The organism is Kitasatospora sp. NBC_00458 (genome assembly GCF_036013975.1).
Taxonomy (GTDB): Bacteria; Actinomycetota; Actinomycetes; order Streptomycetales; family Streptomycetaceae; genus Kitasatospora.
On record NZ_CP107904.1, the window covers coordinates 2,067,799 to 2,180,045 of the forward strand.

Annotated in this window: 101 protein-coding genes, 1 tRNA gene and 1 pseudogene (1 of these 103 running past the window's edge); 30 read left to right on the forward strand and 73 right to left on the reverse strand. The window is 74.2% G+C overall.

Features of this window, described 5'->3' with window-relative positions; translation table 11 throughout:
- Positions 1 to 525, forward strand: the 3' portion of a protein-coding gene (locus OG550_RS07755) for a TetR/AcrR family transcriptional regulator (RefSeq protein ID WP_327675927.1). It extends 54 nt beyond the left edge of the window; the window shows 525 of its 579 coding nt (coding positions 55–579); its start codon lies off the left edge, out of view; the stop codon is at positions 523 to 525.
- Positions 526 to 912: 387 nt separating this feature from the next.
- Here the strand turns inward: OG550_RS07755 and OG550_RS07760 are convergent, their stop codons facing one another.
- The 23 genes from OG550_RS07760 to arc all read right to left on the reverse strand — a co-directional run bounded on the left by OG550_RS07760 (position 913) and on the right by arc (position 24,607).
- Positions 913 to 1,917 carry an ornithine cyclodeaminase family protein gene (locus tag OG550_RS07760; protein ID WP_327675928.1) on the reverse strand — a complete coding sequence of 335 codons (1,005 nt, stop codon included), beginning with the start codon at positions 1,915 to 1,917 and terminating at the stop codon, positions 913 to 915.
- A complete protein-coding gene (locus tag OG550_RS07765; RefSeq protein WP_327675929.1) occupies positions 1,914 to 2,951 on the reverse strand; it encodes a proline racemase family protein in 1,038 nt (345 codons plus the stop codon). The genes OG550_RS07760 and OG550_RS07765 overlap by 4 nt, the downstream gene beginning before the upstream one ends.
- A complete protein-coding gene (locus tag OG550_RS07770; protein ID WP_327683730.1) occupies positions 2,951 to 4,324 on the reverse strand; it encodes an aldehyde dehydrogenase family protein in 1,374 nt (457 codons plus the stop codon). The genes OG550_RS07765 and OG550_RS07770 overlap by 1 nt, the downstream gene beginning before the upstream one ends.
- Positions 4,325 to 4,358: 34 nt before the next feature.
- On the reverse strand, positions 4,359 to 5,363 hold the full coding sequence (locus tag OG550_RS07775) for a proline racemase family protein (protein WP_327675930.1): 1,005 nt from the start codon (positions 5,361 to 5,363) through the stop codon (positions 4,359 to 4,361).
- A gap of 93 nt (positions 5,364 to 5,456) precedes the next feature.
- The gene (locus tag OG550_RS07780) at positions 5,457 to 6,320 is read right to left on the reverse strand and encodes a dihydrodipicolinate synthase family protein (protein WP_442906136.1); all 864 of its coding nucleotides are present in this window, start codon (positions 6,318 to 6,320) and stop codon (positions 5,457 to 5,459) included.
- 237 nt (positions 6,321 to 6,557) lie between these two features.
- Positions 6,558 to 8,078, reverse strand: coding sequence for an FAD/NAD(P)-dependent oxidoreductase (locus tag OG550_RS07785; RefSeq protein WP_442905954.1), 1,521 nt, complete (start codon positions 8,076 to 8,078; stop codon positions 6,558 to 6,560).
- A complete protein-coding gene (locus tag OG550_RS07790; RefSeq protein ID WP_327675933.1) occupies positions 8,059 to 8,373 on the reverse strand; it encodes a (2Fe-2S)-binding protein in 315 nt (104 codons plus the stop codon). Before OG550_RS07790 ends, OG550_RS07785 begins: the two co-directional genes overlap by 20 nt.
- 142 nt (positions 8,374 to 8,515) lie before the next feature.
- Entirely contained in the window at positions 8,516 to 9,688 is a 1,173-nt protein-coding gene (locus tag OG550_RS07795; protein ID WP_327675934.1) for an NAD(P)/FAD-dependent oxidoreductase, read from the reverse strand.
- Between the two features lie 140 nt (positions 9,689 to 9,828).
- The gene (tatC, locus tag OG550_RS07800) at positions 9,829 to 10,719 is read right to left on the reverse strand and encodes a twin-arginine translocase subunit TatC (protein WP_442906137.1); all 891 of its coding nucleotides are present in this window, start codon (positions 10,717 to 10,719) and stop codon (positions 9,829 to 9,831) included.
- Positions 10,720 to 10,898: 179 nt separating this feature from the next.
- Positions 10,899 to 11,225 carry a Sec-independent protein translocase subunit TatA gene (gene tatA, locus OG550_RS07805; RefSeq protein WP_327675936.1) on the reverse strand — a complete coding sequence of 109 codons (327 nt, stop codon included), beginning with the start codon at positions 11,223 to 11,225 and terminating at the stop codon, positions 10,899 to 10,901.
- A 340-nt stretch (positions 11,226 to 11,565) separates the two neighbouring features.
- Positions 11,566 to 11,745 carry a hypothetical protein gene (locus OG550_RS07810; RefSeq protein ID WP_327675937.1) on the reverse strand — a complete coding sequence of 60 codons (180 nt, stop codon included), beginning with the start codon at positions 11,743 to 11,745 and terminating at the stop codon, positions 11,566 to 11,568.
- 126 nt (positions 11,746 to 11,871) lie between these two features.
- Positions 11,872 to 12,102, reverse strand: a complete 231-nt coding sequence (locus OG550_RS07815; RefSeq protein WP_327675938.1) for a hypothetical protein — start codon at positions 12,100 to 12,102, stop codon at positions 11,872 to 11,874.
- A 3-nt stretch (positions 12,103 to 12,105) separates the two neighbouring features.
- Positions 12,106 to 13,062 carry a helix-turn-helix transcriptional regulator gene (locus tag OG550_RS07820; protein WP_327675939.1) on the reverse strand — a complete coding sequence of 319 codons (957 nt, stop codon included), beginning with the start codon at positions 13,060 to 13,062 and terminating at the stop codon, positions 12,106 to 12,108.
- Positions 13,059 to 14,039, reverse strand: coding sequence for a helix-turn-helix transcriptional regulator (locus OG550_RS07825; RefSeq protein ID WP_327675940.1), 981 nt, complete (start codon positions 14,037 to 14,039; stop codon positions 13,059 to 13,061). The genes OG550_RS07820 and OG550_RS07825 overlap by 4 nt, the downstream gene beginning before the upstream one ends.
- 170 nt (positions 14,040 to 14,209) lie before the next feature.
- Complete coding sequence (locus OG550_RS07830; protein ID WP_327675941.1) at positions 14,210 to 14,590, reverse strand: FKBP-type peptidyl-prolyl cis-trans isomerase; 381 nt, start codon at positions 14,588 to 14,590, stop codon at positions 14,210 to 14,212.
- Positions 14,591 to 14,737: 147 nt separating this feature from the next.
- Positions 14,738 to 16,048, reverse strand: a complete 1,311-nt coding sequence (locus OG550_RS07835) for an FKBP-type peptidyl-prolyl cis-trans isomerase (RefSeq protein ID WP_327675942.1) — start codon at positions 16,046 to 16,048, stop codon at positions 14,738 to 14,740.
- Positions 16,049 to 16,280: 232 nt separating this feature from the next.
- The gene (locus tag OG550_RS07840; protein ID WP_327675943.1) at positions 16,281 to 17,270 is read right to left on the reverse strand and encodes an FKBP-type peptidyl-prolyl cis-trans isomerase; all 990 of its coding nucleotides are present in this window, start codon (positions 17,268 to 17,270) and stop codon (positions 16,281 to 16,283) included.
- Positions 17,271 to 17,406: 136 nt separating this feature from the next.
- Positions 17,407 to 18,768: a Pup--protein ligase gene (gene pafA / locus OG550_RS07845; protein WP_327675944.1), complete on the reverse strand. Its 1,362-nt coding sequence runs from the start codon at positions 18,766 to 18,768 to the stop codon at positions 17,407 to 17,409.
- Positions 18,769 to 18,890: 122 nt separating this feature from the next.
- Entirely contained in the window at positions 18,891 to 19,658 is a 768-nt protein-coding gene (gene prcA / locus OG550_RS07850; protein ID WP_327675945.1) for a proteasome subunit alpha, read from the reverse strand.
- Positions 19,659 to 19,695: 37 nt separating this feature from the next.
- A complete protein-coding gene (prcB, locus tag OG550_RS07855) occupies positions 19,696 to 20,535 on the reverse strand; it encodes a proteasome subunit beta (protein ID WP_327675946.1) in 840 nt (279 codons plus the stop codon).
- Positions 20,536 to 20,707: 172 nt separating this feature from the next.
- The gene (locus OG550_RS07860; protein ID WP_148647695.1) at positions 20,708 to 20,926 is read right to left on the reverse strand and encodes a ubiquitin-like protein Pup; all 219 of its coding nucleotides are present in this window, start codon (positions 20,924 to 20,926) and stop codon (positions 20,708 to 20,710) included.
- 174 nt (positions 20,927 to 21,100) lie between these two features.
- Positions 21,101 to 22,612: a depupylase/deamidase Dop gene (gene dop, locus OG550_RS07865; protein ID WP_327675947.1), complete on the reverse strand. Its 1,512-nt coding sequence runs from the start codon at positions 22,610 to 22,612 to the stop codon at positions 21,101 to 21,103.
- A gap of 228 nt (positions 22,613 to 22,840) precedes the next feature.
- The gene (arc, locus tag OG550_RS07870; RefSeq protein WP_327675948.1) at positions 22,841 to 24,607 is read right to left on the reverse strand and encodes a proteasome ATPase; all 1,767 of its coding nucleotides are present in this window, start codon (positions 24,605 to 24,607) and stop codon (positions 22,841 to 22,843) included.
- 283 nt (positions 24,608 to 24,890) lie between these two features.
- On the opposite strand from arc, the gene OG550_RS07875 reads away from it, so the two are divergent.
- Complete coding sequence (locus tag OG550_RS07875; RefSeq protein WP_327675949.1) at positions 24,891 to 25,193, forward strand: ferredoxin; 303 nt, start codon at positions 24,891 to 24,893, stop codon at positions 25,191 to 25,193.
- 39 nt (positions 25,194 to 25,232) lie between these two features.
- Here OG550_RS07875 and OG550_RS07880 read toward each other — a convergent pair whose 3' ends face one another.
- The 3 genes from OG550_RS07880 to OG550_RS07890 all read right to left on the reverse strand — a co-directional run bounded on the left by OG550_RS07880 (position 25,233) and on the right by OG550_RS07890 (position 28,258).
- Positions 25,233 to 25,907, reverse strand: coding sequence for a hypothetical protein (locus OG550_RS07880; RefSeq protein ID WP_327675950.1), 675 nt, complete (start codon positions 25,905 to 25,907; stop codon positions 25,233 to 25,235).
- A 100-nt stretch (positions 25,908 to 26,007) separates the two neighbouring features.
- On the reverse strand, positions 26,008 to 26,967 hold the full coding sequence (locus OG550_RS07885; RefSeq protein WP_327675951.1) for a tRNA (adenine-N1)-methyltransferase: 960 nt from the start codon (positions 26,965 to 26,967) through the stop codon (positions 26,008 to 26,010).
- Between the two features lie 67 nt (positions 26,968 to 27,034).
- A complete protein-coding gene (locus tag OG550_RS07890; RefSeq protein ID WP_327675952.1) occupies positions 27,035 to 28,258 on the reverse strand; it encodes a site-2 protease family protein in 1,224 nt (407 codons plus the stop codon).
- Positions 28,259 to 28,434: 176 nt separating this feature from the next.
- Here OG550_RS07890 and OG550_RS07895 point away from each other — a divergent pair, with 176 nt between their 5' ends.
- Together OG550_RS07895 and OG550_RS07900 are read left to right on the forward strand one after the other, a co-directional pair.
- A complete protein-coding gene (locus OG550_RS07895) occupies positions 28,435 to 29,343 on the forward strand; it encodes a RecB family exonuclease (RefSeq protein WP_327675953.1) in 909 nt (302 codons plus the stop codon).
- Positions 29,344 to 30,015 carry a response regulator gene (locus OG550_RS07900; RefSeq protein ID WP_030242805.1) on the forward strand — a complete coding sequence of 224 codons (672 nt, stop codon included), beginning with the start codon at positions 29,344 to 29,346 and terminating at the stop codon, positions 30,013 to 30,015.
- Positions 30,016 to 30,099: 84 nt separating this feature from the next.
- On the opposite strand, the gene OG550_RS07905 is transcribed toward OG550_RS07900, so the two are convergent.
- The 3 genes from OG550_RS07905 to metH all read right to left on the reverse strand — a co-directional run bounded on the left by OG550_RS07905 (position 30,100) and on the right by metH (position 36,417).
- A complete protein-coding gene (locus OG550_RS07905) occupies positions 30,100 to 31,704 on the reverse strand; it encodes an ABC transporter substrate-binding protein (protein WP_327675954.1) in 1,605 nt (534 codons plus the stop codon).
- Between the two features lie 356 nt (positions 31,705 to 32,060).
- A complete protein-coding gene (locus tag OG550_RS07910; RefSeq protein WP_327675955.1) occupies positions 32,061 to 32,765 on the reverse strand; it encodes an HAD family hydrolase in 705 nt (234 codons plus the stop codon).
- A gap of 142 nt (positions 32,766 to 32,907) precedes the next feature.
- Positions 32,908 to 36,417, reverse strand: a complete 3,510-nt coding sequence (gene metH / locus OG550_RS07915) for a methionine synthase (RefSeq protein WP_327675956.1) — start codon at positions 36,415 to 36,417, stop codon at positions 32,908 to 32,910.
- Between the two features lie 144 nt (positions 36,418 to 36,561).
- Between metH and OG550_RS07920 the strand changes: the two genes are divergently transcribed.
- Positions 36,562 to 37,650 (forward strand): glycosyl hydrolase family 18 protein, encoded by a 1,089-nt coding sequence (locus OG550_RS07920; protein WP_327675957.1) that lies wholly within the window; start codon positions 36,562 to 36,564, stop codon positions 37,648 to 37,650.
- Between the two features lie 36 nt (positions 37,651 to 37,686).
- Here the strand turns inward: OG550_RS07920 and OG550_RS07925 are convergent, their stop codons facing one another.
- The gene (locus OG550_RS07925; RefSeq protein WP_327675958.1) at positions 37,687 to 38,226 is read right to left on the reverse strand and encodes an SRPBCC family protein; all 540 of its coding nucleotides are present in this window, start codon (positions 38,224 to 38,226) and stop codon (positions 37,687 to 37,689) included.
- A gap of 350 nt (positions 38,227 to 38,576) precedes the next feature.
- On the opposite strand from OG550_RS07925, the gene OG550_RS07930 reads away from it, so the two are divergent.
- Positions 38,577 to 39,527 (forward strand): PAC2 family protein, encoded by a 951-nt coding sequence (locus tag OG550_RS07930; RefSeq protein ID WP_327675959.1) that lies wholly within the window; start codon positions 38,577 to 38,579, stop codon positions 39,525 to 39,527.
- Positions 39,528 to 39,658: 131 nt separating this feature from the next.
- On the opposite strand, the gene mshC is transcribed toward OG550_RS07930, so the two are convergent.
- The 6 genes from mshC to OG550_RS07960 form a co-directional block, all read right to left on the reverse strand.
- Positions 39,659 to 40,888, reverse strand: coding sequence for a cysteine--1-D-myo-inosityl 2-amino-2-deoxy-alpha-D-glucopyranoside ligase (gene mshC, locus OG550_RS07935; RefSeq protein ID WP_327675960.1), 1,230 nt, complete (start codon positions 40,886 to 40,888; stop codon positions 39,659 to 39,661).
- Between the two features lie 268 nt (positions 40,889 to 41,156).
- A complete protein-coding gene (locus OG550_RS07940) occupies positions 41,157 to 42,035 on the reverse strand; it encodes a dioxygenase family protein (protein ID WP_327675961.1) in 879 nt (292 codons plus the stop codon).
- A 239-nt stretch (positions 42,036 to 42,274) separates the two neighbouring features.
- Positions 42,275 to 43,192 carry a helix-turn-helix domain-containing protein gene (locus OG550_RS07945; protein WP_327675962.1) on the reverse strand — a complete coding sequence of 306 codons (918 nt, stop codon included), beginning with the start codon at positions 43,190 to 43,192 and terminating at the stop codon, positions 42,275 to 42,277.
- Between the two features lie 267 nt (positions 43,193 to 43,459).
- Positions 43,460 to 44,257, reverse strand: coding sequence for an SCO1664 family protein (locus tag OG550_RS07950; RefSeq protein ID WP_327683732.1), 798 nt, complete (start codon positions 44,255 to 44,257; stop codon positions 43,460 to 43,462).
- Between the two features lie 191 nt (positions 44,258 to 44,448).
- The gene (locus OG550_RS07955; protein ID WP_327675963.1) at positions 44,449 to 45,012 is read right to left on the reverse strand and encodes a DUF3090 domain-containing protein; all 564 of its coding nucleotides are present in this window, start codon (positions 45,010 to 45,012) and stop codon (positions 44,449 to 44,451) included.
- A 224-nt stretch (positions 45,013 to 45,236) separates the two neighbouring features.
- On the reverse strand, positions 45,237 to 46,010 hold the full coding sequence (locus OG550_RS07960; protein ID WP_327675964.1) for an MSMEG_4193 family putative phosphomutase: 774 nt from the start codon (positions 46,008 to 46,010) through the stop codon (positions 45,237 to 45,239).
- Positions 46,011 to 46,159: 149 nt separating this feature from the next.
- On the opposite strand from OG550_RS07960, the gene OG550_RS07965 reads away from it, so the two are divergent.
- On the forward strand, positions 46,160 to 47,152 hold the full coding sequence (locus OG550_RS07965; RefSeq protein ID WP_327675965.1) for a magnesium and cobalt transport protein CorA: 993 nt from the start codon (positions 46,160 to 46,162) through the stop codon (positions 47,150 to 47,152).
- An 84-nt stretch (positions 47,153 to 47,236) separates the two neighbouring features.
- Here the strand turns inward: OG550_RS07965 and OG550_RS07970 are convergent, their stop codons facing one another.
- Positions 47,237 to 48,283: an LLM class F420-dependent oxidoreductase gene (locus tag OG550_RS07970; RefSeq protein WP_327675966.1), complete on the reverse strand. Its 1,047-nt coding sequence runs from the start codon at positions 48,281 to 48,283 to the stop codon at positions 47,237 to 47,239.
- A gap of 255 nt (positions 48,284 to 48,538) precedes the next feature.
- Between OG550_RS07970 and OG550_RS07975 the strand changes: the two genes are divergently transcribed.
- From OG550_RS07975 to OG550_RS07990, 4 genes are all read left to right on the forward strand, one after another.
- The gene (locus tag OG550_RS07975; protein WP_327675967.1) at positions 48,539 to 49,519 is read left to right on the forward strand and encodes an aldo/keto reductase; all 981 of its coding nucleotides are present in this window, start codon (positions 48,539 to 48,541) and stop codon (positions 49,517 to 49,519) included.
- Between the two features lie 267 nt (positions 49,520 to 49,786).
- The gene (locus OG550_RS07980; RefSeq protein WP_327675968.1) at positions 49,787 to 52,249 is read left to right on the forward strand and encodes an ATP-binding domain-containing protein; all 2,463 of its coding nucleotides are present in this window, start codon (positions 49,787 to 49,789) and stop codon (positions 52,247 to 52,249) included.
- A gap of 334 nt (positions 52,250 to 52,583) precedes the next feature.
- Positions 52,584 to 53,366 (forward strand): SDR family NAD(P)-dependent oxidoreductase, encoded by a 783-nt coding sequence (locus tag OG550_RS07985; protein WP_327675969.1) that lies wholly within the window; start codon positions 52,584 to 52,586, stop codon positions 53,364 to 53,366.
- Between the two features lie 83 nt (positions 53,367 to 53,449).
- Positions 53,450 to 54,100, forward strand: coding sequence for an ester cyclase (locus tag OG550_RS07990; RefSeq protein WP_327675970.1), 651 nt, complete (start codon positions 53,450 to 53,452; stop codon positions 54,098 to 54,100).
- Between the two features lie 174 nt (positions 54,101 to 54,274).
- Here OG550_RS07990 and OG550_RS07995 read toward each other — a convergent pair whose 3' ends face one another.
- Positions 54,275 to 54,883, reverse strand: a complete 609-nt coding sequence (locus OG550_RS07995; protein WP_327675971.1) for a hypothetical protein — start codon at positions 54,881 to 54,883, stop codon at positions 54,275 to 54,277.
- A gap of 353 nt (positions 54,884 to 55,236) precedes the next feature.
- Between OG550_RS07995 and OG550_RS08000 the strand changes: the two genes are divergently transcribed.
- Positions 55,237 to 55,446, forward strand: coding sequence for a DUF5703 family protein (locus OG550_RS08000; protein WP_327675972.1), 210 nt, complete (start codon positions 55,237 to 55,239; stop codon positions 55,444 to 55,446).
- Positions 55,447 to 55,885: 439 nt separating this feature from the next.
- Here OG550_RS08000 and OG550_RS08005 read toward each other — a convergent pair whose 3' ends face one another.
- From OG550_RS08005 to OG550_RS08015, 3 genes are all read right to left on the reverse strand, one after another.
- Positions 55,886 to 56,746, reverse strand: coding sequence for a chaplin (locus tag OG550_RS08005; RefSeq protein ID WP_327675973.1), 861 nt, complete (start codon positions 56,744 to 56,746; stop codon positions 55,886 to 55,888).
- A 243-nt stretch (positions 56,747 to 56,989) separates the two neighbouring features.
- A complete protein-coding gene (locus tag OG550_RS08010; protein ID WP_442905955.1) occupies positions 56,990 to 57,232 on the reverse strand; it encodes a chaplin in 243 nt (80 codons plus the stop codon).
- Between the two features lie 256 nt (positions 57,233 to 57,488).
- Positions 57,489 to 58,874, reverse strand: coding sequence for a M20/M25/M40 family metallo-hydrolase (locus OG550_RS08015; RefSeq protein ID WP_442905956.1), 1,386 nt, complete (start codon positions 58,872 to 58,874; stop codon positions 57,489 to 57,491).
- A 210-nt stretch (positions 58,875 to 59,084) separates the two neighbouring features.
- Between OG550_RS08015 and OG550_RS08020 the strand changes: the two genes are divergently transcribed.
- From OG550_RS08020 to OG550_RS08030, 3 genes are all read left to right on the forward strand, one after another.
- Positions 59,085 to 59,169: transfer RNA gene (locus tag OG550_RS08020), tRNA-Leu, on the forward strand.
- A gap of 121 nt (positions 59,170 to 59,290) precedes the next feature.
- Complete coding sequence (locus tag OG550_RS08025) at positions 59,291 to 59,650, forward strand: zinc ribbon domain-containing protein YjdM (RefSeq protein ID WP_327675976.1); 360 nt, start codon at positions 59,291 to 59,293, stop codon at positions 59,648 to 59,650.
- Between the two features lie 649 nt (positions 59,651 to 60,299).
- Entirely contained in the window at positions 60,300 to 60,812 is a 513-nt protein-coding gene (locus tag OG550_RS08030; protein WP_327675977.1) for a MarR family winged helix-turn-helix transcriptional regulator, read from the forward strand.
- 39 nt (positions 60,813 to 60,851) lie between these two features.
- Here OG550_RS08030 and OG550_RS08035 read toward each other — a convergent pair whose 3' ends face one another.
- The 3 genes from OG550_RS08035 to OG550_RS08045 form a co-directional block, all read right to left on the reverse strand.
- Positions 60,852 to 62,213: a chloride channel protein gene (locus OG550_RS08035; protein ID WP_327675978.1), complete on the reverse strand. Its 1,362-nt coding sequence runs from the start codon at positions 62,211 to 62,213 to the stop codon at positions 60,852 to 60,854.
- A 267-nt stretch (positions 62,214 to 62,480) separates the two neighbouring features.
- Positions 62,481 to 63,248 carry a TetR family transcriptional regulator gene (locus OG550_RS08040; RefSeq protein ID WP_327683733.1) on the reverse strand — a complete coding sequence of 256 codons (768 nt, stop codon included), beginning with the start codon at positions 63,246 to 63,248 and terminating at the stop codon, positions 62,481 to 62,483.
- Between the two features lie 148 nt (positions 63,249 to 63,396).
- Positions 63,397 to 64,548, reverse strand: coding sequence for an acyl-CoA dehydrogenase family protein (locus tag OG550_RS08045; RefSeq protein ID WP_327675979.1), 1,152 nt, complete (start codon positions 64,546 to 64,548; stop codon positions 63,397 to 63,399).
- A gap of 174 nt (positions 64,549 to 64,722) precedes the next feature.
- Here OG550_RS08045 and OG550_RS08050 point away from each other — a divergent pair, with 174 nt between their 5' ends.
- Positions 64,723 to 65,157, forward strand: coding sequence for a hypothetical protein (locus OG550_RS08050; RefSeq protein WP_327675980.1), 435 nt, complete (start codon positions 64,723 to 64,725; stop codon positions 65,155 to 65,157).
- A gap of 175 nt (positions 65,158 to 65,332) precedes the next feature.
- Here the strand turns inward: OG550_RS08050 and OG550_RS08055 are convergent, their stop codons facing one another.
- The 5 genes from OG550_RS08055 to OG550_RS08075 form a co-directional block, all read right to left on the reverse strand.
- Positions 65,333 to 66,295 (reverse strand): electron transfer flavoprotein subunit alpha/FixB family protein, encoded by a 963-nt coding sequence (locus OG550_RS08055; protein ID WP_327675981.1) that lies wholly within the window; start codon positions 66,293 to 66,295, stop codon positions 65,333 to 65,335.
- A gap of 68 nt (positions 66,296 to 66,363) precedes the next feature.
- Positions 66,364 to 67,149 (reverse strand): electron transfer flavoprotein subunit beta/FixA family protein, encoded by a 786-nt coding sequence (locus OG550_RS08060; RefSeq protein WP_327675982.1) that lies wholly within the window; start codon positions 67,147 to 67,149, stop codon positions 66,364 to 66,366.
- A 285-nt stretch (positions 67,150 to 67,434) separates the two neighbouring features.
- Positions 67,435 to 68,232 carry a family 1 encapsulin nanocompartment shell protein gene (locus OG550_RS08065; RefSeq protein ID WP_327675983.1) on the reverse strand — a complete coding sequence of 266 codons (798 nt, stop codon included), beginning with the start codon at positions 68,230 to 68,232 and terminating at the stop codon, positions 67,435 to 67,437.
- The gene (locus OG550_RS08070) at positions 68,229 to 69,413 is read right to left on the reverse strand and encodes a Dyp-type peroxidase (protein WP_327675984.1); all 1,185 of its coding nucleotides are present in this window, start codon (positions 69,411 to 69,413) and stop codon (positions 68,229 to 68,231) included. Before OG550_RS08070 ends, OG550_RS08065 begins: the two co-directional genes overlap by 4 nt.
- Before the next feature lie 214 nt (positions 69,414 to 69,627).
- Complete coding sequence (locus OG550_RS08075) at positions 69,628 to 70,986, reverse strand: MFS transporter (protein ID WP_327683735.1); 1,359 nt, start codon at positions 70,984 to 70,986, stop codon at positions 69,628 to 69,630.
- Between the two features lie 237 nt (positions 70,987 to 71,223).
- On the opposite strand from OG550_RS08075, the gene OG550_RS08080 reads away from it, so the two are divergent.
- Complete coding sequence (locus OG550_RS08080; protein ID WP_327675985.1) at positions 71,224 to 71,628, forward strand: winged helix-turn-helix transcriptional regulator; 405 nt, start codon at positions 71,224 to 71,226, stop codon at positions 71,626 to 71,628.
- A gap of 158 nt (positions 71,629 to 71,786) precedes the next feature.
- Here OG550_RS08080 and OG550_RS08085 read toward each other — a convergent pair whose 3' ends face one another.
- From OG550_RS08085 to OG550_RS08100, 4 genes are all read right to left on the reverse strand, one after another.
- Positions 71,787 to 72,437 carry an FMN reductase gene (locus OG550_RS08085; protein WP_327675986.1) on the reverse strand — a complete coding sequence of 217 codons (651 nt, stop codon included), beginning with the start codon at positions 72,435 to 72,437 and terminating at the stop codon, positions 71,787 to 71,789.
- Positions 72,434 to 73,576, reverse strand: coding sequence for an LLM class flavin-dependent oxidoreductase (locus tag OG550_RS08090; protein WP_327675987.1), 1,143 nt, complete (start codon positions 73,574 to 73,576; stop codon positions 72,434 to 72,436). Before OG550_RS08090 ends, OG550_RS08085 begins: the two co-directional genes overlap by 4 nt.
- A 32-nt stretch (positions 73,577 to 73,608) precedes the next feature.
- Positions 73,609 to 74,904: an MFS transporter gene (locus OG550_RS08095; RefSeq protein ID WP_327675988.1), complete on the reverse strand. Its 1,296-nt coding sequence runs from the start codon at positions 74,902 to 74,904 to the stop codon at positions 73,609 to 73,611.
- 192 nt (positions 74,905 to 75,096) lie between these two features.
- Positions 75,097 to 75,693 (reverse strand): TetR/AcrR family transcriptional regulator, encoded by a 597-nt coding sequence (locus OG550_RS08100; RefSeq protein WP_327675989.1) that lies wholly within the window; start codon positions 75,691 to 75,693, stop codon positions 75,097 to 75,099.
- 133 nt (positions 75,694 to 75,826) lie between these two features.
- Here OG550_RS08100 and OG550_RS08105 point away from each other — a divergent pair, with 133 nt between their 5' ends.
- The gene (locus OG550_RS08105; RefSeq protein WP_327675990.1) at positions 75,827 to 76,588 is read left to right on the forward strand and encodes a PP2C family protein-serine/threonine phosphatase; all 762 of its coding nucleotides are present in this window, start codon (positions 75,827 to 75,829) and stop codon (positions 76,586 to 76,588) included.
- A gap of 171 nt (positions 76,589 to 76,759) precedes the next feature.
- Here OG550_RS08105 and OG550_RS08110 read toward each other — a convergent pair whose 3' ends face one another.
- Together OG550_RS08110 and OG550_RS08115 are read right to left on the reverse strand one after the other, a co-directional pair.
- Positions 76,760 to 79,342 carry a collagenase gene (locus OG550_RS08110; protein WP_327675991.1) on the reverse strand — a complete coding sequence of 861 codons (2,583 nt, stop codon included), beginning with the start codon at positions 79,340 to 79,342 and terminating at the stop codon, positions 76,760 to 76,762.
- Between the two features lie 691 nt (positions 79,343 to 80,033).
- Complete coding sequence (locus OG550_RS08115; protein WP_327675992.1) at positions 80,034 to 80,606, reverse strand: DoxX family protein; 573 nt, start codon at positions 80,604 to 80,606, stop codon at positions 80,034 to 80,036.
- Between the two features lie 263 nt (positions 80,607 to 80,869).
- On the opposite strand from OG550_RS08115, the gene OG550_RS08120 reads away from it, so the two are divergent.
- A complete protein-coding gene (locus tag OG550_RS08120) occupies positions 80,870 to 82,057 on the forward strand; it encodes a helix-turn-helix transcriptional regulator (RefSeq protein WP_327675993.1) in 1,188 nt (395 codons plus the stop codon).
- Here the strand turns inward: OG550_RS08120 and OG550_RS08125 are convergent.
- Complete coding sequence (locus OG550_RS08125) at positions 82,048 to 83,007, reverse strand: SDR family oxidoreductase (protein WP_327675994.1); 960 nt, start codon at positions 83,005 to 83,007, stop codon at positions 82,048 to 82,050. The genes OG550_RS08120 and OG550_RS08125 overlap by 10 nt on opposite strands.
- 127 nt (positions 83,008 to 83,134) lie before the next feature.
- Here OG550_RS08125 and OG550_RS08130 point away from each other — a divergent pair, with 127 nt between their 5' ends.
- Both OG550_RS08130 and OG550_RS08135 read left to right on the forward strand, forming a co-directional pair.
- Positions 83,135 to 83,731, forward strand: a complete 597-nt coding sequence (locus OG550_RS08130) for a TIGR03086 family metal-binding protein (protein WP_327675995.1) — start codon at positions 83,135 to 83,137, stop codon at positions 83,729 to 83,731.
- Positions 83,732 to 83,852: 121 nt separating this feature from the next.
- The gene (locus OG550_RS08135; RefSeq protein WP_327675996.1) at positions 83,853 to 84,425 is read left to right on the forward strand and encodes a hemerythrin domain-containing protein; all 573 of its coding nucleotides are present in this window, start codon (positions 83,853 to 83,855) and stop codon (positions 84,423 to 84,425) included.
- A gap of 91 nt (positions 84,426 to 84,516) precedes the next feature.
- Here OG550_RS08135 and OG550_RS08140 read toward each other — a convergent pair whose 3' ends face one another.
- From OG550_RS08140 to OG550_RS08195, 12 genes and pseudogenes are all read right to left on the reverse strand, one after another.
- A complete protein-coding gene (locus OG550_RS08140) occupies positions 84,517 to 85,308 on the reverse strand; it encodes a VOC family protein (RefSeq protein ID WP_327675997.1) in 792 nt (263 codons plus the stop codon).
- Between the two features lie 270 nt (positions 85,309 to 85,578).
- Positions 85,579 to 86,346 (reverse strand): hypothetical protein, encoded by a 768-nt coding sequence (locus tag OG550_RS08145; protein ID WP_327675998.1) that lies wholly within the window; start codon positions 86,344 to 86,346, stop codon positions 85,579 to 85,581.
- Positions 86,343 to 87,929 carry an ABC transporter ATP-binding protein gene (locus tag OG550_RS08150; RefSeq protein ID WP_327675999.1) on the reverse strand — a complete coding sequence of 529 codons (1,587 nt, stop codon included), beginning with the start codon at positions 87,927 to 87,929 and terminating at the stop codon, positions 86,343 to 86,345. The genes OG550_RS08145 and OG550_RS08150 overlap by 4 nt, the downstream gene beginning before the upstream one ends.
- Positions 87,926 to 88,720, reverse strand: coding sequence for an ABC transporter permease subunit (locus OG550_RS08155; protein ID WP_327676000.1), 795 nt, complete (start codon positions 88,718 to 88,720; stop codon positions 87,926 to 87,928). Before OG550_RS08155 ends, OG550_RS08150 begins: the two co-directional genes overlap by 4 nt.
- Before the next feature lie 109 nt (positions 88,721 to 88,829).
- Complete coding sequence (locus tag OG550_RS08160) at positions 88,830 to 89,777, reverse strand: ABC transporter permease (RefSeq protein WP_327676001.1); 948 nt, start codon at positions 89,775 to 89,777, stop codon at positions 88,830 to 88,832.
- On the reverse strand, positions 89,774 to 91,393 hold the full coding sequence (locus OG550_RS08165) for an ABC transporter substrate-binding protein (protein ID WP_327676002.1): 1,620 nt from the start codon (positions 91,391 to 91,393) through the stop codon (positions 89,774 to 89,776). Before OG550_RS08165 ends, OG550_RS08160 begins: the two co-directional genes overlap by 4 nt.
- 3 nt (positions 91,394 to 91,396) lie before the next feature.
- Positions 91,397 to 92,344, reverse strand: a complete 948-nt coding sequence (locus OG550_RS08170; RefSeq protein ID WP_327676003.1) for a class I SAM-dependent DNA methyltransferase — start codon at positions 92,342 to 92,344, stop codon at positions 91,397 to 91,399.
- Positions 92,341 to 93,546: an MFS transporter gene (locus tag OG550_RS08175; protein WP_327676004.1), complete on the reverse strand. Its 1,206-nt coding sequence runs from the start codon at positions 93,544 to 93,546 to the stop codon at positions 92,341 to 92,343. Before OG550_RS08175 ends, OG550_RS08170 begins: the two co-directional genes overlap by 4 nt.
- Before the next feature lie 194 nt (positions 93,547 to 93,740).
- Positions 93,741 to 94,787 (reverse strand): annotated as a pseudogene (locus OG550_RS08180) (dipeptide epimerase); the annotation flags it as partial.
- Entirely contained in the window at positions 94,784 to 95,989 is a 1,206-nt protein-coding gene (locus OG550_RS08185; RefSeq protein ID WP_442906138.1) for a PLP-dependent cysteine synthase family protein, read from the reverse strand. The gene OG550_RS08185 and the pseudogene OG550_RS08180, both read right to left, overlap by 4 nt.
- 5 nt (positions 95,990 to 95,994) lie before the next feature.
- Positions 95,995 to 96,915, reverse strand: a complete 921-nt coding sequence (locus OG550_RS08190; protein WP_327676007.1) for a Rossmann-like domain-containing protein — start codon at positions 96,913 to 96,915, stop codon at positions 95,995 to 95,997.
- A complete protein-coding gene (locus tag OG550_RS08195; RefSeq protein ID WP_327676008.1) occupies positions 96,912 to 98,228 on the reverse strand; it encodes an ATP-grasp domain-containing protein in 1,317 nt (438 codons plus the stop codon). Before OG550_RS08195 ends, OG550_RS08190 begins: the two co-directional genes overlap by 4 nt.
- A 190-nt stretch (positions 98,229 to 98,418) precedes the next feature.
- Between OG550_RS08195 and OG550_RS08200 the strand changes: the two genes are divergently transcribed.
- From OG550_RS08200 to OG550_RS08220, 5 genes are all read left to right on the forward strand, one after another.
- Complete coding sequence (locus OG550_RS08200; protein ID WP_327676009.1) at positions 98,419 to 99,006, forward strand: GNAT family N-acetyltransferase; 588 nt, start codon at positions 98,419 to 98,421, stop codon at positions 99,004 to 99,006.
- A 310-nt stretch (positions 99,007 to 99,316) separates the two neighbouring features.
- On the forward strand, positions 99,317 to 99,985 hold the full coding sequence (locus OG550_RS08205; RefSeq protein WP_327676010.1) for a TetR/AcrR family transcriptional regulator: 669 nt from the start codon (positions 99,317 to 99,319) through the stop codon (positions 99,983 to 99,985).
- A gap of 104 nt (positions 99,986 to 100,089) precedes the next feature.
- Positions 100,090 to 101,616: an MFS transporter gene (locus tag OG550_RS08210; RefSeq protein WP_327676011.1), complete on the forward strand. Its 1,527-nt coding sequence runs from the start codon at positions 100,090 to 100,092 to the stop codon at positions 101,614 to 101,616.
- Positions 101,617 to 101,836: 220 nt separating this feature from the next.
- Positions 101,837 to 103,456 carry a cytochrome bc1 complex cytochrome b subunit gene (gene qcrB / locus OG550_RS08215; RefSeq protein WP_327676012.1) on the forward strand — a complete coding sequence of 540 codons (1,620 nt, stop codon included), beginning with the start codon at positions 101,837 to 101,839 and terminating at the stop codon, positions 103,454 to 103,456.
- 72 nt (positions 103,457 to 103,528) lie between these two features.
- Positions 103,529 to 103,969, forward strand: a complete 441-nt coding sequence (locus OG550_RS08220; RefSeq protein WP_327676013.1) for a PPOX class F420-dependent oxidoreductase — start codon at positions 103,529 to 103,531, stop codon at positions 103,967 to 103,969.
- Positions 103,970 to 104,388: 419 nt separating this feature from the next.
- Here OG550_RS08220 and OG550_RS08225 read toward each other — a convergent pair whose 3' ends face one another.
- Positions 104,389 to 104,658 (reverse strand): DUF1876 domain-containing protein, encoded by a 270-nt coding sequence (locus tag OG550_RS08225; RefSeq protein WP_327676014.1) that lies wholly within the window; start codon positions 104,656 to 104,658, stop codon positions 104,389 to 104,391.
- Positions 104,659 to 104,873: 215 nt separating this feature from the next.
- Between OG550_RS08225 and OG550_RS08230 the strand changes: the two genes are divergently transcribed.
- Positions 104,874 to 105,848 (forward strand): YndJ family protein, encoded by a 975-nt coding sequence (locus OG550_RS08230; RefSeq protein WP_327676015.1) that lies wholly within the window; start codon positions 104,874 to 104,876, stop codon positions 105,846 to 105,848.
- Entirely contained in the window at positions 105,845 to 106,459 is a 615-nt protein-coding gene (locus OG550_RS08235; protein WP_327676016.1) for a DUF1990 family protein, read from the forward strand. Before OG550_RS08230 ends, OG550_RS08235 begins: the two co-directional genes overlap by 4 nt.
- A gap of 774 nt (positions 106,460 to 107,233) precedes the next feature.
- Here OG550_RS08235 and OG550_RS08240 read toward each other — a convergent pair.
- Genes OG550_RS08240 through OG550_RS08250 form a run of 3 tightly spaced genes read right to left on the reverse strand, consistent with a single transcriptional unit; the run spans position 107,234 to position 109,120 of the window.
- Entirely contained in the window at positions 107,234 to 107,944 is a 711-nt protein-coding gene (locus OG550_RS08240) for an anti-sigma factor family protein (RefSeq protein WP_327676017.1), read from the reverse strand.
- A complete protein-coding gene (locus OG550_RS08245; protein ID WP_442905957.1) occupies positions 107,941 to 108,558 on the reverse strand; it encodes a sigma-70 family RNA polymerase sigma factor in 618 nt (205 codons plus the stop codon). Before OG550_RS08245 ends, OG550_RS08240 begins: the two co-directional genes overlap by 4 nt.
- Positions 108,559 to 108,598: 40 nt before the next feature.
- The gene (locus OG550_RS08250; protein WP_327676018.1) at positions 108,599 to 109,120 is read right to left on the reverse strand and encodes a COG4315 family predicted lipoprotein; all 522 of its coding nucleotides are present in this window, start codon (positions 109,118 to 109,120) and stop codon (positions 108,599 to 108,601) included.
- 384 nt (positions 109,121 to 109,504) lie between these two features.
- On the opposite strand from OG550_RS08250, the gene trxA reads away from it, so the two are divergent.
- Positions 109,505 to 109,894: a thioredoxin gene (gene trxA, locus OG550_RS08255; RefSeq protein ID WP_327676019.1), complete on the forward strand. Its 390-nt coding sequence runs from the start codon at positions 109,505 to 109,507 to the stop codon at positions 109,892 to 109,894.
- A 177-nt stretch (positions 109,895 to 110,071) separates the two neighbouring features.
- Here the strand turns inward: trxA and OG550_RS08260 are convergent, their stop codons facing one another.
- Entirely contained in the window at positions 110,072 to 111,040 is a 969-nt protein-coding gene (locus OG550_RS08260; RefSeq protein WP_327676020.1) for a helix-turn-helix transcriptional regulator, read from the reverse strand.
- Positions 111,041 to 111,401: 361 nt separating this feature from the next.
- Between OG550_RS08260 and OG550_RS08265 the strand changes: the two genes are divergently transcribed.
- On the forward strand, positions 111,402 to 112,145 hold the full coding sequence (locus OG550_RS08265) for an alpha/beta fold hydrolase (RefSeq protein ID WP_327676021.1): 744 nt from the start codon (positions 111,402 to 111,404) through the stop codon (positions 112,143 to 112,145).
- Positions 112,146 to 112,247: the final 102 nt, after the last annotated feature.

Below are 112,247 nucleotides of genomic sequence, written 5' to 3' on the forward strand. Positions count from 1 at the left end.
CTGCTCCAGCGCCAGGGTTACGAGGGCACCGGCATCAAGCAGATCTCCCGCGAGGCGGAGGCCACCCTCGGCTCCGTCTACCACTTCTTCCCGGGCGGCAAGCAGGAGCTGGCCGCCGAGGCGATCCGCCACGGCGACCAGGAGTTCGCCGACCTGCTCCGCGCCGGGCTGGACAGCACGGCCGACCCGGCCGAGGCGGTCGTCGCCTGCACCCGGCTGCTCGCCGACGCGCTGCGCGAGTCCGAGTGGCAGGACGGCTGCCCGATCACCACCACCGCGCTGGAGACGGTCGGCCGGGTACCGGTCATCGAGGAGGCCGTCGCCGAGGCGTTCGCCCACTGGCGCGCCGTCGTCGAGGAGAAGCTGCACGGCTCCGGGATCGGCCTCACCGACGCCCGCGAACTCGCCGCCACCGTCATCAACACCCTGGAGGGCGCGGAGCTGGCCGCCCAGGTGGCCCGCAGCGAGGAGCCGCTCCACCTCACCGGCCGCCACCTGGCCCGGCTGATCGCCACCTACCGGTAGCCGGGGGGCGGCGGCGACCGCCCGAACCGGACCCCGCCCCCGACCGGCCCCTCCCCCGCTCCGCCGACCGACCCCGCCCGACCGCGGGCCCCACTCCGCCGACCGGCCCCGGACACGCGAAAGCGGCCGACGTCGCCGGGGATCCCTCCCAGCTCGTCGGCCGCAGCCCCGGCCCCACCGCAGAGCGGTCGACCGGGTTCCCGCATGAACGGGCCCGGGTGCCGCCACCACCGGACCGGCGGCGGCACCCGGGCCCCTTCACCAGGACCCTCCGGGGGCGGGTCGCCCCGCCCCCGGTGCACCGGGCGCGCCGGCCGCACCGGACACGCCCGGTCCACCGGGTCCGGGCCCCGGGGAGCGCCAGACCCCCGGGACCCCGTTCGGGGATCAGCGCGAACCGCGCCGATGCACCTCCGCCGCCACCGCGAGGTCCTGCCAGGCCATCCCCACGCTCTTGAAGAACCGGGGACGGTCCGTCGGCACCGGCGCCTCGCCGCGCACCAGCTCGGCCAGGTTGGCCGGCCGGTCGGCCGCCGTGACGCCCGCCATCAGCAGGTCGCCGGCCTCCCGCAGGGCGGCGGACCGCGCCTCCACGTACAGGGCGGACCGGCCGACCAGCACCTCGTCCACCTCGCGGGCGTCCACCTCGTGCGAGCCGACCGCCGCGACCGCCGCCCGGTCCGGCACCAGCGCGCCGTCGAACAGCGGGGTGCGCGCCGTGGTGCAGCAGACCACCACGTCCGCGTCGGCCACGTCGGCCGGCGTGCCGAGGGCCGCGGCGAGGCCGAGCGCCCGGGCGTACTGGGCGAGCGCCTCGGCCGGGCCCTCGCTGCGGGCGACCACCGTGACCCGGGTCAGCGGCAGGACGTCGACCAGCGCGTCCAGGTGCCCGTACGCCTGCGGACCGGCCCCGAACAGGACGAGGTGCGCGGCGTCCGGCGCGGCCAGCCGGCGCAGCGCGGCCGCGGTGACGGCGGGCGTGCGCAGCGCGGTGAGCGCGGCACCGTCGAGCAGGGCGACGGGCTGCAGGGTGGGACCGTCGAGCAGCAGGTAGCTGCCGGTGATCCGGGGCAGTCCGGCGGCCGGGTTGGCGGGTGCGACTCCGGCGATCTTGACGCCGGTGTACGCGGCGGAGGCGGCCGGCATCAGCAGCAGTTCGCCGGCCGGGACGGGCATCGCCGAGCGGGCGGGCCCGGCCTCCGGGTCCAGGCCGTCGAGCAGCACCCGTTCGATCGCGGCGACGGCCTGGGCGGGCGTCAGTTCGACGACGCCCTGGCCGACCGGCTCGACCGGACCGGCCTGCGCCGCCCGGCCGTCGCCCGGCGCGGCGGACCGGAGCGGCTCGGCCTCCGCGCCGGGCGGCACGGGGGTCCCTCCGAGGTCGTCCGTCACAGCAGGAACCCCGTTCCGAGCCCGTCCTGCGGGTCGAGCAGGAAGCGGTGCTCGCCCGTGCGGTGGGCGGTGCCGGTCACCTCGGTGACCACGCCGTCGCCCCACGGGTCGCCGCCGGCCAGGACCCGCCCGTCGAACACCGTCCCGACGATCGACTCGTGCCGCAGCTGCTGCCCGGGCGCGAGCCGGCCCTCGGCGGCGAGCACGGCCAGCCGGGCCGAGGTGCCGGAGCCGCACGGCGAGCGGTCGATCTGCCCGTCCGCGAAGACGGTGACGTTCCGCTGGTTCAACCCGCCGTCCTCGCTGGGGAGTTCGTCGTACAGGATGACGCCGTAGACGCCCGAGAGCCGCTGGTCGACGGGGTTGCGGACGGCGGGCGAGTCGGCCAGCGCGGCCTGGATCTCCCGCCCGGCCGCGGTGATCTCGGGCAGCTGCTCCAGGGTGACCGAGAGCCCCAGCGCGGCAGCCGGGAGCGAGGCGTAGCAGGCCCCGGCGTGCGCGACGGCCACCTCGACGGTGCCGCGCGAGGTCTCGACCGGGAGCTTGAGCTCGCCCACCCAGGCGGGCACGTTGCGGAAGGTCACCCCGGTGGTCCGCCCGCCGCTGCGGTGCACCAGTGCGGTGACCCGGCCGGACGGGACGTCGATCCGCACCCGGGCGACGCCGTACTCCGGCGCCGCGACGAGCCCGGAGTCCACCGCCCAGGCGCCGAGCGCGATGGTGCCGTGGCCGCAGGCCGTCGAGTAGCCGTCCTTGTGCCAGAAGAGCACGCCGAGGTCGGCCTCGTCGTCGTCCGGCGGCACCAGGAACCCGCCGTACATCCCGGCGTGCCCGCGCGGTTCACGGGTGAGCAGGCGGCGCACCTCGTCCAGCGTGCTGGGCCGGGGCGAGGTGGCGGTGCCGCCCGCGCCGATCGCGATCGCCCGGCGCTCGGCGACGGTGTCGCCCGGGATCACCGGGGCTCCGCCGACCACGATCCGGAACGGCTCGCCGGCCGTGTGGTAGTCGACCGTGTCGACGTGGTCGACCGGCATCAGGCACCGCCGGCCGGCAGCAGGGTGACCGTGCGGCCCTGGGTGTAGAAGTCGAGCGCCGCCTGGCCCTGCTCCCGCGCGCCGTGGCTGGCGCCCTTGGCGCCGCCGAACGGCAGGTGGAAGTCGACGCCGCTGGACGGCGCGTTGACCCGGATCATGCCCGCGTCGAGCCGGTCGGCGACGGCGAGCGCGACGTCCAGGCTGCGGGTGTGCACCGAGGCGGCCAGCGTGTACGGGGTGTCGTTGGCGAGCGCGATCGCCTCGTCCAGGTCGGCCGCGGCGTGCAGGACGGCGATCGGGCCGAAGAACTCCTCGCGCCGCAGCGGGTGCCCGTCCGGCACGTCGGCGACCAGCGTCGGGTCGAGGTACCAGCCGGCCCGGTCCGGCACGCCGCCGCCGGTCAGCACCTCGGCGCCGGCCTCCCGGGCGGAGGCGAGGGCCTCGGTGATCTGGTCCCGCGAGGCGGCGTTGATGACCGGCCCGCAGGCCGCGTCGTCCACCTGCGCGAGGGCCTTGACCAGCGCGGCGCGCAGCGGCTCGTAGGCCTCGCCGACGGCGATCACCCGGCTGGTGGCGGTGCACTTCTGGCCGGCGTACCCGGCGATCGCCGCGGCCAGGTGGGCGGCGGCCTGGTCGAAGTCGGCGTCCGGCAGGACGAGCGCCGCGTTCAGCCCGCCGAGTTCGGCCTGGACCGGGATGCCGCGCTCGGTGGCGGTCCGGACGACCTGGCGGCCGACGCCGGTGGAGCCGGTGAAGGAGACCACGTCGGCCGCGCCGACCAGGGTCCCGCCCTCGGCGCCGCCGCCCGGCAGCACGGTGAAGACGTCCTCGGGGAGTCCGGCCTCGGCGACCAGCTCGGCGAGCCGGCGGGCGCAGCCGATCGCCTCCGAGGACGGCTTGAGCACCACGGTGTTGCCGACGGCCAGCGCCGGGGCGGCCTTCCAGGTGGGGATCGCCAGCGGGAAGTTCCACGGGGTGATCAGTCCGGCCACCCCGTACGGGCGGCGGCGGGTGAGCAGCAGCCCGGGGCCGCCGGCGGTCTCGTGCACGGCGCCGGAGGCCGCGTACGGCGCCTGCGCGTAGTACCGCCAGATCGCGGCGGTGCGGGCCACCTCGCCGCGCGCCTCGGCGAGGGGCTTGCCGACCTCGCGCACGACCAGCGCGGCCAGCTCCTCGGCGTGCGCCTCGACCGCGTCCGCGATCCGGGTGAGCGCGGCCGAGCGGCCGCCGGCTCCGGCCGCGAGCCACCCGGGCTGCGCGGCGCGGGCGCGGGCGACGGTGGCCTCGACGGCCTCGGCGCCGGGGGCGGGCGCCTCGGCGACGAGGTCCGCGGGGTCGGCGGGGTTGTACGAACGGATCGTCACAGCAGGCAGCCCTTCGGGTGGTTCAGCGGGTGGTGCGGCGGCTTCAGAGCAGGAAGCCGGCCGGGAACGGGTCGCTCGGGTCGAGGAAGTACTGGGCGGTGCCGGTGATCCAGGCCCGCCCGGTGACGGTGGGGACGACCGCCGGCCGGCCGGCCACCTCGGTCTCCTCGACCAGGCGGCCGGTGAAGGTCGTCCCGATGAAGGAGTCGTTGCGGAAGTCCCGGCCGAGCGGCAGCTCGCCGCGCGCGTGCAGCTGCGCCATCCGCGCCGAGGTGCCGGTGCCGCAGGGTGAGCGGTCGAACCAGCCGGGGTGGATGGCCATGGCGTGCCGGGAGTGTTCGGCGGTGGAGCCGGGGGCGAGCAGCTGGACGTGGTGGCAGCTGTGGATGGACGGGTCCTCCGGGTGCACCGGCCGGTCCGGGCTCCCGTTGATCGCGTCCATCAGGGCCAGTCCGGCGTCCAGGATGTCCTGCTTGCGCTCGCGCTCGAACGGGATCCCGAACTCGGCGAGCGGCAGGATGGCGTAGAAGTTCCCGCCGTACGCCAGGTCGTAGCCGACGGTGCCGTAGCCGGGGACCTCGATCTTGCGGTCCAGCGCCTCCGAGTAGGACGGCACGTTGCGGATGGTGACCGCGGTGGCCGCGCCGTTCTCGACCGCCACGTCGGCGACGACCAGGCCGGCCGGGGTGTCCAGCCGGACGGTGGTGACCGGCTCGACCACGGGCACCATGCCGGTCTCGACCAGCACGGTGGCGACGCCGATGGTGCCGTGCCCGCACATCGGCAGCAGACCGGAGACCTCGATGTAGAGCACCCCGAAGTCGGCGTCGGGCCGGGTGGGCGGCTGCAGGACGGCGCCGCTCATCGCGGCGTGGCCGCGGGGCTCGTACATCAGCAGGGTGCGGAAGTGGTCGAGGTGCTGCTGGAAGTGGACCCGGCGCTCGGCCATGGTGGCGCCGGGGATGACGCCGAAGCCGCCGGTGACGACCCGGGTGGGCATGCCTTCGGTGTGCGAGTCGACGGCGTGGAAGACGTGGCGGCTGCGCATCTGGTGACGCTCCGTGGGGTGGGGGTGGGTGGTGGGGCCGGAGGCCGGCTGCCGCCGCAGCCGGCCGTCCCGGACACCGGAACTGCGGAGTGGCTACTTGTGGCCGTCGGCCAGCGCCTTCTCGGTGGCCGCGCGGACGGCAGCCTCGATCTCCGGGGTCAGCGGCTGGCGCGGGGCGCGCACCGGGCCGCCGGGGCGGCCGGCGATGTCCATGGAGAGCTTGATGGCCTGCACGAACTCGGTCTTGGAGTCCCAGCGCAGCAGCGAGTGGAGCGACTTGTAGAGCGGCAGGGCCGTCTCCAGGTCCTGCGCGACGGCGGCCCGGTAGAGCTCGGCGCTCGCCGCGGGCAGCGCGTTCGGGTAGCCGGCGATCCAGCCGACCGCGCCGGCCAGGGCCAGCTCCAGCAGCACGTCGTCGGCGCCGATCAGCAGGTCGAGGCCCGGGGCCAGCTCGGCGATCTCGTAGGCCCGGCGGACGTCGCCGCTGAACTCCTTGACCGCGACGATCGAGCCCTCGCCGTGCAGCTGCGCGAGCAGCGCGGGGACGAGGTCGACCTTGGTGTCGATCGGGTTGTTGTAGGCCACGATCGGCACGCCGGCCTTGGCGACCTCGGCGTAGTGCGCCCGGACGGCCTCGTGGTCGGCCCGGTACGCGTTGGGCGGCAGCAGCAGGACGGAGCCGGCGCCGGCCTCGGCGGCCTGCTCGGCCCAGCGGCGGGACTCGGCGCTGCCGTAGGCGGCCACGCCGGGCATGACGCGGGAGCCGTCACCGGCGGCCTCGACGGCGACCTCGACGACCTTGGCGCGCTCCTCGGCGGTCAGGGTCTGGTACTCGCCGAGCGAGCCGTTGGGGACGACGCCGTCGCAGCCCGACTCGATCAGCCAGCGGACGTGGTCGGCGTACGCGTCGTAGTCGACGGAGAGGTCCTCGCGCAGCGGGATCGTGGTGGCGACCATGATGCCGCGCCAGGGCCGGGTGGTGTCGTGCGGGGTGTGGGACACAGCTTCTCCTTGGTGAGGTGTGACATTTTATTAGAGTTCGCGCGACGGAGACAAGAGTCCCCGCCGTGCGAGTTGGAACCCGGGCGGATCCGGACCCGCGCGGGGCGGACCCAGGGGTTCGGATCCAGGGGTTCGGATCCAGGGTTCGGACCCGCGGGGTTCGGACCCGGGCGGGTCGAGCCCCGGGCGGATTCAGGAGGCGGGACCCCCCGGCCCGTCCGGGTGCCGCTCGGCCGCGAGTTGCCCGAGCGGTACCGGGCAGGCGAACGGGCGGCTGTCGGGCCGCACCTCCTCCGGACCGGCCCCGGAACCGGAACCGTCACCGGTGCCCGCCCCGGCCCCGGCCAGACAGGCCACCGCCGGACCGCACATCCGGCCCTGGCACCAGCCCATCCCTGCCCTGGTCAGCAGCTTCACGGTGCGCGCGTCGCCCGCACCCAGCTCCTCCACCGCCTCCCGGATCCGGTCGACCGGAACCTCCTCGCAGCGGCAGACGTCGGTGTCCGGCCGCAGCCACCCGGTCCAGCCCGGACCGGGCCGGTGGGAGGCGGCCATCAGCTCGGCGAAGGCCCGCAGCCGGGACCGCCGCCGCAGCAGCGCGCTGCGCACCGGCCGGTCCGCCACCGCGTGCGCGGCCAGCTCGCCCTCGGTGATCGCGAGGTCCGCACCGCCGACGCCGCAGGTCTCGCCGGCCGCCCAGAGCCCGGGCACGGTGGTCCGCAGCCGGGCGTCGACGCTGAGCGCGGCCGTGCCGTCGGGGGTGGTCCGGGTGGCCGCGCCCAGCTCGGTGGCCAGCTCGATCTGCGGCAGCAGGCCGTGCCCGACGGCGAGCGCGTCGCACGCGATCCGCCGCTCGGTGCCGGGCACGGGCCGCCACTCGGCGTCCAGCCGGGCCACCGTGACGGCGGTGACCCGGTCGGTGCCGTGCGCCTCGACCACCGCACTGCTGCGGCGCAGCCGCACGCCGTGCCGGAGCAGCGCACTGCCGTGCCCGGCGCCCTCGACCAGCTTGGCCGGGACGGCGGCCAGCACACCGGGGCGCCGGGCGTAGCCGAGGTAGTTCGTGGCCTCGACCACCGCGGGCACCTCGGCCCCCGCGGTGACCAGCGAGGACGCCGCCGCCAGCAGCAGCGGGCCGCTGCCGGCCACCACGATCCTGCGGCCGGGCAGCACCAGGCCGGACTTGAGCATGGCCTGCGCACCGCCGGCGGTGACCACGCCGGGCAGCGTCCAGCCGGGGAACGGCAGCTGCCGCTCGTAGGCGCCGGTGGCGAGCAGCACGGCCGCGGCGCGGACGGTGGCCCGGTCGTCGGCGGCGGGGCCGGTGGTGGCGTGCAGGCGCCAGTCCCGCTCCCCCGCGCGCTCCAGCGCCCAGACCTGGTGGCCGGAGAGCAGGTCGACCCGCCCGGACTCCCGGTGGGCGTCGAGCCGCCCGGCGAGGCCGGTGTAGACGGACCAGCCGTGGTGCAGCCGGTCCGGGCGGGTGGCACCGAGGCCGGGCGCGGGGTGGCGGTAGTACTGGCCCCCGGTGCGCTGTCCCGCGTCGAGCAGGGCGCAGCGCAGCCCGAGGTCGGCGGCGGTCACGGCGGCGGCCAGGCCGGCCGGGCCGGCGCCGATCACCGCGAGGTCGTACGGCGCCCCCGCGGTCGCGGGGGATCCCTGGACCCCGGGGGATCCCGCGGCTCCGGGCGATTCAGACGGCGAGGTCGGCACGGCCGTGGCCCTCCTGGGTGGTGACGGTGGTACCGGGCTCGGCCGGCAGCAGACAGGTGCGCTGGTTGGGCTGCCCGTCGACGGTGGCCAGGCAGTCGTAGCAGGCGCCGATCCCGCAGAACGCGCCGCGCGGCTTCCCGCCGACCCGGGTGGTGCGCCAGGCGAGGACGCCGTCGGCCCAGAGCGCGGCGGCGATCGTCTGCCCGGGCAGCGCGGGCACGGGCCGCCCGTCGAACTCGATGGTGTGCGCGGGCCCGGGTTCGGCCCGGACCAGGTCGGCGGGGGTACGGCGCATGGGTGGGTTCTCCGTTCAGCTCATCCTGGGGCGCGCGGGCGCCGTCGTACCGGTGCGGGTGGGCGGCGTGCGGGGGCACGCGGACACCACGGCCCCGGCGCGCGCGGGCGCCGTGCGGGGCGCGGACCGCGCTCCGCCCGGGTCACGAGGGGCCATCGGCCACCGGGAACCGGTCGGCGCGGAACGGCGCGAGGTCCAGCTCGGGCTCCTTGCCGGTGAGCTGCCCGGCGATCAGCAGCCCGGTGGCCGGGGCCAGCCCGATTCCGGCGCCCTCGTGGCCGCAGGCGTGGTAGAGCCCCGGCACCCGCGGGTCGGCTCCGATCGCCGGCAGGTGGTCGGGCAGGTACGGCCGGAACCCCCGGTAGGCGCGCATCACGTTCACCCCGGCCAGGACCGGGAACAGCGCGGCCGCCTGCGCGGCCAGCCGGTGCACGACCTCCACCGAGAGGGTCCGGTCGAAGCCGACCCGCTCGCGGCTGGCACCGATCAGCACCGGTCCGCCCGGGGTCCCCTCGACCACCGCCGAGGTCTGCAGCGCGGCCGATCCGCTGGCCACGTCGGCGACGTAGTCGGCGGCGTAGACCTTCCGCCGGACGATCCGCGGCAGCGGCTCGGTCACCAGGACGAAGCCGCGCCGCGGCAGCACCGGCAGGTGGACGCCGGCCAGCGTGGCGAGCTCGCCGCCCCAGGTGCCGGCGGCGTTGATCACCGCGGGCGCGTCCAGCCGCCTGCGGTCGGTCTCGACGCCGAGCACCTCGCCGCCGGTCCCCAGCCGGACCGCCCGGACGGTCTCGCCGGTGTACAGCCGGGCGCCGGCCGCGCGGGCGGCCCGCAGCAGGTGGGCGGCGGCCAGCGCGGGCTGGACCTGGGCGTCCTGCGGGTAGAGGAACCCGCCGGCCAGCCCGGGGGCGAGGTGCGGCTCCAGCTCGCGCAGCCGCTCGCCGGGGATCTCCTCGGAGGCGACGCCCACCGCGGTCTGGGCGGCGGCGAAGGCGCGCAGGGCGTCCTGCCGGGCCGGCGTGGCGGCGACCACGAGGCCGCCCTTGGGCTCGTACTCGACGGCGGTGCCGAGCTCGTCGGCGATCTCGCGCCAGAGCCGGGTGGAGTACAGCGCGAGGTCGAGCTCGGGGCCGGGCTCCTTGTCGGAGACCAGCAGGTTGCCCTCGCCGGCGCCGGTGGTTCCGCCCGCGACCGGGCCGCGGTCGACGACGGTGACGGCGAGGCCGGCCCGCGCGGCGTAGTACGCGCAGGCGGCGCCGACGACACCGGCGCCGACCACCACGACGTCGGGGAGGAGTCTCTGGGAGTGGGACACGGCAGTAATATGTCACATTCCATCCATGGTGCCAAGACCGCCCCGCCCGTCGCGCCGGGGAAACCGGCCCGGCCGCGAAAAAGCCCCGGCCCGCCGTGAAACGGCAGGTCGGGGCTTTCCGGGGTGATCCGTGCGACCGGTCAGGTGATGTCGTCCATCTGCTCGTGCCGGGCGGCCGGCACGGCCGCGGAGGCACTCGGCGTGCCGGAGGCCTCGATCGCCTCGGCCCCGGCCACCGGCGCCACCGACAGGTCGAGGTTCGACGCCTCCTCGTCGTCCAGGGCGAGGTCCGGGTTGCGGCGGGCCTTGCGCCGGTCGTTCAGCATCGCGATGCCCACCGCGATGAAGTACAGGCCCCAGATCGGCGCGGCCAGCGCCAGCATGCTCAGCGGGTCGGCGCTGGGGGTGGCGAAGGCGGCGAAGACGGTGATGCCCATCACCATGCCGCGCCACCAGCCGAGCAGCCGCTTGCCGGTGACGACGCCCACCATGTTGAGCATCACCAGCAGCAGCGGGAACTCGAAGGCCAGGCCGAAGACCAGCACCAGCCGGGTGGCGATGTCGAAGTAGTCACCGGGCGGGAGGATCGGCGTGGTGTCGTCCGGGGTGAACGAGATCAGCACCTCGATGGTCATCGGCAGCAGCAGCACCGCCAGGCCGACACCCGCCAGGAACAGCGGCGCGCCGCACGTCATGAAGATGACCGTGTACTTGCGCTCGTGCTTGTGCAGACCGGGCGCCACGAAGGCCCAGAGCTGGTACAGCCAGACCGGCACGGTGGCGACCACACCCGCCGTCAGGGCGACCTTCAGCATCCAGTTGAAGCCCGCGGTCAGACCGATGGTCGAGACCTGGGCGCACCGGCCCTTGGTCTCCTTGATGACGTCGGGGGTGCACTGGGGCAGCGGCTTGAGCAGGAACGACTCGATCTGCTTGTGGAAGATCAGCGCGACGATCGTGAACACCACGATCGCCAGGACCGACTTGACCACGCGGTTCCGCAGTTCCCGCAGATGGTCGGCGAGGGCCATCCGCCCCTCGGGATCCTTGGGCGCCTTCTGCGCCTTGGTGAGCTTGCTCAACCCCGGTCCTCAACTCGTGCGTCGAGGCCCGCCGGTCGGCGGGCCTCCAGTGGTCGCGTGCTCCGCGTGCGCCGCGTGCGCCGCGGGCCTCGCGCGTACCGCGTGCGTGACGTCACAGCCGGACGCGTTCAGTGCGCCCGGCCGCCGTCGGCCGCGGACGCGCCCGCGGACTGTCCCGAGGGCTGCTCGGCGACCGGCCGGGCGGTCGCGGACGCCCCCGGCGCGGCCTGGATGGTCCTGGCCGCACCGCCGTCGGCCACCGCCGGCGCGGGCTGCGCCTGGGCGGGCTGCCCCGGGGCGTCGGCCGTGCCGTCCGAGCGCATCGCCTTGGTCTCGCTCTTCAGGATCCGCATCGACTGGCCGAGCGAACGCGCCAGATCGGGCAGCCGCTTGGCGCCGAAGAGCAGAATGGCAATGACCACGACCACCAGAATCGCGATCGGCGAGATCCGCATGCTCGACCACCTTCAGTCATGGCGGCACCGGCGGGCCGCCCGCTGCGGGGATGGTAACCGCTGCGGATGACACCGTGACGACGGCCGCCCGAACAGGACAGCGACCCCCGTCGCACTCAGGGGTCATCTGAGAGCGTAACGCGCCCCTACCCCCGTGCAGCAGCCCCCCGGCACCGCTGTCCGACGATCCGGGCAGGTCGGCCCCGGCGGAACGGGTGCGGACGGCCACCGGACGGCGACCGGGCGGTCACCGAACGGAGCGGGGACGGTCACCGGAGGGAGCGCGGAGGGAACGCGGACGGAGCGCGGACCGGACGGGAGCGCCCGGCGGACGCGGCGGTCAGGAACGTCCGGGCGCCGCGGCCGCGAGTTCCCCGGCCGCCTCGGCCAGGGCCCGGGAGGCGGTGTCCACTCCCTTGGCCAGCGCCCGCACGTCCAGCCAGAGCCGGACCGCGAGGACGCCGAGCACCAGCAGGCCGGCGGTGGCGGCGAGGACGGCGGCGACGAGCATCCAGGACATGGCCCCCACCCTATCGGCCGCCGTCACCGCCCGGTCCCCGGCCGGGGCTCCCCCGCCGCGCCGCCGGGCACCCCGACCGCACGGCCCCCGCCCCCGGCCGCGTGACGGCCCGGCGGCCGGCGGTCCTCAGCTCTCGGCCGGCACCAGCCGCATGGTGCGCACCCCGGCCCCGGTCAGCGCCGTGACGATCTTCTCCCCGGCGGGCTTGCGCACGGCCGCCCCGCACAGCGGGCAGCCGAAGCTGTAGTGCGTCTGGGCCGGAGTCCGGCCGAAGGTCAGGCGGAACGCCTCGACCGGCAGCTCCACCTTCTCCCGGCACTCCGAGCAGTAGACCTTGAATCTGGTCCCGGGCTCCACGGCTCAGACCAGCCCCTCCCCGTAGTGGGCCAGCGCCTCCTGCGCCGCCGCGCGCGCCTGCCCGGCGAGCTCCGGCGGGGAGACGATCCGCCCGTCCCGGCCCAGCCGGAGTGCGAGCGGGCGCAGCTGCGAGGGGTCGGCGCTGCGCAGGGTGATCCGCAGCCCGCCGTCGGGCAGTTCCTCGGCCCGGTCGTGGGTGTAGTACTCGGCGACCCAGCGGCCGCCGGAGGAGACCTCGACCACCACCTCGGGGTCGTCGGCCGAGGGGTTGACCAGGCCGCCCGAGAGGTCGCGCGGCTCGCGCTTGGGCGGGTCGGCGGGGACGTCCAGCACCCGGATCTCGGCGACCCGGTCGAGCCGGAACATCCGGTGGTCCTCGGAGGTCCGGCACCAGGCCTCCAGGTAGGTGTGGCCCTCGGTGAGCAGCCGGATCGGGTCGACCTCGCGCTCGGTCATGCCGCCGCGCCCGTGCGAGTAGTAGCGCAGCCAGAGCCGCCGGCCCTCGCTGAGCGCGCGGTCGATGTCGGCGAAGACGTGGCTCTCGGCCTCGAAGGTGACGCCGACCCGGGCGCTGCCCTCGGCGCTCTCCCCGGCCGCGTTCTCGATCTTGGCGACGGCCCGGGTGAGCGCCTCCCGGTCGCCGGCCCGCAGACCGGGCAGCCCGGCCACCGCGCGGGCGGCCACCAGCAGCGCGGTCGCCTCGTCGGCGGCCAGCCGCAGCGGCTGGGCGACGTCGTCGACGTTGTGCCACCAGATCCGCTCGCCGTCGGTGTCGATGTCGAGCAGGTCGCCGCCGCGGAAGCTGGTCCCGCACATCGGCAGCACGTTGAGGTCGCCGATCAGCTCGCGCTCGGTGATGCCGAACGCGCGGGCGACCTCGGCCACCTCGGCGCCGGGGCGCTCGCGCAGGTAGGTGACCAGCGAGAGCATCCGCCGGGTCTGGTCGATCGCGTTGCTCATGCCCGCACACCCTCCACCACAGTGCCGGCCACCGCGCGCAGCCGGTCGATCACGTCGGCCCGCAGCTCCTCCGGCCCGACCACCAGCACGTCCGGCCCGAACTCCGCCAGGTCGGCGCCGAGCCCGTTGCCGTACGGGATCTCCAGTTCGTCCCAGCCCCCGTCGGAGCCCCGGGTGGAGAGCGCCTTGGTGCGCAGCGGGAACCCGGCGCCGCGGCGGACCCGCACCACGGCCGTGGCGGTGGCCCCCTCGCCGGCGAACTTGGCGACGGTGGCCCGGACGTCCACGTGCTCGGGCACGGTGCCCAGGAAGGCGCCCGAGCGGGCGCGCACCTTGCCGGTGATCCGGCTGAGCCGGAAGACCCGGGCGTCCTCCCGGTCGCGGTCCCAGCCGGCCAGGTACCAGTGGCCGCGCCAGCACTCCAGCGCCCACGGCTCGACGCTGCGCTGCTCGGCGGCGGCGGCGCCGGCCTTGCGGTACTCGAAGGTGACCGGGCGGCGGTCCCGGGCGGCGGTGAGCAGCGGCTCGAACGCGGCCTCCCGGGCCGGGATCCGCGGCTCCAGGGCGGGCCGGCCCTCGGTCTCGGTGAACGGGACGCCGGCCGCGCGGAGCTTCTGCAGCGCACCGCTGGCGGCGCCGGACATCTTGGCCTGCTGCCAGACCCTGGCGGCGAGGGTGAGCGCGGCGGCCTCCTCGGCGTCGAGGGCGATCTCCGGCAGCCGGTTCCGGTCGGCGCGGGCGAGGTAGCCCAGTTCGCCGTCGAGGGCGTTCTCGTCGACGTCGATGACCAGTCCGAGTTCGCGCAGGTCGTCCTTGTCCCGCTCGAACATCCGGTTGAAGGCTTCCTCGCTGCTGTTCTGCCAGGCCTCGCGATACGCCTCGATGGATTCCCGCAGCTCCTTCTTGGAGAGCGGACGTCTGGTGTTCATCAGGCACAGGGCGAGATTCATCAGCCGCTCTGCCTTGGCGATCGCCATCGCTGACCCTTCCGGTGTGCCGCGCCGCGCGCGCGGGGTGCGCCCGCCGGGCCGTCGTGGGACCCGGCGGGACCGACCGTACCGGTAGCGGTACGCAGTGCAAAAGCCGAGTCCGCAAACGCGTGGGGCCGCACCCCGTTCCCGGGGTGCGGCCCTGCGTCACGCCCTGCTCAGACGGACAGCAGGTCGACCACGAAGATCAGGGTCGAGCCCGCCGGGATGAGCGGCGACGGCGACTGGTTGCCGTAGGCCAGGTGCGGCGGGATGACCAGCTCGCGGCGGCCGCCGACCTTCATGCCGGCGACGCCCTGGTCCCAGCCCTTGATGACGCGGCCGCCACCGAGCGGGAACTTGAAGGACGAGCCGCGGTTCCAGCTGGCGTCGAACTCCTCGCCGGTCGCGAAGGTCACGCCGACGTAGTGCACCTCGACGACCTGGCCGGGCTTGGCCTCCTCACCGGTGCCGACGGTGATGTCGCGGATCTGGAGGTCGGCCGGCGGGTCGCCGACCGGGAAGTCGATCTCAGGCTTGCTCACTGTGCCTCTTCTCACGGTTGGTTCGGTCCATGACCAAGCGGCGGGCGCCCGCACCCCCGGTCCGTTACCGGACCACGGTACGGGCGCCCGCCGCCCGTCCGGGCACGGGCCACGCGGCCCGGCCCGAAGGTCACACGCACACCATTGTCACCCGAAAGTGGATCAGCCCTGACCGGCGTCGAGGATGTCGACCACGAAGACCAGCGTGGAGTTGGCCGGGATGTCGCCCTGGGCCTGGTCCTTGTAGCCCAGCGAGGCCGGGATGACCAGCTCGACGCGGCTGCCGATGGTCTGGCCCTCCAGGCCCTGGTCCCAGCCGGCGATGACCTGTCCGCCGCCGAGCGGGAACGAGAACGCCTGGCCCTTGCTCAGCGAGGAGTCGAAGACCTTGCCGTCCTTGAACAGCGCGCCGGTGTACTGGACGAGGATCTTCTCGCCCTTCTCGACCTTGCGGCCCTCGCCCTTGATCAGGACGTGGGACTTCAGCTCGGTCGGGTCGGCCGCGCCGGCCACCGGGGTGATGTCGGCCGGCTTCTTGCCGTTGTCCTTGACCTGCGGGAAGTCCGCGGGCGGCGGGGTCACGGTACCGCTGACCACGGAGTCCGGGGCGTTGCTGTTGCGGATGTCGATGACGAAGACCAGGTTGTCCTTCGCGCCGATCGACATGCTCGGGTTGCCCTGGGCGCCGAAGGCGGCGGCCGGCGGGGCCACCACCAGGAGCCGGCTGCCGGCCTTCTTGCCGACCACGGCCTGGTCGAGCGCCGGGATCAGCGCGTCGGTGCCGGCCTGGAAGATCTGCGGCTTGCCCTTCTCGTCGTACGAGGAGGGGATGTCCTTGCCGGTGTTCCAGTCCTTGCCGGTGTAGTCGACCGAGGTCCAGGAGTTCTTCTCGACCTTGGGGCCGGTGCCCTCGGAGAGGACCTTCACCACGAAGTTGCCGTCCGCCTGCTCGGCGGGGACCTCGATGGTGGCCTTCTTGCCGAACTCGCCGGTGACGGTCGGCAGCACCTTGGCGCTGTCCTTGATCGGCGGGACCGGCTCGGCGGTCGGCGTGGCCGGCGCGCTCTTGGCCGCGTCCGGCTTGGCGGCGGCGGAGTCCGACGAGTCGTCCTTGTTCACCAGGTACAGCGTGACGGCGCTGCCGATCAGCAGCACGGACAGCACCGTGCCGAGGATCACACCCAGCTTCCCGACGTTCCCCGGGTTCTCGTCGTACCCGGCCTCGGAGGTGTCCTGGCGGCGCACGGTCGACGCGAAGATCTGCGGGGTGTCGTCGGTCTTCGTCCCGCCCGCCGGCCGCGGGGCCTCGCCGGGCTGGGCCCAGCCGGCCTGCTGCTTCAGGATCGACGGCGGTACGACGATCGACTCGCCGTCACCCGGAAGCGGGCCACCGGGCCGCGAGTCTGCCGGGTCACCGGCGGAGTTTCCGTTCGCGGTGCCGGCTCCGCCCGGGCTCGACGCTTTCTCAGACATGACTCCCCATCCATCTCGCCACGAGGTCTTCGAGGTCTACGGTGCCGGCGTGGTGGGCGCCGGGTGCTGCCGCACTGCACGCCCGGACCCCGGACGCCGGCGGCGCCTACCACAGTGCGAGGGCAGTATGACAGGTCAGGATGAGGGCGGGCGCTTCCCTGTGCGAGCGCCCGCCCAAGCGTACGGAATCCCTCCGGCCTTTCCCAGGCCGCGGAGGACTCCAGGACGCGTCCTACACGGCCTCCAGGATGTCGATCACGAAGACCAGCGTCGAGTTCGGCGGCACCGCGCCCTGCGCCTGGTCCTTGTAACCGAGCGCCGGCGGCACCACGAGCTCGACCCGGCTGCCGACGTTCTGGCCCACCAGGCCCTTGTCCCAGCCCTCGATCACACTGCCGGTGCCGATCTGCAGCGCCTGCGCACCGCCGTGGCTCCAGGAGGAGTCGAACTGCTGGCCGTTGCTCCACAGCACCCCGGTGTACTGCACCACCAGGGTCTGCCCCTCCTTGACCTGCTTGCCCTCGCCCTTGATCAGCACCGCCTGCTGGAGCTCGGTCGGCGGCGCCTGCCCGGGCGGCACGGTGATCGTCACCGCGGCCTTGCCGTTGTCCTTGACCTGCGGCATCGTCGCCGGCGGCTGCGTCATGGTGCCGGAGAGCGTGGAGTCCGGCGGCAGGCTCTCCATGATGTCCAGCACGAACACCACCGTGTCGCCCGGACCCACCCCGAGCTGGGTGCTGCCCTGGGTGCCGAACGCGGCGGCCGGCGGGGCCACCACCAGCAGCCGGCTGCCGACCTTCTTGCCGATCACGCTCTGGTCGAAGGCCGGCACCAGCTGCCCGCTGCCGGCCTGGTAGAGCTGCGGCTTGCCGCCCGCGTCGTACGAGCTGGGCAGGTCCTTGCCGGTGGTCCAGTCCTTCGCGGTGTAGTTGACCGTGACCCAGTCGCCCTTGTTGACGGTCGACCGGTCCCCCTCGCTGACGGTGTTCACCACGAACTGGCCGCTGGGCTGGCCCTCGGGGAGGGTGATGGTGGCCTTGCTCCCGAAGCCGCCGCCGGACAGCGTCGGCATCGGCGGGGCCTCGTTCACCGGGGTCGGCACGGTGGGCGCGGCGGTGGGCGACGCCGACGGCGTGGCCGGGCTCGCGGGTTCGGTGGAGCTGCTGCAGGCCACCGCCAGCAGCAGGGGCAGGGTGAGAAGCAACCCGGCGGTGCGGCGCACGGTGTTCCTAACTGTCGGTCAAAGTCGGCTCTCCGGACTCGACGGACAGCGTATTCCCCGACGGTGCCCGGCTCCGGTAGACACCGCCGGGTCCGGGCACCGCAAAGATCACACCGGCAGGGGACGCCGGCACCGCTCACATCCCCGCGATGAGCTTCTCCACCCTCTCGTCGACCGACCGGAACGGGTCCTTGCACAGCACCGTCCGCTGCGCCTGGTCGTTCAGCTTGAGGTGCACCCAGTCGACGGTGAAGTCGCGGCGCTGCTCCTGCGCCCGGCGGATGAAGTCCCCGCGCAGCCGGGCCCGGGTGGTCTGCGGCGGGATCGACTTGGCCTCGAAGGTCTTGAGGTCGGTGGTCACCCGCTGCGCCTGGTTCTTCGCCTGGAGCAGGTAGAACAGCCCGCGCCGGCGGTGGATGTCGTGGTAGGCGAGGTCGATCTGGGCGACCCGCGGGTTGCTCATGCTCATCTGGTGCTTCTCGCGGTAGCGCTCGATGAGCTTGTACTTCATGATCCAGTCGATCTCGGTGGCCACGTCGTCGAGCCGCTCGGTCTTCACCGCCTCCAGGGTGCGGCCCCACAGGTCGAGGACGCGGGCGATGGTGCCGGTGTTGATGCCCTTGCGGTCGGCGAACTCCAGCGCCTTGGTGTAGTACTCCTCCTGGATGTCCAGCGCGCTGGCCTCCCGGCCGTTGGCCAGCCGGACCTGGTGGGTCCCGGTGAGGTCGTGGCTGACCTCGCGGATCGCCCGGATCGGGTTCTCCAGGGTGAGGTCGCGCATCACCACGCCGGCCTCGATCAGCCGGAGCACCAGGTCGGTGGAGCCGACCTTGAGCAGGGTGGTGGTCTCGGACATGTTGGAGTCGCCGACGATCACGTGCAGCCGCCGGTACCGCTCGGCGTCGGCGTGCGGCTCGTCCCGGGTGTTGATGATCGGACGGGAGCGGGTGGTCGCCGAGCTGACGCCCTCCCAGATGTGCTCGGCCCGCTGGCTGACGCAGTAGACCGCGCCGCGCGGGGTCTGCAGCACCTTGCCGGCGCCGCAGATCAGCTGGCGGGTCACCAGGAACGGGATGAGCACGTCGGCCAGCCGGGAGAACTCGCCGTGCCGGGCCACCAGGTAGTTCTCGTGGCAGCCGTAGGAGTTGCCGGCCGAGTCGGTGTTGTTCTTGAAGAGGTAGACGTCCCCGGCGATGCCCTCCTCGTGCAGCCGCCGCTCGGCGTCCACCAGGAGGCCCTCAAGGATGCGCTCGCCCGCCTTGTCGTGCGTCACCAGCTCGGTGACGTCGTCGCACTCGGGGGTGGCGTACTCGGGGTGGGAGCCCACGTCGAGGTACAGGCGGGCACCGTTGCGCAGGAACACGTTGCTGCTGCGGCCCCAGGAGACTACGCGGCGGAAGAGGTACCGGGCCACCTCGTCCGGGGACAGCCTGCGCTGCCCGCGGAACGTACAGGTGACGCCGTACTCGTTCTCCAGCCCGAAAATTCGGCGGTCCATGGGCCATCCATTCTCTGATGGGAGCTGTCCGAAACCGCCTCCGCGGCGCCGTCCCGGCCGCCGCAGGGGCACCGGGGTCCCCGCGGCGGACGTCGCCGGCCGCCGCGGGGACCCCGCAGGCACTACTGGTCGGAGTCGCCCGGCGGGGTGGCCGCCGGCTTCTCCTCGTCGTCGGTCTCGGCGGACTCGTCGCCGTCGAGCAGCCGGGCGAGCTGGCCGCCCAGGATCCGCTTGAACTTGCGCTGCTGGAAGCGCTGGCGGTCCAGCACCGCCACCTCCAGCTGCTCGGGGGTGAGGGTGCGCGGGCTGCCGCCGTTGGGGTCCCGGGCGAGCGAGTCCACGGCCACCTTCACCGCGTCGGTCAGCGAGAGCCCGCCGCGGTGGCGCTGGCCGAGGTAGTTGCCGATGGAGTCGGCGTTGCCGCCGACCACCACGTAGTTCTTCTCGTCGACGACCGAGCCGTCCGGGGTGAGCCGGTAGATCTGGTCCTCTTCGGTGGTGCGGCCGACCTCGGCCACGATGAGCTCCACCTCGTACGGCTTCTCGCCGACGGAGGAGAAGATGGTGCCGAGCGTCTGGGCGTAGACGTTGGCCAGGCCCCGGGCGGTGACGTCCGCACGGTCGTAGGAGTAGCCGCGCAGGTCGGCGTAGCGGACGCCGCCGATGCGCAGGTTCTCGAACTCGTTGTAGCGGCCGACCGCCGCGAAGGCGATCTTGTCGTAGATCTCGGAGACCTTGTGGAGCGCCCGGGAGGTGTTCTCCGCGACGAAGACGATGCCGTCGGCGTAGGTGAGCACGACCACGCTGCGACCGCGTGCGATGCCCTTGCGGGCGTACTCGGCGCGGTCCGCCATGGCCTGCTGGGGCGAGACGTAGAACGGTGTCGACACCGGCGGTCGTCCCTTCCTTGGTAGGTGTGGCTGACGGCTAGAGCAGCGGGGCCTGCGGACCGTTGGGGTGGTTCAGGCGGTGCTCGGTGATGGAGACGACGATCTCGGTGACCTCTTCGTCGGTGAGCCGGCGGAAGCCGTCCTCGGTGATCAGCGACACGATCGGGAAGATCCTGCGGGCGAGGTCCGGGCCGCCGGTGGCGGAGTCGTCGTCGGCCGCGTCGTACAGGGCCTGGACGACCGCGGTGGAGGCCTGCTCGGCCGTCAGGTCGTCGCGGTAGAGCTTCTTCAGCGAACCGCGGGCGAAGACCGAGCCGGAACCGGTGGCGGCGAAGCCGCGCTCCTCGGAGCGGCCGCCGGTGACGTCGTAGGTGAAGATCCGGCCGCGGCCGAGGTCGAGGTCGTAGCCGGCGAAGACCGGGACGACGGCCAGGCCCTGCATCGCCATGCCCAGGTTGCCCCGGATCATGGTGGTGAGCCGGTTGGCCTTGCCCTCCAGGGAGAGCACCGTGCCCTCGATCTTCTCGTAGTGCTCCAGCTCCAACTGGAACAGCCGGACCATCTCGATCGCGAGGCCGGCGGTGCCGGCGACGCCGACCGCGCTGTACTCGTCGGCCGGGAAGACCTTCTGCATGTCCCGCTGGGCGATCACGTTGCCCATCGTGGCGCGGCGGTCACCCGCGAGGACGACACCGCCGTCGAAGACCACCGAGACGATGGTCGTGCCGTGCGGGGCCTGGACGATGCCCTCGGGCAGGCTGCGCCGGCCCGGGATCAGCTCCGGCTGGTGGTCGGCCAGGAAGTCGAGGAACGACGAGGACCCCGGGGTCAGGAAGGCAGCCGGTAGACGCCCGGTGCCACGGATGTTGGCTTCCACACGATTCCTTCCAGGTAGCTTGAAGCGCGCACTGCCCGCACCCTACCCGCCGGACGATCACTGTCCAGAGGGGCGGAGGGGCGGACCGGGGCGGACGGCCGGCTCCCGCCGCCCGCCCGCACTCCCGGTCGCAACCGTGAATTCCCGGATTGCCCGGAAGGGGTCGCCGGGGTTACTGCCCGCCCTTTTGCACGAACTGCCGCACGAAATCCTCGGCGTTCGACTCCAGGACCTCGTCGATTTCGTCCAGAACCGCGTCGACGTCGTCGCTCAGCTTTTCCTGGCGTTCCTTGAGCTCCTCGGAATTCTGCGCTTCCGCGGCCTGCTCCTCGACCTCCTCGGAGGAGCGGTTCGCCCGCTGCTGGCCGCCGCCGGTGTCCTTGCTCGCCATTTCCCTCACCCCGCTCGATCGTGTGGCACGGTTTGGTCGCTGCTTGCTGCACCGACCCTATACACAAGGTGCGACTACCCGCTTCCGGTTTGCCGGTGGCGCTTCCTGTCCAACACCCGCTGCCACCCCGGATGATTCCCATTCGCCGGGCGTTCACCCGTGGTGATCGGAAAACTACCCGCCGGAGAGCACCCGGAGCAGGTCCTCGGCGGTGCGGCAGCGGTCCAGCAGTTCCTTGACGTGGTTCCGGGTGCCGCGGAGCGGCTCCAGGGTGGGGACCCGCTGGAGCGAGTCCCGCCCCGGCAGGTCGAAGATCACCGAGTCCCAGGAGGCGGCCGCGACGTGCTCCGCGTACTGGTCGAGGCAGCGCCCGCGGAAGTACGCCCGGGTGTCCTCCGGGGGCTTGGTGACGGCCCGCTCGACCTCTTCCTCGGTGACCAGCCGGTCGAACCGCCCACGGGCCACCAGGCGGTTGTAAAGGCCCTTCTCCGGGCGCACGTCGCTGTACTGCAGGTCGACCAGCTGGAGCCGCGGGCTGTCCCACTCCAGGGCGTCCCGGGTGCGGTAGCCCTCCAGGATCTCCCGCTTGGCGACCCAGTCGAGCTGCCGGGAGAGCGACATCGGGTCGCGCTCCAGCCGGCCCAGCACGTCCTCCCAGCGCGCCAGCACGTCCACGGTCTGCTCGTCGGCGTCGGTGCCGAAACGGTCCTCGACGTACTTGCGGGCCAGCTCGAAGTACTCCAGCTGGAGCTGGACGGCGGTGAGCCGGCGGCCGCTGCGGAGCGTGATCAGGTGTTTGAGCGTCGGGTCGTGGGAGACCCGGTGCAGGGTGCGGACCGGCTGGTCGACGGCGAGGTCGGACGCGATGAAGGCGTCCTCGATCATCGCCAGGACCAGGGAGGTGGTGCCGAGCTTGAGGTAGGTGGAGATCTCGGAGAGGTTGGCGTCCCCGATGATCACGTGCAGCCGGCGGTACTTCTCGGCATCGGCGTGCGGTTCGTCCCGGGTGTTGATGATCGGGCGCTTGAGGGTGGTCTCCAGGCCGACCTCGACCTCGAAGTAGTCGGCGCGCTGGCTGATCTGGAAGCCGTTGGCCGAGCCGTCCTGCCCGATCCCGACCCGGCCCGCGCCGGTGACCACCTGGCGGGAGACGAAGAACGGGGTGAGGTGGCGGACGATGTCCGCGAACGGCGTCGCCCGCTTCATCAGGTAGTTCTCGTGGGTGCCGTAGGAGGCGCCCTTGTTGTCGGTGTTGTTCTTGTAGAGGTGGATGGTCTGCCCGTTGGGCAGCTCCAGCGCGCGCTGTGCGGCGGCCGCCATGATCCGTTCGCCGGCCTTGTCCCAGAGCACGGCGTCGCGCGGGTTGGTCACCTCGGGCGAGCTGTACTCGGGGTGGGCGTGGTCGACGTAGAACCGCGCGCCGTTGGTGAGGATGACGTTGGCGAGGCCGATGTCCTCGTCGGTCAGCTGGCTGGCGTCCGCGACGTCCCGTGCGAGGTCGAAGCCCCGGGCGTCGCGCAGCGGATTCTCCTCCTCGAAGTCCCAGCGGGCCCGCCGTGCCCGGTGCATCGCCGCCGCGTACGCGTTGACGATCTGGGACGAGGTGAGCATGGCGTTGGCGTTGGGGTGCCCCGGCACGGAGATCCCGTACTCGGTCTCGATGCCCATCACGCGCCGTACGGTCATGCGGCCCTCCTTGCCCGGTGTGCCGCCCCCGACGGGCGGGACACGCTGACGTACCGCTGAACAACACCGATGCCGGCCGTCTGCCCGCGAACGGTGGGTCGAGCCTAGAACGCGGCACCGACCGGCGGGTCCCGAGACGCGCCGTCCGGCTGCGGGGCCGCGAGGCACCACAGCCGGACGGGGCGTGGGTTCCGGGGACCGCGGGCGGCCCGGACCGGATCGGATCGGTTACAGGTACTGCCCGGTGTTGGCGACAGTGTCGATGGAGCGGCCGGACTCGGCGCCCTGCTTCCCGGTGACCAGGGTGCGGATGAAGACGATCCGCTCGCCCTTCTTCCCGGAGATCCGGGCCCAGTCGTCCGGGTTGGTGGTGTTCGGCAGGTCCTCGTTCTCCTTGAACTCGTCCACGCAGGCGTTGAGCAGGTGGGCGACGCGCAGACCCCGCTGACCGTGGTCGAGGAAGTCCTTGATGGCCATCTTCTTCGCCCGGTCGACGATGTTCTGGATCATCGCGCCGGAGTTGAAGTCCTTGAAGTACAGGACCTCCTTGTCACCGTTGGCGTAGGTGACCTCCAGGAAGCGGTTCTCCTCCGTCTCGGAGTACATCCGCTCCACCACCGACTGGATCATCGCCGCCACCGTGGCGTCCACGGAGCCGTCGTGCTCCTTGAGGTCGTCCGGGTGGAACGGCAGCGAGTCCTTGAGGTACTTGGAGAAGATGTCCTTCGCGGCCTCGGCGTCCGGGCGCTCGATCTTGATCTTGACGTCCAGGCGGCCGGGCCGCAGGATCGCCGGGTCGATCATGTCCTCGCGGTTCGAGGCGCCGATGACGATGACGTTCTCCAGGCCCTCCACGCCGTCGATCTCGGCGAGCAGCTGCGGGACGATGGTGTTCTCCACGTCCGAGCTGACACCGGAGCCGCGGGTGCGGAACAGCGACTCCATCTCGTCGAAGAAGACGATGACCGGCGTGCCCTCGCTGGCCTTCTCCCGGGCCCGCTGGAAGACCAGGCGGATCTGCCGCTCGGTCTCGCCGACGTACTTGTTGAGCAGCTCGGGGCCCTTGATGTTGAGGAAGTAGCTCTTCCCCTGGGGCCGGCCGGTGACCTCGGCGACCTTCTTGGCCAGCGAGTTCGCCACGGCCTTGGCGATCAGCGTCTTGCCGCAGCCGGGCGGGCCGTAGAGCAGCACGCCCTTGGGCGGGCGGAGCTCGTACTCCTTGAAGAGGTCCGCGTGCAGGTACGGCAGTTCGACGGCGTCCCGGATCAGTTCGATCTGGTTGGCCAGGCCGCCGATCTGGCGGTAGTCGATGTCCGGGACCTCTTCGAGGACCAGCTCCTCGACCTCGGACTTCGGCACGACCTCGTACACGTAGCCGGAGCGGGGCTCCAGCAGGAGGGCGTCCCCCGCCCGGAGGGTGATCTCGCGCAGCGGTTCGGCGAGGCGCACCACCCGCTCCTCGTCGGTGTGGCCGACGACCAGGGCCCGCTCGCCGTCCTCCAGGACCTCCTTGAGGGTGACGAGGTCGCCGATGCTCTCGAAGGCCATCGCGTCCACGATGTTGAGGGCCTCGTTGAGCATCACCTCCTGGCCACGCCGCAGCTCGTCCGGGTCGACGTTGGGGCTGACGTTCACGCGGAGCTTGCGCCCGCCGGTGAAGATGTCGGCGGTGCCGTCCTCGTTGGCGCTGAGGAAGACGCCGAATCCGGCCGGGGGCTGTGCCAGCCGGTCCACTTCCTCCTTGAGGGCCACGATCTGGTCGCGGGCCTCTCGCAGGGTGGAGGCGAGCCGTTCGTTCTGGGCGGTCACGCCGGCCAGGTTGGTCTGGAGCTCGACGATCCGCTCTTCGAGGATCCTCGAATTGCGCGGCGAGTCGGCGAGCTTGCGGCGCAGGACGGCGATTTCCTGCTCAAGGTACGAGACCTGAGCGGTCTCGTCGGAACCACGAGCGGGCCTGCCGGTGCTGCGGTTGTAGTCGTCATCGTGGGCTGCCACGGTCCTCACCTCCTCCGGGGAGCTGGACGCTTCCAGACCCTACCTGGGACCAGGGGTCCGTAAACCCCTAGATCAAGAAAGATGGAACGGGCGTGTCCGATCTTCGCCCTCGCGTGCTTCCCCTCTGCTAGGGGGATACCCACCGCGCACCGGCCAAAGCGGACCAGATGTATCGTCGATCGAGTCGATATCCGATCGCGACCGCTGCCTGAGGTCCGATCGTTGTACGAATGGCGGGAATGCCCCGAGAAGGGGCGTCCCGGGACAGAAACGGCGGAAAAGCATGTCGGTGAGCGAGTCGAAGGCGGCGTCCGAGCCGCTGGAGGTCTGGATCGACCAGGATCTGTGCACCGGCGACGGCATCTGCGCGCAGTACGCACCGGAGGTCTTCGAACTGGACATCGACGGCCTCGCCTACGTCAAGGGGGCCGACGACGAACTCCGGCAGCAGCCCGGCGAGACGGTGCCGGTGCCGCTGACGCTGCTTCAGGACGTGGTGGACTCGGTGAAGGACTGCCCGGGCGACTGCATCCACGTCCGCCGGGCCGCCGACCGGGTCGAGGTGTTCGGCCCGGACGCGGAGTAGGCACGGGCGCCCGGAGGCGGGTGGGCGGGTCCCTCCCCCTCAGGTCCGGCTGAGCGGAGCGGCGGTCTGGGTACGGTCCCAGCCGCCGCTCCTGCGCGTCCAGGTGAGGTCGAGTGAGATGTCCGGCTCGAAGCGCGGCACGTCGTCGCCGGAGTACCCCTGGGCGTGCCCGGTGACGGTGCCGTCGGAGCGCAGGGCCAGCCGGCTGACGGTGAGGTTCTCGCGCTCGGAGAGCAGGGTGGCCAGCACCACCGGCCGGCCGCCGGCCGGGCCCGGTCCGAGCAGGTAGACGGCGTCCGGCGGGGTGCCGTTCTCGGCCGCGCAGTGGGCGGCGACGACGGTGCCGGGCTTGCCGTCGCCCAGGTCGGCGGCGAAGCTGACGGCCGTTCTGACCGGGAACGGACCGCAGTCCAGCGGGAGTTCGGCCGCGGCCGGGTCCGGCGCCGCGGCGGCCGGCAGGGCCTTGGGAGCGGAGCGCGTCGGGTGCGGGGCGCCGGTCGCGGGACCGGCGGCGAGTGCGGCCGCCACCACGGCGGCGCAGCCGGCGACGGTGAGGACCCAGTGCCAGGGGGTGGTCCGGGCCCGGGCGGGCCCGGTGCGGCCCCCGGGGCCCCGCTGTCCGGTGCCCTGCTGTCCGGGGGTGTGCTGTCCAGCCGTCGTCCCGACCGCGGTCTCCACCAGGCGTCCCCTCCAGTGGTCTGTGTGAGCGAGCATCGTCGCACACCCGGGCGGCCGTCCGGTGGCCCGGGTCGCCCCGGCCCGGACAGCGCGGAGGGGCGGTACGACGACGCGTACCGCCCCTCCGACGGGGTGCTCAGCCGAGGTCGGTCTGACCGGCGTTCTCGGCGCGGGCGGCGGCCCGGGCGGCCGCGCGCTCCTGCAGGGACTGCTCGGGGGTCCCGTTGTCGTAGTCCTCGCCGTAGGCGCCCTTGGCGGGGCGGCGGCGGCGCAGCGGCGGCTCGACGCCGTCGGCCAGCCGGCGGGCGGTGAGCAGGAAGCCGGTGTGGCCGATCATCCGGTGGTCCGGGCGGACGGCCAGGCCCTCCAGGTGCCAGGTGCGGACCATGGTCTCCCAGGCCTGCGGCTCGGTGAAGGTGCCGTGCTCGCGCAGCGCCTCGACGGTCTTGGACATCTGCGTGGTGGTGGCCACGTAGCAGCAGATGAGGCCGCCGGGGACGAGCGCCTTGGAGGCGACGTCCAGGCACTCCCAGGGGGCCAGCATGTCCAGGATGACGCGGTCGACGTCGGCCTCGACCAGGTTGTCCTGGAGGTCGCCGACGGTGAGCTTCCACGCCGGGTGCGGCCCGCCGAAGTAGCGCTCGACGTTGCTCTTGGCGATGTCGGCGAAGTCCTGCCGGCGCTCGTAGGAGGCGAGCATGCCGGTGTCGCCGACGGCGCGCAGCAGGTAGGTGGAGAGCGCGCCGGATCCGACGCCGGCCTCCACCACGCGGGCGCCCGCGAAGATGTCGGCCATCGCCAGGATCTGCCCCGCGTCCTTGGGGTAGATCACGGCGGCGCCGCGCGGCATGGACAGGACGTAGTCGGGGAGCAGGGGGCGCAGCGCGAGGTACGGGACGTTGCCCGTGGTGCGCACGACCGTGCCCTCGGGGGCGCCGATCAGCTCGTCGTGGGGGAACGCACCCTTGTGGGTGTGGAACTGGTTCCCGGCCTGGAGCGTGAACGTGTAGTGGCGGCCCTTCGGGTCGGTCAGCTGGACCTGGTCCCCGACCTGGAAGGGCCCGCGTCGGCGGGTGGCACCGGTCGGTTCGGACATGCGGACAATCCTAAGGGAAGCGGACGGTCCCGCCCGACCAGGGTGATCTTCGGCCCCGGCGGCGCGGTCAGGCCCGGCCGGTGACGGCGGCGGTCAGCCGCTGTTCGATGTCGGTGAGCGCGGCCACCCCGTACACCTGCCCGTCCTCCTCGACGACCAGGTACTCGCCGGCCGGGGTGGCCCGGACGGCGCGCAGCAGGTCCTCGCCGGAGAGGTCGGCGGGGAGCCGGAGGCCGGGTTCGAGGTCGCGGGCGAGCGGGCCGACGGCGACCCAGGGGCGCCGGTGCTCGGGGATGCCGCGGACGGCGGACTCCCGGACGATGGCGACCGGGTCGCCGCGTCCGTCGACGACGACGACGGCGCCGGCCTCGGCCTCGCGGGCGCGGCGCATGGCCTCGCCGAGCGGGGTGTCGGCGGTGACCTCGACGGCCCGGCGGGCGAGGTCGCGCAGCCGCAGGCCGGGCAGCGCCTCCTTGAGCCGGGCGTTGCGCAGCGAGCCGGTGGCGCCGTTCCAGATGACGGCGGCGAGGACGGCGGCGAGGACGGCGTCGATCAGGGTGTCGGTGCGGCTGCGTTCGAGGTCGCGGGAGGCGCTGACCAGCGGGAGGCCGATGAGCACGACGACGGCCAGCGCGCGGCCGGCCCAGGCGGCGGCGACGGTGCCGGCCATCGGCCTGCCGGTGATCGCCCAGACCACGGCGCGCAGCATCCGGCCGCCGTCGAGCGGCAGGCCGGGCAGCAGGTTGAAGGCGGCGACGACGAGGTTGGAGACCATCAGGCCGGTGAGCAGCACCCCGGGCACGCTGGCCATCTCGACGGCCTGCAGGGCGAGGAGGAAGAGGCCGCCGAGGACCAGGGAGAGCAGCGGCCCGACGAAGGCGAGCCAGAACTCGCGCCAGGGGCGCTCGGCCTCCTTCTCGATCTCGGAGACGCCGCCGAAGAACTGGAGCTGGATGCGGCGCACGCCGAGCCGGTAGCGGAGCGCGACCACGGTGTGGGCGAGTTCGTGGACCAGCACGGAGCCGTAGAAGGCGACCGCGAAGGAGAACGCGACCAGGTAGCGGGCGCCGCCGAGTTCGGGCAGGACGCGGTCGAGCTGGCCGCCGAACACCCAGGTGATCAGCGCGGCGATGACGAACCAGGACGGGGTGACGTACACGGGCACCCCGAAGGGGCGGCCCACCAGCATGCCGCCGCGCGGCTGCGGGTCCTCGGACGGCGGGGTCCCCGGCCGGGGGCCGCCGCCGTGCGGTGGCTGGTCGGACGTCTGCCGCCCCCTGCTGTCGCTCACCGGGTTCCCTTCGTCCGTCTCCCCGCGCCGCGCCGCGCGCCGGTGCGCCCACGCTACGTGATCGGGGCCGCCGGGCGCCGCGCGCCCCTCGCTTCTCCCTGCCTCATACCCCGTGGGGGCGGGTTCTGGCAGCACCGTGGCAGCGGGATGACAGTGCAGGGCAATAGGGTCGGGGTATGCAGCAGACCGACACCAGCGGTGCCGGGGTGGTCACGCCCCGCCCGGCGGCACCCCCGACCGGCCTGTCCCCGTCGCGCGCGGGGGACTTCCTGACCTGCCCGCTGCTGTACCGGCTGCGGGTGATCGACCGGCTGCCGGAACCGCCGAGCGCGGCGGCGACCCGGGGCACCCTGGTGCACGCGGTGCTGGAGCGGCTGTTCGACAGCCCGGCGGCGGAGCGGACGCCGGAGCGGGCGCTGGGCCTGCTGCGCCCGCAGTGGGAGCGGCTGCTGGGCGAGCGCCCGGAGCTGTCCGGCCTCTTCCCCGAGGACCCGGACGGTGCGGCGCTGACCCGCTGGCTGGCCGACGCCGAGAAGCTGCTCACCCAGTGGTTCCGGCTGGAGGACCCGACCCGGCTGCACCCGGTCGAGCGCGAGCTGTACGTGGAGACGGCGCTGGACTCCGGGCTGCTGCTGCGGGGGTACATCGACCGGGTGGACGTCGCGCCCACCGGCGAGGTGCGGCTGGTGGACTACAAGACCGGCCGGGCGCCCTCGCGGGACTTCGAGGCCAAGGCGATGTTCCAGATGAAGTTCTACGCGCTGGTGGTCTGGCGGTGGAAGGGCGTCATCCCGCGGCGGCTGCAGCTGGTCTACCTGGGCGGCGGCGGGGACGTGGTCAGTTACGACCCGGACGAGGCCGACCTGCTCGCGGTGGAGCGCAAGCTGCTGGCACTGTGGGAGCGGATCGGGCACGCGGTGGCGACCGGGGACTTCCCGGCGACCCGCAACCGGCTCTGCGGCTGGTGCGACCACCAGGCCAGCTGCCCGGAGTTCGGCGGCACTCCCCCGCCGTACCCGCTGCCGCTGGCGCGTACGTCCGACGAGGGCGATCCCACGGGGGATCCGATGAGCAAGGAGTCCTAGGTGACGATCCGAGTGCTGCTGGTCGACGACCAGCCGCTGCTCCGCACCGGTTTCCGGATGATCCTGGAGGCCGAGTCCGACCTGGTGGTGGTCGGCGAGGCCGGCGACGGCCAGCAGGCCCTGGACCAGGTCCGGGCGCTGCAGCCCGACGTGGTGCTGATGGACATCCGGATGCCGCGGATGGACGGTGTGGAGGCGACCCGCCGGATCGCCGGTCCGGGGCGGGACGGTCCGGCCAAGGTGCTGGTGCTGACCACCTTCGACCTGGACGAGTACGTGGTGGAGGCGCTCCGCGCGGGGGCCAGCGGCTTCCTGCTGAAGGACGTGCCGGCCGAGGAGCTGGTGCAGGCGATCCGGGTGGTGGCGGACGGTGCGGCGATGCTGGCGCCGTCGATCACCCGGCGGCTGCTGGACATGTACGCCACCAAGCTGCCGTCCGGTGACGAGGCTCCGCCGCAGGCGCTGAACGCGCTGACCGAGCGGGAGCTGGAGGTGCTGAAGCTGGTGGCGCGCGGGCTGTCGAACGCGGAGATCGCGGCGGAGCTGTTCGTCAGCGAGACGACGGTGAAGACGCACGTGGGCCACGTGCTGACCAAGCTGCAGCTGCGCGACCGGGTGCAGGCGGCGGTGTACGCGTACGAGAGCGGGCTGGTCCGCCCCGGCGCGCTGTAGCCCCGGCCGGAGCACGACGGCGGCCCGTCCGCTCCCCTCGGAGGGGGAGCGGACGGGCCGTCCGCCGTTCGGTGCGTCCGCCGGCTACTTGCCGACGCGGCCGATCTCCCAGAACCGGAAGAAGCCGGTGGTGTCGACGGTCGACTCGACGCCGGTGATGTTGGAGCGGGAGGCGAAGAACGCCTTGTTCTGGAACAGCGGGATCAGCGGGGCGTTGGCGGCGACGATGTTCTGGATCTGGCCGTAGGCCGTCGTCGCGGCAGCGCGGTCGGCCTGCTTGAGGGTGTCCGGGACCAGCTTCTGGCTGATCTGCGGGTCGTCCCAGCCGTGGTGGTAGGAGCCGCCCTCGACGATCAGCGGGGCGACGTAGTTGTCCGGGTCCGGGTAGTCGGCGAACCAGCCGATCGTGTACAGCTGGTACTTGCCCTCGGCCCAGCCCTTCTTGAAGGCGTCCCAGTCGGGCTCGTGCTGCACGGTGATCTGGAACAGGCCGCCGGCCTCCAGCTGCTTCTTCAGCGTCTCGGACTCGGCGCCCTCGGCGCGGGAGCGCGACCAGGTGAGGGTGAGCTTGACCGGGGTCTGGACCTTGGCGGCGGCGAGGATCGCCTTGGCCTTGTTGACGTCCTGGTCCCCGTAGCGGTCGAAGAAGGCCGTGTTGTGGCCGCTGACGCCGGCCGGGACCATCGAGTACAGCGGCTGGACGGTGCGCGCGAAGACGTCGCGGGCGAGCGCCTTGCGGTCGACCAGCTGGGCCGCGGCCTGCCGGACGGCGAGGTTGCCGCCGGTCGCGTCCTTGGTGTTGAAGACCAGGTAGCGGGTGTCGTTGCTGTCGCCCTCGACGACCCGCAGGTCGGTCTTGCCGCCCTGCTGCTCGGAGAGGATCTGGGCGGCGGTGTTGGGCTCCAGGCTGTTGTCGGCGAGGTCGACCTCGCCCTTGTCCAGCGAGGCCTTGAGGTCGGCGGGCTTGTCGAAGTACCGCAGGGTGAACTTCTTGTTCCGCAGCTTGGCGTCGCCGGTGTACTTGTCGTTGGGCGACAGCACGACCTTGCCCGGGCCGGTGCCGCCGGCCATCGGCTCGATCGAGTCGATCTTGTACGGGCCCGAGCCGACCAGCTTGTCGTTGCCGAGCAGCTTGTCGGCCGGGAAGACCTCCTGGTCGACGATCGCGCCGGCGGGGCCGGCGAGCTTGGCCGGGAGGGTGGCGTCGGGCTGGGAGAGCTGGAACACCACCTCGGTGTCGCTCTTGGACTCGACCGACTTGATCGACGAGAGCAGGCCGGCCGGGCCGCTCTGGTCGTTGATCTTCAGCGTCCGCTGGATCGAGAAGACGACGTCGGCGGCGGTCAGCGCGTGGCCGTTGGAGAACTTCAGGCCGCTCTTCAGCGTGCAGCGGTACTGGGTGGCCTCGCCCGCGGTGAACTCGCAGGACTGGGCGGCGTCCGGGCTGGGCGCGCTGGAGGCGGCCGGGTAGCTGAGCAGCGACTGGAAGGTGTTGCGCAGCAGCAGCCAGGAGCCGGCGTCGTAGGCGCCGGCCGGGTCCAGTGCGTTGGTGACCGAGGTGGTCCCCATGGTGATCGCCTTGTCGCCGTCCCCCTTGACGGCGTCGGTCACCGAGCCGCAGCCGGCCACCGAGGCGGCCACGAGTCCGGCGCAGCCGAGCACGGCCAGTCGTTCAGCTGAAGTCTTCACGGGTCGCGTCCTTCTGGGTGCGGTCCGGCCGGGGGCCGGGGGCCCGCGAGCCGGTTGCCTCCGGGGTTGCGGAGGGCGCACGCGAGCCGGGCGCCCGTGCGACCGCGGGCAGGACGGGGTTGCCCGTCAGCGGCGGTGCCTGGGCTCGGGGTGGGGAACGAACTGGAGTAGCGTGCCATATCGAACACACACACCCGATACCCCCACAGGTGACAGTTGGGACACGGGGGGCGGCGCCGGTCAGGGCACTCCTACGAGTTGTCAGCCAATGCCCGTTTTCTCCCCGGACGCCCGGCGGGCGGGAGCGGCCGGGGCCGCTTACCGGCCGGTAGCACCGATCCGCAATGAGACGACAATCACACTCGTGAGGCGACCAGCGAGCGCAGCAGCTCCAGATCGACCTGCTCCAGCGAGGACAGCACCAGCCGGCCGGGCGCCGGCTCGATCACCGCCACCGAGGGCACCGCGATCACCGGGCAGCCGGCCGCCTCCGCCGCCCGCACCCCGGTCGGCGCGTCCTCCACCACCACGCAGCGGGCCGGCTCGGCCCCCAGCCGGCGCGCCGCCTCCAGGTACGGGTCCGGGTGCGGCTTGGTGCGCGGCACCTCGTCCCCCGCGACCGTGAAGGCGAAGTGCTCGGCGCCCAGCGAGCGCAGCACGATGTCGATGATGTGCCGGTGCGAGGCGGAGACCAGCGCGGCCGGGACACCGTGCGCGGCGAGCGTGTTGAGCAGCCGCTCGGCGCCCGGCATCAGCGGCACGCCGCCGGCCAGCAGGTCGACGAAGCGCTGGTTGATCAGCACGGTCAGGTCGGCCGGCGCGATGTCCACGCCGGTGGCGGCGAGCAGGTAGTCGATCACCCGGCTCATCGGGCCGCCGACCACCTGGGCGCGGTCCGCCTCGTCGAGCGCGTACCCGAGCTCGGCGAACAGCGAGGCCTCGGCCTGCCACCAGAAGTCCTCGGTGTCGACCAGCGTCCCGTCCATGTCCAGCAGCACCGCCTGCAGGCCCTGCCCGTCGCCGCGGCCGAGGGTCTGGGTGGCGGTGGAGATGGTGGTCATGGCGGGATCCTTCCGTCCGTGCCCCCGGATCGGCTCCGGGGATGGCACAGGCCGGCCCGCTGGTGAGCGGACCGGCCCGTTCAGGATCATCAAGGATACGCCCGGACCGCCCGGATCGGGCGAACGCGGTGCGGCGGCGGAGTTACCGCGCGTTGAAGTACTTCGCCTCGGGGTGGTGGATCACGATCGCGTCGGTGGACTGCTCCGGGTGCAGCTGGAACTCCTCGGAGAGCACCACGCCGATCCGCTCGGGCTTCAGCAGCTCGGCGATCTTGGCGCGGTCCTCCAGCTCCGGGCAGGCGCCGTAGCCGAGCGAGAACCGGGCGCCCCGGTACTTGAGCGCGAACATGTCCTTGACGTCCTGCGGGTCCTCGTCGCCGAAGCCCAGCTCGAAGCGGACCCGGGCGTGCCAGAACTCGGCCAGCGCCTCGGCCAGCTGGACGGAGAGGCCGTGCAGCTCCAGGTAGTCCCGGTAGGAGTTGTCGGCGAACAGCTCGTTGGCCGCCTCGGAGATCCGGTTGCCCATGGTGACCACCTGGAGGCCGAGCACGTCGCGGACCCCGGACTCCTCCGGGCGGAAGAAGTCGGCCAGGCAGAGCCGGCGCCCGCGCCGCTGGCGCGGGAAGGTGAAGCGGGTCCGCTCGGTGCCGTCCTCGTGGAAGACGATCAGGTCGTCGCCCTTGGAGTTCGCCGGGTAGAAGCCGTAGATGACCGCCGCCTCCAGCCACCCCTCGGTCTGCAGCCGGTCCAGCCACATCCGCAGCCGCGGCCGGCCCTCGGTCTCCACCAGCTCCTCGTACGACGGGCCGTCGCCGCTCCGGGCGGCCTTCAGGCCCCACTGCCCCTTGAACAGCGCGTCCTCGTCCAGCCAGGAGGCGTAGTCGGCGAACGGCACGCCCTTGACGATCCGGTCGCCCCAGAACGGCGGCTCGGGCACCCGGTTGTCGACGGCGACGTCGGAGCGGATCTGGCCGAGGTTGACCTCCTCCGGCTCCTCGACCTCCACCCGGGCGTGCCGGCGCTGCTTCAGCTCCGGCAGGGTCGCGCCCGGGACGCCGCGCTTGACCGCGATCAGCGCGTCCATCAGCCGCAGGCCCTCGAAGGCGTCCCGGGCGTACCGGACCTCGCCCTCGTAGATCTCGTACAGGTCCTGCTCGACGTAGGCGCGGGTGAGCGCGGCGCCGCCGAGGATCACCGGGTAGTCCGCCGCCAGCTTGCGCTGGTTCAGCTCCTCCAGGTTCTCCTTCATGATCACGGTGGACTTCACCAGCAGGCCGGACATCCCGATGACGTCCGCCCTGTGCTCCTGGGCGGCGTCCAGGATCGCCGAGACCGGCTGCTTGATGCCCAGGTTGACCACGGTGTAGCCGTTGTTGGACAGGATGATGTCGACCAGGTTCTTGCCGATGTCGTGGACGTCGCCCTTGACGGTGGCCAGCACGATGGTGCCCTTGCCCTCGTCGTCGGACTTCTCCATGTGCGGCTCCAGGTGGGCCACCGCGGTCTTCATCACCTCGGCGGACTGGAGCACGAACGGCAGCTGCATCTGGCCGGAGCCGAACAGCTCGCCGACCACCTTCATGCCGGCCAGCAGCGTGCTGTTGACGATCTCCAGCGCCGGGCGCTGCGTCAGCGCCTCGTCCAGGTCGGCCTCCAGGCCGTTGCGCTCGCCGTCGATGATCCGGCGCTGCAGGCGCTCCTCCAGCGGCAGCGCCGCCAGCTCCTCCGCCTTGGAGGCCTTCATCGAGGTCGAGGAGACGCCCTCGAACAGCTGGAGCAGCTTCTGCAGCGGGTCGTAGCCCTCGCTGCGGCGGTCGTAGACCAGGTCGAGGGCGACGTCGCGCTGGTCTTCGGGGATCCGGGCCATCGGCAGGATCTTGGAGGCGTGCACGATCGCCGAGTCCAGGCCCGCCTCGACGCACTCGTTCAGGAAGACCGAGTTGATCACCATGCGGGCGGCCGGGCTGAGGCCGAAGGAGATGTTGGACAGGCCGAGGGTGGTCTGCACGTCCGGGTGGCGGCGCTTGAGCTCGCGGATCGCCTCGATGGTCTCGATGCCGTCCCGGCGGGACTCCTCCTGCCCGGTGCCCAGGGTGAAGGCCAGGCAGTCGACCAGGATCGACCCCTCGTCGATGCCGTACTCGGTGGTGAGCTGGGCGATCAGCCGCTCGGCGATCTCGACCTTCTTCTCCGCCGTGCGGGCCTGGCCCTCCTCGTCGATGGTCAGCGCGATCAGACCGGCGCCGTGCTCGCGGGCCAGCGAGGCGATCCGGCCGAAACGGGTGTCCGGGCCGTCGCCGTCCTCGTAGTTCACCGAGTTCAGCAGGGCCCGCCCGCCGAGCGCCTCCAGGCCGGCGCGCAGCACGTCCGGCTCGGTGGAGTCCAGCACGATCGGCAGCGTGGAGGCGGTCGCCAGCCGGCCGGCGATCTCCTTCATGTCGGCGACGCCGTCGCGGCCCACGTAGTCCACGCAGAGGTCCAGCAGGTGGGAGCCGTCCCGGATCTGGTCCCGGGCGATCTCCACGCAGGCCTGCCAGTCGCCGGCCAGCATCGACTCGCGGAACTTCTTCGACCCGTTGGCGTTGGTCCGCTCGCCGATCGCCAGGTACGAGGTGTCCTGGCGGAACGGCACCGACTGGTACAGCGAGGCCGCCGAGGGCTCCGGACGCGGGTCGCGCGGCGTGACCGGCCGGCCCTGGACCCGCTCGACCACCTGGCGCAGGTGCTCGGGGGTGGTGCCGCAGCAGCCGCCGACCAGCGAGAGGCCGTACTCGCGGGTGAAGGTGTCGTGCGCGTCGGCCAGCTCCGCCGGGGACAGCGGGTAGTGCGCGCCGTCCTTGCCCAGCACCGGCAGGCCCGCGTTCGGCATGCAGGACAGGCCGATCCGCGCGTTCTTCGCCAGGTAGCGCAGGTGCTCGCTCATCTCGGCCGGGCCGGTGGCGCAGTTCAGACCGATGTAGTCGACGCCCAGCGGCTCCAGCGCGGTCAGCGCGGCACCGATCTCCGAGCCGAGCAGCATGGTCCCGGTGGTCTCCACCGTCACCTGGACCAGCACCGGCAGGTCGAGGCCGGCGTCGGCCAGGGCGCGCTTGGACCCCAGGATGGCGGCCTTGGTCTGCAGCAGGTCCTGGCTGGTCTCCACCAGCAGCGCGTCGGCGCCGCCCGCGATCAGACCGGCCGCGTTCTGCCGGAAGCCCTCGCGCAGCACCTCGTACGGGGCGTGGCCCAGGGTCGGCAGCTTGGTGCCGGGGCCGATCGAGCCGAGCACCCAGCGGGTCCGGCCGTCCTCGGCGGTGTGCCGGTCGGCGGCCTCGCGGGCGATCCGGGCACCGGCCTCGGAGAGCTCGAAGACCCGCTCCGGGATGTCGTACTCGCCGAGCGCCGAGTGGTTGGCGCCGAAGGTGTTGGTTTCCACGCAGTCCACGCCCACCGCGAAGTACGCGTCGTGGACGGACCGGACGATGTCGGGCCGGGTCAGGTTGAGGACCTCGTTGCAGCCCTCCAGGTTCTGGAAGTCCTCCAACGTCGGGTCCTGCGCCTGGAGCATCGTGCCCATCGCCCCGTCGGCCACCACCACGCGGGTGGCGAGCGACTCACGCAGCGCGTTCGCGCGGCTCTGCTGGGTGACGGACGGGTCGGCTGCAGTGGCCATGGGGCTTCTCCCTGGGTGCGACGGCTGTCGGCTTTGCACGCCCGCTGAATCGGGCCCGCACGTGGCCAGGGTATCCGGCCCCCGCCGGGAGCACGGCACGTGTTCCGTATCCTGAGCGCTCGGCCGCGAGGGGAGAGCGACGACATGGGTGGATTCCGGACACGTGTACGCCGGGCGGGAGCGCTTCCCGGCCTCTGGGCGCGGGCCCTGCGCGCCCGCTGGCGGAGCTGGTCGCGGTGGCGGAAGTCGCTGGCCGCGGCGCTGATCGCGGTCGCCGTGGCGGTGGTGCCGATCGGCTCGGCGGCCCTCGCGCTGCGCCTGCAGTACGTCGGCGACCCGTCCCCCGAGGCGCGCACCCGCGGCCGCGACGCGGTCTGGCTGGGTCATGCCTGGGTCGACGGCCGTAAGGGTGACGCGGACGTCGCCGCGCTCGCCCGGCGGCTGGCCGGGACCGGCGTCCGCGACCTCTACGTGCACACCGGCCCGCTGGAGCACGACGGCTCGCTGCCGCCCACCGTGCACCCGCGCGCCCGCTGGTTCACCGAGGCCGCGCACCGCGCGCTGCCCGGGATCCGGGTGCAGAGCTGGCTCGGCGACGAGGTCAAGCCCGAGAAGGACGCCCTCGACCTGGAGGACGCCCCCACCCGGGACCGGGTCACCGCCTCCGCCCGCCAGGTGCTGGACCTCGGCTTCGACGGCGTGCACTTCGACATGGAGCCGATCCGGCCCGGTTCGAAGGGCTGGCTCGCCCTGCTCGACCAGGTCCGCCCGGTCACGGCGGAGCGCGGCACGAAGCTGTCGGCCGCCGTGCCGCAGATCGACCCGCTCCCTTACCAGCACAACGTGGCCATCGCGTTGACCGACCACGGCAAGTGGTGGGATCAGGCCTATTTCGCCGAGACCGCCCGCCGGGTCGACCAGATCGCCGTGATGACCTACGACTCCAGCATGCCGACCGAGTCCCTCTACGGCGGCTACAACGCCTACCAGACCGAACTGGCCCTGGAGGCCACCCCCGAGGACGTGGACCTGCTCATGGGCCTGCCGTTCTACTGGGAGGACAAGTGGGGCCACTGGGGTCACGCCGAGACGGTGAGCGCCGGCATCCGGGGCATCCGGCTCGGCCTCGGCCGGTACGACCTCGGGCGGCAGAACTTCGGCGTCGGGCTGTACGTGGACTTCGCCGCGACCGAGCAGAACTGGGCCGACTACCGGCGGCACTGGGTGCGCTGAGGAGGCCGCGGGCGCGGGGCCCCGCGCCCCCGGGGCTCAGATCTCCGGGGTGTCGGGCGGGCCCGCCATCCGGTGGGCGAGGTCGTCCAGGAAGCGGTGGACGGCGCTCCCCTCTCCGGTCACGTAGTGCGACACCGCCCGGTAGAGCGGCTGGTACACCTCGCCGCGCTCGGTGACGGTCAGCGTGCAGCCCGCGCCGGCCGGCGTCAGCCGGTACGTCCAGGTGCCGCCGTACGGGAGGTCCCGGTCGGCGATCCCGGTCACCAGCAGGTGCGGGGCCGCGCTCTCCAGCACCTCGTACGTGGTGTACCCGTGCCGGCCGTACTCGCGCCAGCGGGGCCGTCCGTCGGCGGCCGCCGGCAGGGGCTCGACGTGCGACAGGCCCCGGCGCCAGGCCGGGTGGAGGCCGGTGTCGGTCAGCACCTCCCAGACCGCGCCGGGCGGCTGGGCGAGCTCCAGGCCGCCCTCGCTGACGTGCTCCACCGGCAGCCGCCGGCCCGCCGCCCGGGCCGCCAGCACCGCACCGGCCCCGGTGGCCAGCACGAGGCCGGCACCGGTCCACAGCCGTCCGTTCATCCGCCGGCTCCTCACACCCGCCGTCCGGCCCCCGCCTCCATCATCGCGCCGCGCCGCCGGGCGGGCGCGGCCGGCGGCCCGGTGACCTGGCGGCCCGGTGACCCGGTGACCTGGTGGCCGCCCCGGCCGGGCCCGCCGGGATAACCGGTGGATCGCGGCGCCCCCCTCCCCCAGACTGTCCCGGTGCCCGGCGGTACGGGGCTTCAAAGCCCGTAGGCTGGGCAGGTAGGGACCATGGAGCGAGGCGTTCCATGGGTGACGAGAGGTTCGGCCGTCGGCATCCGGCCCGCCGGTATCCGGGCATTGCCTGCCGGGTGCGGCGGCGGCCGCCGACCGGAGGGAGACGCTGGGTGATCGAGCTGGAAGATGTTCCCGAGTTGATCGACCCGGTGATGGTCTGTGCCTTCGAGGGGTGGAACGATGCGGGGGACGCCGCCTCCGCGGCCCTGGCGCATCTGGACGAGACCTGGGGCGGCAAGGTGTTCGCCGCCCTCGACGCGGAGGACTACTACGACTTCCAGGTCAACCGGCCCACGGTCTGGCTGGACGGCGGCGTCCGCCGGATCACCTGGCCGACCACCCGGCTCTCGGTGATCCGGGTGACCGAACCGAAGACCCGGGACGTCGTGCTGGTCCGCGGCATCGAGCCGAGCATGCGCTGGCGCTCGTTCTGCAACGAGCTGCTCGCCTTCGCGCACGAGCTGGGTGTCGAGCTGGTGGTGATCCTGGGCGCCCTGCTCGGCGACACCCCGCACAGCCGCCCGGTGCCGGTCAGCGGGGTCACCTCCGACCCGGACCTGGCCCGCCGGCTGGAGCTGGAGGAGAGCCGGTACGAGGGCCCGACCGGGATCGTCGGGGTGCTCCAGGAGGCGTGCACGCACGCCGGGGTGCCCGCGGTGACGCTCTGGGCGGCGGTGCCGCACTACGTCGCGCAGCCGCCGAACCCGAAGGCCACCCTGGCGCTGGTGAACAAGCTGGAGGACCTCCTGGACCTGCGCATCCCGCCGGGCGAGCTCGGCGAGGACGCCCGGGCCTGGCAGCTGGGCGTGGACCAGCTGGCCGCCGAGGACAGCGAGGTGGCCGAGTACGTCCAGCAGCTGGAGGAGGCCCAGGACACCGCCGACCTGCCGGAGGCCTCGGGCGACGCGATCGCCCGCGAGTTCGAGCGGTACCTGCGGCGGCGGGAGAACGTCGGACCGACCGGCGAGAAGCCGGTGGCCGGGCACGCCACGGCGGAGCGGCCGAGCGAGCCGGAGGCGCCCGGCTCCCGGGAGAGCCAGGACGGTGCCGAGGAGGACTGACCTCCCGGACCCGAACCGCGCACGGCGGAGGGGGGCGTCAGGACCATCGTCCTGACGCCCCCCTCCGCCGTGCGCGGTGAGTGGTCCGCCCGGGCACCCCGGCGGGGTGCCCGCGGCGGCGCGGGCCGCTGCTAGAGCGCGAGGCCGAGCAGTGCGTCCACGGTGCGGGTGACCAGGCCGGGGGCGCCGATGTCGGAGCCGCCCGCGGTCCGCTGGCGCTCGGCCCAGCGGTCCACCGCGGCCAGCGCGGCGGGCGCGTCCAGGTCCTCGGCGAGCGCCGCGCGGACCTCGGCGAGCAGCTCCTCGGCGGCCGGGCCGTCCGGGCGGGAGACCGCGGCGCGCCAGCGGGCGAGGCGCTCGACGGCCTCGTCCAGGGTGGCCTTGGTCCACTCCCAGTCCTCGCGGTAGTGGTGCGAGAGCAGGGCGAGGCGGATCGCCGCCGGGTCGACGCCCTCGCGGCGCAGCGCCGAGACGAAGACCAGGTTGCCGCGCGACTTCGACATCTTGTGGCCGTCCAGGCCGACCATTCCGGCGTGCACGTAGGCCTTGGCGTACGGGTGGGCGCCGGTGGCGACCTGGGCGTGCGCGGCGCCCATCTCGTGGTGCGGGAAGGTCAGGTCGCTGCCGCCGCCCTGGATGTCGAAGGACATCCCGAGGTACTGCAGGGCGATCGCGACGCACTCGATGTGCCAGCCGGGGCGGCCGTGGCCGAGCTCGGTGTCCCAGGCGGGCTCGCCGGGGCGGGCGGCCAGCCAGAGCAGGGCGTCCAGCGGGTGGCGCTTGCCGGGGCGGTCCGGGTCCCCGCCGCGCTCGGCGAAGACCGGGTGCATGGCCTCGCGGGTGAGGCCGGAGACCTCGCCGAAGGTCGGGTCGGCCTCGACCGAGAAGTAGATGTCGCCGTCCAGCTCGTAGGCGGCCCCGCTCGCCAGCAGCTTCTGGACCAGCGGGACGATCCACGGGATCGACTCGACGGCGCCGATGTAGTGGGCCGGCGGGAGCAGCCGCAGGGCGGTCATGTCCTCGCGGAAGAGCGCGGTCTCGCGCTCGGCCAGCGCCGTCCAGTCCTGCCCGGTGGCGACGGCGCGCTCCAGCAGCGGGTCGTCCACGTCGGTGACGTTCTGGACGTACAGGACGTCGTGACCGGCGTCCTTCCACACGCGCTGCACCAGGTCGAAGGCGTTGTAGGTGGCGGCGTGGCCCATGTGGGTCGCGTCGTAGGGCGTGATTCCACAGACGTAGATCCGGGCGGTGCCGTCCTGCGGCACGAGCTCCCGGACGACTCCCGTCGCGGTGTCGTGGATACGGAGGGGAAGCCCCTGACCAGGCAGGGCGGGAACCTCGGAAGCGGGCCAGGCATGCATGGGAATGACTTTAACCGGGCGAACATTTGAAAGCCTAACCAGTCGGCAAGATCGACTGGATTCGCCTGCTTTCGTTGCCTGAGCGGTTCTGGACTGATAGTGCGCGGCGCTTGACTGTCCTTGCCCGTGGTGCGGGTGGGCAGGTCGGTGCGCCCGGACGGCCGTGCCGCCGACCGGACGCTCGGTGCGGGTGAGCGGGTCGATGCGCCCGGACGGCCCTGCCGCCGACCGGGCGCTCGCGACCCACCGGGTGAGACGGCCGGAGCCGCTACAGCCGCTGCCAGAGGGCCGGAACGTTCGGCGGCTCCCAGCCCGGGAAGGCGGTGTGCCCCTGGAGGCAGCGGTAGGAGACGCCGGCATAGGTGACCTGGTCGCCCGCGTTGTAGGACGCGCCCGCGGTCCACGTCCCGCCGGGGGGCGTCGTGGTGGGCGTCGAGGTCGGGGTGGAGGTGGGCGTCTGCGTGGGCGTCTGGGTCGGGTTGGGGGTCTGCGGCACGTTGAGGACGAAGTCGTACGTGCCCTCCTTCGCCGAACCGACCTGGCGGACGTTCATCAGCAGCCGCGCGTCGTAGATCGTGTCGGTGCTGTTGCGCGGCTCACCCGGGAAGTACAGCTGCGTGGTGATCACCGGCCGGCCGGGCGCCTGGAGCTTGACGTGGATGTGCCGGGTGCGGCCCGGGTAGAGGCCGGGCACGATCGTGGTGAGGCTGAAGGCGCCCTGGGCGTTGGTGAACTGGTGGCCGCGGAAGGTGAAGCCGACGTTGTCGTAGGCGCCGTTGACGTCCGCCTGCCAGAAGTCCAGCAGCACCCCGGAGATCGGCAGGCAGGCCCGGCCGAAGACGAAGCCGCTGACGGTGAGCCGGGTGCCCGGCGTGCTGCTGGTGATCAGCGAGCTGCGCAGCGGGGAGTTGGGCTTGAAGTAGGGGCCCTCGGTCTGCTCGATGGTCGGGGCGTCGCCGTCGTGGCAGGCCGGGGTGAACTCGGGGGTCTCGCCGGTGCCGACCCGGTCGCGGGCCAGTGCGACGCCGCCGCCGACCAGCAGCGGTGCCGTGCCGAGCACGGCGGCGGCCCTCAGGACGGTCTTGCGGCTGATCCGGCGGTCGATCGGACCGTCCGTCCCGGTGGTGGGCTCTTCGGACGCGGGCATGCGCCGACTCCTTCGGTCTGGGTGTGGGGGCTGTCTGGCTGGTACCGGCGCAGGGACCTGCGCCGGGCCCCGTGGGGGGGCGGGAGGTGCCGGGGGTGGTGCGGATGGCGGTGCGGAGCGGTCGGAGGAGCGGATGGGGGCGGTCTGGGGGCGGCCCGTGCCATGGTGGGGGCATGACAAGGACTCGGCCGGCGGCCGCCCCGCTCTCGCCGGGCGGCCGCCGGTGGCCAGCAGTCAAACTACGGGCCGTCCGGGGCCGCCGCGATGGACGTGATCCGGGGATCGTGGTGATTTCCTCCGACCCGGCCCCGGAACTCCCCCGGCGTCATCCCGGTCTCCCGGCGGAAGAACCGGCAGAAGTACGCCGGATCACCGAACCCGGCCTCCCGCGAGACTTGGCGGACCGTCAGCTCCGTGCAGGCCAGCAGCCGTTTCGCCTCCAGGGTCTGCTGCTGGCGGATCAGCCGGCCCGGCGTCCGGCCGGTCGCCTGCTTGACCACGGCCTGCAGGTGGCTCACCGAGACGCCCAGCTCGTGGGCGCAGGAGGCGACCGAGTGCTGAACCCCGCCCGGGGTCGCGATCAGCCGGGTGAAGGCCGTGGCCAGATCGCCGGTGCGCCCCGGCGAAGCCCCCGGCCCGCCCGGCGAACAGGCCCTCAGTGCCCGGACGATGAGGATGTGCAGACTGGCCCGCAGCACGCCCGGGTAGCCGGCCGGCCTGGTCCGGAACTCCTCCTCCATGTCGGCCAGCAGCGTGGCGATCGGCCCGGCCTGGTCGCCCAGCCGCACGGCCGGACGGCCGGCCAGGGTGCGCAGCGCCGCGAGGTCCTGCGGGTGGGCGAGCAGGAAGTCCTCGTTGAAGAGGACCACCTGCCCGGTGAGGTCGTCGGCGTCCGCCCAGTAGTGCACCTGGCCCGGTGCGATCACGCACAACTGCGGTGGCCTCAGGGACCGGTGGGCCAGGTCCAGGACGTGGGCGCCGCGTCCGCCGGTGACGTAGACGATCTCGTAGAAGGAGTGCCGGTGGGGGAAGCCCGCGCGGGAGAGCGGGCCGATGGTGTCGAAACTGCCGATCGCGAAAGGGAGCAGATGCGGCAACGGGACCTGTAACCGGTGCAGCGGCAGGTCCAGGTGGGGGGTGGTCCGTCGCTCGTCCATCGTCGCAGTGTGCGGCCGGTCCGGCGTACCGGTCCAGACCACTTCCGGTTGTGTGGGGTGCGGCGGGCGCGGCGGAGCCGCCCGGCGGCGCCGCGGGGCGGCGCCGCGGGGCGGCGCCGCGGGGCGGGGTGCGGGGCGGGGTGCGGGGCGGGGTGCGGGGCGGGGTTCGGGGCGGGGTTCGGGGCGGACTCCCGGGCCCGCGGACCGGGGCCGCGCGGGCCCGGGCTCATGCGGGGCGGCGGGGCGCCCCGGCCGGGGGCGTGCGGGTCAGACCGGCGGCCAGGGGATGGACGGCCAGTCGTCGGACGGCAGCGGGTGGGTGCCGGTGGCGCGCAGCGCCGCCACCCGGGCCCGGGCCGCGTCCAGTTCGGCGGCCGTCAGGTGCGGGGCCAGCCGCTCCCCCAGCTCGCCGTCCAGCTGCTCGGCCAGCCCGGCCAGCACCTGCGCCGACTCCGCGGGCAGCGGCTGCCCGGCCCAGCCCCAGAGAAGGGTGCGGAGCTTGCCCTCGGTGTTGAAGGTGACGCCGTGGTCGATGCCGTAGATCCGGCCGTCGGCGGCCGGGATCAGGTGGCCGCCCTTGCGGTCGGCGTTGTTGAGGACGGCGTCCAGCACCGCGAGCCGGCGCAGCCGTTCGTCGTCGGGGTGGACCAGCAGCGCGGTGCGCCCGCCGCCCACGTCCGCGCGGACGATCGGCAGCCAGCCCGCGTCCGGACCGCGCGGGTCCTGGAGCGCGAGCAGCGGCTCGGCGTCCGGGTCCGGTTCCACCCAGAGCTGCACCATGCCGGGCCCGTGCGGGCCCCCGCGCAGCACGGTCGGCGGGATCAGCGCCCAGCCGGTGGCGGCCGACACCTCGTACGCGGCGACCTCGCGGCCGGCCAGGGTGCCGTCCGGGAAGTCCCACAGCGGGCGCTCGCCGGCCACCGGCTTGTAGACCGCCTGCGCGCTGCGGCCGTCCAGCGCGACGGTGCAGTAGAGCGCGGCGTTGGAGGCGTCGGTGAGCCGCCCGTGGACGGTCAGCTCGCCCTCGCGCAGCAGGCGCAGCGCGGTGGGCGGGTCGGCGGCCAGCGCGGCGGCGGCCGCCGGGTCGGCCCGGGGCGCCTCGACGGTGTCGGGGTCGGTACCGGCCCCGGCGCCGGGGGCGCCCTGGGCGGTGCCTGCGGTCTCGGGGCCCGCGGTGTCGGGGCCGGTGGCACCCGGGTCGGTGGCGCCCGGCTCGGGGGTGCCCGGACCCCCGGCCTGGGGCGAGGCCTCGGTGTTCAGCGCCGGTAGCCGTTCGCGCGCGGGCACAGGTGGCCCTCCGGGTCGAGCGGCAGGTTGCAGAACGGGCAGGGCTTGCGGCCGGCCGCGACCAGGTCCAGCGCCCGCTTGGCGAACACCCGGGCCATCGCGCCCGAGAGCCGGACCCGCAGCATGTCCGGACCGTTCTCGTCGTCCTCGAAGACGGCGGCGCCCTCGTCCTCCTCGTCCTCGACCAGGGCCTGCGCCTCGACCACCAGGCAGCTGTCCACGCTGTCCCAGGCCAGCGCCATCGTGCCGACCCGGAACTCCTGCTCCAGCGGCAGGTCCAGCGGCGCGGTGTCGAGCAGGTCCAGCGGCGCGGTGGCCGGGATCGACTCCGACCCCCCGCTGCGGCGCAGCGCCTCGTCGAGGACCTCCTCGATCCGCTCGGCGAGCGCGGCGACCTGGGTCTTCTCCAGCAGCACGCTGGTGATCCGCCCCCGGGCGCTCGCCTGCAGGTAGAACGCCCTGGCGCCGGGCTGGCCGACGGTGCCGGCCACGAACCGTTCGGGCTGGTCGTAGAAGTAGACCTGACGGGGCACGCTCTCGCTCCGGATCGTCTCGATCGTCGTAGGGGTCGTACGGGGTGTGGGGGGACGGCCGGGGTACGGGGGACTCATGGTCACCCTACGACCTCCCGGGCCGCGCCGGGGAGCCGAGCCCCGGGCGGGCCCGCTCCCGGGCCGGGCGCCGCGGCGGACCGGTGCCCCGGCGGGCGGGCGGACCGGCGGCGGCGGACCGTGCCGGCGGGTCGGGCCGGCGGTGCTCAGGCCGTACCGGTGGAGCCGCCGACCACGGCGTCCCCGTCCGGGTCGCCGCCCCGGTCGCCCGGGCCGGCCGGCCCGCCGTGTCCCGGACCGCCCGGGCCCGCCGGCCTGGGGGCGAGCGAGGCGAGGTCGCCGGTGTCGCCCATCCTGAGCACGAAGGGGCGCCGCGCGGTGTAGCGGATCGCGGTCACCGAGCACGGGTCGACGTTGATCCGCTGGAAGTGGTCGAGGTGCAGGCCGAGTGCGTCGGCGACCACCGCCTTGATCACGTCGCCGTGGGAGCAGGCGATCCAGACCGCGTCCTCGCCGTGCTCGGCCGCGACCTTCTCGTTCCACTCGCGGACGGCGCCGACCGTGCGGTGGCTCAGCTCGCGCAGCGACTCCCCGCCGGGGAACGCCGCCGCCGCCGCGTGGTCCTGGACGGTGCGCCAGAGCGGCTCCTTGGCCAGCTCGGCGAGCGGCCGTCCGGTCCACTCGCCGTAGTGGCACTCGCCGAGCCGCTCGTCCAGGGCGGGCTCGCCCGGCGCGGACCCGCCCCGCTCGGGGCCGGCCAGTCCGGGCCGGGCCGCGAGCAGCGGCTCCAGGGTCTGCCGGCACCGCTCCAGCGGGCTGCTGACCGCCTGGACCAGCGGGATCCCGGCGAGCCTGCCGGCCAGCGCGGCCGCCTGCGCGCGCCCGGTGTCGTCGAGGTCCACCCCCGGGGTCCAACCGGCCAGGATTCCGGCGGTGTTCGCGGTGGACCGGCCGTGACGGACGAGCAGCAGGGTGGGCATGGGGCCTACCCTACGGCCTCCCGTGGCCTGCCGGGCCGAACGGATCATGCCCGACCTGGCAGGACCGGGCGGGACGGGCCGGGACCGGTGACACGGTGGCGCGGGACCGGTGACGCGGTGGGTGCCCCTCGGGCCCCCCAGGGGCGACAATGGCCCGCATGATCGTCCACTGCGCCATCTACCGCGACGGCCGCCCGGTCGCGGCCCCCGCGGACCCCGCCGGCTCCCTCGCCGCCGCGCGGGCGGCGGGCCGGGGCGGCTTCGTCTGGATAGGCCTGTTCGAGCCCACCACCGAGGAACTCGACGAGGTCAGCACCGAGTTCGGGCTGCACCCGCTGGCCGTGGAGGACGCGGTCAGCGCCCACCAGCGCCCCAAGGTGGAGGCCTACCAGGGCTCGCTCTTCGTGGCGCTCAAGACGCTCGGCTACCACCCGGGCGGCCACGCCGTCACCAGCGGCGAGGTGATGCTCTTCGTCGGCGAGGACTTCGTGATGACGGTCCGGCACGGCGCCGACAGCCCGCTCGGCGAGCTGCGGGCGGAGCTGGAGAAGCAGCCCGAGCTGCTCAGGTACGGCCCGAGCGCCGTACTGCACTCGGTCTGCGACATGGTGGTGGACGGGTACGTGGACGTGGTCGTCGGGCTCCAGGCGGACCTCGACGAACTGGAGGCCGACGTGTTCGCCCCCGGCCGGGTGGGCCGCGACATCGCGAGCCGGATCTACGGCTACAAGCGGCAGCTGGTCACCGTCCGCCGGGCCACCGGCCCGCTGCTCGACCCGATGCTGCGGCTGGAGCGCGGCGGCGTCCCGTTCGTCCGCCCCGAGGCGGTGCCCTACCTGCGGGACGTCGCCGACCACCTGGCCCGTGCCAACGACCAGGTGGAGGGCATGGACCGGCTGCTCTCCGACATCCTCTCCGCCAACCTGGCGCAGGTGAGCGTGCAGCAGAACAACGACATGCGGAAGATCTCGGCCTGGGCGGCGCTGGCCGCCGTGCCGACGATGATCGCGGGCGTGTACGGCATGAACTTCGACGACATGCCGGAGCTGCGCCAGCCCTGGGGGTACCCGGCGGCGGTCGGGCTGATGGTGCTGGTCTGCCTGGTGCTGCACCGGGTGTTCAAGCGGCACGACTGGCTGTGAGGAGGGGCCGGGGCCGGGGCGGCGTCGCCCCGGCCACCGGCCCGCCGTCCCCTCCCCGTCCCTCTCCCGGCCCCCGGCCCGGGCTCAGGCCAGCCCGGCGCGCTCCAGCGCCTCGACACCGGTGCGCAGCGCCTGGATCCGCTCGTCGAGGGTGAAGCCGGCCGGGGCCAGGGTCAGCGTGGTGACCCCCGCGTCCGCGTAGGCCTGCATCCGGTCGGCGATCCGCGCGGTGTCGCCGACCAGCGAGGTGGCGTCGATCAGGTCGTGCGGCACGGCCGCCGCCGCGCCCGCGTAGTCCTTGGCGAGGTAGCGCTCCTGGATCTCGTCGGCCGCCTGCTCGTACCCCATGCGGCGGGTGAGCTGGTTGTAGAAGTTCTTCTCCTTGCTGCCCATGCCGCCGATGTAGAGCGCGGCGTAGGAGCGCTGGGAGTCGACCCCCGCCTTGAGGTCCTCGCCGACCGCGATGGTGACGGTCGGGCAGAGGTCGAAGCCCTCCAGGTCCTTGCCGGCCTTGGCGCGGCCGGCCTTCAGCGGGTCGAGGGAGAGCGCGGCGTGCTCGGGGGCGAAGAAGATGCCCAGCCAGCCGTCGGCGATCTCGCCGGTCTGCTCCAGGTTCTTCGGGCCGATCGCCGCGATGTACAGCGGGATGTGCTCGCGCACCGGGTGCACGGTGAGCTTGATCGGCTTGCCGGGGCCGCCGGGCAGCGGCAGCGTCCAGTGCGCGCCCTCGTGGACCAGCCGCTCGCGGGACATCGCCTTGCGGATGATCTCGACGTACTCGCGGGTGCGGGCCAGCGGCTTGTCGAACTTCACGCCGTACCAGCCCTCGGAGACCTGCGGGCCGGAGACGCCCAGGCCGAGCCGGAACCGGCCGCCGGACAGGGTGTCCAGGGTGGCGGCGGTCATCGCGGTCATCGCCGGGGTGCGGGCCGGGATCTGGAAGATGGCCGAGCCGACGTCGATCCGCTCGGTCCGGGCCGCGACGAACGACAGCACGGTGGCCGCGTCCGAGCCGTACGCCTCGGCCGCCCAGCAGACCGAGTAGCCGAGCCGGTCGGCCTCCTGGGCGACGGCGATGTTGTCGGCGTCCATGCCGAGACCCCAGTAGCCGAGGTTGATGCCGAGTCGCATGGGCACTGCCTTCCAGTTCGGGTGTTCCGTGAGGGTAACCGCGCGTCCGGCGGCCATGCTACTGGCCGGTAGCGGTGGCCTGGGTCACATTCGCGGCGCGGCCCGCGGGGCCGGGCGAGCCGTGATCGTTCTGCGGGTCTGCACACCTGCCCGGGCACCGGCCGCTACGCTCAGCCGACGTGGGGGCGCCACGCCCCACCTGCGCGTTTGTCCCCCGATGCCCCTCCGGCATCGGCCACTGAGAGGGTCCGTCCGATGGAAAAGCGTCACCTCGGCCGCACCGGGCTGCAGGTTTCCCGGCTCGGCCTCGGCACCATGACCTGGGGCCGCGACACCGACGAGCAGGAGGCCGCCGAACAGCTCAAGGAGTTCGTCGACGCGGGCGGCAACCTGGTGGACACCGCCGACGTGTACGCCGACGGCGACGCCGAGTACCTGCTCTCCCGGCTCACCGACAGCCTGGTCCCCCGCTCCGACCTGGTCATCGCCACCAAGGCGGGCAGCGTGCCCGCCTCCGGCCGCCGCTTCGACGGTTCCCGCGGCCACCTGCTCGCCGCCCTGGACGCCTCGCTGCGACGGCTCGGCACCGACTACGTCGACCTCTGGCAGGTGCACGCCTTCGACCCGGCCACACCGGTCGAGGAGACGCTCAGCGCCCTCGACATCGCCGTCGCCTCCGGACGCGCCCGCTACGTCGGGGTCTGCGACTACAGCGGCTGGCAGCTCGCCAAGGCCTCCACCTGGCAGAACGCCCACCACGGCCGGGTCCCGCTGGCCGGCGCGCAGCTGGAGTACTCGCTGCTCCAGCGCGGCATCGAGCGGGAGGCGGTGCCCGCCGCCCGGGACGGCGGCGTCGGCCTGCTCGCCTCCTCCCCGCTCGGGCGCGGCGTGCTCACCGGCAAGTACCGGCACGGCGTCCCCCAGGACTCGCGGGGCGCCTCGCCCTACCTCTCCGGGTTCGTCCAGCCGTACCTCGGGGAGCGCTCGCGACGGATCGTGGACGCCGTCGCCACCGCCGCCGACGGGCTCGCCAGCAGCCCGCTGGCGGTGGCGCTCGCCTGGGTCCGGGACCGGCCCGGGGTGGCGAGCGCACTGGTCGGGGCACGGACGGTGGCCCAGCTGCAGGCGGCGTTGTCGGTGGAGGACCTTACGCTTCCGGGTGAGATCCGCGGTGCGCTCGACGACATCTCGGCGCCGGTCCACCGCTACCCCGACCAGGGGTGGAGCGAGCTGTAGGACGGCGCGCGCCCGCCCCGTGAACCGAAGAGCCCGGCCCCACCGTGCCACCGCCGACGTGATGTAGTGCCCGTGCCGCTCGTGCCGCCCGCGCAGCCCCCGCCGCCCGCGCAGCCCCCGCCGCCCGCGCCGCCCCTGCCGCACCGAACCGACCGACCGTCGGCCCGGCCGCCCCGTGCGGCCGGTGGCCGGCCAGACCCGGCCGGCCGCCCGTACGACGGGGCGGCCGGCGCCCAGCAGTGGAGTTGAGCTTTTGTGGAGCGAACGATGAGTGACACGGAGAACGGCGCTCCGGAGGAGGCCTCGACGGCCCCCGGCACCGGTGACGGCGCCGCCGTCCCGGCACCTGCGCCCGTTCCTGCACCTGCTCCCGCTCCTTCGTCCGGGGCGGAGGCGGGGCCGGGGGCCTCCGCCGCGTCCGCGCCCGCGCCCGCATCCCCGCCCGGCGACAAGGCCGACAAGGCCGCGGCCATCGCGGCGCTGGCCGAGGCGGTCCGGGCCGTCGAACGGTCCACCGGGACCGGCGGCGTCCGGCTCGGGCCGCGCGGCGCCGCTCCGGCGGGTGGTTCCGCCGCCGCGCCTCCCGCCGCCCCCGAGGAGGCTCCGCCCGTCCGGCCCGCCGCGGACGGGAGCGGACCCGAGGGCCCGGGTACGGCTGCGGGCGCGGCTGCGGGCCCGGGTTCGGCTGCGGGCGCCACGGCCGGCGGCGGTGCCGCGACCGGCGTTGCCGCGACCAGGAGCGGCCCGCCCGTCACCGACGATCAGCGCGCGCAGGCGTTGCAGGCCACCGCCGAGGTCCTCACCGCCGGCGGCGCCCCCGCCGACCTGGCCCCCGCCGCCGTGGCCGCGTTCGGCGACAGCGCCGCCGAGCAGCTGCGCGACGACCCGTGGACGGTCCTGGGCCTGGCCGGTGTCCGGCCCGAGCACGCCGACGGCTTCGCCCGCGGCCTGCTCGGCTCCGCGGCCGGTCCCGGCGACCCGCGTCGCGCCGTCGCCCTGGTCGCCTGGGTGCTGGAGCAGGGAGCATTGCGCGGCCACTCGGCCCTGGAGATCGGCGACGTCACCGCCGGCCTCGACCGGCTGCGCGTGCCGGACGTCGCCGCGGCCGTCCAGTCCGCCGTGCTCCAGGGCCGGGCGATGCCGTTCCAGGAGCCGCTCACCGGTGCCGAGGCGCACGCCGCCGGCGGCGACGACGAGGAGGACGAGGCGCCGACCCGCACCCTGCTCGCGCCGGCCCGGCTGGCCCTCGCGGAGGAGAGCCTGGCGGACGGTCTGGTCCGGCTGATGTCGACCTTCGTCCCCGGCGAGGACCCGGCGGACGGCGACACCGGTGAGGAGCCCGCCACCGACGGCCCGCCGGCCGGCGAGGACCCGGACCCGGACACGGAGCCGGAGCCGGAGCCGGAGCCGGGCGGCGACCCGGAAGGCGACCCGGAAGGCGTCCCGGCGGACGAAGCCGGCGGGACCACGGGCCCGGACGGCGCCGGGAGCGGACCGGAGGCCCTCACCGGGGAGTCCCCGGCGGCGCCCCCCGCGCCCGGACCGACGGCCTGGGAGGCCGCGGCCGTCGCGGCGCCGTCCTCCTCCGCGAGCGCCCTGGTCCGCGCCGTCGCCGAGAGCCCGCTCGTCCTGCACACCGGCGGCGAGGCCGCCCGCGCGGAGGCGGCCGCCCTGCTGGCCGCCGCCTCCGGCCTCGGGCTGCGCGCCTGGGCCGCCACCTGGACCGACCAGGGCCGCGCCGCCTTCGCCGCACCCGCCGAGGCACCCGGCGCCGTCCCCGTCGTCACCCTGGCCGAACTGCTGGCCGGTGCGGCCGGCCCCGGCCGGGACGCCGACGACATGCTCGCGCTCGACGTCCTGATCGTCCTGGACGCCCCCCTGCTGGACGTCGAACTGGCCGCCGCCCTGCTGGAATCGCTGGCCGACGGCACCCGGCTGGTGCTCAGCGGCGACCCGGGCCAGCTCTGGTCGGCCGGCCCCGGCCGGTTCTTCGCCGACCTGCTCGCCGCCAAGGCCTGCCCGGCGGTCGCCTCGCGCACACCGGACTTCGGCCCGATCGGCGAGCTGGTCTCCGGCGTCGGCATCGGCGAGCTCCAGCCGGTCGACGCCCCGGACAAGGAGGTGGTCATCCTCACCGCCAAGGACGGCGCCGAGGCCGTCCACCGCGCCGTCCAGCTGCTCACCGACTCCATCCCGCGCGCCCTCGGCATCCCGGCCGAGCAGGTGGTGCTCCTCACCCCCGGCCACGGCGGCAGCGCCGGCACCCGGGCCCTGAACGCCGCCGCCAAGGCCCGGCTGAACCCGGGCCCGGGCCGGTTCGGCGGCTTCGACCCGAACGACCGGGTGGCCGACTCCCCCGCCCCCGGCCACACCCGGCTGGCCCGGGTGCTCGACGGCGACGCCACCGGACTGCACCTGGAGTACACGGACGGCACCCGCCGGACGGTCCCGCCGGCCGAGGCCGGACGGCTCCGGCACGGCTGGGCCCTGACCGTCCACCAGGCCGTCGGCCGCCGCTGGCCCGGCGCGGTGGTCGTGCTGCCCGACGACGCGGCCGCGGGGCTCACCCGCCAGTGGGTCTACACCGCCTTCGGCCGCGGCGAACGCCACCTCTCGGTGGTCCACGCCGCCGGACCGGCGCTCGCCCAGGCCGTCGCCGAGCGCCCGGCCTCCCCCCGCACCACCCGGCTCCGCGCGATCCTCGCCGAGAACGCCGCCCGGACGTACTGACCCCGGTCGCCGCCCGGCCGGGCGGCGACCGCACCACGTCCGGGCCCAGGTCCGGGCCCAGGTCCGGCCCACGTCCGCACCACGGGAGGGCCCCTCACCCACGAGGGGCCCTCCCGCCGCGTTCTCCCGCCCCCTCCCGCGTCCCCGGTCCCGGCCGGCCGTCCTCCCCGGTCGCACCGGCGGTGCCCCGCACCTGCGGGCATGAACACAGATCATGGTTCCGGTAGAAATCAAGCCTTGGACGCATGACAGCAGGTCGGCGGAGGGTGGAGGCAGTTCGCACCCGGCTCCCGAGCCCCTCCCGCGAACCCGGACCGACCGAGGAGTGCCCTTCATGGATCTTCAGCTCACCGACAAGGTGGTCGTCGTCACCGGCGCCTCCGCCGGGATCGGCGAGGCCGCCGTACGGCTGCTCGCCGCCGAGGGGGCGGTCGTGGTCGGCGTGGCCCGCTCGCCGGAGGGCGTCACGGCACTCGGCGAGCGGGTGGAGGCGGTGGCCGCTGACGTGACCGACCCCGGTGCGGCGGGCCTCGTCGTCGAACGGGTACTGGCCCGGCACGGACGGCTGGACGCCCTGGTCAACAACGTCGGCGGCCTGGACGCCCGGCCCGGCTTCCTGGAGGTCACCGACGAGCAGTGGCTCGCCGCCTTCGACCTCAACTTCCACTCCGCGGTGCGGATGAGCCGCGCCGCACTGCCCGCACTGCTGCGCGGGGGCGGCGCACTGGTGCACGTCGCCAGCGAGGCCGCGCGGCTGCCCGACAGTCCGCTGGTGGACTACGCGGCTGCCAAGACCGCACTGCTCTCGCTCTCGAAGTCGCTCGCCGTCGAGTTCGGCCCGCGCGGCGTCCGCTCCAACGTGGTCTCGCCGGGGCCGACCCGGACCCGGCTCTGGGACGCGCCCGGCGGCTTCGCCGAGCAGCTCGCCGAGGGCTTCGGACTGCCCGTCGAGGAGGCCGTCGACCACTTCGTCCGCGAGGTCAGGCGTCTGCCGAGCGCCCGGCTGGGCACGCCCGAGGACGTCGCACGGGTGATCGCCTACCTGGCCTCGCCGCTGGCCGGGCAGGTCACCGGCGCCGAGTGGGCGGTCGACGGCGGCGCACTCCGCCAGCTCTGAACCGGCCCGGCGCCCGCGCCGCAGGCCCTGGGCGCCGCCCGCCCCGCGCCACCCGCCGCCCCGAGAGAGGAACGTCCGAAATCATGCGCTCGCCGAAGCGTCCCCGCACCACCGCCGCCGTCACCGCCGCCGCGCTCGCCGGTCTGCTCGCCGCCGCCGTCGCGTTCGGGACCGCCGCCACCACAGCCACCGCCTCCACCACCGCACGCGGTTCGGCCGGTGACCGCGGTCCCGGCGCCGACCGGGCCTGGAGCCTGGTGGACCGTTCGCCGGGCCTGGTCCGGCCACGCGCGCTGACCGTCGACGGGTCGCTCGGCAAGCGCCGGGCCGCCCAGGAGATCCGGCTCGCCCAGCAGCTCTACACCTTCTGGAACACCGGCGACCGGCGGTACCTGGACGCCGCCGTCGACCGGGACTTCCGGGACAACACGCTCCCGGAGGGCCGCCCGCAGGGCCCGGCCGGGCCGGCCTTCGCCTCGCGCGCCTTCCGCGCGGCCGTGCCGGACCTCAGCTGCGAACTCGCCGACCTGATGATCACCGGCGACCGGATCACCGCGAGGCTCGTCTTCCGCGGCCACTTCACCGGCGTGTCCGACGGCGTCGCGGGGCACGGCCAGCGGGTCGAGTTCAACGCGATCGACATCCAGCACGTCGGGACCGACCGGATCACCGAGGACTGGCACATCGAGGACAACCGCACGCTGCTCGCCCAACTCGGCGCCGCCACCGGCTGAGTGCCCGCACGGGCGCCCGGGCGGGCGGGGTGCGGCACCGGGCGGGGTGCCCCGGCGCCGCCCCCGCCTCGGCGACCGGGGGCGGCACGGCCGCCGGCCGACAGGTCTGTCGGCCCGCCCGGCGACCGGCGACCGGTCACCGGGCAGGCGGCCGGCGGCCCTGCGACCGACCGGTCAGTCGTCGGGGTCCTCGTCGTCGTAGACCTCGCTGACGTCGAAGCGGCAGATCAGCAGCTGCGGATCCGCGTGCTCGAAGGGCTCCGGCAGCCACTCCCCGGGCTCGGACGGCTCGGCGGCGGCCACCCAGAGCGTCGAGTCGGCCTCCTCCAGACCGAACTCCTCGCTGCGGGCGGCGATCTCGTCGGGCTCGAACTCGCCGAACAGCACACCGATCGCGGCGTTCACCCCACCGGTGTCCACGCCCCCGCCGGGGGTCAGCGAGTCGTCCAGCCGTTCCGCCTGGGCGCGCAGCCGCTTCGGGTCGACGACGTGGTAGTCGCGGCGGATCAGCACGCTGATCGCCTCCGGCTGTTCGGGACCGTGGTACCCACCCGGACCCTCGTCACCGGGCACCTCGAAGGGGGTGACCTCGTCGTAGACCTCGTAGAGGAGTTGGTCGTACGCGATCGCCGCCGTCGCGAGCTGCTCGTAAGCGGTGGTCACAGCGGAATCGTCCGCTGCGGTGGGGCTTGACACCGCTTCCAGATGACGGTCGATGGCGGCCTTGACCGCCTCGGCGGCGGCGCGTACCTCGGCAATGGTGGGCTGCGCGGCATCAGACATGGTGCAGACGCTATCTCCCCTCGGTGCCGGTACGCACAGCGGTTGTCACCTACACCCGCGATTTCACCGCAACTTCCCCCGCGATGTCCGTTCCGCGTGCTTCTGTCCCCGCCCCCGGACCCTCCCCCGGGGGCGCGGAGCGGCCGGGCTGAGCCGTACGGGTGCCGCTTCACGAGCCGCGTTCGGGGTATGCCGACCACAGGAGCAACGAAACTGATGAGCTGTCAGCAGGAGACCCGGGCCGACCGGGCGGTTCCGGCGCGAGGACTGCGGGGATCGCGGCCGAAAACACCGGGCCGGTTGTCGGAGGCAGGCCGTAGGCTTGCCCCAAGGTGTCCCTCAGGAGGAGCGTTTTGACCCCACCGAAGCCGGTCCGGCAGCCGGAGTACGAGTACCAGTCGCTGCGCATGCCCCGCGGGACCTCCCGCAACGCGGCACGCCAACTACTCACCGATCACGCCGAGTACGGGCACTGGGAACTGGACAGGCTCAGCCTGTTCCCGGACGGCAGCCGGACCGTGCTGCTGCGCCGGCGGATCATCCGGCAGGTCCGGAGCTGGTGACGGCCTCCACCTGCTGAGACGGCGCGTCGCCCGCGCCGCCGCCCGACCCGACCGGTCTCCCCGGCATCCCCGAGCGGCCTGCCCCGGACGGTCCCGTCCCCCGACGCCCTCCCGGCCCCCTGTCGGCCCTCCCCGGTCCTCGCCCTGCCTTCGCCGGGCCTTTGCCGGGCTCGACCCTGCCTTCGCCGGGCTTCGCCGACCGGATCCTCCCTGCTTGACGCGACGTCGCCGACGCGACGCCCGGTGCTGCGCCCGTACCCGCCGTTCCTCCGGCGGGCACGGGCTCACCACGTCCTGGCGCGTCCGGGGAGGCGGCGCACGGCCTGGCCCCCCGGGCACGGGCTCCGAACGGGAGCACCGCACCGGCCCGGGGCCGGTGCGGTGCAGTGCAGTGCTCAGCGGAGCCCGGTTCCGCCCTCGACGGGCACCGGCGCCGTCCTCAGCGGGCCCCGGCGCGAGCGCGGCGGTAGAGGACGCCGCCGCCGATCAGCAGCGCCAGACCTGCCGCACCGAGCAGTTCGGTCGAACCGGCACCGGTCGAGGCCAGCTCACTGCCGACGGCCGACGGGGCCGCGGACGGGCTGCCGGTCCGCGCGGAGGCCGGCACCGCCTGGCCGCTCGGGCGCGCCTGGCCCGCTCCACCGGTGGCGGCGGCACTCGGGGTGCCGCCGGACGGGGTGGTGGCGGTCGGACCGCCGGCGCGCGGGACGCCGGGCGTGGTCTCGCCGCTGCCCGGGGTATGGGTGGGCGGCGTGGTCGGGTGGCTGGTGGCGGGCGGCGGCGGGTTGTGCGGGCCGTGCTCCTCCGGGCAGTCCTCGTCCGGGGTGGCGGGCGGGGTGTGCACCGGTGCGGGCGCGTTGGCGCAGTCGTTGCCGAAGGCGGGGTTGGCGGCGCCCACCACGTCGACCGAGTTGCCGCAGGCGTTCACCGGGATGTGCACGGGGGCCTGGATGCTGTTGCCGGAGACCACGCCCGGGGAGCCGACCGCGGTACCGGAGGCGCCGGACCCCGAGGCAGCGGCACCCGACCCGGCGTGCCCGCCCGCACCCGAACGCCCGGAGGCGTTGGCGCAGTTGTTGCCGTACGCCGGGTTCAGCACGCCGATCACGTCGACCGTGTTGCCACAGGCGTTGACGGGCACGTGGACCGGCACCTGCACCGAGTTGCCGGAGGCCACGCCCGGTGACCCCACCGCGTCCCCCTCCGCCCCGGCGCTCGCATAGGCGTAGCCGGCGGTCGAGGCCAGCACACTGCCGGTGGCCACGGCCGTGAGGAGCCCCTTCTTGGCTACATTCCTCATATTTTCCCCTGACATATCGAGACGACGTGATGACCTACCGAAAGTCGGAATTTCCGAATAAGCGGAGAGGTCTTCGGCTGCATGGGAGAGAACGAAGAAACCCGCGCGGAGGTTGACCCGTGCCAGCCCTATTCACCCGTTCGAGGGATGTGAGGCGGAAACCGTGGGGCGGACTCCGGGCAGACAAGCGCCCCCGGCGCGGCGATCCGCCACCGGGGGCCCGACTCAACGACTGGCGTGGGCTCAGACGTTGGCGCAGTGGTTGCCGAACGCCGGGTTCAGCACGCCGATCACGCTGATGGTGTTGCCGCACAGGTTGACCGGGATGTGCACCGGGATCTGGATCTGGTTGCCCGACACGACACCCGGGGAACCGGCGGCCACGCCCTCGGCGCCGGCCCCGCCGTGAGCGGAGGCGACACCGGCGGCGGCGAGCAGCAGACCACCGGTGGCGGCGGTAACGGCGGCGATCTTCTTGACCTTCATCATTCCTCCTGTATGAACACCCGGATATCGGTTCCGGGCCGTCACAGGAGTGAACGACGTTGCGGCAAACGGGGTACGGAACAGACGTCCCATTCACCCGCAACGGTGATACGACGAACAGGTAATCGACCTGAGTCGGCGCTCGATGGTTGTCCAGTGGGCGGCCCGGTCACGACGGACGGCCCGCTCCCGGAGATCCGGGAACGGGCCGTCCACCTGCGCCGGGGCTCCCGTGGGAGCGGCCCCGCACACCGGCTCAGCAGGCGTCGATGAACCGGTCCAGCACCCGCACGCCGAACTTCAGCCCGTCCACCGGCACCCGCTCGTCCACGCCGTGGAACATCCCGGCGAAGTCCAGCTCCGGCGGCAGCTGCAGCGGGGCGAAGCCGAAGCAGCGGATCCCGAGGTCCTGGAACGACTTGGCGTCCGTCCCGCCGGAGAGGCAGTACGGAACCGCCCGGGCGATCGGGTCCTCGGCCCGCAGCGCGCTCTGCATGGCCTCGACCAGCGCGCCGTCGAAGCTGGTCTCGATGGCCTTGTCCGAGTGCAGGCTCTCCCGCTTCACCCGCGGACCGAGCACGCTGTCCAGCTCGGCCAGGAACTCCTCCTCGTAGCCGGGCAGGAAGCGCCCGTCCACGTGCGCCGTGGCCTGCCCGGGGATCACGTTCACCTTGTACCCGGCGCCGAGCATGGTCGGCTGGGCGGTGTTGCGCAGCGTGGTGCCGATCATCTTGGCGATGCCGCCGAGCACCCGGAGCGTCTCGTCCATGTCCTCCGGGTCGAGCTCGACGCCCAGCGCGTCCGACAGCTCGTCCAGGAAGGCCCGGACGGTCTTGGTGATCCGCAGCGGGAACTGGTGGCGGCCGAGCCGGGCCACCGCCTCGCACAGCTCGGTGATCGCGTTGTCGTCGTTCTCCATCGACCCGTGCCCGGCCCGGCCCTCGACGCTGAGCCGCATCCAGTGCATGCCCTTCTCGGCCGTCTCGATCAGGTAGAGGCGGGCCTGGTCGTTGACCGTGAAGGAGAAGCCGCCGACCTCGCCGATCGCCTCGGTCACGCCCTCGAACAGCCCCGGGTGCTTGTCCACCAGGTACCGCGCGCCGTACGTGCCGCCCGCCTCCTCGTCTGCGAGGAAGGCCAGCACCAGGTCACGCGGGGGCTTGCGCCCGGTGCGCAGCCGGTCCCGGACGACCGCCAGGGTCATCGCGTCCATGTCCTTCATGTCCACCGCGCCGCGGCCCCAGACGCAGCCGTCGGCGATCTCCCCGGCGAACGGGTCGTACGTCCAGTCCGCGGCGTTGGCCGGCACCACGTCCGTGTGCCCGTGGATCAGCAGGCCGGGCCGCGACCTGTCCTCGCCCTCGATCCGGACGACGGTGGAGGCACGTCCCTTCGCCGACTCGAAGATCTGCGGTTCGAGACCGAACTCGGCGAGCTGCTCGGCCACGTACTCGGCGGCCTTCCGCTCGCCCGGACCGGAACCGTCGCCGTAGTTGCTGGTGTCGATCCGGATCAGATCGCGGCAGATCTCGGCGACCTCGGACTCGCCCGTCACCTTCGCCGCCGCCCGCCCCGCCGACTCGCTCCGTTCGCTCACGGTCACTCCTCGTCTCTGGCCCGCACCGGCGCCCCAGCGCGCCATCCCCGGGACCTGCACCCGGGCCGTACGAGCACGTCCGCCCATCCTCTCCCAGCCCCCGACCCGGATCCACCCCCACGAAACACGCCGACACACCCCCGCAACCCCCACTCCCCCACCCGGGGCCGTTTTGGGAGCGCAAGCCGATCACTGCTACAGTTACATCTGTCAGCGCGGCCGACGAACAGAAGGAAGCCGCAAAGACAACACCCCGTCCGGGTGGCGGAATGGCAGACGCGCTAGCTTGAGGTGCTAGTGCCCTTTATCGGGCGTGGGGGTTCAAGTCCCCCCTCGGACACAACGTGCGGGCCAGGAGAAATCCTGGCCCGCATTTTGCATTTCCCGGGCCGCCCGCGCAGCCGGGTCCGACGGCGGGCCGCCCGGCGGGCCCCGGGACGGGGCTCGGATAGCCTGGCGCGATGAGTGAGAATCCGCCGCCCTGCCCCAAGTGTTCGAGTGAGTACACCTATGAGATGGATGCCCTGATCGTCTGCCCGGAGTGCGGGCACGAGTGGGCGGCGGCCGGTGGGGGTGCCGGGGAGGCCGGGGGTACCGGGGACCGGGTCGTGCGGGACGCGGTCGGGAACGTGCTGACTGACGGGGACACCGTGACGGTGGTCAAGGCGCTCAAGGTGAAGGGGAGCGCCTCGGGGATCAAGGCGGGAACCAAGGTGCGGAACATCCGGCTGGTCGACGGGGTGGACGGGCACGACATCGACTGCCGGATCGAGGGGTTCGGCGCGATGCAGCTGAAGTCGAGCGTGGTGAAGAAGGCCTGAGGCCTGCCCTTCCCGAGCACGGAGGGTCGGGGGGACGCGGGCCGGGGGCGGTTCCCGGGCTCAGCGGGCGGTCCAGACCGGGCAGGCGGGCTGGTGTCGGTGGGTGCGGATGACGGTGCCGCCGAGGGAGCGGTGCTCGGTGGTCGCGACGGCGCAGCAGGGCCGGGGGGAGGCGGCCGGTGCGTGCGCGGATGTGCGCACCGGCGGGTGGGCGGGCACGGCCCGGGGCTTGGGCCCGGCGAACGGGGACGCGGACGCGGGCGCAGAGGCGGGCGCAGAGGCGGACGCGGACGGATGCGGGTCCCGATCCGACAGCGGGTGCACACGCGGGCGCGGGCGCGGGTGCGGCCGGTGGGTGGTCTGGCCGGCGGCACCCGATCGGCCGCCGGTCGCCCGGTGGTCGGTGGTGCGGCGGCCGCGTCGGCGGCGGGGTGAGGAGGTGGTCACGGTGGCGAGGTTGCCCCGGCCGGGACCCGACTATCCGGGAGCCACCCGAACGAGTCGGGAGCGAATGCCTGTTGACGCCGACTCGGAAGAAATAGAGAATTCCTTCATTATGAAGGACGTACATACTTCCATCGAACCGGCCGCCGGTCCCCTGGACCGCGATGCCGAAGGGCGGCTGTACGACCCCCGGGTCCGGACCGCCATGACCACGTTCACCCACGACGGAGACACCCTCGCGCTGGAGGCGGCGGCCGCGGCCCGCTCGGCGTTCCACGCGGTGGAGCGGCTGCGCGCGCACGGTTCCGAGGGGCGCGGACTGAGCGCGGGCGCGCTGGACGTGCTGGTCAGGCTGGGCGCCGCCGGCGGGGACGCCGACGGCCCGGCGGGCCTCACCGTCGGCGAGCTGGCACGGGCGGGGGGCGTCAGCTCGCGCAACGTGACCGGGCTGGTCGACACCCTGGAGCGGGAGGGTCTGGCCCGCCGGTCGGCCGACCCGCACGACCGCCGGGCGGTGCGGGTCACCGCCACCCCGGAGGGGCTGGCCTGGCTGGAGGCGTTCCGGGCGCCGACCGAACGGGCCATGGCCGCGGTCTTCCGAGGGTTCTCACCGGACGAACTCGCCCAGCTCCGCCACCTCTGCCTGCGGCTGGTGGAGAACCAGCGACGGGTCGAGGCGTACCTGGCGGCGGGACGGCCGGAGTCCTCCGGGGAGTAGGCGGGCCTCCGGGGAACAGGGCCGGGCGCGGGAAGGGCTTCAGGCGGTCCGGGCGGCGGTGCGGCGGTCCCGCAGGCTGCGGAGGAGTTCGCCGGTGATGAAGGCCGTCACGGCGGCCACGATCAGCAACGGCATCGCGTCCGTCGCGCTCGATCCCAGCAGCGCCGTCGCCAGCACGGTGCTGGTGACCGGCAGCCGCGTCACCGCCGCGCCGGAGGCGGCCAGGCCGGCCGCCAGGCCCGGCCCGACGCCGAGGCCCGGCAGCGGGCCGCAGGCCACCCCCATGGCGCCGCCGATCAGCACCGCCGGGAAGATCGGGCCGCCGCGCAGGCTGCCGAGCGCGATGCCCCAGCCGACCGCCTTGCAGAGGACCAGCCCCAGCAGTGCGCCCTCCGACCAGGAGCCGGGGTCGGCGGCGAGGGCGCCGAGGGTCGACTGTCCGGAGAGCGCGTCCTGCTCCGGCGAGCGGCCCGTCATCAGCGCGTACGCGGTGATGGTGACGCCGACCGCGACCGCGCAGAGCACCGTCCGGACCGCCGTCTGCCGGGGGGTCGGCACCGCGGCGGGGCCGCCGGGGCCCGCCGGGTCCCCGGTGGTGTAGGCCTTGACCCGGTGGCCGAGCATCTGGCCGGCCACGCAGACCACGGCGACGCCGACGGCGACCGGCACGCCCCAGAGGAAGTCGCCCGGATCGGGGGTGCCGCTGGGCGGTACCGAGGGCAGCGAGAGCGCGCCGATCGACAGCCCGGTCCAGTGGCCGAAGCCGGTGAACACCAGCGCGCCGATGCCGCTGGCCAGCAGACAGGGCAGGATCAGCGCGATCAGCCGCGGGCCGCCGAGCCCGGCCGCCTCGATCATCATCACGGCGGCGACCAGCGGGCTGCCGAAGATGGTGGAGATCGCCGCCGTCGAACCGGCCGCGCCGAGCACGGGTGCCAGCTGGGGCTGGGCGGTGCGCCGGGCGGAGCTCACGGCGAGCAGCGCCAGTCCGCTGCCCATCGCCATCAGCGGCGCCTCCGGACCGAGCACCACACCGAGCGGCAGGCAGACGAGCGCCGCCAGGATGACACCGGGCACGGCGTTCGGCATGACCGGCGGTCCGCCGAGTCCGTCGACCGGGACGTGGCCGCCGCGACCGGGCATCCGGGTGATGATCGGCGCCACCAGCAGTCCGGCGACCAGCAGCAGCGGCATCGGCCACCACCAGGGCGAGCGGTCGTAGCCGAGGGCCTCCGGGAGGCTCTCCCAGATCCAGTGCTGGAGTTCGTGCTCCAGGCTGACGAAGCCGAAGGCCGCCAGCGAGACCGGGGCACCGACCAGCGCCGCGATCAGCAGGAGGGCGATGTAGCCCTTGGTCAGCAGCAGACGGCGCAGGGTGGGATCACCGCTCTGCTCGGGCATGCCGGCTCCTTCGCGCTCCCCGGCCGGTCCACCCCCGGCCGCGTCCTGCGACCGAGTCTCGCCCGCGGCCGGCGGCCGCGCGCGGTAGGCGGCGCCCCGGGCCCGGCGCGCCCCGCCGGGGTTGCGCCGCACGGGTGAGCGGGGTGGCACGGAGGAGCAGGTGGCACCGAGGAGCAGGCGGCACGGGGCTAACGGGCACCGGGCGCTCCACACAGGGCCGGCCGGTCAGGCACCCGACGGGCGGTCAGGCACCCGACGGGCGGGCGGTCAGTCCTGCCGGACCCGGTGGGACTCCCCCAGCGCGCTCTCGATGCCCTGGACCATCCGCCAGAGCGGAGCGCTGCGGCTGGCGACCAGCACCACGACGTCGTCGTCCGCCCCGGCCCCGGAACCGCCCGCCCGGATCGCCGAGCCGGCACCGGTCCCCGGGAGGGCGGCGGGACCGGCGGCCCCGGAACCGTCCGGCGCCGCACCGCCGGGCCGGTCGCCCAGGGCGCCGGTGACGTACGACATCGCCCGGTCCACCTCGGCCACCCAGTCGCTCTCGCCGCCCGAGCGCAGCCAGGTGCGCAGCGCGTGGTTGTGCGCGGCGACCACGGCGGCGGCGATCACGTCGGCCCGCAGCGGCCCGTCGGGGCTGTCGCCGAAGCGGCCGCGCAGGTAGTGCGCGAGGGTGTGCTCGTACCGCCAGACCACGGAGAGCTCGTAGGCGCGCAGGCCGGGCACCTTGCGGGTGAGCCGGTAGCGCTGGACGGAGAAGGACGGCTGCTCGGCGTACATCCGCAGCACCAGCCGGGCGGCGTCGCTGGCCCGCCGGACCGGGTCCTCGTCACCGGTGCCGGACTCCAGGAACTCCGTCATCTCGGCGAGGCTGCGCTCGTGGTCGGGGAAGACCACGTCCTCCTTGGCCGGGAAGTAGCGGAAGAAGGAGCGCCGGCCGACACCGGCGAGCGAGACGATGTCGTCGATCGTGGTCTGTTCGAATCCGCGTTCCAGGAAGAGCTCGAAGGCGGCGGCGACCAGCGCCTCGCGCATCGCGGGCTTCGGCGGCCCGTCGTTCATGGGCTGGTCCTGCGCTTCCTTCTCGCTCATTCCCGGAACATAGCATCGACGTTCGAACACCCGGGCCGTCGCGCGTACGGCGTACCGCGGACCGGCCCGGGTGCCCGGGGGTGACGAAGGGTTACGGCAGGTTGCGGGCCATGACGATGCGCTGGATCTGGTTGGTGCCCTCGTAGATCTGGGTGATCTTCGCGTCCCGCATCATCCGCTCCAGCGGGTAGTCCCGGGTGTACCCGTACCCGCCCAGCAACTGCACCGCGTCCGTCGTGATCTCCATCGCCGCGTCCGACGCGAAGCACTTCGCCGCCGCCCCGAAGAACGTCAGGTCGCCGTCCCCGCGCTGCGACTTGGCGGCCGCCGCGTAGGTCAGCTGCCGCGCCGCCTCCAGCTTCATCGCCATGTCCGCCAGCATGAACTGCACGCCCTGGAAGTCACCGATCGGCTTCCCGAACTGCTTGCGCTCCCGCACGTAGCCCTTCGCGTAGTCCAGCGCGCCCTGGGCGATGCCCAGCGCCTGGGCCGCGATCGTCACCCGGGTGTGGTCCAGGGTCCGCATGGCCGTCGCGAAGCCGGTCCCCTCCGCGCCGATCATCCGGTCGGCCGGGATCCGCACGTCGTCGAAGTACACCTCGCGGGTCGGCGAACCCTTGATGCCGAGCTTGCGCTCCGGCGCGCCGAACGACACGCCCGCGTCGTCCTTCTCCACCACGAACGCCGAGATCCCCTTCGACCGTGCCTCGGGGTCGGTCACCGCCATCACGGTGTAGAACTCGGACACGCCCGCGTTGGTGATCCAGCGCTTCACGCCGTTCAGCACCCAGAAGTCCCCGTCCCGCACGGCCCGGGTCTTCATCCCCGCCGCGTCCGAGCCCGCGTCCGGCTCCGACAGGCAGTAGGAGAACATCCCCTCGCCGCGCGCCAGCGCCCCCAGGTACTTCGCCTTCAGCTCCGGCGAACCCGACAGCTGCACCGGCAGCGAACCGAGCTTGTTGACCGCCGGGATCAGCGAGGACGAGGCGCACACCCGCGCCACCTCCTCGATCACGATCACCGTCGCCAGCGCGTCCGCGCCCGCACCGCCGAACTCCTCCGGCACGTGCACCGCGTGCAGGTCGTTGCCCTGCAGCGCGTCCAGCGCCTCCTGGGGGAAGCGCCCCTGCTCGTCGACCTCCGCCGCGAACGGAGCGATCTTCGCCTCCGCCAGCGAACGCACCGCCTCGCGGAGCATCCCGTGCTCCTCGGAGATCCGGAAGAGATCGAAGTCCTGGCTCATGAGCGGCCACTCCTGTTTCACGACGTTCACGACGGTACTCAGTACCCTTCATTATGCACGTGCGGGACAGAAAGGGAACTCAGTGCCTTCCCAGAGCGGCACTGAGTTCCCTATCCTTTTCGCGGCGGACGCCGCCGAACCGGAAAGCCCGTCCGAGCGCAGGGAGATGACAACGTGGTCCACTCAGCCATCGACGCCGACATCGACAACGCCCCGCTGTTGTTCCAGCGCTGCGCCTGGTGCAGCAACCCGACCTTCCAGCGGCTGCTCTGCCCCACCTGCGGTTCCACCGACCTGCGCCTGGAGCGCAGCGAGGGCACCGGGGTGGTGCGGCGCTGCGCCGTCGAACAGGCGCGGACGCCGCTGGCCCGGCAGAAGTCGCTGATCAGGATGGCCGAGGGGTTCGACGTCTGGTGCATCGTCAACGGCCTGCGCTCCACCGTTCCGGTGGGCACGCGGGTGCGGCTGAGCGCACCGGCGGGCACCGAGCACCCGGCCCTGACGGTGCTGCCGCACGAGGAGCCGGAGCGCGTCCCGGCGCCGGACCCGCGCCCGCTGCCGCCGCTCCAGGGCGGGTTCACCCAGCACCTGGCGGCGTTCGCGGAGTAGCGCGCGGGGTGGACACCCGGTACGCCGAGCCGGGCGTCCGCACGTCGCCCGTGCCGCGCCCGTACGGGCCCCGGCACGGCCTACCGGCCGCGCGTCCGGCGGCAGCAGTGAGGGCGTGGCACCGAGTACCCCGGGGTACTCGGTGCCACGCCCTCCGGCGCAGCGGCCGGGCTGATCAGCCCTTGCGGGCCTTCACCTCGGCGGTGAGCTGCGGCAGCACCTCGAAGAGGTCGCCGACCACGCCGTAGTCCGCGAGCTCGAAGATCGGGGCCTCGGGGTCCTTGTTGACGGCCACGATGGTCTTCGAGGTCTGCATGCCGGCCCGGTGCTGGATGGCGCCGGAGATGCCGTTGGCCACGTAGAGCTGCGGCGAGACCTGCTTGCCGGTCTGGCCGACCTGGTTGGTGTGCGGGTACCAACCGGCGTCGACGGCGGCGCGCGAGGCGCCGACGGCCGCGCCCAGCGCGTCCGCGAGCTCCTCGACCACGCCGAAGCCGGCGGCCTCGCCGACGCCGCGGCCGCCGGAGACCACGATGGCGGCCTCGGTCAGCTCGGGGCGGCCGGTGGAGACGCGGGGGGTGCGCGAGACGACCTTGGCGGCGTTGCCGGTGAAGGCGACGGCGACGTCCTCGACGGCGCCCGCGGCCGGGGCGGCCTCCGGGGCGACGGCGTTCGGCTTGACCGCGATGACCGGCACACCGGTCGAGACGCGGGAGTCGACGGTGAACGAGGCGGCGAACACCGACTGGGTCACGACCGGGCCGCCGTCGCCGGCGCGGAGGTCGACGGCGTCGGTGATGATGCCGGAGCCGAGGCGCAGCGCCACGCGGGCGGCGACCTCCTTGCCCTCGCCGGAGGAGGTGACGAGGACCGCGGCGGCCTCGGCGGCCTTGGCGATCTGGGCCAGGGCGTCCACCTTGGGGACGACCAGCTGGTCGGCGAACTCGGCGCCGTCGGCCGTGTAGACCTTCGCCGCGCCGTACTCGGCGGCCTTGGCCGCGATCGCCGCGGCGGCCGCGCCGGCGCCGAGGACGACCGCGGAGGGCTCGCCGATCCGGCGGGCCAGGGTCAGCAGTTCGAGGGCCGGCTTGCGGACCGCACCGTCGGCGTGGTCCACGAGGACGAGAATCTCAGCCATTGCTCAATGTCTCCGTACGTGCTGGGAGTGGTGGGGGGAGGTGGGGCGGGTGCGGGACCGGGATCCGATCAGATGAACTTCTGGTCGGCGAGGAAGCCCGCGAGCGCCTTGCCGCCCTCGCCCTCGTCCTTGACGACCGTGCCCGCGGTCCGCGCCGGACGCGCGGCCACCGACTCCACCGCCGTCCACGAACCCGCCAGACCGACCTCGTCCGCCTCGATGCCCAGGTCGTCCAGGTCCAGCGACTGCACCGGCTTCTTCTTCGCCGCCATGATCCCCTTGAACGACGGGTAACGGGCCTCACCCGACTGGTCCGTCACCGAGACCACCGCCGGCAGCGCGGCCTCCACCAGCTCCGTCGCCGCGTCACCGTCACGACGGCCCCTCACCACACCGCCCTCGACCGACACCTCCGACAGCAGCGTCACCTGCGGCACGCCCAGACGCTCCGCCAGCAGCGCCGGCAGCACACCCATCGACCCGTCCGTCGACGCCATACCGCCGATCACCAGGTCGAACCCGGTCTTCTCCAGCGCCTTCGCCAGCACCGCCGACGTCCCGATCACATCCGAACCGTGGATGTCGTCGTCGTTCACGTGCACGGCCTTGTCCGCACCCATCGACAGCGCCTTGCGCAGCGCGTCCTTCGCGTCGTCCGGACCGACCGTCAGCACCGTCACCTCGGCGTCACCGCTCGCCTCCGCGATCCGCAGCGCCTGCTCCACGCCGTACTCGTCCAGCTCCGACAGGAGGCCGTCCACGCCCTCCCGGTCGGTGGTGTGGTCGTCCGCGAAACGACGGTCGCCCGTCGCGTCCGGCACGTACTTCACACAGACAACGATCCTCAAGCTCATGAGCGGTTCTCCTGGTACGGGTGCACTTGGGTACGGGTGCACTGGTCCACGGCCTCAGGTCAATGCCGAGGGTACTGAGTGCCAAGTCCGGCGCGCCGCGCCCCGCGTGCGGCGCGCGCCACCTGGACCGGCATGCCCTGTCGGCTCTCTTCGACTGGCGTCAGAGGCTCTCCCGAGAGAATACGGCACTCAGTACCCCTCGTAAAGGAACTCAGTACCCTTCGGCCGTCCCGGAGCCCCGCCGGGCGGGCGGGGCGTCGGCGCCCCGGGCCGTCGGGCGGGCGCTCAGGCCCCCAGGGCGACGGCCGCCTCGGCGGTGAGGATGCGGAAGGTCATCGACTCCTGGAGGTAGAGGTCGACGGTGTCGGGGGTATGCGAGAGGTAGCCGACGGAGACGTCCTGGCCGAGCACGAGCTCGAAGTCGCCGCCGCGGGCGGAGAGCAGGAAGGCGCCCTCGATGGCGGGGGCCCAGATGATCTCGCCGTCGAGCAGGCGGGCGATGTGGGCGGCCACCGGGTAGCCGTGGTCCGAGGTCTCGCTGACGGCGGTGTACGCGTCGGCGCCGAGGAGCAGGGCGTAGGGGCCGCCGACCCCGGCGAGGCGCAGGGCGGTGAGGGCCTGGCTGGCGGCGGTGGGGTAGTCCCGGACGTCGGCGGGGAGCGGGACCGGCGGGTTGGAGGCGCCGGCCCGGATGCCCTCGATCCCGGCCGCCCGGTAGCCCTCGAAGACGGCGCGGTCCTCGGCGCGGGCGAGCGCCCGGGCGGCGTCCTTGACCGGCTGCCAGTCGGAGTCGCGGGAGCCGCGTTCGACGTCGTCGACGGCCTCGCGCGAGACGGTGAAGGGGACGCGCAGTTCGACGACCGGCCGGGCCTCCCGGGCGTGCGCGAGGACGCCGTCGGCGGGCGGGTCGATGGCGCTCAGGTGGCCGGTGCCGACGGCCGCGAGGGTGAGGCCCTCGGGGCCGCTGAGGTCGACCACCCGACGGCCGGCCACGTGCAGTTTGAAGGTCTGCCGGGCCTCCTCCTCGATCTCCTCCCAGGCGGCGGCCGAGACGGGGGCGAGGTCGCGGTGCAGGTTGTTCATGGTGCGGGGGTCCTTTTCAGGCTGCCGATGGCGAGCGAGCCATCGAGGACGGCGGGGACGGGCGGGGTGACGGGCGCTGCGCCGACGGCTGCTGCTGCTTCGACGACGGCTTCGGCTTCGGCTTCTGCTTCTGCTTCGGCCGTGCGACCGGGGGCGGTGTCGGCGCGGGCGGCGGGGACGGCGTCCGGCGCGGGCGGCGGATCGTCGAGGAAGTCCGCGGTCGGCACGTGGAAGAGGGTCCCGGTGACGGCGGTGGAGAAGTCCAGCAGCCGGTCGTACGCACCCGGCGGGCGGCCGACGAACATGTTCCGCAGCATCTCCTCGGTCACCTCCGGGGTGCGCGCGTAGCCGATGAAGTAGGTGCCGAACTCCCCGCCTCCCCCGAACGACCCGAAGGCCATGTTGAACCGCATGATCTGGCGCTCCTCCCCGTCCGGTCCGGTGACGGAGGTCAGGGAGACGTGCGAGTCGGCGGGCTGGGAGTCGTCGTCGAGTTCGATGTCGGTGAGCTTGGTCCGGCCCACCGCCCGCTCCTGCGCCTCGACCGGCAGCCGGTTCCAGGCGTCCAGGTCGTGCAGGTACTTCTGCACGATGACGTAGCTGCCGCCCGCGAACCCCGGGTCCTCGGGGCCGATCCGGACGGCTGCCGCGGCCGCCCGCCCCTCGGGGTTCTCGGTGCCGTCGACGAAGCCGAGCAGGTCGCGGTCGTCGAAGTAGCGGAAGCCGTGGACGGCGTCGACGACGGTGGCGGCCCCGGCGAGCCTGCGGGTGAGCTGTCCGGCCAGTTCGAAGCAGAGGTCCATCCGGGCGGCCCGCAGGTGGAAGAGCAGGTCGCCGGGGGTGGCCGGGGCGCGGTGGCGGGCTCCGGCCACCTCCCGGAACGGGTGCAGTCCGGCCGGGCGGGGACCGGCGAAGAGGCGGTCCCAGGCGTCGGACCCGATACCGGTGACGCAGGTCAGGCCCGCGTCGGGGGCCCGGAAGCCGACGGCGCGGCGCAGGCCCGCCAGGTCGGGGAGCAGTGCGCGGACGGCCCGCTCGCCGCCGGGGTCGACGGTGAGGACCAGGAAGATCGCGGCACTGGTGAGCGGGGTGAGGACGGGTTGCCCGTCGGGCGGGTCGGCGGACGGCGCCGGGCCGGCGGGCGGGGGGCGGTCGGCGGGCGGGGGCGGTACGGGCGGCATGGCTGACTCCGGTCTCCGGGGCCTGATCATCCGTACGATTACACCCCAGAGCGGACATTTCGGCGCGGTCGCCACCCCCGAACGCCCGAGTGCCCGGGAGGCCCGCACCGGGTGGACTGTCCGTCCGGTGCGGGCCTCCCGGGCCCCCGTTCCACGGGGTGCGGGGTGCGGGGTCGGGTCTGCCGGGTGCGGGGCCGTCCCGCGGGGTGCGGGGTCAGGTCCGGCTGCGGCGGCGCAGGCCGGACGCGGTGACCAGCGCGCCGAGCGCGACCGCCACGACCGGCACCACCAGCGCGGCGCGGAACCCGTCCAGCCCGGCCTGCGCGCTGCCGCCGGCGCCGGTCGCCGCCAGGTTGACGGTGGTCACCACCGAGAGCCCGAGCGCCGCGCCGAACTGGAAGGAGGTGTTGAGCAGCCCGCCGGCCAGCCCCTGCTCCTCCTCGGCGACGCCGTCGGTGGCGGCGATGGTGAGCGGCCCGTAGGCGAGGGCGAAGGCCAGCCCGGTGAGGATCATGGTCGGGAACATCATCGGGTACGTCCAGTCCATCCCGACCGGCAGGAACAGCGCGTACGAGACGGCCGCCAGGCAGAAGCCGCCGAGGATCACCCGGGCGTTGCCGAACCGCTCGACCAGCTTCGGCGTGAGGGTCGGCGCCAGCACCGCGTCCACGCCGACGGCCAGCAGGGCGAGGCCGGTCTGCAGCGAGGACCAGCCGCGCAGGTCCTGCAGGTAGAGGGTGACGGTGAACTGGAAGCCGAAGAACGAGCCGGCGAAGAGCATCGCGCCGAGGTTGGCGCGCAGCAGCGGCCCGGAGCGCAGGAGGCCGAGGCGGACCAGCGGCGCGGCGGAGCGCCGTTCGACCGCCGCGAAGGCGGCGAGCAGTGCCAGCCCGCCGGCCAGCGCGGCCACCGTCCAGAGCACCTCGGCGCCGGGCTCGCCGAGCCGGACCACCGCGTAGACCAGCAGCAGCATCGAGCCGGTGGCGGTGACGGCGCCGGCCAGGTCGAAGCGCTCACCGGGGCGGCGGACGGGCGCCTCGTCGCGCGGGATCAGCGGCAGTGCGGCGATCAGCAGGGCGCCCGCCAGCAGGACGGGGGCGAAGAACACCCAGCGCCAGCTGACCGCGGTGAGCAGCCCGCCGGCCACCAGGCCCAGCGAGAACCCGGCCGCCGCCGTGCCCGCGTAGACCAGCAGGGCGCGGTTGCGGCGCGGCCCCTCGGCGAAGGCGGTGGTGATGACGGCCAGGCCGGCAGGGGTCATGAAGGCCGCCGAGAGCCCGGTGACGAAGCGGGCCAGGATCAGCATCCAGCCCTCGGTGGCGAGGCCGCCGAGACCGGAGAAGAGCACGAAGACGGTGAGCCAGACCAGGAACATCCGGCGCCGGCCGAGCAGGTCGGCGGTCCGGCCGCCGAGCAGCATGAACCCGCCGTAGCCGAGCACGTAGGCGCTCAGCACCCAGCTCAGCGAGCCGGTGCTCATGCCCAGGTCGGCGCGGATCGAGGGGAGCGCCACGTTGAGCATGGCGACGTCGATGCCCTCCAGGAAGATCGCTCCGCAGAGCACGAGGAGCACGGCGGCCTCCCGGCCGCCGAAGCGGGACGCCGCCGGGGGCTCGGGGGCGGTGACCGGGCCGCCGGTCTCGGACCGGCTTCCGCTTTCGGGCACGGCTGATGACACGGACACGGAACTCTCCTGGGAGTACGCGGGGAGGCGAGGGCGACAGCGACCCGGTTCCTGTTCGGCCGGTCGGTTCCCTCTTGTAACCACTGCCATCCTGAGGCAGCATCAGGAGGTGTGGAAGAAGGCACTTTGAAGTTACCGACGCACTGCGCGGGTACCGAGGACGACTACGCCGCGCTCCAGTGGGACACCCGGGAGGACTGCGAGGTCCGGCAGATCCTCGACCGGATCGCCGACAAGTGGTCCCTGCTGGTCATCGCGCTGCTCGACCGGCGCTCGCTGCGGTTCACCGAGCTGCGGCGGGAGATCGACGGGGTGAGCCAGCGGATGCTGACCGTCACGCTGCGGCAGCTGGAACGGGACGGCCTGGTCGAGCGGACCGTGCACCCGGTCGTCCCGCCCCGGGTGGACTACGCGCTGACACCGCTCGGGCGGACGCTGCACGCCACCATCCAGTCGCTGGTGACGTGGACCGAGGCGCACCAGCGGGAGATCTCGGCGGCCCGCGCCTCGTACGACGCCCGGGCGGTGTGAGCGGGCGGGAGGCGTGAGCGGGCGGGCGGTGTGAGCGCCCGACGGGACCGCCCGGCACCGCACGGCACCGCACGCGGACGTGCGGAGGGGCGGGCCCGTTCCCGGACCCGCCCCTCCCCCGTGGACCACTGACCCCGTGGACCGCTGCCCCCGCGGGGTCAGACCCGCAGGGCCGCCAGTTGCTCGGCGAACGGCACCACGGCCTCGGCCGCCTTGCCGGACGCCGGCCCCGGCTGCTCCGGCCGGGCCGCCGGCACGCGACCGCCCAGGAGTGCGGCCAGCTCGCCGCCCGCCCGGTCGATCCTCCCGGGGAGGCCGTCGGTGAGCCGGTCCCCCGCCGTGCCCCAGTCGTCGGTGGCGGCGTACACCGCCGTCGGGACGACCACCGCGCGCAGGTAGCCGAACAGCGGGCGCACGGCGTGCTCCAGCGCCAGCGAGTGCCGGGGCGTGCCGCCGGTGGCGGCGATCAGCACCGGCTTGCCGGTGAGCGCGTCCGGGTCGATCACGTCGAAGAACGACTTGAACAGCCCGCTGTACGAGGCGGCGAAGATCGGTGTCACCGCGATCAGCCCGTCGGCCCGGGTAACCGCCTCGATCGCCCCGCGGAGCGCGGCGCTCGGGAAGCCGGTGACCAGGTTGTGCGCGATGTCGGTTGCGAGGTCGCGCAGTTCGACCACCGTCACCTCCACCGGCCGCCCGGTGGAGCCGAGCTGACGGACCGTCGCTTCGGCCAGCCGGTCGGCGAGCAGGCGCGTCGAGGACGGCTTGCTCAGACCGGCGCTGACCACCACCAGCCGGTACGCGGTCACTTGGACACCTCCGTGGTCCCGTACTGCTCGTCGTTCGCGCCCTGCTCCTGCCGCCCGCCCTGTCCGGCGAGCTCGGCCGCGACCCGGGCCGCGTGGGTCGGCCCGTCCGGGACCGAGGCCGGGCGTCCCTTGGCGAACTCCGCGCGCAGCACCGGGACGACCTCCTCGCCGAGCAGGTCCAGCTGCTCCAGCACGGTCTTCAGCGGCAGGCCGGCGTGGTCCATCAGGAACAGCTGGCGCTGGTAGTCGCCGAAGGACTCGCGGAAGGTCAGCGTCTTCTCGATGACCTCCTGCGGGCTGCCCACGGTGAGCGGGGTCTCGTCGGTGAACTCCTCCAGCGAGGGCCCGTGCCCGTAGACCGGCGCGTTGTCGAAGTACGGGCGGAACTCGCGCACCGCGTCCTGCGAGTTCTTCCGCATGAACACCTGGCCGCCGAGGCCGACGTACGCCTGCTCGGCCGTGCCGTGCCCGTAGTGGGCGTAGCGCTCGCGGTAGAGCTCGACCAGCTTCTGGAAGTGCTCCTTGGGCCAGAAGATGTTGTTCGCGAAGAAGCCGTCACCGTAGTAGGCGGCCTGCTCGGCGATCTCCGGGCTGCGGATCGAGCCGTGCCAGACGAACGGCGCGACGCCGTCCAGCGGGCGCGGGGTGGAGGTGAAGGACTGCAGCGGGGTGCGGAAGCGGCCCTGCCAGTCCACCACGTCCTCGCGCCACAGCTGGTGCAGCAGCGCGTAGTTCTCGATCGCGAGCGGGATGCCCTGGCGGATGTCCTTGCCGAACCACGGGTAGACCGGGCCGGTGTTGCCGCGGCCCATCATGAGGTCCACCCGGCCGTCCGCGAGGTGCTGGAGCATCGCGTAGTCCTCGGCGATCTTCACCGGGTCGTTGGTGGTGATCAGCGTGGTCGAGGTGGAGAGGATGATGCGGTCGGTCTGCGCGGCTATGTAGCCGAGCATGGTCGTCGGCGAGGACGGGACGAACGGCCGGTTGTGGTGCTCGCCGGTCGCGAAGACGTCCAGGCCCACCTCCTCGGCCTTGCGCGCGATGGCCACCATGGCCTTGATCCGCTCGTGCTCGGTCGGGGTGCGGCCCGTGGTCGGGTCGGGGGTGACGTCGCCGACGGTGAAGATTCCGAACTGCATGCTGCTCACCACACTCCTGGTGAATCCCGGCTTCAGGATCCGATCGTCAAAGTTTCAACCACCTTAGCACCGGCTGCCCCGGTGGTATTCCCCCCGGCGCCCGGATCCCCGTCCGCGGCCGCGACCGCGACCGCACGGTCGCCGGACGCGGCGCGGTGGAGCTCGGGAGCGCGGTCGGCGGCGGCGGGTGCACGGCGGGCCGACAGGACCTCCGGCAGGAGGGTGAGCAGACCGCCGAGCGCCAGGGCCACGCCCAGCCAGAGCGGTGCGCGCAGGCCCCAGGCGTCGATGGCGAGGCCGCCGAACGAGGTGCTGACGATGATGCCCAGGGTGATGAAGGAGGAGTGGACGGTGTTCACCAGTGGACGGGCGTTTCCGGTGCGCTGGACCCGGGAGACCATCGCCGGGTTCATCGTGACCCCCACCAGGCCGACGCCGAGCAGGAAGGCCACGGCCGGCACCGGCAGGTGGGCGAAGAGCGCGAAGCCCGCGAGGAACGCGGCGTTCAGCGCGAGGCCGAGGACCAGCACGGGCACCGCGTGGCGGTCGGCGAACCGGCCGACCACGGTGTTGCCGACGACGGTGGCCGCACCGTAGGCGACCAGCAGCAGCGGAACGGACCCGGCCGCGAAGCCGGTGACCTCGGTGAGGATCGGGTTGACGTAGCTGAACGCGGCGAACGTCGCGCCGATGACCAGGGTGCTGGTGGAGAAGACCAGCCAGAGCCGCGGATTGCGGAAGACGCCCAGCTCGGAGCGGACGGAGCCGCCGCCCTCGGCGTGGTCGACGTCGGGCACGCCGAGGAGGGTGCAGAGCGCGGCGGCCACGGTGAGCGCGGCCACCGCCCAGAAGGCGGCCCGCCAGCCCAGGTGATCCCCGATCACGGTGGCCAGCGGCAGGCCCAGCAGGGTGCCGAGCATCAGGCCGTTCATCGCGACGGCGATCGCCCGGCCGCGGACCTCGGGGCGGGCGAGCTGGGCGCTGAGCGAGATCGAGACGCCGAAGAAGGCCTGCGCGGCGACGCCGGTGACCACCCGGGCCGCCAGCATGACCGGGTAGCCGGAGGCGGTCGCGGCGAGCACGTTCCCGATCAGGAAGATCGCGAACACGAGCATCAGAGCACGCTTCTGACGCACCCTCAGGAGTGCGGCGGTGAGGACGGGCCCGCCGAAGGACATCGCGACGGCGAAGGCCGTGATCAGGTAGCCGACCTGCGGGACGGTGACGTCGAGGCCCTCCGCCAGCTGCGGCATCAGCCCGGCGACGGCGAACTCGCTGGTCACCATGGCGAAGATGCCGAGGGCGAGGACGTACACGGCACGTGGCATGGAAAGTGCTCCCGGTGGTGTGGACGGATGTTTTGGATTGATCGGTTCAAAATCAGGGCAGGGCGAGACACCGGGGGTCGGCGACGGAACCCCGTTCACCGGCGGACGCGTTCGGCCCCGAGCACGGACCCGACCGACGGGCGCGGACCCGGCCGGCGGGCACGGGGAAGGCGGGGCGCACCCCCGGAGGGATCAGGGGGCGAGCGCGTCCAGTGCCGTCGCGGCGACGGCCTCGACGGCCGCCCGGTCGGCCCCGCCCTGGGCGGCGACCCGCATCCCGCCGATCACCGCGTTGAGGAACCGGGCGAGGTCACCCGGGGCACGCCGCGCGGCGATCTCGCCCGACCGCTGCCCGGCCGCCAGCACCTCGCGGAGCGCGACCAGCCGGATCTCCTGGTCACGGGCCACCATCGCGGCCGCCTCCGGGTCGCGCCCGGCCAGTTCGACGATGGTGTTCACGGTCAGGCAGCCGACGCTGCGCCCCTCCGGGCGCAGTGCGAACTCGGCGTCGACGATCCGGTCGAACAGGGTGCGGATCCGCTCCGACGGGGAGAGTTCCGCGTCCTCCAGGAGGGCGATCTGCGGGATGGTCATCAGGTCGATGTAGCGGGCCAGCGACCGCTTGAACAGGTCGTGCTTGCTGGTGAACGTGTTGTAGATGCTGCTCCGCCCGAGGCCGGTCGCCGCGCAGAGGTCCTGCGTGGAGGTGGCCTCGTAGCCGTTCGCCCAGAACGCGCGCATCGCCGCGTCCAGCGCCCGGTCCTCGTCGAAGGTGCGCGGTCTCGCCATGGCAGCACCGTAGCCTTTTTGGATCGATCGGTGCAATACCTTCGGGCGGAGCCGCCGGCGCAGGCCCGGCGCGCGACAATGGGAGGGGTCGGAGGGGGCGGCCGGGCCGGAGCTCCGGAAGGACGGCGAACCGATGACGGCCTACATCGAGGTGAGCGCGCTGAGCCACGAGGGCCTGGTGCGGGAACGGAACGAGGACAGCCTCACCGTCGGGCCGTGGACCCTCTGCGCGACGGTGACCACCAACCCGCAGACCATGCTCTTCCCGCTCGGCCCGCCCTGCGTGGTCGCGGTCGCCGACGGCCTCGGCGGCCACCCCGGCGGCGAGGTCGCCAGCGCACTGGTCGCCCGGCGGCTGGCGGCGGCCGGGCCGGACCTCGACGGCGAGGAGACCGTCCGGGAGGCGCTCCAGGAGTGCAACCGGGCGGTGTACGCGGCGGCGGCCGACGATCCGGCACTGGCCGCGATGGGGACGACGGTGGCCGGGGTCGTGCTGCTGACCGACCAGGCGGTCGTCTTCAACGTCGGCGACAGCCGGGTCTACCGGATCGAGGGGACGGGGCTGCGCCGGGTCAGCGTGGACGACAGCCCTCCCCTGCCGCCCGGTCGGCGCACCACCGCCCTGGTCACCCAGTCGCTCGGCGGCTCGCTCGGCCTCACCTTCGTCGAACCGCACGTGCGCTGCACGCCGCTGGCCGTCGGCGACCGGTACCTGGTGTGCAGTGACGGGCTGACCGACCCGCTGCCGGAGGACGAGCTGTTCGACCTGCTGGACCGCCCCGCCGAGGAGCCCGGCCGGGCCGACGGGCGGGCGGCGTTCGCGCTCTGGAAGGCCGCGATCGAGGCCGGCGGACCGGACAACATCACGCTGGCGCTGGTCCGGGTCGGCGCGTAGGGACCGGGCCCGGACAGGAGGGTGCCCCCGGCGGTGCGTCGCGCACCGCCGGGGGCACCCGGGTGGTCGTGCTGCCGTCGCCGGCCGCTCAGCCGCCGGCCGTCATCGGTCGGCGATCGGTCGGCGGACGTCGGCCGGCATCGGCCGGCGCCGTCAGGCGCCGTCCGGTCCTCAGTACTCGGCCTTGATGTTCGCGCCGGAGAAGCCCTGCTGGGCGTACAGGCTGACGAACACGTAACCCGCGGGCGGGTTGGCGATGGTGAGGGTCTCGGTGTTGTTGGAGGCGTTGACGGACCGGGCGGTGTACGCGTTGGTGTAGGCCCAGCTGCCGGTGTTGAAGTACATGTCGGCGTTGCCGGTGCCACCGGTGCTGGTCAGCTTCAGCTGCTTCACCCCGGCCGGGAGGTACAGGTAGAAGTGGGTGTAGTTGCCGGTGGTCGCGGCCAGGTTGCTGCGGCGGCAGTTCTTGTCCATCTGCCGGACGTCGGCGCCGGAGCACTCGGGCAGACCCGCCACGGTGACGTCCTGCCGGGCGGTCGCGGTGGCGCCCTTGTCGTCGGTCACCGTGAGCGTGACGGTGTAGGTGCCCGCCTTGGTGTACCACTTGGTCGGGTTGGTGGTGGTGGCGGTGGTGCCGTCGCCGAAGTCCCAGGCGCGGGTGGTGATCCTGCCGTCCGTGTCGGTCGAGCGGTCGGTGAAGGTGACGGCCAGCTCACCGATCGCGGTGCCGAAGGCGGCGGTGGGCGGCTGGTTGCCCGGGGTGGGGGTGTTGCAGGCGCCGGCGGCGCAGGCGGTCAGCCAGCGGTCGAAGTCGGCGTCGTACCGGGTGCCGATGGTGCTGGTCAGGTAGGTGCGGGCGCCGGCCCAGTCGCCCGTGCGGTACTTGGCGAGCACGGCGTCCATGTCGCTGCGGTGCTGCTCCAGCATGTAGCGGACGGCCAGGTAGCCCCAGCGGTAGACCCGCTCGCTGTCGGAGTTCTTGTAGGTGGTGTCGAAGAGGGTGGAGAGCTTGTAGGTGTGCAGGCCGGCGGCGGAGACCGCCGCGTCGTACGAGACCTTGCGGTAGGAGTAGGAGACGTACTCGGCGAAGCCCTCGACCCACCAGACGGTCGGGGTGGTCATGCCGGCGTCGAAGTCGCCGTACATGTCGAACCGGCCGTCGAGGTAGTGGGTGTACTCGTGGTTCAGGTTCCAGATCTGGAAGTCGGGGCGCGCCCACTCGGCCTCGTAGGCGAGGAAGCGCGGCTGGTTGCCGGCCTCGGCGGGCTTGCCCTCCAGGTACATGCCGCCGTTGTTGGTGTCGATGCCGTAGATGCTCGCGGCGAACACCCCGTAGTCGAACCGGGAGTGGAAGACCACGACCTCGATGGTGGTGTTCCGGTCGTCCGCCACCGCGCCGTTGTCCTTGGCCACCGTGTGGAAGTAGGCGTCCTGGGAGGTCAGGCTGGAGCAGGCGGTGCCGAGCTGGCCCGCGTCGAGGGCCTGGGCGAGGATCCGGATGCTCGGGCTGCAGGTGTAGTTGACCGTCAGGACGGCCGACTTGAGCCGGTTGACCGAGTCACAGGTGCCGTAGTACGAGCAGTTGCCCGGGTCGAAGGCCTCGGCCATCTCCGCGACGGCCGCCCACTGGTAGGCGGTGCGACCGGACGGCGAGGACTGGTCGGCCAGGCCCTTCTCCAGCGGCCGGACCTTGGCCCGGAGCGGCTCGTACTTCAGGAAGCGGCCCAGCTCGCGGGTCGCGTTGTAGACCAGGAAGCTGTAGTCGCCGCCGAGTTGGGCGTTGTTGGAGCTCGCGAAGGAGTACAGCGCGTCGAGCACGCCCGGGTCGGCCTGGACGGCGTCGGCGAAGCCGGTCGTCTGGTGGCCGCGCCAGAGCACGGTGAAGACGCTGTTGAGCGCGTTGCCCATCCCCGCCGGGTTGTGGGTGGCGGCGCTGTAGTCGCCCAGCAGCCGCTTGACGACCGGGAGGTAGCGGACGTTCTCCTGAGCGCTGTCGATCAGGGTGATCGCCTCGCCGAGGGTGCCGGCGTTGGCGGAGGTGACGTCACGCGAGTGGGAGCTGCCGAAGAAGCCGTCCAGTGCGGACCGGATCGCGGTCTGCAGGGCGGTGCCGTAGGTGCCGACGTCGGCCGGGTGGTACCACTGCACGAAGTAGCCGGCGCGCAGGTAGAGCACCAACTGGGCGGTGGAGGTGGAGTTGTCGCCCGGGTAGGCGGCGGCGTTGTCGCGCAGGGCGTACGCCACGGTGGTCATCTGGGATTCCCGGAAGGCCCCGCTGGCGTCACCACCGGTCAGGACGAACAGGTCGTTGATACAGCCGAGGTCGGCGGCCTTGATCGCCTGGACCAGGGCGCCGCCGGTGCGTCCGGTGAAGTCGGAGACGTTGCAGGTCTGTTCGGCGACCGCCGCGGCCGCGCTCTCGCCGAAGCTCTTGGCGAGAGCATTGTCCTTGGCGGCCTTCGACGGGCTGTCGGCCTTGTCGGGCACGGTGGTCGAGAACGGGGCGCGGTCATTGGCGGACACCGGCCGGTTCTTGCCGTGGTCGTCGGGCGTCTCGCCGATGGCCGGCTGAGGGGCCGGGTCGGCGGGGGCGGCCGAGGTGGCGGGCGAGCCGCCGCCGGGCGGCGGCGAGGCCGGGACGGGGGCGGCCTGGCTGCGCGGGGCGAACAGGCCGACCGACAGGAGCAGCGCCAGGGCGAGCGTCAGCAGCCTGGCGATGTGGGGTAGTTGGTGCAGAGGGCGTGCGGCTCTCACGTGGGGGCCTCCGGGCCTGATCGGCCGCGTTGGGGGCGCGGCCGGTGGGAGGTGAGGACCGTTGCGACGGCGCCGTGGGGCGGCTCCGTCGAGCACCGGTGGGGAGTGTGACATGTACAATGGCACACATCACATGACGAGGGGAAGGCCCCGGAACGGACGAAAAGCGAACGGCCTCATCCACGAGGGGCGTTCGGTTCGCGGAGGCGGCCGTGGAGGGGCGGAGGCGCTGGTCGGCGGGGGTGCCGGACGGCACCGGCCGACGGGGTGCGGTGCCGGGGCGTCAGGAACGGGCGGCCCGGGCGGAGGCGGGTCCGGCCGGAGGCGGGTCCGGCGGGAGGCGGGTCCGGCGGGAGGCGGGTCCGGCGGGAGGCGAAACCGGTCGGAGGCGGGTCCGGCGGGAGGCGAAACCGGTCGGAGGCGGGTCCGGCGGGAGGCGAAACCGGTCGGAGGCGGGTCCGGCGGGAGGCGAAACCGGTCGGAGGCGGGTCCGGCGGGAGGCGAAACCGGTCGGAGGCGGGTCCGGCGGGAGGCGAAACCGGTCGGAGGCGGGTCGCGCGCACGGCGGCCGACGCGGACGCGCGAGGGGCCACCGGTCGGATGACCGGTGGCCCCTCGTGGAACCCGGTGGCTCAGGACCTCGCGCCCGGCTCCCCGCCGCGGGGCGGCGAACCGTCGAGGTGCGGGTCCGTCACTTGCGCACGAGCAGGACCACGCCGGCCGTCACCAGGCCGACCAGCACGGCACCCGCGCCGTACACCAGCCGGTGCGAGCGCACCACGGGCAGGTAGCGGTCCACGGCGTAGCGGCCGGGACCGGTCAGGGCGAGCGCGGCGGAGGCGGCGATCAGCAGCAGTTCGTACTCGCTGCCGCCCTTGGCGGCGAAGAAGGTGCTGCTCCAGGTCACCGCGAGGGCGTTGAGCATGGTGCCGAGGATCGCGGCGGCGGCCAGCGGGGTCAGCAGGCCGACCACGAGCGCGAGCCCGCCGCCGACCTCGGTGAGACCGGCCACGACGGCCATGGCCTTGGGCGCCGGGTACCCGCTCTTGTCGAAGAAATGACCGGTGCCGTCGATTCCACCGCCGCCGAACCAGCCGAACAGCTTCTGGCTGCCGTGGGCGGCCATGGTGAGGCCGAGGACCACGCGCAGCAGCAGCAGGCCGACGTCGTAGGCGTGCGGTGAGGCCACCCCGGCCCCGGGGATCGCCCGGGCCGAAGCGGAGGTGGTGGTGGGGGCGGTCGTGCTCGGGCTGCTGCTCGGCATGCGCGTCTCCATCGATGGGGGGTCGGTCGAGGAAGCTGGTTGTTCAAATTCGAACCAGCGCTGTTCGACCGTACCTGGAAGTTTGAATTTGAACAACCAGCTCGCACGAGGAGATTTGGCGTGGGCGAGTCAAGGAGTGGTGTAGACCGGCGCACGGGGGCGCACCGGGGAACGGCGCTCCCGCCGCCGGAGGCGCCGAAGCCCCCGGGCGGCCGGGCGGGGCCGGTAGCGCACCCGTCCAACGGGTTGGTGATCATTGGCGCATGCGTGCCGCCCGCCTGATCCGCATGGCCTTCCTCGTCCAGTCGAACCCCGGCGTGACCGCCGCCACCCTCGCCCGCGAGCTGGAGGTGTCCGAGCGGACGGTGATCCGCGATGCCCAGGCCCTGCAGGAGGCGGGCATCCCGGTCCGCTCCGAGCGCGGCCGGGTGGGCGGCTACCACCTGCCACCGGGCTACCGGACCCGGCTCACCACGCTCCACCCCACCGAGGCCGAGACCCTCTTCCTGTCCGGCCTGCCCACGGCCCTGCGGGACCTCGGACTGGCGGACGAGGCGAGCGCGGCCCGGCTGAAGCTGACGGCCACCCTGCTCCCGTCGGTGCGCACGGCGGCCGAGTCGTCCAGAGGCCGCTTCCACCTCGACGCCCCGGCCTGGTTCCGCGAGCCGCGAGCGCCGCGGCTGCTGCCGGAACTGGCCCGCGCGGTGTGGTCGGACCGGACCGTGGAACTGTCGTACGCCCGAGCGGGCGGGGACGGCTCCCCGCCCGCCGCGGTGACGCGCGTGGTGGAGCCGTACGGGCTGGTCCTGAAGGCGGGCGTCTGGTACCTGGTGGGCCGCGTCCCCGTCGGGGCGGCCGACCGCGCTCCCGGCGGGGCGGACCTGCGGGCCTCGGGTGGGCCGGCCGACCGCGCTCCCGGCGGGGCGGACGGACGGACCCCGGGCGGGGCGGCCGACCGTACTCCCGGCAGCGCGGACGGACGGACCCCGGGCGGGGCGGCCGGGCGGGAACGTGACGGTGCCTGGCGCACCTACCGCGTCGACCGCATCACCGCCCTCGCCCCCGCTCCGCACGCCGAGGAGCCGTTCGTCCGTGATCCGGCCTTCGACCTGGCGGCGCACTGGGAGGAGCGCTCCGCCGGGTTCGCGCGGGCGCTGCTGCGCACGAGCGTCACGGTGCGGCTGACCGGGTGGGGCCTGCGACGCCTGCCCGCCGTCATCGACGCGGCCGGCGTCGAGGAGGCGCTGGCCTCGGCGAGCGGGCCGGACGCCGCCGGGCGGGTCACGCTCGACGTACCGGCGGAGTCGGACGAGGTCGCGTTCGACCAGCTGTCCAGGCTGGGCGCCGAGGTGGAGGTGCTGGCCCCGGCGGGCCTGCGCGCCCGCTTCCGCGAGCGCGCGTCGGCCCTGGCCGCCCTCTACGGGGCGGACGACCCCGGGGATCAGCGGTAGTCGTCGGGCGAGCCGTCCTTCCCGCCGTAGGTGACGTCCTCGAAGTAGGCCCAGGCGTCGGGCCGGCTGCCGTCCACGTCCCGCACGTCGTACGCCCTGGCGAGCTCCCCGCTGGAGGTGGACCTGCCGTTCCAGCGGGCGGCCCGGTCCGGGTCGGCGGCCAGTGCCGCGACCGCGCGTGCGAGGTAGCTCGGCGACTCGGCGATCGCGAAGGCCGGTTCCCGGGCGATGGCGTCGCGCCAGTTCTCCTCGGCGACCCCGAAGTGGGCGAGCATCTGCTCCGAGCGCAGGAAGCCCGGCGACACCGCCACCGCCGCACCCCCGTACTCCGCCAGCTCCTGGCCCAGCCCGAAGGCCAGCCGGATCGGGGCGTTCTTGGCCAGGTCGTAGTACATGTTCTCGCGGTAGCGGCGGTTGGAGACCGCCGTGCCGTCGGTCACCTCCACGTGCAGCGGCGCGTCGGACCGGATCAGCAGCGGCAGCAGGAGCGCCGCCGTGATCACGTGCGAACGGACCCCGAGTTCCAGGATGCGCAGGCCGTCGGCGAGCGGCGTCTCCCAGCTCTTCCTGCCGAACACGGAACGGGTGAGCAGGTGCTCGCCGCCCCACAGGTCGTTGACCAGGATGTCGAGGCGGCCCTGCTCGCGCCCGATCCGCTCGGCGAGGGCGCGGACCCGCTCCTCGTCGAGGTGGTCGGTGGGGACGGCGATCCCGGTGCCGCCGGCCGCGGTGACGAGCTCCGCGCTCTCCTCGATGGTCTCCGCGCTCCGGCCGACCTCGCTGGCCCGGGTGCGGGTGGTGCGTCCGGTGACGTAGACGGTGGCGCCGGCGCGGCCGAGCTCGACGGCGAGGGCGCGCCCGGCACCGCGGGTGGCCCCGGCCACGAGTGCGATCCGACCGGAGAGCGGGCCGTTCCGGCCGTCGTCGGGGGTGGTGGTTTCACGGTTCATGTCGTCGATCGTCCACGGTAAAAGTGACAGGGCACGTCACCCTTTCCCGGCCGGGCCACACGGATTTCCGGCGGGCCGAACCGGGCACCGGCGCGCGGGGCCGGGCGCGGCGGGGCAGGGTGGAGGTATGGCTCACCGCAGGGAACACCGGAAGGCGGCCCGGCCGGACACCCCGTACACCGAGGCCCTGTCCGCGTTCGGCGACCGCGTGCGACTGGTCACCCCCGACCAGTGGGACGCGCCCACGCCGTGCGCCGACTGGTCCGTCCGGGAGCTGGTCAACCACCTCACCGCCGAGCAGCTCTGGGTGCCGGAGCTGCTGATGGGCTCGACCGTCTCGGAGGTCGGCGGCCGGTTCGACGGCGACGTGCTCGGCACCGACCCGGTCGCCGCCTGGACGGCCGCCGCCGACGCCGCCCGCGACGCGTTCGCCGTGTCCGGCGCCACCGAACTCACCGTCCACCTGTCCTTCGGCGACGTCTCCGGGCAGTACTACCTGGACCAGCTCACCGCCGACGCCGTCGTGCACGCCTGGGACCTCGCCGAGGGCATCGGCCGGCGCACCCGGCTGCCCGCCGGGCTGGTCGAGTTCGCGCTCGGCGAGTACACCGGCTACGGGGACCTCTCCGGCAGCGGCCTCTTCGACCCGCCGCTCCCCGTCCCGGCCGACGCCGGCCCGCAGACCCGCCTGCTCGCCCTCACCGGGCGCCGGGACCGCCCCTGACCTGCTCCGTCACCGGACGGCCGCCCGGGTGCGAACCGCGACGCCGGATACTGGGGGTATCGGGACACATCGGCACCCATCGGACGAGACCGGACGAGACCGGACGGGAGGCGGGCGCGCCATGAGCCGCAGGCCGGACATCCTGGACGAGTTCACCGCGGAGCACCGGGCGGTGGAGGAACTGCTCACCCGGATCGAGGCCGGGCTCGGGGCGGGCTCCGCGACACCGGAGGCACCGGGAGCACCGGAGGAGCCGGACGGAGCGGGGACGGCGGATACCCCCGGTTCCACGGGAGCCGCGGGCCCGGCGGGGACCGCGGAGGCGTCCGCCGAGCTGGACGAGGCCGCCGGACTCCTCACCGATCTGCTCTTCAGCCACTGCGCCGCCGAGGAGGAGCACCTGTTCCCGGTCGTCCAGCACGACGTGCCCGACGGCGGGGCGCTGGTGTTCCGGTGCATCCACGACCACCTGGCGATCGGCCAGTACCTCTCCGACCTGCAAGGACTCCCGCCCGGGGACCCGACCGCCGGCACCCTGCTGCAGGGCCTCGCCGAACTCCTCCGCCGACACCTGGCGACGGAGGAGGAACAGCTCTACGCAGCAGCCCGCAAGGCCCTGCCGGCCGATACCCGTGCCGCCCTCGCCGAACGGCTGCGCACCACACGGGCGGAGATCGCCGAAGCCGGGCCGTGACCCGGGGAGACCCGCCCCAGGGGTCTGCCGGCGGCCCCCACGGCGATCTGACACCACGGTCCGCGCGGGAGGCGCCACCGTCACCCGGAGCTCAGCGCTTGGGGCTGATCACCGCGAAGCGGCCGCCCTCCGGGTCCTGGAGCCGGGCCACCCGGCCGTAGGGCGAGTCGAAGGCCGGGCCGACCACCGTCCCGCCCAGTGCCTCCGCCCTGGCCAGCGCGGCATCGGTGTCCGGCACCGAGAACGACACCTCCCAGTGCGGGGGCAACCCCGCCGGGCCGCCCGCCTGCTCCCTCGCGAGGGCGGCCACGCTGTGCCCCTCCGCCCGGAGCACCACCCGGTCGTGCTCCCAGCGCACCTCGAACCGCTCCGGGTCCCGGCCGTCCCAGCGGAACACCTCGCCGTAGAAGAGCGCGGCCGCGAACGGATCCGGTGTGCGCAGCTCGATCCAGACCGGTGCGCCCGGCAGGTCCAGTTGCCGGGCCCGGCCCGGCGGGCCCTCCCAGATCCCGAACAGCGCGCCCGCCGGATCGGCGGCGAACGCCACCCGCCCCGCGTCGAAGGTGAGCGGGCCGACGGCGAGCGTCGCCCCCCGCTCACGAACCGCGTCGGCGGCGGCGTCGGCGCTCTCGGTGCCGAAGTAGCTGGTCCAGGCGACGGGCATGGCCCAGTCGCCGCCCGCCACGCCGAGCCCCGCGACCGCCTCCCCTCCGGTCACCGCGTGCACGTACGGGCCGAAGCGGTCCGGTGCGGGCTCGAACTCCCAGCCCAGCAGCGGCCCGTAGAACGCCTCGGCCGCGTCGAGATCGCGCGTCGCCAGGCTCACCCAGCACGGAACGGCCGCCACACAGCGCACCGTGGCCGTCGCCTCACCGCTGCCCATCGCGCACCTCCTGGTCCCGGCCGCCGGGCCCCTCCCGACTCCCACGGCCGACCGGCCGCCCGGGCGGGTTCAGCCTAGGCCGACGAGACGACCCGGGCGCGGCACGGCACGCAGGACCGGCGCGCGTGCGGGAGCGGGGCCGGGCTGGGAGGCGGGAGGACCGGGCGCGCGCCCCCGTGCCGAAGGTCCGGTCGACGGCGGGTGCGGGGCCGGCGGTGGGCGCCGTTCCGGCGGGCGGCGCCGGGTGCCGGACGGGCGCGGAAGCGCAGGTCAGAGCACGGGATCCAGCTCGAAGCCGCCGTGACCCGCGCCCGGAGCGGTCAGGGCGAGCCAGCCGTGGCCGCGGACCGGCGTCCCGGCGGTGATGGCCGCCGGATCGACGGACAGGCCGGCCGCGGCCGCGCCGATCGAGTCCACCAGGGAGGCGTTGGGCTCTCCGCCGTCGAAGTCGTCCTCGTCCGGGTCGTCCTCCACCGGCTCCCAGGGGAGCCGCTCCCCCGTCCACTCCTGGTCCTCGCCGCGCCAGTAGCCGCGGACCAGCGTGCCGTGCTCGGCCGCCGCCCAGATGACCGAGTCGGCGAAAGGGTCCTGGAAGAAGACCTGGGCCCGGCCGCAGGCGGCGCTGAGGCGCTCCACCACCTCGTGCGGCCACCACGTCGTCTCCCGCAGCGGCGACTCGGCGTAGATCAGGCGCCAGCCCGCGTACTCGGGCGTGACGAACACCCGGTGCACCTCCTCCGGGTCGTCCTTCCCGTCGTCCTCCTGCGCGGCCAGGCCGTACCGGACGGTGACGGGTATCCGGTCGTGCAGGCCGAGGGCCTCGAACGCCGCCTCGTACGTCTCCCCGGGGACGGCGAGCCACCAGTGGTCCGGAAGCGGTCCGGGCCGCTCGGCGGCGAACGCCCGGCGGGCCGTCTCCGTGAGGGCGGCGGCGTCCGGGCCGGACCCGCCGTGGTCGGCCCCCGCCCGGGCGGCCAGGACGTCGACCAGCGCGGCGAGCGCCTCGGGGGCGGGGACGGGTGCGGTCACGGTGCTCATGACGGCGACACTAGCCCGGGGGTCCGACACTCCGGCCACTGCGCCGCCGGGACGGGTCGGCCGGCGGCCAGCCGGCCCTCCGCCATGGTGACGACCGAGTCCGCCAGCGCGGCCACGGCGGCCGGGTCGTGGGAGATGAGGAGCAGCGCGAGGCCGGTGCGGTCCCGCCGCCCGGCGAGGCCGGCGAGGATCGCCTCCCGGGCGGCGGCGTCGAGTCCGGAGGTGATCTCGTCGCAGACCAGCACCGCCGGGTCGACCACCAGCGCCCGTGCCAGGGCGGCCCGTTGGAGTTCGCCGCCGGAGAGGCCGGCGGGCGGACGGGCCGCCTTCGCCGGGTCCAGGCCCAGCTCTGCCAGCACCGCCCGGGCCTCGTCGGCCGCGGTGGACGGCGGGCGGCCGCGGAGGCGCACCGCCGCCCGGGCCACCTGGTCGAGGACCGGGCGGTGGTCGGCGAACGTGCTCCGGGCGTCCTGGAAGACGTACTGGACGGCCGCCAACCGCCGCCGCCCCCGGTGCCGGACGCTGCGCGGCAGCGGCTCGCCGTCGAGGCGGAGCTCGCCGTCGTGGCGCGGGTGCAGGCCGGCCAGGCAGCGCCCCAGGGTGGTCTTGCCGCTGCCGGAGCGGCCGACCAGGGCGAGGCACTCCCCCGCCCGCAGCGTCAGGCCGACGCCGTGCAGCACGGCCGCGCCACCGGGGTGCCGGGCGGTGAGGCCGGTGACGGACAGCCGGACCGGGCCCGGTGCCGCTGTCGGGCCCGGCGCCGCTGTCGGGCCCGGCGCCGGTGCCGGGCGGCCCGACCTCGCCGGGACCCGCGGCCTCGGCGGACTCGGCGACCCCTGCGGCCCCGGCGGCGCCGGTCCCTCGGGCACCGGCAGGACCTCGGCGGGCGGACCGGTCCGCACCACCCGGCCCGCCTCCAGGACCACCACCTCGTCCGCCAACTCCCTGACCGCGCCCAGGTCGTGGCTGAGCAGGAGCAGCCCGGTGCCGCGCGCGACGAGCCGGCCGAACAGGGCGGTCACCCGGGCGGCGGTGCGCGGGTCCTGACCGGTGGTGGGCTCGTCGGCGACGATCACCCGGGCTCCGGTCAGCAGCGCCTGGGCGATCACCACGCGCTGCTGCTGACCCCCGGAGAGCTGGTGCGGGTACCGTCGCAACACCCCTTCCACGTCGGCCAGTTCGGCGCCCTCCAGCGCTCGCCGGACGGCGCCCGGGCCGCCGCCGTGCACCCGGGCGAGGTCGCGCAGCAGCACACCGACCCGGCGGGCCGGGTTGAGCACGGTCGCCGGATGCTGCGGCACGTAGCCGACGCGCACCGGCCCGCCGTGCCGCGCGCCGCCGTCCACCCGGCCGCCGTGCACCGCGCCGCCGTGCACCGCGCCGGTCACCTGCGCGCCGTCCGGGTACACGCCGAGCAGGGCGAGCGCGGTGGTGGTCTTGCCGCTGCCGGACGGGCCCACCAGCGCGGTCACCCGGCCGGGCCGGACCCGCAGGCTGACGCCGTCCACCAGCACCCGCGCACCGACCGCCACCCGCAGACGGTCCACGCCCGCCGACTCCGCCGCCGACTCCGTTCCGGTCACCGCCGGACCCCCTTCCCGCCGGCCCCGTGCAGGGCGGCGTCGAACAGCAGGTTGGTTCCGGTGGAGAGCCCGGCCACCAGCAGCGCCGGCACGACCACCGCCCAGGGCTGGAGGAACAGCCCCGGCCGGTTGCGGTCCACCATCACCGCCCAGTCGGCGGCGTCCGGTTGCACGCCGACCCCGAGGAAGGCCGCCGTGGCGACCAGGTAGAGCGCGCCGACCAGGCGGGTGCCCGCGTCGGCGGCGAGCGTACGGCGGATCGTCCGGGCGACCTGGCCGAAGGCGATCCGCCACCACGACTCCCCGTGCATCCGCAGCGCCTCCACGACCGGCCGGGCCGCCGCCTCCACCGCCGCCGCGTGCACCACCCGCGCGACGTCCGGCACCGCCGCCGCCCCGACCAGCACGGCGAGGCCGCCCGGACCGGGTGCCAGCGCCGTGGCGACCAGCAGCACCAGCAGCAGCGAGGGCACCGCGATCAGCACGTCCAGCGGCCTCAGCAGCAGCTCCTCCACCCAGGTCCGCCCGGTCAGCGCGGCGGCCAGCGCCAGTGGCAGCGCCAGCGCGTAGGCGAGGACCGTCGCGGCGAGCGCCACCAGCACCACCGACCGCCCGCCGAGCAGGACCTGGCGCCAGACGTCGCGGCCGGTGAAGTCGGTGCCCAGCCAGTGCCCGCCGCCCGACGTGAACGACACCCCGCGCGGCCCCGGCTCCCCCGCGACCAGCGGTCCGACCAGGGCGAGCAGCAGCGGCACGGCGATCAGGGCGGTGCCGAGCGCGTACTTCCTCACGCCGTCACGCCCCTCGGCGGCCCGGCGGCGCGGCCGGGGGCCGCTCCGGCGGGCGGACGGGCGGCCGCACGGGCCCCGGGACGGACCGGGGCTGGCTCACGGGCGCCGGTCACACGGCCACCTCGGCGCGCGGGGCCAGCCTGCGGGCGACCAGGTCGGCGGCCAGGTTGAGGACCACCGTCACCACGCCGAACAGCACCGCCAGGCCCTGCACCACGGGGACGTCGCGGGCGGCGACGGCGTCCAGCAGGACGGTGCCCAGACCGGGGACGACGAACAGGGCCTCGGCCACGATCACGCCGCAGAGCAGCCAGTCCGCGGTGCGGGCGAGCTGCTGGGCGGCCGGGGCGAGCGCGTTGGGGAGCGCGTGCGTCCAGCGGACCCGGGCCGGCGGCACGCCGCAGCGCAGCGCGTGGACGGCGTACGGGGCGGCCGTCGCCTCGATCAGGCCGGCCCGGACGAGGCGGGCGATGGAGCAGACCGGCCGGGCCAGCAGCACCACCACCGGCAGGACCAGCACCGCCGGCTGCTGCCCGACACCGCCGACGGCGGTCGGCGGCAGCCAGCCGAGACGCAGCGCGAAGACCGCGGTGAGCAGCACCCCGAGCGCGAACTCCGGTACCGCGTAGACCCCGAGGGTCGCGGTGCTGATGACGCGGTCCAGCGGGCCGCCCTCGCGGCGGGCGGCGAGCATGCCGAGGCCGACCGCCGTGGGGACGAGCAGGACGAGGGTGAGCGAGGCCAGCAGGACGGTCGGTCCGAGGCCGTCGGCGAGGGAGTCGGCGACCGGGCGGCCGCTCACCAGCGAGCGGCCGAGGTCGCCGCGGGCCAGCTCCCCCGCCCAGTCGGCGAACCGCTCCAGCGCCGGCCGGTCCAGCCGCAGCGCGGCACGGATCGCGGCGATCCTTGCCGGGTCGGGGTCGTCGCCGGCGATGGTGACGGCGGCGTCGCCGGGCAGCGCCTCGGTGAGGACGAAGACCAGGACCGGGACGGCCGCGACCTGCCCGGCGCCGAGCAGCAGCCGGCGCCGGGCCCAGCCGCGCAGCGGCGTCGTCATGCCAGCCAGACCTTGTCGAACCTGGCCCAGTCCAGGGTGTTGGCGGGGGCCTCGGCGGAGACGCCGCGCAGGCGCTGCGCCGTGCCGACGATCCAGTCGGCGAAGCCCCAGATCAGGAAGCCCCCCTCGTCGTACAGCCGGCGCTGCATCCGCTCGTAGAGGGCGGCGCGGGCGGCCGGGTCGGCCGTGGACTGGGCCTGGGTGTAGAGGTCGTCGAAGTCCGGGCGGCGCCAGTGGGTGGCGTTGGTGGTGGAGTCGGACAGCAGCCGCTGGGAGATGTGCGACTCGATGGGCAGTGCGCCGGAGCGGTAGGAGGCGAGGACGCCGCCGTCCAGGATGTCCTTCCAGTAGGTGTCCTTGCTGCCGACCTTGACCTCGACGGTGACGCCCGCCTTCGCGGCCTGGTCCTTGAGGATGCCGGCCGCCTCGACGAACCCGGCCGCGACCGGGGAGGTGTCGAGGGTGACCTTCAGGCCCTCGGCGCCCGCCTCGCGCAGCAGGGTGCGGGCCCGGTCGAGGTCCTGGGTGCGCTGCGGGAGACCGGCCGGGTAGTACTGGGCGCCCTTGCCGAACAGGTCGTTGCCGATCTCGCCGGCTCCGGAGAGCGCGCCGTCGACCAGTTCCCGCCGGTCGGCGATGAGGAAGAACGCCTGCCGGACCCGGACGTCGTCGAAGGGCGGCCGGTCGGTCTTCATCACGAAGCCCTGCATGGCGCTGTTGCGCAGCCGGACGATGCCGATCCGGCCGCCGTGCTCGTGCGCGCGGGCCGTGGCGGGCGTCAACTCGTGGGCGTACTCGGCCTGTCCGGCGAGCAGGGCGTTGGCGCGGGCGGACTCCTCGGCGGCGCCGAGGATCTCCAGCTCGTCGAGGTGCGGTGCGCCGTCCCAGTAGCCGTCGAAGCGCCGGACCAGCAGCGAGGTGCCGGGCTTGAAGGAGACGAAGGAGAACGGGCCGGAGCCGACCGGCTGCCGGAAGTCCTCGGTGCCGTCCGGGACGATGTAGGCGCCGAACGCGGCCAGCACGTTGGGGAATTCGGCGTAGGGGCGCTTGAGCCGGAACTCGACGGTGCGGGCGTCGACCGCGCGGCTGGCGGCGAGGTCGACCGGTTCGAGCGAGGCCCTGGCCCGGAACGCCCGCTTGGGGTCGGCTATTCGGCGGTAGCTGTACAGGACGTCGGTGGCGGTGACCGGGCGGCCGTCGTGGAACGCGGCCTCGCGCAGCCGGACGGTCCAGGTGTCGAGGCCGGCGTTGGACTCCCAGCCGGTGGCGAGGCGGGGGACGGCGGCGAGGTCGGAGCCGGAGTCGGCGAGCTTCTCGTAGAGCGCCTTGGCGCGGGCGGCGTCGGCGAAGAGGTTCACCAGGTGGGGGTCGAGGGTCTCGTTGGCGCCGCCGCCCGCGAACAGGGCGCGCAGTCGGCCGCCGCGCTGCGGGGTGGCGGACGCGGCGGCACCGGCGTCGGCGGGGGTGCCCGCCGTGCCCGGGTTGCAGGCGGCCAGGCCGAGGGTGCCGACGGCTCCGGCGGAGGCGGCGAGCAGGGTGCGGCGGGTCACCGGGCGGGCGGACGGGTGCGGGTGCGGCCGCTGGGGTGCGGGGAGCTGGGCGGGCGGACGGTCCATGGGTCAACTTCGCTTTCTTGCACGGGGGTCGAGTCGGGCGACCAGGTGGATCCGGTCCTCGTCGGCGCTGTCGGCGGGGCGGTCGCCGTCCGTCCAGGGCGGTTCGGTGCGCGGGCCGGGGCGGTCGTAGAGGGCGAGCACGGTGAAGCCGTGGGCGGCGAGCAGATGGCGCAGTTCCTGCGGGAAGAGGAGCCGCCAGGCGGAGTGCTGCTCGACCGGCGCGGCGCCGTCGTCGCTGGTCCAGGTCCGGGTGCGGCGCAGCAACTGGCCGGCGCGGTCGATCCACAGGGTGGTGTGCGAGGTGTGGGTGACGCCGTCGCGGGTGACGGTGTCGACCCGCGGGGCGTCCAGGAGTTCGGTGCGGCCGAGGAAGAACGCGCCGTTGCGCATCTCGGCGACCAGCAGGCCGCCGGGGCGCAGGTGGCGGCCGAGCCGGCCGAGCAGGGCGTCGAGGTCCTCGTTGGTGTGGCAGTAGAGGAGCGCGCTGTCCAGGCAGAGCGCCGCGTCGAACCGGTCCGGCGCGAAGTGGAAGGTCCGCATGTCGCCGACGTGGTAGGCGGGTCCGGGGTGGCGGGTGCGGGCGTACCCGATCATCGTGGCGGAGCTGTCCAGGCCGGTGACGCTCCGGCCGGCGGCGCGGTGCAGCCATTCGGCGTCCCGGCCGGTGCCGCAGCCGAGGTCGAGCACGTCTGGTCCGGCGCCGTACTCGCGGAGCACCGACTCGGCCCACCGGGCGGCGGTGAACCCCGGGTCGGGGAAGCGGAGTTCGTAGAGTTCCGGGTCGTCGGTGAGCAGGTTGCGGTGCTCGCCCGGGGGCGGCTGCGGCGGGACGGGACCGGCCGGGGCGGGCTGGGGCGATGCGGGCGAGGCCGTTCCGGGTCGGGTCGATGCGGGCTGGAGCGATGCGGGTCGGGGCGATGCGGGCTGGGGCGATGCGGGTCGGGGCGTCATCGGGCCTCGCTGGGGAGAGGTCGGGCGGGGACGGGGAGCCGCCCGGTGCGGTGCAGTCGGGCGAGAGCGGCGGCGGAGGCGAGGCCGAGCGCGGCGCAGAGCAGCCACGGAGCGGTGGCGGCACTGTCCATGGCCCGGCCGACCGCGGTGTTGCCGAGGGCGGCGGCGAAGCCGGAGACCACGTAGTAGAGGCCGTAGTAGGTGCCGGTCAAACCGGCCCTCCCGAACGCGGGGATCAGCGCCAGCACGAACGGCTGGGCGGTCATCAGGCCGAGTTGGAGCAACAGCACCCCGCCCAGGACGCCGGGCAGGCCGGGGGCGGCGAGCGGCAGCAGGAAGCCGGTGGCGGCGACCGCGAGGCCGAGCGGGATCCAGCGGGTGGCCGGCCCGTCCCTCTGGAGTCTCGTGGTGATGCGGAGTTGGAGGGTCAGGTTGGCGACGGTGCTGGTCAGGAAGACCAGGCTGACCGCCCCCTCCCATCCGGTGGCGCGCCGGGCGGCGTCGGGCAGCAGGAGGTAGAGCTGGCTCTCCATCCCGAACAGGCCGACCATGGCCAGCGAGAACGCCAGGAACCGGCGGTCGGCGGCGACTTCGCGCCAGTCGGCGAGCACTCCGCGCGGTGGCGGCGGAACGGCCCGCTCGGGCAGCGCGAGCGCCTGGGCGACGGTGAGCACGGCGAAGATGCCGGCCGCGGTGAGCGCGGCCGCCCGGAAGTCGACCAGCAGCAGGACGGTGCCGAGCAGCGGCCCGGCCAGTGCGCCGGTGGTGGCGAACATGCTGAACAGCGCGAACGCCTCGGCCTTCCGGTCGGCGGCCTCGTGCGCGACGTACGTCCGGACGGCCGGGTTGAACAGCGCACCGGCCAGCCCGCTGAGCGCGGACGCGGCGAGCAGGACGCCGAGCGAGTCGCCGAGCGCGAACAGCCCGAAGCCGACGCTGCGCAGCGCGCACCCGGCGATGATGACGGGGCGCGCGCCGAGCCGGTCGGCGGCCGAGCCGCCGAGGATGAACAGGCCCTGCTGGCTGAGGTTGCGCAGGCCGAGCACGGTGCCGACGGCGAGTGCGGAGAGCCCGAGGTCGTGGCCCAGATGACCGGCCAGGTACGGGATGAGCAGGTAGAAGCCGGTGTTGACGCCGAGCTGGTTGACCAGCAGGAGCCGTACGGGCAGGGGGAAGGACCGTACGGCGCGCAGTATCCTCACCGGCCGGCCACCGGGCGGACGTCTGCGGGGCGGCGGGCGGCGGCGGAGCGGTCGGCGTCGCCCGAGCGCCCGGCGTCGGCGGCGGGGTCCGCGTCGGCGGAGCGGTCGCGGTCGGCGGGGCGGTCGCGGTCGGCGGAGCGGCGGACGTCGGCCCGAACGCCCCGGGCCGCGGCGGGCACCCGGCCGGGCTCCGGCGCCGCCCCCGGGACGGGCAGCACGCCGAGGCCCGCCCGGTCCGGGGTGCGGACGGTGCCGTCGGCGCCCCCGATGCCCTGCCAGGGGTCGTGGGCGAGCAGCAGGTGCCCGTCGAGGTCGATCCAGCGGGCCCGGTCGGCGAGGTGGACGGCCGGGGCGATGCCGAGCGAACTCGCCGCCAGGCAGCCGAGCATCAGCTCGGTGCCGCTGCCGCGCAGCGCCTCCTCGATCCGCAGCACCTGATGGACCCCGCCGCACTTGGCGAGCTTGAGGTTGACGCCGTGGACCCGCCCGGCGAGCCGGCAGACGTCCTCGTAGCCGACGGCGTCCTCGTCGGCGATCACCGGGACCGGGGACCGCTCGGCGACGGCGGCGAGCAGGTCGGGACGGCCCGGGGCGATCGGCTGCTCCACGGCCCGCACGCCCGTGGCCGCGAAGGCGGGCAGCAGTCGGAGGGCCTGCTCCGGGGTCCAGGCGCCGTTGGGGTCCAGCAGCAGCCGGGCGTCCGGGGCGGCCTCGTGGACGGCCTGGACCCGGACGAGGTCGAGGCCCGGGTCGGCGGAGCCCGCCTTGACCTTCAGCACGGTGAACCCGGCGTCGGCGAGCCGGGCGGCCTGGACGGCGGCGCGCGCGGGCGGCTCGATGCCGATGGTGCGGGCGGTGGCGGCGGCCACCGGTTCGGCCCGGCCGAGCAGCCGGTGGACGGGTTCTCCGGCCCGCTTGCCGACCAGGTCGAGCAGTGCGGCCTCGACGGCGGCCAGCACACCAGCCGGCAGAGCGCCGAACGGGGCCGCGCCGAGGCGGAGTTCGGCGAGCGCCTGCTCCGGGTCCGGGAACCGCTCCAACCCGGGCCGCAGGTCGTCGAGTTCGCGCCGGATCCGGTCGGTGGGCAGTTGCAGGTAGACGCTGCTGACCACCTCGCCGTGCCCGGTCAGCCCGCCGTGGCCGAGCGCGAGCTGGACGGCGTCGCGTTCGGTGGTGACCGAGCGGGAGATCCGCAGCGGCTCGGCGAGCCGGAGCCGTACGGTGCGGACGTCGAGCCTCATCGGTCCTCCTCGGTTCGTGCGGCGTCGCCGCCGGGGGCGGGGCCGGGGCCGGTGGCCGCCCGGACCGGCGGCACGGCACGCGCGGTCGGGACGGCGGGTCCGGCGGGGACGGTGGCCGCTGCGGCGGGGGCGGGCGCCACCACGGCGGCAGGGCGGGCGCCACCGGTGCGGCAGCGCGCCCAGCCGGTGACCTCCACGGCCTCCGGGTGCGGGATCTCGATCGGGCGGAGCGCCGCCCGATCGGCGTCCAGGCCGTTCCGCCGGCAGAAGGCGTCGTCGTACACCGTGCCGAGGTAGCGGTGCGGACCGTCGGGGAAGACGGTGGCCACGGCGGCGCCGGGGTGGACCCGGGCGGCCCAGGCGGCGACCAGGGCCACCGCGCCGGTGGACCAGCCACCGCTGACGAAGGCGCCCCGGGCCAGCCGCCGGCAGGTGTCGACCGCCTCGGCGGGGCCGACCCAGTGGACCTCGTCGAAGGCCTGGTGGGCGACGTTGCGCGGGTGGATGGAACTGCCCAGGCCGCGCATCAGCCGGGGCCGGGCGGGCTGCCCGAAGATGGTGGAGCCGACCGAGTCGACGCCGATGATCCGCAGCCGCGGCCACCGGCGGCGCAGCTCCCCGGCGAGGCCGGCGCTGTGCCCGCCGGTGCCGACGCTGCAGACCAGGACGTCGAGGTGGTCGAGGTCGGCGGTGATCTCCTGGGCCATGGCCAGGTAACCGGCGGCGTTGTCGGGGTTGTTGTACTGGTCGGGCCAGTAGGCGCCGGGCAGCCGGTCGAGCACCTCGTGCAGCCGTCCGAGCCGGGCGGCCTGCCAGCCGCCGCGCCGGGCGGGCCGGTCGACCAGCTCCAGGCGGGCACCGTACGCGCGCAGCAACTGCCGCATGGACGTTTCGAGTTCGGTGTCGCCGACCAGCACCACGGGGTGGCCGAGCGCCTGTCCGGCGAAGGCAAGACCGATGCCCATGGTGCCCGAGGTGGACTCCACCACCGTGGCACCGGGGCGGAGTTCGCCGCGGGCGTGGGCGCCGCGGAGCATGGCGACGGCGGAGCGGGCCTTCATGCCGCCCGCGCTGAGTCCTTCGAGTTTGGCCCAGAAGCCGGGGTGCGGGTGCGGCAGCGGGGTGGTGATCCGGGCCAGCGGGGTGCGGCCGAGCAGTGGCAGCAGGGCGGGGTTGCCGAGGGCCGCGCCGGAGTCGAGCAGGGCGGTCACCGGGCTCCGCCCCCGTACAGGTGGAGGACGGTGGGGCCGCCGTCGAGCCAGAAGAAGGGGTAGGGCTCGGCGCTGACGGCGGTGACCCCGTCGCCGATCAGCCGGGGCAGCACCGCGCTGCCGGTCTGGGCGAACAGCACGAGGGGTTTGCCGGTGGCGCGGGCGTGGGCGAGCAGCGGGTCCAGGGTGCCGTTGCCGAGGGTCATGCCGGAGGCGAGGATCGCGTCGCAGTCGTCGAGCCGGGCGGTGGCATCGGCGTGCACGGGCTCGCCCCACTCGGTGGCGCCGCCCTTGAGGTCGCACGGGAGGTAGCCGACGCCTCGCGAACGAAGCTGTTCCAGGAGGGAGTTGACGACGCCGACGACCAGCACCCGGCGGACCTCGGCGAGCGGCAGCAGCCGGACCACGGCGGCGGCCCGGGCGCGGGACTTCTCCAGGGAGGAGCCGCCCGGCAGGGTGACCGGCCGGGCGCCGGGCGCGGCGGCGTGGGGCCGGCAGTGGCCGAGGTAGGCGTCGAGCGCGGCGACCCGGACGGCGGGCAGCGGGTGGTCGAGCAGCTCGGCGACGGTGGCGCCGACGCAGTCGGTGGGCGTGTCGGCGGGCAGGTCGCCGGGTTCGACGGCGCAGGAGCCGACGGCGGCGTCGAGCCGGAGGCTGAGCACCTCGTTGCGGTAGCCCCGGGCCCGGCCCGCGTGCCGGACGGCCTGCGCGGTGGTGAAGGCGAGGGCGATCCGCAGGCCGGCCGGGTCGGGCCCGTACGCCCCGGCGCGGGCCCGGTCGGCGACCAGGTCGAACGCGGAGCCGGCCACGGCGGCGGGGGCGGTGGAGGCGGGGGTGCCCGAACCGGGGCCGGGAGCGGGTGCGGAAGCAGGACCGGGCACAGGGACGAGGCCGGGCGCGGGGGCGGGGGCGCTCATGCGGGCACCGCCGCGGGCTCGGCCGGACAGTCGGCGGCCGCGTACCGGGGACTCAGCCCGGCGAGCAGCCGTTCGGCCGCGCCGCGGGCGCCGGGGCCGCCGGTGTCGGCGGTCATGACGTGGCCGAGGTACTCGTTGTTGCTGGTGGCGGGCCGCACCTCGCGACCGGGCCCGGCGAGGCTGAGTTCGACCACCGCCGGGTCGAGGCGCACCGCGGCCTCGCCGTCGAAGCCGTCCAGCAGGCCCGCGCGCCCCTCCCCGGGGACCGGGAACTCGCCGGGGACCAGGAAGGCGATCGCCGCGCTGGCGACGCCGGTGGGGTGGACGGCCAGGTCGGGGCGGCGGCCGAGGGCGACGTCGACGGCTGCGGCGGCGAGGTCCACCCCGGTGACCCGCCGGACCAGCTCGGTGATCCGGTTCCCGGCCGGGCGCGGGTTGACCTCGACCACCCGGGGCCCGGCGGGGGTCAGCTTGATCTCGGTGTGCGCGACGACCTGGTCGAGGCCGAGCGCGGTGAGCGCCGCGACGGCGGTGCCGGCCGCGGCCGCCGCGTCGGCGGGGTCGAGCGGGGCGGGGAACATGTGCCCGGTCTCGACGAACGCGGGCGCGCCGCCGACGCTCTTGTCGGTGATCCCGACGACGTGCGCGACGCCGTCGGCGGAGACCGTCTCGACGCTGACCTCGGGGCCGGTGAGCAGTTCCTCGATCAGCACCGACGGCTCCCGGCGCTGGCCGCGCGCGTTCACCGGGAAGGACTCCAGCGCCCGGATCGCCGCGAGGAGTGCGGCCTCGTCGGCGACCTCCCGGACGAACATCCCGGCGCACAGGTCGACCGGCTTGACGACCAGCGGGTAGCCGATCGCCCGGGCGGCGGCGCGGGCCTGCTCGCGGTCGGCGCAGAGCGCGTACGCGGGCCCGGGGACGCCGGCCCCGGCGAGGGTGCGGCGGGTGAGGTCCTTGCGGCAGGCGGCGGTGACCGCCTCCGGGTCCGGCCCGGGGAGTCCGAGCCGGCGGGCCACCCGGGCGACCTGCGGGAGGTAGTAGTCGCAGGAGGAGAGCACCCCGTCGAAGCCGAGCAGCCCGTGCAGCCGCTCGGCGTACGGGAGCAGCACGGCCGGGTCGTTGGTGTCGGCGGTGAGGACGTTCTCCGCGGCGAGCAGCGGGTGGGGGCCGTCGGCGGGGACGGCGGCGCGCAGGTAGTGGTGCAGGTCGCGGGTGAGGAAGGTGAAGCGGTGGCCGTTCTCCCCCAGCGCCCTCGGCAGCAACCTGCTCATGGAGCCGACCCAGCTCTCGATCACCAGCAGATGCGCCACGACTCTCCCTCTCGACGGACACGCAGACACGGCGGCACGCCGGGATTCGGCAGGCCGCGAGAGGAACGTAACGGGATTCGTTTTCATTTTCAACACGCCGGGACCGACTTCCGTCGCCGCGTTAGATGAAAGTGGTTTTCATGTACGCTGACAGCCACCCCACCCCGGCCCGATCCGTCGGAGATTCCTGATGAACCGTCACGATCCTTATCTGGTCCGGCATGCAGTGCCCTCGGACGTCCCGGGCGCGCGCCGACTGATCCTCGACACCTTCTACCGCGAGTTCGGCTACGGCTACGTGCCCGCCTGGCACGCCGACGTGGTCGACCTCCAGGGGCACTACCTCGACCACCCCCGGCACGCGCTCCTGGTCGCCGTCCGCGACGGCGAGGTGGTGGCCACCACCGCACTGCACTCCACCGGGCCGGCCCACCCGCCGCACCCGCGCGAGATCGCCGAGCGCTACCCGTCCGGCACCACCGCACAGCTGGTCCGGGTGTACGTCCGGGCCGAACACCGCCGGCACGGCCTGGCCCGCGAACTCGTCCGCCGGGCCTGCGAGTTCGCCGCCTTCGAGGGCGGCTACCGGCGGCTCTACCTGCACACCAACACCGCCGTCCCGGGCGCCGAGGCGTTCTGGCGCAGCCTCGCGGAGGAGGTCTACGACGCCCGCCCGACCGGCGAGCACGGACCCGGCGTGGCCACCGTCCACTTCGAGATCCCGCTCCGTCGGCCGGTGGCACTGGCGGGCAGTGCGGAGGGTCACCCGGCCGGGTGAACCGGCGCGGCCCCGCGCACCGGCGGAAGCGACCCGCCCCAGGCGGCCGTGGCGGGCTCGACCGGAGGACCGGCCGAGCCCGCCACGGCCGCCTCCCGCACTCCCCCGCCCCTCCCGAAGGCCCCGTGGAGACCGTCCGGGACCACCGGGGATCCCCCCGCCCGCCCGCCGTGCGCCACCGGCAGGAGGCCCCGTCCACGATGTGACGCAGGTCACACGGGATGGCGAAATTTCCGGGGACGGATTCCCCGTTTGGCTCTTCGTAGGACTAACCGGGGAGAGACTCCCCGGAACCCGGGAGGAGCACAGAGTGAGTACCGCCGCCGTCGAGCCGACCCACGCCACGGAGCCGCCGGTCCGCGCACCCAAGCTGCGCGCGGACGCGAGCCGGAACCGTGAGCGGATCGTCCTCGCGGCCCGGGACGCCTTCGTCGAGCACGGTGCGGACGCACCGCTGGACGAAATCGCCAAGCGCGCCGGCGTCGGAAACGCTACTCTCTACCGGAACTTCCCGACCAGGGCGGCGCTCATCCGCGAGGTCGCGCTGCTCGTCAAGAACCGCATCGTGGGGATCGCCGAGACGGCGGTCGCCGAGGGCACCGGCCCGTTCGACGCACTCCAGCGCTTCGCGCACCGGACCGTCGACGAGAAGGTCGGCGCGCTCTGCCCGATGCTGACCAACCGGGTCGACATGTTCGACCCGGCGCTGACCGAGGCCCGGGAACGCCTGATGAGTGTCGTCGGCGGTCTGCTGGACCGCGCGAAGGCGGCCGGCGAACTGCGCACGGACGTCGACCACGGCGACCTGTTCATCGCCATGAGCCAGCTCACCCGCCCGCTGCCGGGCACCTCCTGCCACGTGCTGGACGAGTTCGTCCACCGGCACCTGCAACTGTTCCTGGACGGTATGCGGGCGCCCGCGCGTTCCACCCTGCCCGGCCGGGCCGCGACCTTCGAGGACTTCCACACCGACCACTGAGCCGCCGAGCCACCTGAACCGTCACCGCGGGACCACCGCGCGGCCACCTCCGCGCGCCCGCTCGCACCGATCCGCACACCTCGCACCGTGAAGTGAGTACCTCCATGCCGAAAACCGACACCCCGCCCGCCACCCAGCCCGATCCGAGGCGCTGGAAGGCCCTGATATTCATCGGGCTCGCACAGCTGATGGTCGTCCTCGACGCCACCATCGTGAACATCGCCCTGCCCTCCGCCCAGCAGGACCTGGGCATCACCGACGGCAACCGCCAGTGGGTGATCACCGCGTACGCGCTGGCCTTCGGCGGCCTGCTGCTCTTCGGAGGCCGGGTGGCGGACCTCTGGGGCCGCAAGCGGACCTTCGTGGTCGGCCTGGCCGGCTTCGCGTTCGCCTCCGCGCTGGGCGGCGCCGCCGCCAACACCGCCATGCTGCTCGGCGCCCGCGCCCTCCAGGGCGTCTTCGGCGCACTGCTCGCGCCCGCCGCGCTCTCGCTGCTGGCCGTCATGTTCACCGAGGCCAAGGAGCGCGCCAAGGCGTTCGGCATCTACGGCGCCATCGCCGGCGGTGGCGGCGCGATCGGCCTGATCCTCGGCGGCCTGCTGACCGAGTACCTGAACTGGCGCTGGACCTTCTTCGTCAACATCCCGTTCGCCGTGGCCGCCGCCATCGGTGCCGTCATGGTGATCCGCGAGCCGGCCGAGGGCCGCAACCGCAACCGCCTCGACGTCCCCGGCGTCATCCTCGTCACCACCGGCCTGGTCGCCCTGGTCTACGGCTTCACCCGGGCCGAGTCGGACGGCTGGTCCTCCGGCATGACGATCGGCCTGTTCGTCGCCGCCGCCCTCCTGCTGGCCGCGTTCGTCGCGGTCGAGGCCCGGGTGAAGGCGCCGCTGCTGCCGCTGCGCGTCATCCTGGACCGCAACCGCGGCGGGGTCTACCTGTCGCTGGGCCTGGCCGTGATCGGCATGTTCGGCCTGTTCCTCTTCCTGACCTACTACCTGCAGATCGTGCTCGGCTACAGCCCGGTCCTGACCGGCGTGGCCTTCCTGCCGATGGTGGCCGGCATGATCACCGGCTCGACCCAGATCGGCGCCCGCCTGATGACCCGCGTCCCGGCGCGGTACCTGATGGCGCCCGGCTTCCTGGTCGCCTCGGTCGGCATGCTGCTCCTCACCCAGATCGGCGTGGACACCTCCTACCCGGCGCTGATCCTGCCCGGTCTGGTCCTGATGGGCCTCGGCATGGGCACCGCGTTCATGCCGGCGATGAGCCTCGCCACGCACGGCGTCCAGCCGCGCGACGCCGGCGTGGCCTCCGCCATGGTCAACACCTCGCAGCAGGTCGGCGGCGCCATCGGCACCGCTCTGCTGAACACCATCGCGGCCAGCGCCACCACCACCTGGCTGGCGGCCCACATGGGCGCCGCGACCAGCCCCGCCGCCGCCCAGGCGGTGCAGTTCCAGGGCATGGTGCACGGCTTCTCGACCGCGATCTGGTGGTCCTTCGGGATCCTGGTGCTGGCGGCCGCGCTCGCCTTCGCGCTGATCAACGCCGGTCGCCCCGACCAGGCCGCGGACGGTGCGGGCGAGGGTGCGGTGAACGGCAACGAGGTGCCGGTGCTCGTGCACTGACCCCCGTGGGGTGAAGCGACGGTGCGCTACGGCCCGTCCGGTGTCCGGGAGGACACGGGACGGGCCGTTCGCCGTTCGGCGGGCGGGCGGGGCCGGGTGGCAGTGGTCGACCGGGCGGACCCCGACCCCCACTAGAAGTGGGGATCATTCCCCGTTTACTCTTGGTCCAGCTTCGAAACGGGGACAGCTCCCCGATTCACTTCGACCGAGGTGCGTGGACATGACCCGGAATCAGAGCCGCCCCGGAGCCGGACGGGGGCAGCGCGCCGCCGACTGGGCGGACGGCCGGCTGGGGATCTACACCCTGGCCAGGACCAACCTGCGCAAGATCTTCCCGGACCACTGGTCCTTCATGCTGGGCGAGATCTGCCTCTACACCTTCCTCATCATCATCCTGACCGGCGTCTGGCTGACGCTGTTCTTCAAGCCCTCGATGGGCGAGGTCGTCTACGCCGGCTCGTACGTCCCGCTCAAGGGCGTCCCCATGTCGGAGGCCTACGCCTCGACCGTGGACATCAGCTTCGAGGTGCGCGGCGGCCTGCTGATCCGGCAGATCCACCACTGGGCGGCCGTCGTCTTCGTCGCCGCCATGTTCGTCCACATGATGCGGGTCTTCTTCACCGGCGCGTTCCGCAAGCCGCGCGAGATCAACTGGCTCTTCGGCTTCCTGCTGCTCTTCCTCGGCATGATGGACGGCTTCCTCGGCTACTCGCTCCCCGACGACCTGCTCTCGGGCACCGGCATCCGCTTCGTCGAGGGTGTGGTCCTGGCGATCCCGCTGGTGGGCACGTACGTCCAGATGTTCCTGTTCGGGGGCGAGTTCCCCGGCCACGACATCGTGCCGCGGTTCTTCACCCTCCACGTGCTGCTGATCCCGGGCGTCATGGTCGCGCTGCTGGTGGCCCACCTGATCCTGGTCTTCCACCACAAGCACACCCAGTGGGCGGGACCGGGCAGGACGGAGAGGAACGTCGTCGGCATGCCGCTGATGCCGGTCTACGCGGCCAAGGCCGGCGGCTTCTTCTTCCTCGTCTTCGGCGTCATCGCGCTGATGTCGGCGCTCGCCACGATCAACCCGATCTGGGCGTACGGCCCGTACCGCCCCGACCAGGTGTCCACCGACGCCCAGCCCGACTGGTACATGGGCTTCGCCGAGGGACTCATCCGGGTGATGCCCGGCTGGGAGATCGGCCTCGGGGGCCACACCCTCAACCTCGGCGTACTGATCCCGTTCACGCTCTTCCCCGTCATCCTCGGCGCGATCGCCCTCTACCCGTTCGTGGAGAGCTGGGCCACCAGCGACCGGCGCGAACACCACCTGCTCGACCGGCCGCGCAACGCACCGGTCCGGACCGCCCTCGGCGCGGCCTGGATCTCGCTGTACCTGGTGATGCTCGCCGGCGGCGGAAACGACCTGATCGCCACCCGTCTGCACCTGTCGCTCAACTCCATCACCTACGCCGTCCGGGTGGGATTCCTCGTCGTCCCCGTGGTCGTCTTCGCCGTCACCAAGCGCTGGTGCCTCGGCCTCCAGCGGAGGGACCGGGAGAAGGTGCTGCACGGCCGCGAGACCGGCGTCGTCAAGCGCCTGCCGCACGGCGAGTTCGTGGAGGTGCACGCCCCGCTCGCGCCCGCCGAACTGCACCGGCTCACCGCCCACGAGCAGCCGCGCCCCCTCGAACTGCCCGCCCCCGTGGACGAGAATGGAGTCGCCCACCCCTCCGGGGCGCTGGAGCGCACCCGTGCGAGGCTGTCCCGTGGGCTGCACGGCGAGGGCAGCAGGATCGCCAAGCCCACCGCCGACGAGTACCACGGAACCACCGGGGGCCACGGCCGCTGACACGGCCCGCCCCGGCCCCGCCGCCACCGACCGACCAACCACGAACCGTCCGACTCCCCGAGGGAGGACATCGTGCACGACCGTACCGAGCAGCTCGCCGACAGCAGGTACCTCCTGCTCACCACCTTCAGCGCCGACGGCCGCCAGGTGCACTCGCAGAGCTGGGTGGTCGCCGACGGAACGGCGCTCGGCCTCTGGACGCCCGTGCACTCGGGCGACGCCGACCGCATCCGCCGCCACCCCAAGGTCCTCATCGGCCCGTGCGACGCCCACGGGCGCCCGACCGGGCGTCAACTCCCGGCCCGCGCGGCCGTCTGCGACGAGGACGACACCGCCCGCTACCGCACCTCGCTGATCAACAAGTACGGGCTGCCGGCCCTCGTCGCACTGGCCCGCAGCCGGATGCGGCTCGGGCTGGCGGGCACGATCGGCATCCGGATCACGCTCAACGAGCTGGAGCAGCGGCTGATCGGTCCGGAGTGGCAGCTCCCGGGCACGTACTGCCCGAACTGAGGCCGCCCCGGGTTCGGGCCGGGGGCGTGCGGCACCCGGGCGCGCGGTCTCCGGGCGTTCCGCCGCCCGGGGCGCGGCCTCCCTCCGGACGCCGCGCCCTTCGGTCCGGCGGCCGCCCGCTGCCTGCCCGTACGCCCTTCGCCCGCCCGTCCCCGTGCGCGCCCGGCGGTCGGCGCGGTGCAGCGGTCCGGCGCGGGGCGGCGCGGTGGTGGCGCGTCAGCCCACGCCGTCCTCGGGCGCGCGGGCCAGGTCGCCCGGCTCACAGGCCTCCTGGCCGGTACCGACGTGAACGACCTTCACCGCGTGCCCGGGACCGCCCGGCACCACCCGCTGCTCGTGCCCGCAGCGCGGACAGATCAGCGGGATGCGCGGACTTCGGCCCTCCGGCCTGCCCGGCCCCGTGGCCTCGCCCGGCGCCGTCACGTCAGCGGGTGGGTCGGGATCGGGCTGACGGCCTGGATCTCGCCGTGGGCCTTGGTGAGGAGCTGGGAGGCGAGGTCGTTGAGCGCCCGCGCCGCCGCGATCTCCTCGCCGACCCGGAGCTGTTCCGGATCGGACGGGTGGCGGCTGGTGTAGCCGTGGGCGCGCACCTCGGTCCCGTCGCCGAGTCTCAGCAGGGCGGCGGCCGCCGTGCGCGGCCCCTCCTCGCGGAACTCCATCTCGATGTGCCAGCCGACCAGCGTCTGCATGGCGGATCACCTCCGGCGGTCGTTCCTCGTCCGGTTACTCCTCCAGGGTGCGCCGCCCCCACCGGGAACACCAGGGCAGCACTTTGCAAAGCATTTTGCAAAGTGCTGCGAGCGGCTTTGCAAAGTCCTTCCGGGGAACTTGAACGCGTTCAACGTGCGGCGTAGAGTCACGGCGCAAGCATTTGAACACGTTCAATGGAGGGGGTGCGGCGGCCATGGGACGAGGCACCGTCGAACTCGTCGACCTGCTGGTCCTGCTCGGCATGGGCGCGGTGATCCCGCTCGGCCTCACCCTGATCGACGAGCCCGGCCTCATCCGCCTGCGCCGGTACTGGCCGCTCGCCGCCGTCCCCGGCGCACTCTCGCTCTGGCTGCCGCGCGGCGGGCTCGCCACCGGCAGCGCCGCCCTGTACGCACTCGGCACGCTGGCCCTCGCCGCACACGCCCCGGTCCGGCTCGCCCGCACCCGCTCGCTCGCCCCGCACGAGATCGCCGTGCTCACCGCCCTCGCCACGCCCTCGGTGGCCGGGCTCGCCCTGGTCGCGGAGCGCTCGGGACACGAGCTGTTCGGATTCGACCTCGACATCCTCGCCCTGACCGTCCCGCACTTCCACTACGCCGGTTTCACCGCCGCCCTGGTCGCCGGACTCGTCTGCCGGGCCGTGCCGGACAGCCGGACCGCCCGCTGGGGCGCGCTCAGCGTGCCCCTCGGCACCCTCCTCGTCCTGGCCGGCTACTTCGTCGGCGACTGGGCCGAACTGGTCGGCGCCGTCGTCCTCACCACCGGCATGTGGCTGGTCGGCCTCCTCACCTGGCGCGACCTGCGCCCCCGCGCCCGAACCGGCGAGGGCACCGGTACCGGCGTCGGCATCGACGGAGGAACCGGCGGCGGAACCGGCGGCGACGGCCGTGCGGGCACCGGCAGCACCGCTCAGGACGCCGCCGGTCGCGCCGACGGGGACCGGCACCGCACCACCTCCGCCCTGCTCGCCGTCTCCGGCACCGTGCTCGCCGCCACCATGCTGCTCGCCCTCTGGTGGGCACTCGGCGAGGCCTCCGGAATCCCCCACCCCACCCTCGGCTGGATGGCCGCCACCCACGGCGTCGGCAACGCGCTCGGCTTCGCGCTCTGCTCGCTGCTCGCCTGGCGCCGCCTGGCCCTCCCCCACCTCCAGGAACACGGCCGATGACCACCACCCAGCCCCCGAACGACCTGAACTACCCCGAGATCGGCGCCAGCACCGCCCTCGGCCGCCCCCTGCCCGCCGGCTACAACCACCTCCGCCACCGGGCCCCGATCGGCCGCGGCCGCGCCGCGCTGGACGCCGCCGGCAACGCCCTGCTCGGCTGGCGGATGCACCGCGCGGCAGGCGTCCGCATCACCGCCGAGGCCGACCGGGCCGCCCCGGGGACCGCCGTCCGGTGCGCCATCGGCCTCGGCCCGTTCCGGGCGGGCGCCCCCTGCCGGGTGGTCTGGAGCACCGACGGCGCCGACGGCACCGCCGACTCGGACCGCTACGGCTTCACCTACGGCACCCGACGCGGCCACTTGGCGGTGGGTGAGGAGACGTTCGTGGTCGAGATGGGCCCGGACCGGATCGTCTGGTTCACCGTCAACGCCTTCAGCCGTCCGCACCGCTGGTACGCCCGCCTCGCCGGCCCTCTCCTCCCCCTCGCCCAGGGCCTCTTCGCGCGCCGCTGCGCACGGGCGCTCGCCCGGATCGCGGCGGACGCGGACCGGTCCGCACGGGCGGTCGCGGGCAGGGGACGCCGCCGCGAACACGACGGGTGGGCCCGGTAGGGCCTGGGGCTGGCGCCGGGCGCAGCCCTCTGCCACCGCCGAGGCAAAGCGACGACGGGTCGGCCCGGTAGGGCGTGGCGACGGCCCGGGGCGGGGCGGGGCGGATGCAGCCCCCTGTCGGCGGGCTCGGCGGGGCGAAACCGGGCCGAGGCCGGACGAGTGGGCCCGGTAGGGCGTCACGGCGACGACCCCGGGACCGGACGGGGCGGGCACCGGACGCAGTCCTCCGCCAGCAGGCTCGGCGAACCGAGAGCGGGCCAAGACCGGAGACGGGCGAGCCCGGGTGGGGCGTGACGGCGACAGCCCCAGACGCACCCCCTCCGCCAACGGGCCCGACACAACAAAACCGACTCAAGGCCGGGGACGAGTGAGCCCGGTAGGGCGTCACGGCGACGACCCCGGGACCGGACGGGGCGGGCACCGGACGCAGTCCTCCGCCAGCAGGCTCGGCGAACCGAGAGCGGGCCAAGACCGGAGACGGGCGAGCCCAGGTGGGGCGTAACGGCGACAGCCCCAGACGCACCCCTCCGCCGACAGGCCCGGCGGGCCGAAACCGGGCCGAGGCCAGACGAGTGGGCCCGGTACGACGTGGCGGCGGCAGGCCGGGGCAGGCGCCGGGCGCCCTCTGCCGACGGGCCGAGGCCGGGCCGAGGCCGGGCCGAGGCCGGGGACGGGCCCGGAGGCTGGCGGCTCGGTCGCGGTCGGCGCGGAGTCGACGAACGGGAGGTGGCAGGCCCGGGCCGGGGCGCGCGGCGGACCGACCCGGCGGATCGGTCAGGCCGAGCGGGCGGGGACCGAGACGAGGAGGGTGCCCGCGTCCAGGGTGCGGACCTCGAAGTGGTCGAGGTCGGCGGGTGGGAAGGCGGTTCCGCCGGTGGTGCGCAGGGCGGTGGACTCCCCGTAGCCGGTGGCGGGGACGCTCCAGGTGGTGACGGTCTGGCGCTGGCCGGCGGTCGAGACGGCGACCAGGTCGCAGGTCAGGGGCCCCTGGACGCCGGAGAGTTCGAGGGTGACCCGGGTGCCCCAGGGGGCGCCGTCGACACCGACCACGGCGTGGGCGCCGGTGCCCGGGTCGGTGGCGGTGAACTGCCGGGCCGCGACGGCGACCACGCCGGGCGTGGAGTCGGCGGTGACCACGGCGGCCGTGACCGCCGGTCCTCCTACTGCCAGCACCGCCGCCACGGCGACCAGCACCAGCCGCCGCACCCGTCCGCGCCGGCGGCCGGCGGCCACTTCGGCGACCAGCCGGTCGAGCATCGCGGGATCCGGCCGGGGCAGCGGGTCGGATGCCGGAACGGCGGCCGCGTACCCGGCCAGCAGCGCTTCGACCGGCCCCAGCTGCTCCAGTTGTTCGGCGCACTGCGGGCAGCCCTCGGCCAGGTGGGCTTCGAAGGCGGCACGCCGGGGCGGGTCCAGCGCCCCGAGGACGTAGGCGCCGGCGTCGAGGTGCGGGGCGTGCGCGGGGCCGGTCCCGGACGGTGTCACGATGTCACTCCCCGTTCCTCCAGCGCGAGCCTGAGCGAGCGCAGCGCGTAGAACAGCCGCGAGCGCACGGTGCCGGGCGGGATGCCGAGTTCGGTGGCCGCCTCGTCGGCCGTGCGGCCCTTGAAGTAGGTCTCGACGATGGCCTGGCGGTGGGCGGGCGAGAGGTCGCCGAGTGCCTCCGCGATGGTCATCAGCCCGAGTGCGCGGTCGAGTTCGTCCTCGGCGGGCAGCAGCTCCAGCGGGGCCGGGTCCACCTCGTGCGGCCGGGCCTGCTCGGCGCGGTGGCCGTCGATGACGATCCGCCGGGCGACCGTGACCAGCCAGGGCCGCAGCGAGCCGGCGGCCGGGTCGAGCCGGTGGATGTTGCGCCAGGCGCGGAGCAGCGTCTCCTGCACGACGTCCTCGGCCCGCTGGCGGTCGCCCGCGACCAGGTGGAGCACGAAGCCGAGGAGCGGTCCGGCGTGCTCGTGGTAGAGCGCGCGCATCAGTTCCTCGTCCGGGACCGGCGCGCCGCGGGCGGCCGTCCCGCCGCCGCCGGGAGCCTCCTCGGTCACGACGCCATCCTTGCGCACCCGTGCCTCCGGGTCGAGGGTGGAGCGGTCCGCGGCGCTCATGGGGCGTCGCGGCCGCCGGGGTGGTCGGGGCCTCCGGGCATCAGTAGCCACCGGGGCTGCCGGGGTCGCTCATGGCGGCCGCCCGGGCGCCGGACGGGGTCACCGCCCACCAGGTGCCGTCCACGCCCTGGCCCTTGGTGTCGCCCGGCTTGTCGTCGGGGGCGTAGCGGTAGAGCGGCCATCCGTCGAGGGTGAGCTGGTGGGATCCGTCGACGCGGGTGACGGTGCCCACGAGTGCGGGGTCGATGCCGCTGACCGTGGGGGTCCCGTCGGCGGGGGCGGGTGGCCAGATCACGGTGCAGGAGCCGGTGCAGGCGGAGGTGGGGGGTGTGGCACCGTCCCGGTCGAAGCGGTAGAGGGTGAATCCGGAGCCGTCGGTGACGACGGTGCCGAGCTTCGCGTCGGTGGCGGTGCGGAGGGTGGTGGTGGCGGGGGCCGGGGTGGCGGGGGCCGTCGGGGCGGTGGACGGCGTGCTCGGTGCGGCCGGTCCGGCCGGGGTGCCGCCGGACGATCCGCAGCCGGCCACCAGGGCGGCCGCGGCCAGCCCGGATGCGGCGAGCACCGCGATCCGGCCGGTCCGGCCGGTCCTCCGGGTGCCTCCGCCGGTACGTGCGCCTCTTCCTGCCCCGGCTCCGGCTCCTGCCCCGGCTCCTGCCCCGGCTCCTGCCCCGGCTCCTGCTCCTGCTCCTGTTCCTGCTCTGCCGCTTGCTCCGGTGCCCTCGCCGGTGCCTTCTCCGGTTCGACTGGTGTTGCGCATGGTGGCTGCTCCCCGGTCGGTGGGTGGACACGTCCGTGCCGGACACCCTCCCGTACGGTCCGGGCCGCCCGGCCGTTCACCGGCCGCCCGTATCGTCGGCGGATCATTGCCGGAATAGCGCGGGCACGACAGCCGTTGTCGCGGGCACATGGCCTTGACCGCCACCACCGGAAGGGCAGGAATCGCGAGATGAGCAGCACGGTCGAGCTGACCAAGGAGAACTTCGACGACGTAGTCCCCGGTCAGGAGGGCAAGGACTTCGTCTTCATCGACTTCTGGGCGGCCTGGTGCGGCCCGTGCCGGCAGTTCGCGCCGGTGTTCGAGAAGGCCGCCGAGCGCCACCCGGACCTGGTGTTCGCCAAGGTGGACACGGAGGCGCAGCAGGAGCTGGCCGCGGCCTTCGGCATCCAGTCGATCCCGACCCTGGCGATCATCCGCGAGGGCGTGCTCGTCTTCTCCCAGGCGGGCGCGCTGCCGGAGCCGGTCTTCGAGGACCTGATCGGCCAGGCCCGGAAGCTGGACATGGACGAGGTGAAGCGGAAGGTGGCGGCCGAGCAGAACGGCGGCCCGCAGGAGTGACGCCGGTGGCGGACCGGCACCGGTGACGGACCGGCGTGGCGGCGTGGCGGGCGTGCCCGTGCGGCGGTGCGGCGAGGTCCCGTGGTGCGGGTCCCGGTGTGTCGAGGTACTGAGCCGCTGACGGACGGTGGGTCCCGGTGGTGTCCTCGGACGCCGCCGGGGCCCGCCGACGTGCGGTCAGGCGGGCGGTCCGGTGCCGCTCCACTCCGTGAGGCGGGCGGCGAGGGCGCGCACCTCGGCGCGCAGCTCGTCCGGCCGCAGGACGGTGAAGGGCCAGCCGAGGCCGGCCAGCATGACCGCCATGCCGTCCAGTTGCTGTGCGCGGGCCCGCAGCAGGACCCGGCCGTCCTCGGTGGCGGTCACGGTGCCGGCGGTGGGCGGGATCCGGCGGCGGGCCTCGGCGAGGGTGGTGGTGAGCAGCACCTCCACCTCGTGCGTCCAGGGCACCGAGGCGAGGGATTCCAGCACCCGCTGGACGGGGTCGACGTCCGCCGGGGGGTCGAAGCCGGTCTCGCGCAGTTCCGCGGTCCGGATCCGGTCGAGGCGGAAGGTGCGCTGTTCGCCGCTGCGGTGGTCGAGTCCCGTCGTGTACCAGCGGCCGGAGTGGAAGACCAGCCCGTACGGGTCGAACTCGCGCTCGCTGGGGGCGCCTTCGCGGTCCCGGTAGTCGAGCCGGACCCGGCGGCGGCGGCGTGCCGCCTCGGCGAGCGTGAACAGTGCGGCGGCGGCCGGGGTGGGGCCGGTGGCGGGTGCGGTGGTGAGGCCGAGCGTCTGCTCGACCGCCGCGACGCGCTCGCGCAGTTGCGGCGGCAGTACCCGCTGGATCTTGGCGAGCGCCGATTCCCCGGCCTGCTCCCCCACCGAGAGGCCGGACCGCCGGCCGGCCAGCAGTCCGAGCACCACGGAGGCGGCCTCGTCCCCGGTGAGCATCAGTGGCGGCAGCCGGAAGCCGGGCATCAGCCGGTAGCCGCCGTAGCGGCCGCGCTCGGCCTGGACCGGGATGCCGAGGTCGGCCAGCCGGGTCGCGTAGCGGCGGACGGTGCGGACGTCGACCTCCAGCCGCTCGGCCAGTTCGGCGCCGGTGAGGCCGGGTCGCGCCTGCAGCAGCTCCAGCAGGGCGAGGGTGCGGCTGACCGGGTGGTCCATCGTTTCTGTCCCTTCGTCGGGCCTTCTCGGGTGCCGGTACCGGCCTCCTGCGGCCCTCGTTCGGCCCTCGTGGGGCCCTTGCTCCGCCTGCGGTCCGCCTGCGGTCCCTCGTCCGTGTCCCGGCCCCGGTCCGGCTGTCGTCCGGCCGTGGTCCGGCCGTGGTTCGACCGCCCTCCGGCCGTCCTCCCGGTGGCCGGATCGATCGGTCGGAACCCGTCGGTTAATCCGGTCGCGTTCTGTCCGCATTCGATCCTAGGGTCGGAGACAGCGGCAGGCACCCACGGGTCACTCGGGGCGCCAACGGCCGCGCACCGCAAGCAAGGCAAGCACGGCGTGGTTGCCCGGAGAGGATCGATCCATCATGAGCACCTTCGTACTCGTTCCCGGATTCTGGCTCGGCGGTTGGGCCTGGGACGCGGTCGCCGAACCGCTGCGCGCGGCCGGTCACACCGTCCACGCGGTGACCCTGCCCGGCCTCGGCGCGCGGGCCGGCGAGGCCTCGGCCGAGACCGGTGCCGAGAGCCACATCGCCGACCTGACCGAGCTGCTGGTCCGGGAGGACCTCCGGGACGTGGTGCTGGTCGCCCACAGTGGAGGCACCGTCGCCGTGTCCGGTGCGACCGACCGGGTGCCCGAGCGCATCCGGCGGGTCGTGTTCGTCGACTCCGGGCCGCTCGACGACGGCGTCGCGCTGGCCGACCTCTGGGAACCGGCCTACCGCGAGGCGATGGAGGCCTCCCTGGTCGACGGCTGGCGCCTGCCGCTGCCCTCCTGGGAACTGCTGGCCTCCAACGGGGGCAGTGTCGACGGGATCGACGAGGCCGGGCTGGCCCGGTTCCGCGAGCTGGCCACCGACCAGCCGCTCCGGACGCTCACCGATCCGGTCCGGCTGACCGGCGGGGCGGAGAAGCTGCCGAAGGCGCTGATCTCGTGCTCCATCCCGCTGGAGCAGGTCCGCGCGATGATCGCCGACGGCCACCCGTACTTCGCGCTGCTGGGCGGGCCGGAGTGGGAGCTGCGCGAGGTGCTGACCGGGCACTGGCCGATGTTCTCCAGGCCGGCCGAGACGGCGGCGGCGCTGGTGGAGCTCGCCGAGGCCGAGTAGCGGCCGACGGCCGGGGCGGGTGCCGGGTCGGGTCGGGTGCCGGGTCGGGTCGGGTGCCGGGTCGGGTGCCGGGTCGGGTCGGGTGCCGACGGCCCCGGGCGG

Excerpts from the sequence above, each read along its gene's own strand:
- OG550_RS07765 (WP_327675929.1), bottom strand. The coding sequence starts at position 2,951 with ATGCCGGTCGACCACGTCGACACGGTCGACTACCACACGGCCGGCGAG.
- OG550_RS07775 (WP_327675930.1), bottom strand. The coding sequence starts at position 5,363 with ATGCGCAGCCGCCACGTCTTCCACGCCGTCGACTCGCACACCGAAGGC.
- OG550_RS07780 (WP_442906136.1), bottom strand. The coding sequence starts at position 6,320 with ATGGTCGCCACCACGATCCCGCTGCGCGAGGACCTCTCCGTCGACTAC.
- OG550_RS07790 (WP_327675933.1), bottom strand. The coding sequence starts at position 8,373 with ATGCGCCGTACCCCCGCCGACCTGGTCCGGGCCGAACCCGGGCCCGCG.
- tatC (WP_442906137.1), bottom strand. The coding sequence starts at position 10,719 with ATGGCCCTCGCCGACCATCTGCGGGAACTGCGGAACCGCGTGGTCAAG.
- tatA (WP_327675936.1), bottom strand. The coding sequence starts at position 11,225 with ATGCGGATCTCGCCGATCGCGATTCTGGTGGTCGTGGTCATTGCCATT.
- OG550_RS07810 (WP_327675937.1), bottom strand. The coding sequence starts at position 11,745 with ATGTCCTGGATGCTCGTCGCCGCCGTCCTCGCCGCCACCGCCGGCCTG.
- OG550_RS07820 (WP_327675939.1), bottom strand. The coding sequence starts at position 13,062 with ATGAGCAACGCGATCGACCAGACCCGGCGGATGCTCTCGCTGGTCACC.
- OG550_RS07825 (WP_327675940.1), bottom strand. The coding sequence starts at position 14,039 with ATGGCGATCGCCAAGGCAGAGCGGCTGATGAATCTCGCCCTGTGCCTG.
- OG550_RS07835 (WP_327675942.1), bottom strand. The coding sequence starts at position 16,048 with ATGTCTGAGAAAGCGTCGAGCCCGGGCGGAGCCGGCACCGCGAACGGA.
- pafA (WP_327675944.1), bottom strand. The coding sequence starts at position 18,768 with ATGGACCGCCGAATTTTCGGGCTGGAGAACGAGTACGGCGTCACCTGT.
- OG550_RS07860 (WP_148647695.1), bottom strand. The coding sequence starts at position 20,926 with ATGGCGAGCAAGGACACCGGCGGCGGCCAGCAGCGGGCGAACCGCTCC.
- dop (WP_327675947.1), bottom strand. The coding sequence starts at position 22,612 with ATGACCGTACGGCGCGTGATGGGCATCGAGACCGAGTACGGGATCTCC.
- OG550_RS07875 (WP_327675949.1), top strand. The coding sequence starts at position 24,891 with ATGTCGGTGAGCGAGTCGAAGGCGGCGTCCGAGCCGCTGGAGGTCTGG.
- OG550_RS07880 (WP_327675950.1), bottom strand. The coding sequence starts at position 25,907 with ATGCTCGCTCACACAGACCACTGGAGGGGACGCCTGGTGGAGACCGCG.
- OG550_RS07885 (WP_327675951.1), bottom strand. The coding sequence starts at position 26,967 with ATGTCCGAACCGACCGGTGCCACCCGCCGACGCGGGCCCTTCCAGGTC.
- OG550_RS07895 (WP_327675953.1), top strand. The coding sequence starts at position 28,435 with ATGCAGCAGACCGACACCAGCGGTGCCGGGGTGGTCACGCCCCGCCCG.
- OG550_RS07910 (WP_327675955.1), bottom strand. The coding sequence starts at position 32,765 with ATGACCACCATCTCCACCGCCACCCAGACCCTCGGCCGCGGCGACGGG.
- metH (WP_327675956.1), bottom strand. The coding sequence starts at position 36,417 with ATGGCCACTGCAGCCGACCCGTCCGTCACCCAGCAGAGCCGCGCGAAC.
- OG550_RS07920 (WP_327675957.1), top strand. The coding sequence starts at position 36,562 with ATGGGTGGATTCCGGACACGTGTACGCCGGGCGGGAGCGCTTCCCGGC.
- OG550_RS07925 (WP_327675958.1), bottom strand. The coding sequence starts at position 38,226 with ATGAACGGACGGCTGTGGACCGGTGCCGGCCTCGTGCTGGCCACCGGG.
- mshC (WP_327675960.1), bottom strand. The coding sequence starts at position 40,888 with ATGCATGCCTGGCCCGCTTCCGAGGTTCCCGCCCTGCCTGGTCAGGGG.
- OG550_RS07940 (WP_327675961.1), bottom strand. The coding sequence starts at position 42,035 with ATGCCCGCGTCCGAAGAGCCCACCACCGGGACGGACGGTCCGATCGAC.
- OG550_RS07945 (WP_327675962.1), bottom strand. The coding sequence starts at position 43,192 with ATGGACGAGCGACGGACCACCCCCCACCTGGACCTGCCGCTGCACCGG.
- OG550_RS07960 (WP_327675964.1), bottom strand. The coding sequence starts at position 46,010 with ATGCCCACCCTGCTGCTCGTCCGTCACGGCCGGTCCACCGCGAACACC.
- OG550_RS07965 (WP_327675965.1), top strand. The coding sequence starts at position 46,160 with ATGGCCCGCATGATCGTCCACTGCGCCATCTACCGCGACGGCCGCCCG.
- OG550_RS07970 (WP_327675966.1), bottom strand. The coding sequence starts at position 48,283 with ATGCGACTCGGCATCAACCTCGGCTACTGGGGTCTCGGCATGGACGCC.
- OG550_RS07975 (WP_327675967.1), top strand. The coding sequence starts at position 48,539 with ATGGAAAAGCGTCACCTCGGCCGCACCGGGCTGCAGGTTTCCCGGCTC.
- OG550_RS07980 (WP_327675968.1), top strand. The coding sequence starts at position 49,787 with ATGAGTGACACGGAGAACGGCGCTCCGGAGGAGGCCTCGACGGCCCCC.
- OG550_RS07985 (WP_327675969.1), top strand. The coding sequence starts at position 52,584 with ATGGATCTTCAGCTCACCGACAAGGTGGTCGTCGTCACCGGCGCCTCC.
- OG550_RS07990 (WP_327675970.1), top strand. The coding sequence starts at position 53,450 with ATGCGCTCGCCGAAGCGTCCCCGCACCACCGCCGCCGTCACCGCCGCC.
- OG550_RS07995 (WP_327675971.1), bottom strand. The coding sequence starts at position 54,883 with ATGTCTGATGCCGCGCAGCCCACCATTGCCGAGGTACGCGCCGCCGCC.
- OG550_RS08005 (WP_327675973.1), bottom strand. The coding sequence starts at position 56,746 with ATGAGGAATGTAGCCAAGAAGGGGCTCCTCACGGCCGTGGCCACCGGC.
- OG550_RS08010 (WP_442905955.1), bottom strand. The coding sequence starts at position 57,232 with ATGAAGGTCAAGAAGATCGCCGCCGTTACCGCCGCCACCGGTGGTCTG.
- OG550_RS08015 (WP_442905956.1), bottom strand. The coding sequence starts at position 58,874 with ATGGCGCGCTGGGGCGCCGGTGCGGGCCAGAGACGAGGAGTGACCGTG.
- OG550_RS08025 (WP_327675976.1), top strand. The coding sequence starts at position 59,291 with ATGAGTGAGAATCCGCCGCCCTGCCCCAAGTGTTCGAGTGAGTACACC.
- OG550_RS08030 (WP_327675977.1), top strand. The coding sequence starts at position 60,300 with ATGACCACGTTCACCCACGACGGAGACACCCTCGCGCTGGAGGCGGCG.
- OG550_RS08035 (WP_327675978.1), bottom strand. The coding sequence starts at position 62,213 with ATGCCCGAGCAGAGCGGTGATCCCACCCTGCGCCGTCTGCTGCTGACC.
- OG550_RS08040 (WP_327683733.1), bottom strand. The coding sequence starts at position 63,248 with ATGCGCGAGGCGCTGGTCGCCGCCGCCTTCGAGCTCTTCCTGGAACGC.
- OG550_RS08045 (WP_327675979.1), bottom strand. The coding sequence starts at position 64,548 with ATGAGCCAGGACTTCGATCTCTTCCGGATCTCCGAGGAGCACGGGATG.
- OG550_RS08055 (WP_327675981.1), bottom strand. The coding sequence starts at position 66,295 with ATGGCTGAGATTCTCGTCCTCGTGGACCACGCCGACGGTGCGGTCCGC.
- OG550_RS08060 (WP_327675982.1), bottom strand. The coding sequence starts at position 67,149 with ATGAGCTTGAGGATCGTTGTCTGTGTGAAGTACGTGCCGGACGCGACG.
- OG550_RS08065 (WP_327675983.1), bottom strand. The coding sequence starts at position 68,232 with ATGAACAACCTGCACCGCGACCTCGCCCCCGTCTCGGCCGCCGCCTGG.
- OG550_RS08070 (WP_327675984.1), bottom strand. The coding sequence starts at position 69,413 with ATGCCGCCCGTACCGCCCCCGCCCGCCGACCGCCCCCCGCCCGCCGGC.
- OG550_RS08090 (WP_327675987.1), bottom strand. The coding sequence starts at position 73,576 with ATGCAGTTCGGAATCTTCACCGTCGGCGACGTCACCCCCGACCCGACC.
- OG550_RS08095 (WP_327675988.1), bottom strand. The coding sequence starts at position 74,904 with ATGCCACGTGCCGTGTACGTCCTCGCCCTCGGCATCTTCGCCATGGTG.
- OG550_RS08100 (WP_327675989.1), bottom strand. The coding sequence starts at position 75,693 with ATGGCGAGACCGCGCACCTTCGACGAGGACCGGGCGCTGGACGCGGCG.
- OG550_RS08105 (WP_327675990.1), top strand. The coding sequence starts at position 75,827 with ATGACGGCCTACATCGAGGTGAGCGCGCTGAGCCACGAGGGCCTGGTG.
- OG550_RS08115 (WP_327675992.1), bottom strand. The coding sequence starts at position 80,606 with ATGCCGAGCAGCAGCCCGAGCACGACCGCCCCCACCACCACCTCCGCT.
- OG550_RS08120 (WP_327675993.1), top strand. The coding sequence starts at position 80,870 with ATGCGTGCCGCCCGCCTGATCCGCATGGCCTTCCTCGTCCAGTCGAAC.
- OG550_RS08125 (WP_327675994.1), bottom strand. The coding sequence starts at position 83,007 with ATGAACCGTGAAACCACCACCCCCGACGACGGCCGGAACGGCCCGCTC.
- OG550_RS08130 (WP_327675995.1), top strand. The coding sequence starts at position 83,135 with ATGGCTCACCGCAGGGAACACCGGAAGGCGGCCCGGCCGGACACCCCG.
- OG550_RS08135 (WP_327675996.1), top strand. The coding sequence starts at position 83,853 with ATGAGCCGCAGGCCGGACATCCTGGACGAGTTCACCGCGGAGCACCGG.
- OG550_RS08140 (WP_327675997.1), bottom strand. The coding sequence starts at position 85,308 with ATGGGCAGCGGTGAGGCGACGGCCACGGTGCGCTGTGTGGCGGCCGTT.
- OG550_RS08145 (WP_327675998.1), bottom strand. The coding sequence starts at position 86,346 with ATGAGCACCGTGACCGCACCCGTCCCCGCCCCCGAGGCGCTCGCCGCG.
- OG550_RS08160 (WP_327676001.1), bottom strand. The coding sequence starts at position 89,777 with ATGACGACGCCGCTGCGCGGCTGGGCCCGGCGCCGGCTGCTGCTCGGC.
- OG550_RS08165 (WP_327676002.1), bottom strand. The coding sequence starts at position 91,393 with ATGGACCGTCCGCCCGCCCAGCTCCCCGCACCCCAGCGGCCGCACCCG.
- OG550_RS08170 (WP_327676003.1), bottom strand. The coding sequence starts at position 92,344 with ATGACGCCCCGACCCGCATCGCCCCAGCCCGCATCGCCCCGACCCGCA.
- OG550_RS08190 (WP_327676007.1), bottom strand. The coding sequence starts at position 96,915 with ATGAGCGCCCCCGCCCCCGCGCCCGGCCTCGTCCCTGTGCCCGGTCCT.
- OG550_RS08200 (WP_327676009.1), top strand. The coding sequence starts at position 98,419 with ATGAACCGTCACGATCCTTATCTGGTCCGGCATGCAGTGCCCTCGGAC.
- OG550_RS08210 (WP_327676011.1), top strand. The coding sequence starts at position 100,090 with ATGCCGAAAACCGACACCCCGCCCGCCACCCAGCCCGATCCGAGGCGC.
- qcrB (WP_327676012.1), top strand. The coding sequence starts at position 101,837 with ATGACCCGGAATCAGAGCCGCCCCGGAGCCGGACGGGGGCAGCGCGCC.
- OG550_RS08225 (WP_327676014.1), bottom strand. The coding sequence starts at position 104,658 with ATGCAGACGCTGGTCGGCTGGCACATCGAGATGGAGTTCCGCGAGGAG.
- OG550_RS08230 (WP_327676015.1), top strand. The coding sequence starts at position 104,874 with ATGGGACGAGGCACCGTCGAACTCGTCGACCTGCTGGTCCTGCTCGGC.
- OG550_RS08235 (WP_327676016.1), top strand. The coding sequence starts at position 105,845 with ATGACCACCACCCAGCCCCCGAACGACCTGAACTACCCCGAGATCGGC.
- OG550_RS08245 (WP_442905957.1), bottom strand. The coding sequence starts at position 108,558 with ATGAGCGCCGCGGACCGCTCCACCCTCGACCCGGAGGCACGGGTGCGC.
- trxA (WP_327676019.1), top strand. The coding sequence starts at position 109,505 with ATGAGCAGCACGGTCGAGCTGACCAAGGAGAACTTCGACGACGTAGTC.
- OG550_RS08260 (WP_327676020.1), bottom strand. The coding sequence starts at position 111,040 with ATGGACCACCCGGTCAGCCGCACCCTCGCCCTGCTGGAGCTGCTGCAG.
- OG550_RS08265 (WP_327676021.1), top strand. The coding sequence starts at position 111,402 with ATGAGCACCTTCGTACTCGTTCCCGGATTCTGGCTCGGCGGTTGGGCC.